A 113,948-nucleotide genomic window follows, 5' to 3' on the forward strand; every position below is an offset into this window, starting at 1 on the left:
TAGGCGAGTCTTCTGAAATCCGAACTGCTGCTTGATCACGCGGAATGGGTGCTCACCCTTGGCACGGATATGAGCCTTGGCTGTCTCAACAAGATCATCCAGTCGCCCCTCGGCTGTATCGGGCAAGGCGCGCCTTTTCCCGGGTCGCATGGCAATGCGAAAGGTGGTGCTCTTGCCTTCCATTTCAGGGCGCTTCTCGATGCCTTGGTAACCGGCAACTGCTTCGCAGAAGCCTGCGGCCACGGCGTAGACCACCTCCTCATCACCATGGAGCAGCTCGGCTGCTGCCGTGAGGTCGTGCACATTGGCGGCGGTGGTCTCCACAGAGTGGATGAGGCCGGAGTCCTTGTCGACGCCAATGTGGACTTTCATCCCGTAGTACCACTGGTTGCCCTTCTTGGTCTGGTGCATCTCTGGATCTCGCTCCCCAGCCTTGTTCTTGGTGGAGCTGGGAGCCGAGATCAAGGTGGCATCGATGATCGTTCCCTGCTTCATGGCCATGCCGCGGTCCCTGAGATGGGCTTTCACCGCCTGAAAGATCTGCTCGCCCAGGTTGTGCTTCTCCAGCAGGTGCCGAAATGCAAGGATCGTGGTCTCATCCGGGATGCGTTCGCTGACCATGTCGATGCCAGCAAAGCGCCGCATCGTTGGCACCTCGATCAGGGCATCCTCCATCGCTGGATCACTGAGTGAATACCACTGCTGCATCAGGTGGATACGCAGCATGGTGGCAAGCGGATAGGCCGGACGGCCGCCCTTGGAGCTGGTTTTCGGGTAGTAGGGCTCGATCAGATCGATGAGCGCCTTCCAGGGCACAACCGCCTCCATCTCAGAGAGAAAACGCTCACGTTTGGTGCGCTTTTTGGCTGTGGACTGCTCGTAGTCCCCGAATCCAAGCTGCTTTCCACCCATGAACCCAATCCTTACCTGCGATCACAAGGCCATTGTCCCGTGAATAGGCTGACTTTTCCAGAGTCTCCCTAGAAGTTTTTTGGCTCATCGTCCTTGTCTTCAGGCACAGCGTTACGTTGCTTGTGTCGCAGCTCCATGGATCCCTTGGATCGTTAGCTCCCAAACTGGGGAGCTGCTGAGTGGCTCTAAAGATTCATTTCCAGGCCTGCTGGTGAGGGTGGTGACCATGCCTGCACTCAGGTCACCGTGAAGCTGGCACTGGTGAGCGCCAGGCCCGGTGAGAGGACGGCAAAGGCGATGGCAGCTGCCACGCCATTGCCATCGGCGTCGTAGGCGAGCAGGCCGGTGGCGTTGTTGTAGAGCAAGCGGTGGTCACTGCTGGTTGCAGCAGCACCAATGAAGAAGGCCGAGGCGGCTAGCGGGCCAGGCGTGGGCAGGGCGGTGAACACCGCGTTCGCCAGTTCGATCGTGTCCCCCTGAGCGAGCGAGAAATCGGTGATCACATCGCGGTTGGTGGCGGCGTTGAGGGCCGACGCGAAGCGGAAACAATCAGCTCCGGCGCCACCGATGAGGGTGTCGTTGGCGGCGCCGCCGGTCAGGGTGTCGTTGCCCGATCCGGCGTTGATGAACACGGGGCCGAGGGTGAAGGCGCTGGCGTTGAAGCGATTGGCGCCGGAGTAGCCGATCAGCTGGGCCTGGTCGATGTCCTGGAGGCTGTCAGTACCCAGGCCGGTGAGTTGGCTGTCGGTGAGGGTGAAGTCGGCATCGCCGGCGGCGCGCACGCGGTCGTTGCCGGTGGCACGGCCAATGAGGATGTCGTCGCCGCCCTGGCCTTCGTAGATGACGAGGGCGCCGGTGAAGCCGGAGCCGTCCAGGGTGTTGGCACCGGGGCCGCCGATCAGGTGGGCTTCTTCGATGCCGTCGAAGCTGTCGGTGCCCAGGCCGCTCAACTGGTTGGCGCTCAGGGTGAAATCGGTGTCGCCGCGCCCGACGATGCGGTCGCGGCCGGCCCCGCCGCTGAGGAGGTCATCGCCAGGGCCGCCCTCAAGGTGGTCGTTTCCGTGGCCACCACGGAGCGTGTCGTTACCGCTCTCGCCCCTGAGGAAGACGCTGCCCATGGTGAAGGCGGAGGCATCCAGGGTGTTGGCACTGGCCCCGCCGATCAACTCAGCCTGGTCGATGTGCTGGAGGCTGTCGGTGCCTTGGCCGGTGAGTTGGCTGTCGGTGAGGGTGAAGTCGACATCGCCGCGGGCGCGCACCCGATCGAGGCCGCTGGTGCGGCCGATCAGGGTGTCGTCGCCACCGCCGCCTTCCAGGATGGTCAGGACGCCGGTGAAAGCGGAGACATCCAGGGTGTTGGCGCCCGCCCCCCCGATGAGGGTGGCGGCGTCGATGCTAATCAAGGTGTCGACGCCAGCACCGCGCAACTGGCTGTCGGTGAGGGTGAAGTCGCTGTTGGCTTGGCCGCGCACCCAGTCGTAGGCGACCCCGCCGACAAGGGTGTCGTTCCCGCCTCGGCCATCAAGGACGGTGAGGTTCCCGGTGAAGCCAGCGACATCCAGACGGTTGTTGCCTTGCCCGCCGATGAGGTAGGCGATGTCCATGCTGGTGAAGGTGTCCGTTCCGTTACCGATCAACTGGGTGGCGCTCAGGGTGAAGTCGGTGTCGCCGCTTTCGACGATGGCGTCGCAGCCGACCCCGCCCGTGAAGGTGTCGTTTCCCAGCCCACCGGTGAAGCGATTGGCATAGAAGCCCCAGTGCCAGGTGCCGGCCTCCCGGGGGCCGATCAGGTGGTCGTCGCCTGCACCGCCGCTGAGGGCAACGGCCCCGCGGGTGAAGGCGCTGGCATCGAGGGTGTTGTTACCAGATCCGCCGCTGAGGCTGGCCCGTTCGATGCTGATGAGGGTATCTGTCCCTAATCCCGTCAGTTGACTATCGCTGAGGGTGAAGTTGACATCCCCTTGTTCCTGAATCTCATCGATGCCATCGCCGCCGCTGAGGGTGTCGTTACCTGCACCGCCGCTGAGGGTGTCGTCTCCGCCCAACCCGTTGAGCACATCGTTGCCAGAGGTTCCTGAGAGGAGGTCATCCCCTGGGCTTCCTACCTGTTCAAAGTTGTCGCTGAGGTTGACTTTGATGGCTGCGGTATCGGATAGTCCCCCGCTATCGGTGACTTCCACGGTCAGGTTGAAGGTTGGTGTGGTCTCGAAGTCGAGGTCACCGCTGTCATTGACGGTAATTTCCCCAGTTGTACTGTCGATGGCATAAGCGAGATTGCTGTCGCCATCGGGGTTGCTGTTGCCCGCAGTAATGACGTAGGTGAGCGTGTCTCCTGCGTCAATATCGGTGGCGGTGACGGTGCCTACGGAGGTGCTGTTGGGACTGTTCTCAGGTAGGGTGAAGGTTGCGTCCTGGGCTTCTGGAGATTCGTTGCCCGGTTCATCCACGTTGGTGAGGGTGATGGTGACGGGTGCGGCAGCGGTCACACCGCTGGTATCGGTTGCCGTGACTTGGAGGGTAAATTGAGGGGTTGTTTCGTAGTCGAGGTCGCCGCTGTCGTTGACGGTGATGGCTCCGGTGGTTGGGTTGATCGCGAAGGCGAGGTGGCTGTCGCCGTCGGGGTCACTGTTGCCCGCCGTGATCGCAAAGCTCAAAGGAGCATCCCCGCTGGCAATCACGGTGCCGACGAGGGTGTTGGCTGAGCGATTCTCAGCCAAAGTGAAGGAGGCGGGGTTCACAGTGATTCCGCCCGTGTTCCAGAGGATTTGGATCGTGTCATCGCTGCGTGACACAGCGACGTCATCCCAACCGTCCTGGTCGAAGTCATCCACGGTGACGCTCCAGGGTGCCGCGCTCAGGACGGTGGAAAGGGCCGCGCTGAATCGGCCGCTGCCATCGTTGAGGAGCAGGTCCACCGATTTCGTAGAGGAGGAGGCGACCACCAGGTCGGTGTCACCATCCCGGTCCATGTCCGCCGCGGCGAGATAGCCGTCGATCCCGCTGGCGTTGTATGTAGCCGTCGTCGGGAAAGCGCCATTGCCATCCCCATAGAGGATGTCGACGCGGGTATCAAACCCGCCGCGCACAGCGATGTCCTGGTGGCCATCGGCATTGAAGTCTGCGGTAACGACGTACTGACGGTGGAAAGGAGGCGTTCCTGGGTTGGGTTTGCCGTCGGGGAAAAAGGTGCCTCCCACCTGATGAAGTGCGCCGCGTCCGTTCGCGTCGTTCACGAAGACGAGCACGCCGGTGAAGAGAGAGCCAACGACGACATCTGGAGCTCCGTCTTCATTGAAGTCGGCCAGATCGAAGTACTGTGGGTTCTGGCCCGCCCGATCGGAGTCGGAGACCGAGAAGCTCCCATCCGCGGCTTGTGTGAGGACGTCCACCGACCATCTGCCATTGTTGTGTCCCACCACGACATCCGGCCGGCCATCGCCGTTGAAGTCAGCAATACCCGCGAACATCGGGTTGGCGCCGCTGGACATGATGATTCCGTTGCCGACCGGCCAGGGGGCGAAGCTGCCGTCACCAAGGCCCCGGTAGAGCTGGATATTGCGCCCTGTGTAGTGGCCGCCGTAGATGGGAACGACCAGGTCGAGGTTGCCGTCCAGGTCCAGGTCGCCAAGGGCGATGGAGGTGGCGCCGATGTTCTGGGAGACAGGCCACCAGGACTCCGAGAGCACCGCCTCAGGGGCGAACGACTGGTCGCCGTTGTTGAGGTACACACCAGCGGTACGAAAGCCGTGGGCGGCGGCGATATCGGGGAATCCGTCGTTGTTGAGGTCGCCAGTGACGAGGCGAGTTGTTCTGTTGCCTGGAGAGCTGTGATCGGCAGCCATCGGGGTGCCGGGGAGGAACCAATCTTGCAACGACGCGCCGGCGACAAGGCCACCGCCAAGGGGGTTCATCCCCACGGGATCCCCATGGCTTGCTGCCTCACTGGTGCGTTCGATCTCACCGGCGAGTGATTGGGGTACAGCGGATTCGGCGTTGATTGTTGTGAATGTCATGACATGATCCCTCGATTGGCCGGCTGTAGTAAAGGCGGAGATCTCGCTCCACGGAGAGATGCCAATCAGTAGAGAGGTGAACTCTGTGGCTCTCCAAAGCAATGAAGCAAGTGCTCTAGACGGCTGCTGCTGTAGATAGCTGCTGTCGTAGAGGTCTGCTGCCGTAGTGAAAATGAATCCTTCGTTCATCTCCACTATGCGCCGATCACCTGTCTCTTCGCTCAGCAGGACTCATTTCTTCGTGACTGCTGAGCCCGCTGAAGGCCAGTGCTCAGACGATTCACCTCCATCTCCTGAATGTCTACGGGTAAATGCCGCCATCCAAGGTGATGATGTCCACCACGTTGGTGAAGACACTGCCTCGGAGTGCAACGAGACGCCGCTGTCGAAAGGTTGACCGGACCAGGCGAAGCAGCGCTGTCGATCGTGGCCATGCCATGCCATGCCTTGGCTTGCCCTGCCTTGGTGGTCGGCCGGGCGAAGCGGTTGGGTGCTGCTGCCTGTGGGCCAGGGGCTCGGCCTGTGCGTTTTTCAACCGCAATCAGGCGCTTCACCTTCGCTCCGTTCTGCTTCAGTGCGTTCTCGCCGCTCAGCTTTAGCAGGCCTTCTCAGCGGGGCTGGGCGCTCCGGTTCTGGGGGGCACCGGCAGCTTGCCCAGTTGAGGCTTGCTGATGGCTATCCGGGTTGGGCGGCATCGACCAGACAGGCTGCACCACCTAGCCGGCGCCTCCAGTTCCAGGAGAGACGTGGGTCTGTGACATGACCCCCCCCTTCCGTCCGCTTTTCACCCTTCCGGAATCATTTCCACCTCCACCCGCTTGATCCCCCCCGCAACCTGTTCCACCTGCTCCAGGATCACCGCCTCAAAGTTCCTCACCCACGCATCCGTCTGAAACAACGGCAGCTCCTGCTGCTGTTCCGTGAGGTGGCGCCGCAACCGGGCCAGTGCTGCGGGATCGCGGCCCAGGGCCACCGCCTTCTGCACGTAGGCCTGCGGCGTGGGGGTGATCAGTTCGTCCAGCCCCACGGCGGCCAGCAGGCTGGCACCCATGCGGGAGGGGAAGCTCTGCCCCGGGCAGGTGAGCAGCGGCAGCCCGGCCCGCAGCGCCGTCACGGCCGTGGCGCCGGCGCCGTAGGCCGCGGTGTCGAGAAACAGATCGGCCAGGGCGCAGCAGGCGCTGAAGCGGGCGCCATCCATCAGCTCCCCGAACACCAGCCGTTCTGGCGCAATGCCAGCGGCCGCCGCCCGTTGCCGCAGGCGCTGCCGCACCAGCGGGCGCTCCAGCAGCAGCCACAGCACCGACCCCGGCACCTGCCGCAGGATCTCCAGCCACTGGTCGAAACGGTCGGGATCCAACTTCTCGGCCCGGTGGAAGCAGGCGAACACCACGCCCTGCTCCGGTAAGCCCAGCTCCCGCCGACTGACCCCGGCGCCCGGCAGGCGGGCTGCTTCACTGCCGAGCCCCGGCGGCGGCGGCGAGCTCACGAACGCCCAGGGCAGCCGCAGCACCCGTTCGCTGTAGCCGCGCTCCAGCTCCGGGGGAATCAACCAGTGGTCGGCGATCAGGCCATCGATCCAGCTGGCGCCCAGGGTTCCCGGGTAGCCCAGATACAGCAGCTGCAACGGCGCGGGCCGCAGCGCCAGCACCACCGGCCGGCTGTGGTGGGTGTGGCCCATCAGATCGATCAGCACATCGATCTGGTCGTTGCGGATCCGCTCGGCGATCTGCCCGTTGCTCCAGCCGAACACCTCGGTGTAGTGGTCCACCCCGGCCTGCACGGAGGCGGTGTGGGTGTCATGGCGATCGGCCAGGGCATAGGCGAACACCTCGATGCGCTCGCGGTTGTGGTGGGCGAACAGGCCGTGGATCAGGGAGCCCATGGCGTGATCGCGGAAATCCGCGGAGAGGTAGCCGAGCCGCAGGCGCCTTGGTTGCCCCTTTGCCAATGCCGCGGCCAGCTGCGTCGGCGCGGCGGGCCCGCCCGGCAGCGGCGGCAGCGGCGGCAGCGAGGCTAGCGACCGGGTGCAGGTCTCGCTGAAACGCGTGGCCACCTGCCGCTGCAGCTCCAGCGGCAAGGGAAAGCACAGCAGCCGCAGCGGCGTCAGCGGGGCGCCGCCGGGATGCTCGACATGGGCCGCCAGCCGGCGTTGCAGGCGTTGCAGGCGGTCGTGATGGCGCTCCCAGTCGCACAGCGTCAGGCGCGCGGATTGCAGATGCAGCAGCACATCATTGGCAGCCGGATCGAGGCGCAGCGCTTCGAGGTAGGCCTCGATCGCACCCTCCACATCGCCCAGGGCCTCGCGCGCCTGCCCCAGCTGAAACAACGCCGCCGCCTGGGGTGGCGCACAACGCTGCAGCCGCTCGAAACAGCGGCGCGCCACCTCGAACTGGGCCTGGCCCAGCCGCAGCACGCCCAGGGTGTAGAGCCCGCTGGCATGGTTCCGGTTCGCGCTGAGCAAGGCCCGCAGCGCCTGCTCTCCCGGCTCCACCCGGTCGCTGCGGATCAGCTGATCGGCCACCTGGGCCAGGTTGTCGGCGGCCTGCTGGAAGCCTGGATCGAGGCTGAGCGCCTGGCGGTAGCAGCCGCTGGCCCCCTCCAGATCCCCCTGCAGCTGTAGCAGCACGCCCCGGTTGGTGTGGGCGGCCGTGAGCTGGGGGTTCAGTTCCAAGGCCCGCTCGAGCAACTGCAGGGCTTCTTCGGCACGGCCCAGGCGGTGGCACACGTTGGCCAGCTGCACCAGCGCGGCAGTGTGGGCCGGCGCCTCTTGCAGCAACTGGCGGTACAGAGCCTCGGCCTCCCCCCAGCGCTGGGCCCGCTCCAAGCCGCGGGCTGCCTGGAAGGTCCCGCGCAGGCGGACGGCTCCTGCCCCTTCGTTGCTGGTCATGGCGTGGCCGTAGCAGCAGTCGTGGCGCCAGCGTCCGCATCCGCCGGGGGATTGAGCTGGGCCGCCAGCTGGGCGTAGTGCTCGGCGGCCTGGCGGTGCAGGCGGGCCAGGCCCCGCACCGGCCGCGACAGCAACGGATCCAGCGCCGCCGCCTGCTCGAAGGCCGCCTGCGCCTGCCGCGCCCGCCCCTGGCGCCAGTGGCACAGCCCCAGAAAGGTGGGGGCGTAGGGGTCGCCAGGGTCGAGCTGCGCCGCCGCCTGGAAGGCCGCTTCCGCCCGGGGCAGATCGCCGGCCTGCAGCGCGTCCACACCGGCGGCCCGCTGCTGGTCGGCCGGGCTGTCGAGATCGAGGCGGTGCAGGTGATCGCCGCAGCGGCGCAGCCCGGGCAGGCTTTCCAGCCGGCGGGCACCCGCCTGGCGCAGCAGCTCCGGCAGCGGCTCCTGCGCGGCGGGGAAGCGGGCCTGCACGTCGCGGTAGAAGGCCACCCGGGCGCTGGCGTGATCATCGAGGCGGCGGTGGCGGGCCACTTGGGCGTAGGCGGCGGCGGCCACGCGCTGGCGCAGTGGCGGATCACTCACCAAGCGGTCGAGCACCGCCCGCAGCTTCTGGGCATCGGCGAACAGGAAGCCTTCGACGCCATCGGCCACGGCGGTGTAGGGATCGAGCCGCTGCAGCACCGGCACCACCCCATGGGCGGCGTACTCCAGGAACTTCACGTCGGAGCGGCAGCGGTTGTACTCGGTCGGCAGCAGCGGCGCCAGGCCGATGTCGATCCCCTGCAGCCAGCGGAGGTAGTGCTCCAGGGAGCCGGCGCAGTGGAAGCGGAACCGCTCGGCCGGCGCCGCCTCGAACAGCACTGCCAGCGCCGGATCGGCCATGATCTCCAGCCGCGCGCCGGGGGTGGCCTGCAGCCACTGGCACAGCACCGGCGCCACGCTGGCCAGGTCCTGCAGATGGCCCACGGAGCCGCCCCAGCCCACCACCACGCCCTCGCCTGTGGGGGCGCCAGCCCTTGGCTGCCGCGGTGGGGGCAGCGATGCCAGCTGGTTGGGGAACACCGCCAGCCGCGGCGCCAGCGGCGCCAGGTGCTCGGCCAGCGCCGCGGAGGTGACCTGGGTGGCGGCGCAGCGGCGGATCAGTTGCCGGAACAGGTGCAGCCCGCGCTCATCTGACCAGGAGCGGTGGGCGGGATTCCAGCTCTGCACATCCGGCAGGTAATCGTTCACCTCGCAGATGGTGGCCTTGCCGAGCAGGCGCCGCTGGTGGATCAGCCGCAGCACCTCCACGTCCATGGTCATGGTGAGCACCAGCACATCGGCGGCCAGCGCTGCCGCATCGCGGTGGCGGGCCAGCGGATGCACTTCCACCACGTCCACGCCGGGCTGGCGCGCCAGCGCCGCCGCCGGCTCGTGCTGCCGGTAGACGTTGTCGCCGATGGCGCCGAAGCTGCCCACCTGAACGATGCGCAGCGGGCCGGGCACCGTCACTGCCGGCTCAGGCCACCAGTGCCGCCTCGGGGCGGTTGTCCATCACGCGCGCCGCCTGTTCGTAGTGGTGGGCCACCTGCAGCAGGCGCTCTTCCTGCAGCACGCCGGTGATCAGCTGCAGACCGATCGGCAGGCCGTCGGCGTCGAAGCCGCAGGGAACCGAGATCGCCGGCAGGCCCGCCATGTTGGCCGGAATCGTGAGCAGGTCGGCCAGGTACATCGCCAGCGGGTCGTCGGCGTGGGCGCCGAAGCGGAAGGCGGTGGTGGGGGAGGTGGGGGTGAGCAGCACGTCCACCCGGCCGAAGGCGGCGTCGAAGTCGCGGCGGATCAACGTGCGCACCTGCTGGGCCTTTTTGTAGAAGGCGTCCACGTAGCCGGCTGAGAGGGCGTAGGTGCCGATCAGGATGCGGCGCTGCACCTCGTCGCCGAAGCCCTCGGCGCGGCTGCGGGCGGTCATCTCCGCCAGGCTGCCGGCCTGCTCGGAGCGGAAGCCGTATTTCACGCCGTCGTAGCGGGCCAGGTTGGCGGAAGCCTCCGACGGGGCGATCACGTAATAGGTGGCGATGCCGTCGTTGAAGCGGGGGCAGCTCACCTCCACCAGCTCGCAGCCGAGGGCCTCCAGCTGGGCGGCGGCCGCCAGCACCGAGGCCTTCACCTGGGGATCCAGCCCCTCCTGCTCAAAGCATTCGCGCACGAGGCCCACGCGCAGGCCGGCGATGGGTTGCCGCAGCGCGGCCCGGTAATCCGGCACGGGGGCCTGCAGGCAGGTGCTGTCACGGGGGTCGGCGCCGGCGATCACCTGCAGCAGTTCGGCGGCATCGGCCACGCTGGTGCTGAACGGACCCACCTGATCGAGGGAGCTAGCGAAGGCCACCAGCCCCCAGCGGCTCACCCGGCCGTAGGTGGGCTTGAGCCCCACCACGCCGCAGAAGGCGGCGGGCTGCCGGATCGACCCGCCGGTGTCGGAGCCGAGGGCCGCCATCGCTTCGCCGGCGGCCACCGATGCCGCGCTGCCGCCGGAGCTGCCGCCGGGCACCCGTGCCGGGTCCCAGGGGTTGCGGCTCGGCCCGAAGGCGGAGGTTTCCGTCGAGCTGCCCATGGCGAACTCGTCGAGGTTCGTTTTGCCCAGCAGCACCGCGCCGGCCTGCCACAGCCGCTCGGTGACGGTGGATTCGTACGGCGGCACGAAGTGCTCCAGCATGCGGCTGGAGCAGGTGGTGGTGATGCCCTTGGTGCAGAGGTTGTCCTTGATCGCGAGGGGGATGCCGGCCAGGGGCGGCAATTCCTCACCGGCGGCACGGGCCGCATCGATGCGGTCGGCATCGGCGCGGGCCCGTGCGGTGGTCACCTCCAGATAGGCATGCACGGTGGCATCCACCGCGTCGATGCGGGCCAGGTGGTGATCGGTGAGCTCACGGGCGGAGACGTCTCCGCTCTGCAGCCGCTCACGCCATTCGGCGATCCCCATCCCAAGCCCATCGGTGCTGGAGGGACGCTATCAGCCGGGCTCCTGGACGTCGGTGAGGGGTTCGCCCCGGTGGGTGCGCAGGATTTCGTGGCTCAGCCCGCCGGGCGCCTCCGCCTGCAGATCGGCAAGAAAGTGCTGGAGTTCCACTTCCAATTCTTGGCGCCGCATGAACGGGCCGAACCAATAGATGACGTGGGGATCGTGGGTTTCAACCCGGGCCCACCATGCCATCCCCAGACCGTTCGCCAGGCTGCGCAAAGGCCGGATCAGGGCGTCCATTCAGGCTTTTCGTACCGACCCATTGTGCCCTCGCGTGGGGCCATCCTTACCCGTTTTGCCCGAATGGTGTGCACCGTCGGACTCAGAGCTGAATGTCCCCCTGAAAGCCCGTGGGGCTTGCCGGCGAGAGCCCCAGGGTGAGCTCCAGAGGCGCTGGGGCAGGCTCCGCGGCTGCGGCCGCTTCGCTGCTGGTTTCTGGCTCCTCGCTGGCTGTGGACTCGCTGGGGACCGCGTTCGCTGCGGGCTCGTTGTGGATCACATCCGTGCCGGGCTCGGTCTGGGTGGCGGGATCCGCTGCTTCTGCTTGCTCCACCGGCTCCGGTTCGCCAGCGGCGAAGGACTCGCCCGCAGCCAGTGCGTCCTCCATCACCAGCTCCGCTGCAACAAGCAACTCCCCTTCAGCGGCGAGGAGCTCCCCCTCAACGATGAGCAACTCGTCTTCAACGACGAGGAGCTCCTTTTCAACGGCCAGCAACTCCTCTTCCACAACGAGCAGCTCCTCAACGGCCAGCAGCCCACCCAGCGGCTGTTGCTCTTCAACGGCCAACAGCTCCCCATCCGCTGAAACGTCAGCGTCCAGGTCGTCCAGGTCGTCTAGGTCGTCCAGGTCGTCCAGGTCGTCCAAGGTGTCTAGGCCGTCAACAACCGCTGACGTTTGTTCAACCGCCGTTGGGGCGGCCTCGGCTGCGGCTGCAGTGGTTTCGGCTGCGGCTGCGGCTGCGGCGTTGCTGGCTGCCGCCTTGCTCGGCAGTTGCGGACGCACGATGCGGGGGGCCGGGGCATTGCCGGTGATCGCCTGCATCCAGCCGCGGCGGGCCACCTCATAGAGCAGCAGGGCCGTGGCCACTGAGGCGTTCAGGCTGGGCGTGGCGCCCCGCAGGGGAATGCGGATCAGCTGATCGCAGTGCTTGCGGGTGAGCATCGAAAGCCCCTGGCTCTCGGAGCCGGTAACCACCACCAGCGGGCCGTCGAGATCGGCTTCGGTGAGGCTGACCGTGCCTTCCTCGGCCAGGCCCACCACCCGGTAGCCCTCCTCCTTGAGTTGCTCCAGTGAACGGTTCAGGTTCACCACCCGGGCCACGGGCAGGTGCTCCAAGGCGCCGGCGGCCACCTTGGCCACCGAGCCGGTGAGGCCGGCATTGCGACGTTGCGGCAGCACCAGGCCATGGGCGCCGAGGGCTTCGGCGCTGCGCACGATCGCGCCAAGGTTGTGGGGATCGGTGAGCCCGTCCACGGCCATCAGCAGGGGCGGTTCGCCGATGCCGCGGCAGCCGTCGATCAAGGTGCCGAGATCGAGGGTTTCAGCGGCTGCGGCCTGCAGCACGATCCCCTGGTGCACCGCTCCACCGGTGAGCTGGCCCAGGCGGGCCCAGGTGACTTCCTCCACCAGCACCCCACCAGATTTGGCCTCCCGCAGCAGTTGCAGAAAGCGGGGGGCGAAGCGCAGCTCGGGGGTGCACCAGATGCGATGAATCGGCCGGTCGCCCTCCAGGGCGGCCTGGGCGGGATGGCGCCCCCAGATCAGATCATCGGCCGGTTCGGCGCCGAAGCGTTCCGATTCGCCCGTTGCGGGCGGCTCGCTGGCACCACGGTCACGGTCCACGAACAGCCCGCCGGAAGCGCTGGGGCCATCGGGCCGGGGAGCCGAGAACGGCGGCTTGCGGAAGGGCGGCCGGCCCGTGGGGCGGCCGCCGAAGGAAGGGCGGCCGCCGAAAGAGGAACGGCCACCAAAGGAGGGACGGCCCTCCGGTCTGCGATCGCCGAACCGGCGCTCACTGAACGGGCGTCCGCCGCTGGGTCGCTCGCCGCCAGGCCGATCGCCGGAGGGGCGCTCGCCAGAGGGGCGATCACCGGCCGGGCGATCAGCGGGAGGCCGCTCACCACCGGGGCGTTCACCACCAGGCCGCTCACCGAAGCGACGCTCGCCGCCGGCGCGATCCTCCGTGCCACGGCGGGGGGCGAAGCGGGCACCACCGCCTGCCCCGAAGCGCGCTCCGCCGCCCCCAAATCGGGCGCCGCCACCGCCAAAGCGGGCGCCGCTGCCGGTGCCACCGCCCTCGGCCGGGGGAGCCCCCGCCTCCGGCCGGCGGCCGGCGGGGCGGGAACTGATCACCCGGGCCGGACGGCCTTCGCCGCCGGGCCGCTGGACGCGGTCGCGGCGCTGCTTGCGATAGTCCTCACCGCCGCGTTCGGGGGTTTCGCGCCCGTCACGCTCCGGCGCCGGACCGCGGCGCTCAGGCCGCCCCTCGCCAGGACGGGAAGGCCGCGCGCCGCGCGGGCCTGCGCCGGGCCGACTACTGCCCCCGCCTGCGCCATTGGGCCGGCGGCGCTCGAAACGTTGGTTCATGGGTACGGAGGCAAGGGGTCAGGGGTCGGTCTGTTCCAGATGATCCAGCAGCTGGGCGAGCCGTCCGGGATTCCGTAAAAAGAGCCAGCCCACCATTGTCTCAAACCCTGTGGCCTGTCCGTAGCGTCCCGCATCTCCCCGGCGAGGCCCGCGGCCCGCCCGGTTTCGGCCACGCCGCACCCATTCCCGCTCCTCGGGCTCCAGCAGCGGGTCGAGCCGTTCCAAGGCCCGCGCCTGGGCATCGGCGCGCACTTCCTCCACGACCGCCTTGTGCAGGGCATCGCTGCGGCCGGGGCTGCGGCAATGGCGCAGGCGTTGATGCAGTTCCCACACCGCATCGCCGAGCCAGGCCAGTTGCAGGGGGCCCAGCGCCTCGGCTTCCGCCGGTTGCAGGCCCATCAGCCAGCGCACGGCCTCGAAATCAGGCGGTGGCAAGGGCACTCAGTGCCGTTTCCAGATCGGGCTGCAGGTGCAGGAAGCTTTCCAGGCGCACCAGTTTCACGGTCTGGATGACGCGGGCGTTGCCCACCACCACGAACTGGAGGCCGGCATCGGTGCACTGCTTGGCCAGTTGCACCAGCACACCAAGACCGGAGGAGTCGATGAAATCGATGTGGGTGAGATCAAGCAGGAGGGGCAGCTTGCTGCTGGCCATCTGTTCGGTGATGAACTCCTTGAACTGCTTGTCGGAATAGGCGTCGAGCTGGCCGGTGAAACTGCACAGCAGGCAGTTCTCGCGACGCTCAGATCCGCCCCGTAAGGAAACGGTCAGTCGTTGCAGTTCTGGAATCGCCCCAGCCCTCGATGCGAAACGCGACCGAAGTGTAGTGAGCGCTGGCAAGGCCTAGACCGCTCGCACACAAAAACCGAAAACCCGCCGGTCGATCAGGCGCGGCGTTCGGCCATCAGGGCCACGAAGCGGCCGAAGTGGTGGTCGGCGTCGTGGGGGCCAGGACTGGCTTCAGGGTGGTACTGCACCCCGAACACGGGCCGGTGGCGATGCCGCAGGGCCGCCACCGTGTGGTCGTTGAGGTTGGTGTGGGTGATCTCCACCTGCGCCGCATCCAGCGAGGCGGCCGCCAGGGCGAAGCCGTGGTTCTGGCTGGTGATCTCCACCAGCCCATTGCCGCCGCAGGGATGGTTGAGGCCGCGGTGGCCGTAGCTGAGCTTGTAGGTGCTGCCCCCGAGGGCCAGCCCCAGGATCTGATGGCCCAGGCAGATGCCGAACACCGGCAGGCTGGGTTGCTCGATCAGCCCGGCCGCCAGCTGGATGCCGCTCTGCACGGCGGCTGGATCCCCGGGCCCGTTGGAGAGGAACACCCCCTCCGGCGTATGGGCCAGCACCTCGTCGAGGCTGGCGCCCGCCGGCAGCACAGTAATCGTGCAGCCGTGGGCGCTGAGGCGCTCCAGGATCGCCCGCTTGATGCCGAAGTCGATCGCCACCACCCGGTAGGGCTCGGCCGGTGCCGCCTGCTGGCGCTGATCAAAGCCGGCGCCACAGAGCTGCTGCCACACGTAGCTGGTGGGGGTGCTCACGGTTTCCGCCAGGTTCAGGCCCTCCATCGAGGGGCTCCGGCGCACCTGCTCCAGCAGGGCGGCGGCGGCGGTGCCATCGCTGCTGATGGCACCGTTCATGGCACCCCGCTCCCGCAGGTGGCGCACCAGGGCGCGGGTGTCCACGCCCGCGATGCCCACCACGCCGTGCTGCGCCAGCCAGTCGGCCAGCAGGCCTTCGCAGCGCCAGCTGCTGGCCACTGGCGCCAGCTGGCGGGCGATCACGCCGCGCACCTGCGGGGTGTCGGCCTCGCGGTCGTCGGCGTTGACGCCGGTGTTGCCGAGCTCCGGGTAGGTGAAGGTGACCAGCTGGCCCGCGTAGCTGGGGTCGGTGATCACCTCCTGATAGCCGGTCATGCCGGTGTTGAACACCACTTCACCGATGGTGGTGCCCACTGCGCCGAAGGCCGTGCCCCGCAGCACGGTGCCATCGGCGAGCACGAGCAGGGCGGCGGAGGGGGCGGTCAAGGGGCGGGGGCGGCGCTGGTCTGATCATCCTCCTGCGCCAAGGCGGCGCGCAGGCCCTCCAGCCGCTGCCACGGGGCCGGGCCTGCCAGCGCCGCCAGCGCCTGCGCCAGACCGTCTTCCACGCTCTCGGCCCTGGCGGCGGCCCAGAGCACCAGCGCCGTGTTCAGCGCCACCACGTCACGCTGGGCGCTGCTGCCTTCCCCCTGCAGCACCGCCGCCAGGATCCGCTGGTTGGTGGCCACATCGCCGCCGGCCAGCGCCTCGACCGGCGCCGCGGCCAGGCCCAGGGCGGTGGGATCGAGGCTGAGCGAGCGGATCTGCCCCTGCTCCACCAGCCGCAGCTCGCTCGGGCCCGATAGCGAGGCCTCATCGAGACCGCCATGGCCGTGCACCACCACCGCCCGCTCCAGGCCGAGGCGGCAGAGGGCATCGGCCATCGGATCGAGCAGGTCGGCGCGGGCCACGCCCAGCACCTGGGCTTCCGGCCGCAACGGATTCACCAGCGGGCCGAGCAGGTTGAACACCGTGCGAACGCCCAGGCGGCGCCGGATCGGTGCCAGCCCCACCAGGGCCGGATGCCAGCCGGGCGCAAACAGAAAGGTGACCCCGCTCCGCGGCAATGCCCCCACCACGGTGGCGGCCGGGGCTTTCAGGTTGAGCCCGAGGGCCTCCAGCACATCGGCGGAGCCCACCTTGCCGCTGGCGCTGCGGTTGCCGTGCTTGGCCACGGTGGCGCCACAGGCCGCTGCCACGAAGGCCACGGCCGTGGAGATGTTGAAGCTGTCGGCCCCGTCTCCGCCGGTGCCGCAGGTGTCCACCAGGGGAAGAGCGGGGCGGGGGCAGGGCAGGGGCGCCGCCTCGCGCAGCACCGCGGCCATGGCGGCCAGTTCCCCGCCGCTGACCCCCTTGCTGCGCAGGGCCGCCAGCAGAGCACCGGTGAGCTCCGGTTCGATCGCCGCAGCGATCCAGCCCTCCATCAGGGCGGTGGCATCGGCATCGGCGAGCGGCTGGCCCTGCAGCAGGGTTTCGAGCAGCTGGGGCCAGGAAGGGGTGGAGCGCATCGAGCAGGAAGAGTGGTGTCCTGGGTGCGGGGGATGGAGGCCCGGCCAGAAAAAAAGCCCGGGTGCAGGGCACGCCGGGCCAGGTGATGGGGACCTTCCCACTATCACCCGAGAAGGGAGAATTCGCTGATCAACGGAGCACACTGCATCGATTTCTGGTGCTCCCGTTCTGGCGCTCAGGGCGTTTCCTGCGCGGCGGTGTCGAAACCGCTGCCCACCGCCTGGCCCTCGGCGGCCGCGATCGGGCCGGGGCGGTAGCCGCCCTCCCACAAGGCGCGCGTGCGGCGGTGCAGCTCCTCGCGGCTGAGGCCCCAGTGGGCCAGGGTTTTGGCGAGATCGGCGCGCAGATCTTCGGCGCCGGGAAAGCCGTCGTAGCGGTTCAGCAGGCGGGCCAGATCCACCAGCTGGCCGTCACCGGGCTGGTCGCTGGCCAGCAGGCCATCCACCACTTGCCGGTCGGTGCCATACAAAGGATGCGACTGGCTCTCGGGTGACGGCTTGGGCGGTGGCATGGGCGGGCTGGGGGCGGAGCTGTGTGAGGCCTTGCGGCCGGGGTGCGGCCGGGGTGCGGCCGGGGTGCGGCGCGTGGGTGCGCCGGTGCGGGGTGCTGATCCCCGCGAGGCCCGGCTGGAAGGCCTGCCACTCTCGCCCGGCTGGCGCGATCCGTAGGTTGGAGCCATTCCACCCTCCGCCATGGCCGCCATTCGCCTCGGTCTGATCTGGCGCTATCTGCGTCCCCACCGGCGGGTGCTGCTCGGCGGTGTGCTGGCCCTGGTGGTGGTGAACCTGCTGAGCGTCACCATCCCGCTGATGGTGCGCGGCATCATCGACGACCTGCAGGACGGCTTAACCGTGTCCTACGTGCTGCGGCAGGCCGGCTGGATCGTGCTGCTGGCCTCACTGATGGGGGTGGCCCGTCTGGTTTCACGCCTGCTGGTGTTCGGCGTGGGGCGCCAGGTGGAGGCCAGCCTGCGCCAGCGGGTGTTCGATCACATGCTGCGGCAGGAACCCGGCTGGGTGCAGACCACCGGCAGCGGCGAGGTGATCAGCCGCTCCACCAGCGACGTGGAGAACGTGCGGCGCCTGCTCGGTTTCGCCGTGCTCAGCCTCACCAACACCGCCCTCGCCTACGCACTCACCCTGCCGGCGATGCTGATGATCGACCCCCTGCTCACCCTGGCGGCGGTGGGTCTTTATCCGTTGATGCTGATGGTGGTGCGCCTGTTCGGTGGCCGCATGATGCGGCAGCAGCGGCGCCAGCAGGAGTACCTGGCCAGCCTCAGCGACCTGATTCAGGAAGATCTCTCCGGCATCAGCGCCATCAAGATCTACGGCCAGGAGGCCCACGAGCAGGCGGCCTTCGGCGAACGCAACGGCCGCTACCGCGACTCCGCCCTCGCCCTCTCCCGCACCCGCAGCACCCTGTTCCCTCTTCTGGAGGGCATTTCCTCGATCAGCCTGCTGCTGCTGCTGGCGATCGGCAGCGGCCAGCTGGAGAGCGGCCGGCTCAGCATCGGCAACCTGGTGGCCCTGATCCTGTTCGTGGAGCGGCTGGTGTTCCCCACCGCCCTGCTCGGCTTCACCCTCAACACCTTCCAGACCGGCCAGGTGAGCCTCGAACGGGTGGAGGAGTTGCTCGGCCGCCGGCCTCGCGTGGAATCCCCGGCCGAGCCGGTGCCGCCCGCCCGGGAGCGCCAGGGGGCTGTCGAGGCGCGCGGCCTCACGATCCGCTACGAGGAGTCTCACCGCGAAGCCCTGCGGGACGTGAGCTTCCGCATCGCCCCCGGCGAACTGGTGGCGGTGGTGGGGCCGGTGGGCTGCGGCAAAACCACGCTGGCCCGGGCCCTGGGCCGCATGGCGGAAGTGCCGGCCGGGCAGCTCTTCATTGATGGTGTCGATGTCACGGCCCTGTCGTTGGCGGATCTGCGGGCCCAGGTGGCCCTTGTGCCCCAGGAGGGCTACCTGTTCACCGCCACCCTCGCCGACAACCTCCGCTACGGCGACCCCGACGCCAGCCTCGAGCAGGTGGAGGACGCGGCCCGCGAGGCGCGGCTGGAAGGCGACATCCGCGGCTTCCCCGATGGCTACGGCACGTTGGTGGGGGAGCGGGGCATCACCTTGAGCGGCGGCCAGCGCCAGCGGGCGGCGCTGGGCCGGGCGCTGTTGGTGGATTGTCCCCTGCTCGTGCTCGACGACGCCCTCGCCAGCGTGGACAACAACACGGCGGCGGCGATTCTGCATTCCATCCGCGCCCAGCACGGTCGCACGATCGTGATGATCAGCCACCAGCTTTCGGCCGCCGCCGCCTGTGATCGCGTGCTGGTGCTGGAAGACGGGCGCCTGGTGCAGCAGGGCCACCACGAGGAGCTGCTGGCTGTGCCCGGCACCTACCGGCGCCTGTGGGAACGGCAGCAGGCGGAAGTTCAGCTGCAGCTGGCCTGACCCAAGACGTTCAGCTCCAGCTGGCCTGAACCAAAACGAGTTGTTGAACGGAGCAGACATCCAGCGCTGGGGCGGCTTAGCTGGGGGCCGGGATCTCCCGGCTGCCAACCGTTCCCCCGTTGTCATGGATCCCCTCAAGGGCTACAACCTGCGCTGCACCCTCACCTTCGGCGACATCTACGGGCAGGTGCTGGCGTGGATGGTGGTGATTTTCGTGAGCCTGGCGGCGGGGCTGGCGCTGATGGGCTCCAGCAAGCCGATCTTCGCCCTGGTGGGCGTGGGGGTGATCCTGGTGCTGTCCCTGCCGTTCCTGCTGTTTGCGTTCACCACCACGCTGCTGAACCACATCGCCCTGCAACCGGCGGCGGACACCGAAACCCCTACCTAGGCTCGTTTCAGCTTCCAGCGATCCGTTGTTCGGACTCTTCACGACCGGCACCAGCAGCCCCAAGCAGCGGATCGTTTCCGCCAGCGAAGCCTTGCCCGGCCGCGCCACACCGATCCCCACGGCCGACAAGCACGTGGTGCTGGGCACGCCGCTGCAGGCCCCGCTGCAGGCCCATGAACAGGAGGCCAGCTTCGGCTGCGGCTGCTTCTGGGGCGCGGAAAAGGGCTTCTGGCGCCTGCCCGGCGTGGTGAGCACGGCCGTGGGCTACGCCGCTGGCCACACCCCCAACCCCACCTACGAGGAGGTGTGCTCCGGCCGCACCGCCCACACCGAGGTTGTGCGGGTGGTGTGGGACACACGGCGGGTCGATTTCGCTGACCTGCTCAAGCTGTTCTGGGAATGCCACGACCCCACCCAGGGCCTGGCCCAGGGCAACGACACCGGCAGCCAGTACCGCTCGGCCCTTCTCTGCACCACGCCAGAGCAGCTGGCCATGGCCGAGGCCAGCCGCCGGCGCTACCAGGAGCAGCTCAGCGCCGCCGGCTTCCCGGCGATCACCACCGAGATCCTGATCCACAAACCCTTTTATTTCGCTGAAACCCACCACCAGCAGTACCTGGCCCGCCCCGGCAGCCGCCCCTACTGCTCCGCCCGCCCCAGCGGTGTGCGGCTCACCGCCTTTGCCGGTGCCAACTTTCTGCTGGCGCCTGAGGTCTGGGCGCAGTACGACTGGTCGGTGCAGCACTGTGTGCTCCGCAGCTCGAACGAGCCGATCCGCCTCTGAATCCAGCTCCTGACCCGCCTCTGAATCCAGCACCTGCTCAGGTTTGAGCGGCCCGGCTACCGCCCATACTCACCCGCTTCCTTACTGGTTCCCCCCGATGACGACCGGCCCCGCTGCCAGATCCGCTGCCAGCCTTCTGGCCGCCGGCCTCTGCGCCACCATTGGGGTCCCGTGGTCGGCGCCGGCTCTGGCGATGAGCTCTCCTTGGTGGGAGCACTACGAAATCCGTGAGAGTTTTCTCTGCCGCGATCAGCGGCGCCTTGTGGTGGAGCGCAACGACGCCCAGGCCTCGCTGATCAGCGGTGGGTCCCGCGCCACCTTGTTCCGGGAAACCTCGCCGCTGCCGGGCGTGCGCTACGGCAACGACAACCTGCGGCTGATCCTCAGAGGGGATGAGCTCACCGTGGAACGGCTGCCGCAGCGCTTCTCCTGTTTCCGCACCGATCAGGCCTGATACCGATGGGTTCCCTCTCTGACCGCACGGTGATCGTGACCCTGCTCTGCACCCTGGGGCTGGTGTTTGCCCTGGTGTTCTGGTTCGGCAAGCTCAACCCGCCCCGGGAGGCTCCGCTGCTGTGGAAGGAGGCGCCGCCGTCGCGCAACACTCCGCGCCCCGGGCTGCAGCCCCGTACCCCCCGGGCCACTGACACCGTGCTCTGAGCGTGTTCGAGTCCCCAAACGAGCCCGAGTCGCAGGGCAAGCGCAAGCTCCACCCCCTCCCCCGCGGCCTGGTGGAGCTCTATGGGCTCCTCGCCGTGTTGTTCGTGCTCGTGCCGGAGTGGATGGCGGGAGGGGCGCTGCTGGGGCTGCCTGGAGGCACGACCGGAGACCCGTTGCCGGTGCGGGCCAGCGCCTGGCGGCGTGTGCCGGAGCTGCGGCTCGCCTCCCTGTCCCTGGCGCAACTCCGCCACACAGCGCGCCGGTTGCGGCTGTGGGGCTATGCCGGCGCCCGCCGCGATCAGCTCAGTGCCCGGGTGCTGCGGCGGCTCAAACGCACCAAGCATTGGGAGCGTTGGCTGCCACCGGAGCTGTGATAGCTTCCATCTCGCCGGGGCGTAGCGCAGCTTGGTAGCGCACCACTTTGGGGTAGTGGGGGTCGTGGGTTCAAATCCCGCCGCTCCGATCGGTCCACCTCCGTTCTGCCACTGAACCAGCCTTCGGGCTCACAAGCGTCAGCAACGATTGTTGTTCAGCCGGCCTCCAGGCCGGCTTTTTTATGGCAAGGCGGCCTTTTCGATGGCAAGACGACGGGTTTCCTTGGCGCAGCAGCCAGCGATCGCTCTGCCTAGGCCAGAGTCAGGCGGCTGGCCTCCAGCAACGTGCCCTGGAGCTCCTGCCGGGCGGCGTCGCTGTGCAACGTGCCCGCCAGGGCCCGCCAGTGCTGCCACTGCTGCTCCTGCTCCTGGGCGATCTCCGCCTCCAGCCCCGGCAGGCTGATCTCCGGCTGGCCCGGCCGCTGCTGATCGCACAACCCCTCGGTGAGGACCTGCAGGTCGTGCAGTTCACCCAGGTGATCCTGGGCCTGGCGCAGCAGGGCGATCCAGCGGCTCAACGCCGGCCCCACCAGCTCTTCGAGCGGCTCGAGGGTGTAGCGCAGGGCCTTGAGGCGCTTGCGCAGTTCGTGCAGGGCCGGGTCGAGGGGATCGGTGGCATACCAGCCGCCATGCAGGAACAGGCTGGCGGAGGCCGAGGCCTGCCATTCGAGCAGCCAGCTGCGCAACGGCTGCTCCCCCAGCGGGGTGAAGCGCGGCTGAAGTTGCCAGTGGTGCAGACGTGCCAGCAACTTCAGGTAGGGGCCGCTGCGCAGCGCCTCCTCCAGCCCCTCAAACGCCAGCCGCCGCTCACGCTTCAACCGCTTCAGCACCGGCCGCAGGGCTTTCTGCTCCGCCGCCGGCAGCAGCGGCATCAAGCTGCCGTGCAGGCGTTGCTGCAGCACGTCGAGGTCGCGGGTGAGGCCGGTGTGGCGGGCCACCTTGGCGATGCGCCGGTCGCTGATCGTGTCGGGCAGCACCAGGGCGGGAGCGAACTGCTGCAGCACCGTGCGCAGGCGCCGCAGGCTCACACGCAACTGATGCAGGGGCTCGGGATCTTGATCGGCGAGCACTTCCGGCTGCAGCTTCCCCAGCCGGCGGGTCTGGCGCTGAATCAGCAGGGCGGCATGGGCGCCGCTGCTGCCTGCCGCCTGCGCTCCGCCGGCGTCGCCGCTGGCGTGTTCGTCGCTGGTGATGGGTGTGTCCATCTGTCTATCTGTCCATCGCGGTGTCCGTCACAGTGCCCAGCACAGGGAGGGAGCCTCCTTGTCAACGCCGGCCGGTTGTCCAATCCTGAAACCAGCCGCGGCGCCACAGCCAGTAGGTTTGCACCGCGGCGATCAGCAGCATGAACACCAAAGCAGCAGCGTAGCCGTAGTGCCATTCCAGCTCTGGCATGTTGGTGAAGTTCATGCCATAGATTCCGGCGATGAAGGTGAGTGGGGCAAAGATCGTTGACACGATGGTGAGTGTTTTCATCACCTGGTTCATGCGGTTGCTGATGCTCGCCATGTAGGCCTCGGTCACGGAGTCACATTGGCGTCGCAGTAGTTCACAGGCTTCGAAAATCAGTCCCACCCGTTGTTCCATGTCCTGGAAACCATGCAGTGCATCAGGACCCAGCAGGCGTTGGTTCTGGCGCAACAGCACCATGATCTGGTGACGCAGGGGCCACACCTGGCCGCGGATGTCACGCAGAGTGTTGCGGGCCCTGTAGGCACGGTTGAGCAAGGTGGGTTTCGGGCGCATCAACGCCGCTTCTTCCAATTGCTCCAATAATTCGGAAAGTTGTTCCAACAACGGAAACAAGGCATCCAGCAGTTCGTCGATCAGAAAGTGAAGGATGTCGTCGAGATCTTCCTTGGCAGGAACTGGATCAAGGCACGACAGCCACTGGGTGAGCTCCGGAAAGGAGCTCGGCTTGGGAACTTCCTCAATGCTGATCAACAGCGTGGGCAGCAGCAGCAACCCCACCTGCTCGCCGATCAGGCGGTCGGGGGTGTCGGCAAAGCTCAGGCGATGCAGCACGGCCAGCACCATGTCGCCGGAGGAATCGACACGCGGCCGTTGGGGCAGATCCAGCAACGGGGTCTGAAAGTGCGCCGGCACGCCAAGTTGGTCGAGCACCGAGCGGATCAGTGCCTGGTTGCCCATGCCCTGCACCCGCACCCACAGGGGCAGGCCGCGCTCCAGCAAGGCGTTCAGCTCTTCAAGTTGCAGGCCCTCGAGTTCTTCCAGACCGGAGGGGTGAAAACACAGCACCGAGAGCCGGGTGGGCGCCCTGCCGCCATGGATGAACAACTGGCTGGGGATCTCACCAGGCCGTTCACCCAGGCGTCTGGAACGCAGCCGGCCTGGATCGAGTCGGGTCATCCCTGCGTTCTAGCGGTCGTGGTGCCACCCGGGAATGGGGCGGGTGGCATCAGCAGTTGCTCCAGCCCCACCCCAGTGGTGAGCACAGCTGCCTGAATCAGCAGACACCAGCCGACCTGCGCGCGGCGTTCCCAGAGCAAACCGATCATCGGAGCAGCGCAAGGGTTGGCATTTCAGCTGTGATTCCGCCTGCCGGCTGCGTGCTGCGCCACGCCCAGGGGCATGGAGCAGCACGCTGGCCGCCGGCGTTCCGTGGCCGGCGGCCCCTTGATCAGCGGGCCACGGGTTTGCGCAGCTGGCTGAAGCTGCGCGCCAGGGCCTGGCTGATCGTCAGACCCACCGGCAGATCCCCACCGAAGGAGGTGCCGAGCACATGGCGGTAGAACTTGGTTTCCACCAGCCTGTAGGTGGAATCTTCAAGCGGAATGAAGCGAGCCTGTTTGACGAACTGGGGTCCCCGTTGTAGGTAGAAGGTGACGAAACGACGCACGTCATCCTGCTCGCGCACCATGCGGTCGTTGATGTAGATGAACAACGGCCGGGAGAGTGGGCTGTAGCGCTCATCCTGCACGTTCTGCGCCGATGGGCCGACCAGCCCCTTGCGGCCGTTCACGGCCAGCGCTCTGAGCTTGTTGGTGTTGGAGGCATACCAGCCGAAGCCCACGTAGCCGAGGGCCTGGGGATCCTTGGCGATGCAGTTCACAATCACCGAATCGTCTTCGCTGCTGGTGTAATCGCGGCGGGAATCGGTGGCGTTGCCGTTGATCGCCTTGTTGAAGTAATCAAAGGTGCCCGAATCCTTGCCAGGGCCGCACAGGCGGATCGGCGTGGCGGGCCAGGCGGCATTCACCTGATTCCAGCGCATGATCTTGCCTTCAGCCTGGCGCCTCCAAAGGACCGACAGCTCAGCGGTGCTGATCCCTTTCGCCCAGGTGTTGCGCGGGTTCACCGCCACGGTGAGCGCATCAAACGCGATTGGCAATTCCAAGAACTTGATGCCGCTGGCGGCGCAGGCCTTGAGTTCCTCGGTGCTGATCGGCCGCGAAGCGTTGCTCAGCTGCACCTTGCCGGCGCAGAAATCCCGGAAGCCTGCGCTTGTGCCTGTTTCCAGCAACTGAAAGCGCACATTCCCGCCTGGCTTGGTGGCGCGGAAGGCGCTGATGGCTGCGCTGGTGATCGGAAAGACGGTGCTGGAGCCACTGACCCGAATTGACCCGCCCTTGGCGGGCGCTGATTGGGCGGAGGCTTCGGCGATAGGAAGGGCCACAGACCCTCCCACCAAGGCGCCGAGCAAGCAGAGCGCCATGCCGAGACGCAAGCGGGTTGCGCCGCTGGTCCCGGAGCGCTGCGCTGGGCGACTACGGAGGTTGGATCGGCAGGGCATGGAGAAAGGAACCGTGCGCCTCACTCTGCGCAGAGCAGCAGGACGCAAGGATTAAGCAACGGTTAGGGCTTGGTCATCATCCGCCGATTCCCGGGTTGATCCCCGCTGGAGCCGCCATCAAGCCTTAGTGCAGACGGGTGCGGGCCCGGTAACCCCCCAGCCAGCGGTTCACCCGGGGGCGGAGCGAGGGGGGAACTTCATGGAGCAGTTGGTCCAGCTCCAGGGCGCCCAGCCGCCGCAGGTCGCGGACATCGACATGCCAGAGCGCTTCGGCCTCGCGCACCAGCCGGGCCCAGGTGCGGGCCCGCTGCCAGCGGCGCAGCTGCCACCGTTTCGGCAACGGTGGCCCGGTGCCTTCAAGCAACCGGGGAATGGACATCCGTTCAGCGAGCTCTAACCCAAGCTTGTGTGAGAGCGAGCCTGATTGCGCGAACCCAACAGGAGACTTCCGCTTTGACAGGCACGTTGTGGGCAACAATCACCAGCTGAATGCCCGCTCAGGTGCCACTCACGCGGCGGCGTTGTCCATCGGGAGGCCGATCGGGGTGCCTGCAGGGTTGACGGGGGGGCTGCCGGTGAGGGGTTCCACCGGTGCCACGGGAAATCCCAGCCCCGCCGCTTCCCGCTCGCTCAGACGCCGGGTCCAGGCTTTGGCGATGGGGTCGTTCCAGCGGAAGCCGGCCTGACGGGCGCGGTGACGCTGCTCGTAGGGCAGCTGGGCCCTGTACAGGTGACGTGGCTCCAGACCTGCCACCAACAGGGCCTCCAGCTCGTCGCAGCGGCAAAACACCTGGGCCAGGTAGATGCAGTCGGTGAGTGCCCGGTGCGCCTCCCACACCGGCACGCCGTAGGCCAGCGCCAGATCCCGCACCGACGGCGTGGCCCGCAGTTGCCGCTCCGCCGGCCAGCGCAGATCCTCCATGCTGCACAGCCAGGGCTTCGGCAGCGCGGCCAACGCGCCTTTCCCGAACCACTGGCGATCGAAGCTGGCGTTGTGGGCCACGATCACCTCGGCAGCGTCCACCAACTGGCGGAAGTAGGCCAGGCCGGCTTGCCACGGCTGGATCAAGCGGCTGACGGCGGCGGAGATCCCGTTGATCGGCTCAGCAGGATTGATGTCGCAGGGCAGCAGGAAGGACACCTGGCTGAGCACGGCGCGGCTGGGAACATGAAAAAGGATCGCCCCGACCTCGATGCAATGGTCCTGATCCGGGTCCAGTCCGGTGGTCTCGGTGTCGAGGATCAGCAGATGGGTGGGGCAAGCTGCCGCCACGCCGTCCGGCCGCTCTGCCGCCGGGGCCAGGGGATCTGAGCCGGCGGTGAGTGGCGGCAGGCTCAGGCGTGGCTTGGCCGTGCTCGCGGCCTCTGCCGCAGGGGTCTCCACCGGAGAGGCCTGCAGTCGAGGTGCGGCGGTGGTGGGCTCGGGTGCCGTTATTGGTGCCGCCGTAGGTGCCGCTGTTGGAGTGACCGCCACGGCTGCAGCGAGATCCAGCAGGCTCACCTGTTCCCAGTTGCCGGCTTCCGGTGGCCGGCCCTCGGACCCCATGGGCGCTGATGCCATCGGTGGTTGTGCCATCGGGAGGGAAGCCTCGGGAGCGGTGCCATCGATCGATGGCCGGCGGTGGGTGATCCCGGCCATGCCCAGGTTGCTGCCATGTTCCCAGCCCACACCCTTCCCGCGCCAGTGGGCCGCGTTCCTAGGGTCGGGCAAGTTTGCGATGGCGTGCGTGGCCCGTGCCCTTCAGGTGGGTGATCCGATCCCCTTGATCGCCCTGACCGACCAGGACGGGGTGGAGCGCCGCAGTGATCAGCTCGGCGGCCAGCCACTGGTGCTGTTTTTTTACCCCAAGGACGACACGCCGGGCTGCACTGCCGAAGCCTGCGCCTTCCGCGACAGCCAGGCCGATCTGTCCACCCTTGGCGCCGTGGTCTGGGGCGTCAGTGGTGATGACGCCGGCAGCCACAGCCGCTTCGCCGCCCGCCACCGGCTGGCCTATCCCCTGCTGGTGGATCAGGGCAACGCCCTGCGCCAGGCCTTCGGTGTGCCCGGTGCCCTGCTTAACCTTCTGCCCGGACGCGTCACCTACGTGATCGACGGCGGTGGCGTGGTGCGGCACATCTTCAACAACCTGCTCGATGGCGCTGCCCATGCCCGTGAGGCCCTCACGGCGCTGCGGCGGCTGACGGTGGCCTGAGTGGACGCGCCCGTGCAGCCCCACCGGGCCGACCCATGAGCCGCTGGCAGCAGCAGGGCCCGCTCTGGAGCTTCGCCCCGCCCACCGCTGAGCCCTTTGCCGGTGGCGCGCTGGTTCCGCCCATCGGCGTGGTGGAGTTCATCGGCGGCACAGTGCTGGCCGCCAGCCCCCAGCTCAGCTACCGGCGCCTGCTGGAGGCGCTGGCGCTGCGGGGGCTGCTGGTGCATGCCTGGAGCTATGTGCCCGGTTTCGATCACCAGGCGCAGGCCACCGAGGCCTGGCGCTGCTTCCGCTCAGTCCGCAGCATGGCCACTCCCGGTGTCGCTGGTTCCGCCCCAGCTCCCTTGCCGGTGCTGCGGCTCGGCCACAGCCTGGGCTGCAAGCTGCATCTGCTGGCGCCCGATGGTGGCCGGGGTTGCCGCGGCCTGGTGGCGATGAGCTTCAACAACTTCTCCGCCGATCGCTCCATTCCCCTGCTCGCCGACCTCGCCCCCCGCCTGGGCCTTCGCACGGAATTCAGCCCCTCACCGGAGGAGACCCTGCGGCTGGTGGGCCTGCACTACCGCCAGCCGCGCAACCTGCTGATCCGCTTCGGCACCGATGCGCTCGACCAGAGTCGGCGGTTGATCGGCGTGCTGCAGCAGCGGCCGGATGACGCCTCCACCCTGCTGGAGCGGCCTGGCGATCACCTCACTCCGGCCAGTGCCGGCCTGCGCCAGAACCTGCTTGGGGCCTGGGCCGATGATCCAGCGCGGCAGCGGCAGATCGATCGGCTGGCCGATCAGCTCACGGGCTGGTGGCTGGGTCCGCCCAGCCAGGACTCCTGCAGCTGAGCGAGAGGCTGCTCCACCCAGGCCCAGAAGTCCCAGCCCGGAGCAAAGAGATCGAGGGGCATGGCTTCCCCCAGCGCCCAGGCGTGCCAGAACGCCTCAGGATCCAGCGCCCCGTGCGCTGATCGGGCCACGTCGTTGAGCTCGGTGCCGAGATGCCAGGAGAAGATCGCCGGCAGCACGTGCCCGGAGATCGGATGCTGCGGATGCATCGCGGCGGTGAAGGTGGACACCAGGATTTCGCCGTGGGGCGTGGTGTCGTAGCCGGTGAGCACGTGGCAGGTGTCGTGGGGGGTGGTGAAGCGTTCGTTGAGAGCTCCCGGCTCCCCCGGCATGGCGTAGCCGTTGCGCTGGAAGTGGTCGTGGAAGGCACGCCCGAGCCGGTCGTGCGGGAGGGTGCCCAGTGCCCGGTACCGCGCCGCCAGGGCCGGATCCGCCCCTTCCCCCTGGTACGGCTGCAGCCAGGCGGCGATGTCCGCCTCCGGGTTCCAGGCGGTGCCGGTCAGCGAGTTGAGGTTGTTGCGGGCCATCAGAGCCAGCGCCTCCTGCAGGTGCCCCTGGGCGGCAGCGGCGATCTCTTCCATTGAGTCGGTGTGGATGTCGAGAGCTGCTGCGTAGGCCAGTACGCGCTCGATGCGGTCCGGATCCAGCCGGTCGCCGAGGAAGGCCATCACCGTGAGGAAGCGGATCGCCTCCAGGCGCAGGGCTGCCGGCGGCAGGGCCGCGGCCAGCAGCTCCGGACTGGTGGCCGGAAGCGGGCGCGGCGGGCCTTCAGGCCCGAGCCGGAAGATCCAGTGGCCGGCCGCCGCCACCGCGGTCGACGCGGCCGCCGGCAGCTCTCCGCCGCAGGCGCCCACATCCGCCATGGCGGCGAGGATGGCCAGGGATTCCTCCCGGTTGCTGGGGATCCGCATGACGGGCGTCCGGTGTGGGGCTAGGCGGAGCGGGTGGCAGGGGGTCCTCAGACCCGCAGGGCATCCAGCACGGAGCGGTCTTCCAGGGTGCTGGTGTCGCCGCTCACCTCTTCACCGGCCGCCAGGGCGCGCAGGATGCGGCGCATGATCTTGCCGCTGCGGGTCTTGGGAAGCGCATCGGTGAAGCGGATCTCATCGGGGCGGGCGATCGGGCCGATCTCGGCGCCCACGTGGCGCTTCAGTGTGGCAATCAGGGCCTCGTCGCCGCTGGTGCCCGCATCCAGGGTCACGAAGGCCACGATCCCTTCCCCCTTGAGGTCGTCGGGCCGGCCCACCACGGCGGCTTCGGCCACGGCCGGATGGCTCACCAGGGCGGATTCGATCTCCATCGTGCCCAGCCGGTGCCCTGACACGTTGATCACGTCGTCGACCCGGCCCATCACCCAGAAATAGCCATCGCTATCGCGGCGGGCGCCGTCACCGGCGAAGTAGATCCAGCTGCCATCGGCTGGCCGGATCGCTTCCCAATAGGTGTTGCGGAAGCGCTCCGGATCGCCGTGGATGGTGCGCAGCATTCCCGGCCAGGGGCGCCGCACGGCCAGGTAGCCGCCTTCATCCACGCCGGCGCTGTTGCCGTCGATGTCCACCACATCGGCCACGATGCCGGGCAGGGGCAGGGTGGCGGAGCCCGGTTTGGTAGGCGTGGCACCTGGCAGGGGGCTGATCATCACCCCGCCGGTCTCGGTCTGCCACCAGGTGTCCACCACCGGGCAGCGGCCTGCGCCGATCACCTCCCGATACCACATCCAGGCCTCCGGGTTGATCGGTTCGCCCACGGTGCCGAGGATGCGCAGGGAGCTCATGTCGTGCTGGTCGGGCACCTCACGCCCGTTCTTCATGAACGCCCGGATCGCGGTGGGCGCTGTATAGAAGATGGTGACCCGGTGCTTCTCGATCACCTCCCAAAAGGCCCCGGGCTTGCTGGAGCGCGGGGCGCCCTCGTACATCAATGTGGTGGCGCCAGCCGAGAGCGGCCCGTACACGATGTAGCTGTGGCCGGTGATCCAGCCCACATCGGCGGTGCACCAGTGGATGTCGTCCTCGCGGATGTCGAACATCCACTGGAAGGTGATCTGGGCCCAGAGGTTGTATCCGGCGGTGGTGTGCACAATCCCTTTCGGCTTGCCGGTGGAGCCTGAGGTGTAGAGCACGAACAGGCGGTCTTCACTGTCCATCGGCTCGGCGGTGTGCTCGGCGCTGGCCAGCTCCACCTGGTCATGCCACCAATGGTCGCGGCTGGCGGTCATGGCGGTGGGGGTGCCGGTGCGCTTCACCACCAGCACGTGCTCCACGCTGGGGCAGCCCTCGGCGAGGGCCTGGTCGACCGCCGGCTTGAGCGGCACCGGCTTGTCCTTGCGGAAGCCGCCATCGGCGGTGATCACCGCTTTGGCCTGGCCATCGATCAGGCGGTCACGCAGCGCTTCGGCCGAGAAGCCGCCGAACACCACCGAATGGGGGGCGCCGATGCGGGCGCAGGCCAGCATGGCAATGGCCGCTTCCGGCACCATCGGCATGTAAAGCGCCACCAGATCACCCTTGCCGATGCCCAGGGCCAGCAGGGCGTTGGCGGCCTTGCAGACCTCGGCGTGCAGCTCGGTGTAGGTGAAGCGGCGTTCATCGCCGGGTTCCCCTTCCCAGATCAGCGCTGTCTTGTGGGCGCGGGGGCCAGCCAGATGGCGATCGAGGCAGTTGTAGGCCACGTTCGTGGTGCCCCCTTCGAACCAGCGGGCGAATGGCGGATCGCTCCAGTCGAGAACGCTCTCGAAGGGTTGGAACCAATGCAGGGCGCTGCGGGCCTGCTCGGCCCAGAAGGCGTCCGGGTCGGCGTCCGCTGCCGCCGCCAGCTGCCGGTAGGCCGCGAGGCTGCCGAAACGGGCGCTGGCGGCGAGAGCGGCGGGGGGCTCAAACACCCTGCTTTCGTGCAGCACCGATTCGATCGTGACCTCGCTCATCGCCATCTGGACCGGGCCCCCCATTCAAGCGGCCGCTGGTGGCGCTGCCGCTCTGGCGCTGCACGGACGGCGCTTCAGCAATATTCAGTCTCTTATCAGTTAAATCTCCGTCTGCTAGTATTGACAAATGGACCGCGTGGTCTCAACGAATCACATCTGCCATTCTCGACGTGGCTTCCTCCTCCAGGCCGGCGGGTCGGCGATCGCTGCGCGGCTTCGCCTCGCCCCTGCTCCCCAAAGCTGCCGCCGCCTTCGTTGCCACGCTGGCTGTGCTCTCCGCTGGAGCGGCGCAGGCGGCGATCACTGTGTTCACCGATCCGGTGCTGTTTGCCGCCGCCTTGGTGGCAGCCGCGCAGCAAGCCTCCTACACAGAAACGTTCACCACCGTTCCCAGCACCAGCTCCGCCACCTTCTCCGGTGCGAGTGGCGGCCCCAACCCAGGAGTGCCGTTTTCGTTCGAGGCGGAAGTCGGCTCCGGCACCTTGAGCCAGCTCAGCGGAACCCCCAACCGGCTCACCACCACCAGCCCCCTGACGCCGCTCCAGCTTGACTTCAGCTCCAGCCCCACGGGCATTCAGGCGGTCGGAGGCGTCTTTGCCAACACGGCGAGTGGGTTCTTGGGTGCGCTTCTGGCCTCGTTCACCGTCACGGTCACCGATGTGAACAACCAAGCCAGCACAGAAACTGTTTCCTTTTTGGGTACCACCCCAAGGTTCTTCGGATTCATCTCCGATGGCCCCCCGTTGCGCGACCTCGTGATGACGCCTTCCGGGTTGGGCACTACCCGCGCCACCATTGCCGAGCTGCAGGTGGCGCAGTTGCAGGCACCTGGCCCATTGCCCGTGCCGGGACCACTGCCCGTGATGGGGTTGGTGGCGGCCTTCAGTGGGGCGCGCCGGATCCGGCGACGCATTGCAGAACGCTGAATCTGAAATGTTGGAAATTGTTGATCACGCCGCGGGTGCGGGATGCCGGCAAATATCGTTGAAAGAACATATCCAGTGCAACGCCATGCCCACCCCCTGGTGGCTTCCTCTTTCCCGTTGGCGCGATCGGCCGATGGGGTTTCCTCTGCAGAACCGGACCGTGTAGAACGTCACCACCGATTCACATAGAATTCCAATCTGGAGCTTCGATCATGTCGCGTTCCCCCCTGCCAATGCTTCCCAGTCCCTCACGTGCTCGCTTGATTGCCACTCGCCTCACGTTGCTGGCGTCGGTGGCGGTGGGTGTTGGCGTTGGTATTCAGGCTTTAGAGGGGGTTGCTGCCACCCCTCCTTCGGCCGCTTCGCTGGCCACGGCGATTCGGGAGGCTGCCTACGCCTCTACCGATCAAGGCATCGGTGAGAACCAGCTTCCATCCACCGCCTCCATCCTGTTCTCAGGCCCCCACGGGTCGTCCTTGGCGCGCCCGGCCAACGTCGTGGCAGAGGCTTCAGCTGTTCTCCCTGCTGTTGAACCGCAGGGCGAGCTTCTGGATGAATCCATCAGTGTGCTGGCCACCACTGTGTTCCTGGCCAACCTCCAGGTGCTGTTGCTGCCGGTGCTGATGCCGGTGGTCCAAACCGCTTCCGCCGTCCAGGCGATTCGGCTGCTGAGGCGCCGCCCCTCCGCTGGCCAGTTGCTCCCCACCTAGGCGCAGAACGCCCTTTCCAAACCTCCCCTTCCGCTCCCTTCAGCGCGCTGAATTGCCTGCCTGTCTAGGCCCAAACGGCCGCCACAGCCGGTTCCGGCGGCTGGGAAGATGGCCCCATGATCCGTCCTGCGGCCTGCCTGTTTGATCTCGACGGTCTCCTGCTGGACACCGAACCACTGCATGCGCGGGCCTGGCGCGAGGCCGCTGCCCATTTCGGCCGCACGCTCCAGCCACAGGAAGTGCTGGCCTTGCGCGGCCGCCGGCGCCTCGATTGCGCCGATCAGGTGCGCCAGTGGATCCGCCAGAGCGACGGACCGGCCTTGAGCAGCACCGACCTGCTGGCGGTGCGCCAGCCGATCGCGGAAGCCCTGTTGCCGCACGCCGCTCCGATGCCGGGGGCACAGGCGCTGGTGGAGCGCTGCCATGCTCTGGGCATTCCCATGGCGCTTGCCACCAGCAGCTCCCGCGAGGCGGTGGCCCTCAAGAGTGAGCCCCATCCTTGGCTGAAGCTGATCGAGCGGCGGGTGCATGGCGATGACCCGGAGCTGCTGGCCGGCAAGCCAGCCCCCGATGTTTTTCTGCTGGCGGCACGGCGCCTTGGTGTCGCCCCCACCGCCTGCTGGGCGTTTGAGGATTCCATCGCCGGCGCCCGCTCGGCGCAGGCCGCAGGCTGCCAGGTGCACGTGCTGCTGCCTGCCGATGGGGTCTGTGCCCAGTACCCGCCTGAGGTGGTGTGCCTGAAGTCGTTGGCGGAGCTCAGGCTCTGAGTGCCCCCTTCACGGTGGCGGGGCCGGTGGAGGGTTTTTGTTGGGCTCGATTTGCTCCACCAGCTTGAGCATCCATGAGCCGGCGCGGCCGGATTCGCCCAGCCGCTGCTTGAGCGCCAGCACCGTTGCCGCCCGCTGCTGTTCCCGTTCGCTCTGCGATGGGATGGCATCGCGGTAGGGAATCTGGGTGCGTTGGTGCAGCCACAGACCGAGGGCGCGCGGCTCGGCGGCATTGTTGATCGCGCTGGAGAGGGTGAGTGGTTTCCCCAAGGGGCGGTGGCCCTGGAGCTTGTACCAGGCGTCCCCATCGCTGTCGGTGACCTCCACCAACTCCAGGGACTCCAGCTGGGCCACCTCACGCAGGGAGCGGCCAAAGCGGCGTTGCACCACCAGCTGGTGGTGCTCCAGGCGCAGCTCGCGACGGCCCAGCAGCAGCCAGAGCGTTCCCCAGCAGCAGCCCAGTGCCAGCAGGGCCACGATGCCGGCTGGAATCCAATATGAGGCCTGCCCCAGGGCCGATCGGCACAGCAGGAACGTCAACGCCCCGAACACCCCGGTGACCACAGCCATCACGGCCGTCTGCAGCCGCCGATTGGCGAGGTTCGGCACCAGGACAGGCGATTCGAACATCGCCCCTTCCAGCTCCTGCCATCGGCGGGGCAACCGCGGCGCCATAGCTTCCACACCCTCGCCCGCTGTTGGCGGCGCCGCTCCTGGTCGGAGGCCGAGGGCGGCGTTGAGGGCGTCGGCGGCGCTTTGTCGTTCACTGCCGGTGCCGAGCCGGGTGAGTTCCATCACCCGATCAGTCAGCTCCACCACCAATGCACCCTGGTGCTGCCCACGGCCGCGCACCTCACAGTGCCGGATCTCCTCGCTGGGGATGCGCCGCCGGCGCCCGAAAGGGCCCAGGCGAGAGCGCAGCGTCAGCCCTTCGGCGTTGAGCACGAGCCGCTCATCGGCCCAGAAGCAGCGCAGCCATTCGCGCAGCGCCATGATTCCGCCCAGCGTCCAGAGGCTCACCCAAAGCAGCAGAAAGCCGCTCAGGGCCGCAGTCATCCCCATGCTCATGCCTGTGGAGGAGGCCGTCCCCTCGCCCAGTGGCCCGTCAGCTGCGGCCCACTCCCGCAGCAGGCGGCTGAGCATGACCAGCACAAACACTTCCCCGGCCGCCCAGCCACACAGCCAAACCGACAGGAATCCCCCCAGCACGAAGCGTCCAGGACCCTGCGGGCGGAAGTGGAAGGTGAGGGTGGAGGCCATGCCGTGCATCGCGCGAGGGTTCGCCTGGGTGCGGGTCCCGCCCAGTGGTGGATTCAGAGCTGCAACCTTCACCACCACTTGGCCATCAGATTGGTGTTCTGGCCCGTAACGCCGCCGATCAGCCGGTTGCTCCGCTTTGGCGCTCTCCCCACTGGCTCCCCCCTAGGGTGCGCACTTCCCACGCCCCACCACCATGCAAGGCTCGATGCGACCGGCCGGTGATGGCCCGGGCCCCACGTTTCAGCTGCTGATCGCCGGTGCAGTGGCGCTGTTGATCCTGCTGACCCAGACGATCTTCGTCGTGCCGGCCGGCACCGTTGCCGTGGTCACCACCCTCGGCAAGGTGACCGGCAACCAGCGCAACCCCGGCCCCAATCTGAAGATCCCGCTGATTCAGGCCACCTCGTTTTTTGATGTGCGCACCCAGGTGCGGCCGGAGCAGTTCTCCACCCTCACCAAAGACCTGCAGGTGATCGAGGCCACCGCCACGGTGAAGTACGCAATCAAGCCCAGCGAGGCGGCCCGCGTGTTCGAAACGATCGCCACCGACAACTCCCAGATCTATCCGCGGGTGATTCAGCCCTCGTTGCTCAAAGCGCTCAAATCGGTGTTTTCCCAGTACGAACTGGTGACGATCGCCACCGAATGGAATGACATTTCCTCTCTGGTACAAGAGAAGGTGGCGGAGGAGCTCAGCAAGTTCAACTATGTGATCGTGCAGGGCCTCGACCTCACCGGCCTGCAGATCGCTGAGGAATACCGCGCTGCCATCGAACAGAAACAGATCGCCGAGCAGCGTCTGTTGCGCGCCCAGACCGAGGTGAAGATCGCTGATCAGGAGGCCAAGCGCTACCAGATCCTCAACTCCAGCCTCGACGACCAGGTGCTCTACAAGCTGTTCCTCGACAAGTGGGACGGTCAGACCTCCGTGGTGCCCGCCCTGCCTGGCACCGCTCCTGGCGGCGGCACGCCGGTGATCGTCAGGGGGCGGTGAAGCCCGCAGCGTTGCGGTAAACGGACGGTCTCAGCGGTCAGCGTCGCTGTGACACAGGGGCGTGAGCCCGGGGAGCTGGAATTCCAGAAACCAGAGAAACTCCCGCGACCGCCAGCCCAGATCGAACGGAGCGGTGGCCTGCCAGTCGTGCCGCTCCAGCCCGAACGCCTCCTGCAAATAACCGGGCACCAGCGCTTCCACCTCGCTCTGGCCGGCCGCTTCTTCCTCCTCAAACAGGCGGTCGAGGTAGAGCGCAGCGAAGATGCCCTGCTCTTCATCGACCACCACCACCTCAAAGGGGCCGTCAGCGGCGGGCAGGGGGTTCACTTCAAAGAATTCATCCCGCTCCAGAGGGTCGCTGGGCGCTTGCTCCATCAACGCGGTCAGGGCCTGCTTGAACCGTTCGAGGGTCATGGGGCTACCTGCCTGGGATCTTCCATCCTCAACCGCAGGCGTCCGCCCAGGGGCCACAGCCACAGGGTCACGGCCAGCCAGTGGATCAGCACCGGCGGCCAGAGCGAGCTTGTGATCAGGAAGACGCCGGCGCACACGGCGCCAAGCCAGCTGCAGGAGAGCAGAAAGGCCGGATCACGGAACAGCTCTCGCCCTGGCCGGTACCAGGTGGCGCCCGCCAGCGGGTGATAGCCCACAAACAGCCCCACGCTCAGGGCGCCCCAGGCCAGTGACGACCACAGCCCCACCCCCTCCATCGCCGCCGCTGGCAGCAGGGCAGCGCGGAACACCGCTTCCTCCCCCAGCGCCGGCATCAGCAGCAGCAGCGGCGCCTGGCGCAGCAGCGGGCCCAGCGGCCGCCAGCGCCAGCCCTGCAGCAGCAGGCCGCTGCGCCGCGCCAGGGGCAGGGCCACCAAGGCGTACACCACCATCCCCAGCGCCGCCACCAGCCCATTGCTGCCCAGCAGCGGCGTGCTCACCGCATCGGAGAGCCGCCGCAGCGGCACCGACAACCAGGGCCACTGGCCGAGCAGCAGCGTGGGGGCCAGCGGCAACAGCTCGGGCGTGCGGCCCGGCACCTGGTTGGTGCGCTGGAACCACAGCTGCGAGCCGTTCTGCAGGAACACGCGGGCGATGTCGTCATGGCCGCGGCGGGGCAGCATTGAGCGCCAGCTCAGCAGGGCATCGCGCACGCTCTGGCCGCGCACGAAGTGCTGCTCACCGCTGGTGAGTGTTTCGGCGCCAGCCACCACTGCCGCATTGCTCACCCAATCGGAGCGCACCATGCCGAAGGGGGTGAGCAGGTTGTCGAGGGAGCGACCCAGGGCCACCAGCTGTTCGAAGCGGCGGCTGTCGGCAGAGCGGGGGTTGGCGCGCCACCAGGCCATCAGCTCGGGATCCGCCAGCACCTGCTGGCGCAGCCGTTTCAGGGCGATGTAGAGGGTCTGGCTGGAATCCTGCACGCAGGAGGTGGCCGGTGTCACCGACGACAGGCCCGTGCCATCGCCGCTGCGGTAGCGCGCCATCATCACGTTGGCCTGCACGCCCAGTTCGTCGAGCAGGGAGAAGCGGCGGGGACCGAGCTGCACATCGCTGAACAGATCCTGACGGATCAGCACATCGGAGATCGGCCGCAGCCACAGCCAGCCCCGCTGCAGATCGCCGCTGTAAGCACTCCAGTCCTGGGTGCCGGCCACGATGCCGTTGGGGTTGTTGGCATAGATCTGGTGAAAGCGCAGGGCGAACAGCGGCTCGCCGCTGAAGGGGTCGCGCCCCAGCTCGGCATCGCCAAAGGCAAAGTGGCCGGTCACGGTGCCAGCCACGATCGCTTCGCCACCGGGTCCGCCGATGCCGCCGAAGCTGTGGATCAGCAGGCCCCGCTCGCCTTGTTGCCAGCTGCCTTCTCCCCCCACCTGCACCCGCGCGAAGCGCCCCTTGCGCTCGGTGGTCCGGGCCCAGTTGCGGTGCAGCACGTAGTCGAGCCCTGCGCTGCGGCCCTGCACCAGCTGATCGGCCCGCGGCTGCAGCAGCGCCCGGGGCAGCAGTGCCTGGGCGGTGAACAGGCCGTTGGCATCGGGCGCGCCGTACAGCAGCCAGCCGGCGGCTCCGATCGGATCCCCCACCAGGCCATCGGGGTTGAACAGCCGGCGCCCATCGCGATCGGGTGGCTGCCGCGGTATCCGCACCACCTCGCGGGCCCCGCTGAACGTGCCTTCGCCCTGGTTGAAGTGCTGCACCTCGAAGCGATCGCCGTCGGGGTTCACGGCGCCGGCCGCCGGTTGCAGCAGCTGCACCAGGGCCACATAGCGCCCGGTGATCTGCACCGGTGGCTGGGCGATCGCCAGGTTGGGGCTGCCGGCGGCCCCGGTGGCGAGCTCCACCTCCTCCAGCCGCACGATCACGTCGTCGTGGGGGCGCGCCCCGGCCAGCGATTGCAGTGGACCCACAGCGCGGCGTCCGTCGAGCCGTTGCGGCAACACGTTGCCGGCGGCGATCGCCCCATGGGCTGCCGCATCGAAGCGGATGTCGGTGCTGACAGTGCGCACCATGGCCTGCAAGGCCGGCCGCTCCTGCCAGCCCAGCCGCAGCCGTTGCCCCACCAGTTGTTCGTACTCAGGGGGCGCATGCTGCACCTCGAACCACACCCAGTCGGCGCCGGGATTCTTGGCGCTGGAACCCTGAGTTTCGGGATCCGCGGCGCTCGCCTGCGGCAGGATCAGCCGGCCGATCCAGGCGCCGTTCGGCTTGTAGAGCGCCGGATCGGGACGCTGATCGAGGGGGTAATGATCCGGCCGGTTGAAGGGTTGCTCCCAGGCCAGGGCATAGCTGGACGTTGCGGCGCCGGCCCGCGCCGGTAACAGCGCCGGCAGCATGAACAGGAACAGGGCTGTCAGTAGGGCTGTCAGCAGTGCGGCCAGACAGGAGCTCAGCAGCGGCCGAAGCCGGCGCGTTCGGGGAGTCACGGCCGCGAGCGAAGGCAGCGCTGAGATTACGGGAGCCGGCCAGGGCTCAAGTGCGGCGGGATTTGCCGTTCAAGACAGCGCCAGCTGATCCTCCCCGGTGCCAATCCCCACGGCCTCGCGTGCCAATCGGTGGCCATGTGCTCGTGCTCAGGGCGTGATGCGGCTTGTTCTGGCTACAACAGAGGCAGGAGCTGTCTGCGCGTGGCGTTGCAATGTCCCCCTTCCCCGACTATCCAGTCCCCGTCGATGAACTGCAGCGGTTGCGTTCGCTGGAGCGCCACGACCTGCACGACCACCGCAAGGATCCCCACCTCGATCGCCTGCTGGAGCTGGCCACTGAGCTGCTTGATGCCCCGATCGGCCTGATCTCCCTGATCGATGCCGATCGGCAATGGTTCATCGCCCGCCAGGGAATCGACCTGGATGAAACACCCCGCAAGATGGCCTTCTGTGCCCACGCCATCGCCAGCAACGGCGTGCTGGTGGTGCCCGATGCACTTGAAGATCCGCGCTTCAACACCAATCCCCTGGTGCTCGAGGAGCCCAGGATTCGCTTCTATGCAGGCGCGCCGCTCACCTCCGAAGACGGCCACAACCTCGGCACGCTGTGCGTGATCGACCGCAAGCCCCGCCAGCTGAGCGACCAGCAGATCCATCTGCTGGAGCGCATCGCTGAACTGGCGATGCGGGAAATCGAGATGCGTCGTCAATCACTGCACTGCCCGATCACCCATCTGCTGGGGCGTCAGCTCTTTCTACAGCTTGGAGAGCTCGAACTTGCGCATGCCAGGGAGCGTCACACGCCGTTGTCGTTGGTGATTCTTGATATCGATAACTTTCGCTCGATCAACAGCCGCTGGGGTCATCGCACGGGTGATGAGGTGTTGACGAAAGTGGCAGATCTCTGCCGCAGCCATGTCGCCAATCAGGATCTGATCGGCAGGGTCGGTGATGAAGAGATTGCCATCCTCTTGATCAACAGCACCGATCAGCAGGCCACCTGGTTGGCAGAAACCCTGTTGGAGGGGGCCCATCACATCGGTGTCTCCTCCTTCCACAACGAGCAGCAGATCCACCTCAGCGGCGGCGTGACCACCCTCAGCGACACCGACAGCGACTTCGCCAGCTTGTTTCAGCGGGCCACCAAAGCCTCTGAATTGGCCCGGGTGAATGGGCGCGACCAGATCGTGGCCATGGAACGCCAATGAAGACAAGGCCTGATGGATGGGGGCCAAAGGAGGGCCGCCGCCGCGCATAACGGGTCTGAGCTGATTACAGGTGCTGAGCTGACCCCTGCGGCACCGTCTTGATCGTTGAAGGGATTTGTCTTCAGGGGGTTGGGGCGGCCGGCGCCGTCTGCGTGAAGGTCCGCCACTGCACCTGTTCGATCGAACCGAGGCGCTGAGCTGGTTTGCCTTCCAGTCGGGCCGTCACCAGGTCAGGGCGTCCGGCCAGCACCTTGAGGCCATCGCCGAGGGGAAAACGGCGCTCCCCCGTGAAGGTGCCGCGAAAGACCACCTCCCCGCCAGCCGCGCCGCCCACCTGACGCACCTCCAACCAGCTGGGGGAACTGCTGCTGAGCAGAAGATCACCAGGGGCTGGCTGTGCCAGTTGCGTGGGCTGCGAGGCACCTGTTGCCGGCTGCGGCGGCGTTGCCTCAGTGGCTGGTTCAAGTTGCGCAGGCTCGCGGTGGGGAGCCGAAGGAACCGACGGCTGGGCGGGTAGCCAGGTTTGAAGGTCACCGGCAGCAAAGCGCTGCCAGCCCCACACCAGGGTCGATCCGGCGCCCAGGATCAGTGCCACTACGGCGACCCCCTTGCCCATGCCGCCAGCGGCCTTGATCGGTGAGATCCCTGGCGCCGCCTGCCGCGGCGTTGAGGTGCTCGGATCCAGGCAGCGGTGGGGTGGACCACTTTTCTGGAGTTGGTGCAGCGGCAGCAGCAGTGGTGTCACATCAAGCCCAAGCACGCTGGCCACCCGCTGGGCCTGGGCGATCACATACACCAACTCCGGCAGGGCGGAACGGTCACCTGCCTCAAGTGCCTCCAACTGTTCCTGGCGGAAGAACAGGCGCTTGGCCAGCTCCTGCTGGGGAATGCCCTTGGCTTCCCGGGCCTGTCGGAGTTGGGCCCCCAGCACGCTCAGAGCCTTGGCCATGGCCTGATCCTGGGCGCTGGCTTCTGGCAAGGGTTGGCCGGAGGGAGTGCCCTCGCGCATGGTGCGGATCTCTGAGAAGGGGAGTTCAGACGACTTTTAGCTCGAAATGGTGCCCGTTGATGTCCATTGGAGGGGGTGTCTTGAGCGGGCATTTGTGTTGCCCCAGAAAACACTTAAAACTTGAGGAACTCGGTGGCTTTCAGGCTTGGCCTCACTGGAGCAAAGCTCAAGACACCGAAACCGCCTCTCTATGCTGACAAGCCCACAGAAGGTTGATAGGGACTGGGGTTGCCCCAACGTTGGAGCCGATGCGACTGGTTCAACCAGGTCAGTAGAGGCGGCTGAGCACGAACTCCGGTAGGGCACTGAGGGCCTCGCTGGAGGCGGAAGGCGGCAGCCACTGGAGCGCTTCGCCGGCCTCGTGGGCAAAGCCTTCGGCCAAGGCGCGCGAACGGGGAATGGCCTCACAACCCCGCACCAGCTCAAGCGCCTGATCGAGGTCGCCGGCTTCGCAGAGCTCCCGCTCAATCAGTCCGGCCAAGGCTGGCCGCTCTTCGAGAGCGAACAGCACTGGGGCCGTGAGGTAGCCGGCGGCCAGATCACTGGCGGCCGGTTTGCCCAGCTGCTGGTCGCTGCCAGTGAAGTCCAGGATGTCGTCGACCACCTGGAAGGCCAGACCCAGCTGGCGGCCGAAGCGATACAGCTGATCGAGGCGATCAACGGGGAGTTCGCTCAGGACACCGGCGGCCCGGGCGCTGTTGGCGATCAACGAGGCGGTTTTGCAATAGCTCTTCTCGAGATACGTTTCGAAACTCTGGCCCGTGTCGTAGCGAAACAGGCCTTGGCGCACTTCGCCGTCGGCCAGGTCCATGATCACCCGCGACAGCAGTTTCACCACATCGAGGTCGTCGAGGTTGGCCAGGTGCCAGCTGGCCTGCGCGAAGAGAAAATCGCCCGCCAGCACCGCCAGCCGGTTGTTGAAACGGCTGTGGACGGTGTCCACCCCGCGGCGAGTGGAGGCCTCATCGACCACGTCGTCGTGGACGAGGGAGGCGGTGTGGATCATTTCAGTGATCTCCGCCAAACGGCGGTGCCGGCTGGTGAGCTCGCCATCAGGGCTCAAGGCCCGTGACAACAGCAGAACCACCCCGGGACGGATCCGTTTGCCACCGGCACTGAACAGATGCTCAGCAGCAGCCTGGAGGATCGGGTGGCCGGCGCCGATCAGGCTGCGCAGATCGCTCAGCAGGGTTTCGAGGTCGTTCTCGACCGGCTGGAGCAATTGCGCGACCGTGGCCATGACCCCTGCTCAGTGGCTGGATCCTAGAAGGCCTGGATCGGTGCTGAGAGCGCCACCTGCTCCACCGCCGGCCGCCAGCCGAGCCAGGGCATAGCGGCTTGGGCAAAGGCCTCCGGATCGCCGGTCACGCAGAAGCGGCTGCCGGAAGCCAGCGCGGGGGAGGGGTGGAGGCCGCAGCGCCGCAGCACCGGTGCGGGTGTTCGGCCAATGCAGGCCGACAGCCGCTCCACGGCGGCCTCGGCCGGATCCACCAGCACCACGTGATCGGGCAGCAGCTCCCGCAACAGGTCTTCGAGCAGCGGATAGTGGGTGCAGCCCAGCACCACGGTGTCCACCTCGGCGGCCAGCAGGGGCTTGAGATAGGTGTGTGCCACCTCGCGCAGCCGTGGGTCGCTGAGATCGCCCCGCTCGATCAACGGCACGAAGGCGGGGCACCCCACTTCCAGCACCGTGGTGTGCGGCCGCAGCGCGCGCAGTGCTCGCCCATAGGCTCCGCTGGCGGCGGTGGCTGGCGTCGCCAGCACTCCCACCCGCTCACCTTGCACCACGCCGGCGGCACTGTCGATCAGACCCAGCACCGGCACCTCCCGGCCGGCGATGCCCTCCACCACATCGAGGGCCAGGGCATGGGTGGTGTTGCAGGCCATCAGCACCACATCGACCGACTGCAGCTGCAGCCAGCCCACCACTTCGGCAGCAATCGCCCGGATCTCTGCCGGGGAGCGTTCGCCGTATGGCACCCGTGCCGTGTCCCCCAGGTAGATGTACGGCTGGTCGGGATGCCGCTCCAGCAGGCGGCGCAGCACGGTCAGGCCACCGAGTCCGCTGTCGAGCAGGCCGATGCGGCGTTGGTTCATCCGCCCCCCAGATACCGCAGGATGCCGCGGCTGATGGCCTGGGCCAGTCGTTGCCTGTGGCCGGCATCCGCCAGCCGGGGCGAATCCAGATCGCCCGTCAAGAAGCCGGTTTCCACCAGAGCGGCGGGCATCACCGTGCGGCGGATCACGAAGAAGCGGCCGGTCTTCACACCGCGATCGGGGCTGCCGGCTGAAACCCTCACCATCTCCTGCTGCAAGGCCTCCGCCAGCGCGCGCGACTCACCACCCTGGAAAAAGAAGGTTTCGATGCCGTTCACATCTGGCCGCGCCATGCTCAGAGCATTGGCGTGAATGCTCACGAAGGCATGGGCGCCGCTGCTGTTGGCCAGCGACACGCGTGGCGGCAGGTCGACGTCGATTTCTGAGGTGCGCGTCAGCACCACCTGCACGCCTTTGCTTTGCAGCAGCTGCGCCACCTGCAGCGAGATGTCCAGCACCACATCGGTTTCCCGCAGCCCACCGATGCCCACAGCGCCTGGGTCGGGCCCGCCGTGGCCCGGATCGATCACCACCCGGAAGCGGCCGCGCGGCACCGCAGGCATGCCGCCGGTGGAAGGGAGAGGGCGGCTGCCGCCGAAGGGGGTCGGCCGCACCCAGCCTCCGCCGGCCACCTCCACATTGCCTTCGCCAACGGTGGAAACCAGCCGGCTGGACCCCAGTCCGGTCAGTTCAAGGCGCCAGCGGTCGCGGGCGGTGCCCACCAGGCGCATGTTGCGTGGATCCAGCCGGGTTCCCGGGGCGAACTCGAGCACCAGGCGTGTGGTGCCGGGATCGGGTTTGCCGATGCGCACCTCGCGCAGGGCGCCGCTGCCGCGCAGGCTGCGGGGCCGCACCGGAGCGCCCGGGAGGTCAATCCACACCCGTGGTCCCTTCCCGTCCTTGCCGCTCTCGTAGAAGGCCTGCAGCGTGATCGACGGCGAGGTGCGCAGTTCCAGCACCCCATCCCGGGTGAGGCGCCAGGCGGCCAGGGCGCTGGCGGCGTGGGCCGGCAGGGAGGCCAGCAGCAGGGCGGACGGCACCAGCGCGGCAAAGGCGATCGCATGGCACGACGCCCGCAGCGCGGTCACCAGCGTGGACAACAGTGTCGGGCAGGACTTCCCCAGGGTCAGAAGAGCGAAGGACGGCGGTGGTTCAGGCTCGGCATCTGGGTGCGAACCCGTTGGCCATGATCAGGGTCGACCGGCGCCACCGCCAGCCCAGCGGAAATTCCCGCATCCGCCAGCACCGTGCCCCATGGGTCGATCACCAGGGCATGGCCATGGCTCTGGCGGCGGCCGTAGTGCAGTCCGGTCTGGGCAGGAGCCAGCACGTAGGCGGTGTTCTCGATCGCCCGTGCCTGCAGCAGCACCTGCCAGTGGTCTTTTCCGGTGAAGGCGGTGAAGGCGGCCGGAATCATGATCAGCTCGGCGCCGGCACCGGCCAGGTGGCGGTAGAGCTCGGGGAAGCGCACGTCGTAGCAGATCGACAGCCCGATGCGGCACAGCCCCGGCACATCCACCACCGGCGGCAGGACATCGCCCGCTTTCACCGTGCCCGATTCCCGGTAGGTGTTGCCGTCCGGCAGATCGACGTCAAACAGGTGGATCTTGTCGTAGCGGGCCAGCAGCTGGCCTTCGGTGCCCACCAGCTCGGCGCGGTTGAAGGTGGCTCTCTCCCCGGCCGGCACGGGAAAGCCGCCGCCCAGCAGGGTCACCTGATAGCGCCGCGCCATCGTGACCAGGAAGCGGCTGCAGCGTTCCGCCAGGCTGCCCGCCAGCTCCAGCCGTCGCTCGTCGTCGCCCATGAAGGCGAAGTTCTCCGGCAGCCCCACCAGGTCGGCGCCGCGCCGGGCCGCCAGATCGATCAGCTCCTCGGCGGCCGCGAAATTGGCCTCCGGATCGGGCGTGCTGGTGAGTTGCAGAGCAGCGGCCAGGAAGCTCGTCACCATGGGGAGAGAAGAAGTCGGCGGAACTGTAAGGGGAGGTGCCTTCCGGCATCTGGGCAGGGCTGGAGGCCAGGCTCAGCTGGCTTTGAGCACGCCCGGCTCGGCCTGCATCGGCACGATCTGCAGGGAATCCACGGCGGCGCAGCAGCGGAAATCGGCGTCATGGTCGCCCAGGCTGATCAGACGCCGGCCGTGGCTGGCGGTGCGCAGGCAGCCCTCCGGGTCGTGGCGCCACTGCTGCCATAGCGCCAGCGCCGCCACCATCTCGTCGTTGCCGGCCTCCACCGACGTGCCGCTCGCGGCTGCTGCGTCCATCGCCGCCTGGGCCACGGCACCAGCCGCCAGGGTGTCTTCCAGCGAATAGGAGCCTTCCCAGCCGCTCCCCACGATCCACACCTGCTGGCACTCCCGCTCCAGCAACCGCGCCGCCACCGCCGCGCGGTTGGGCAGGCAGGCGGTCAGCAGCAACGGCACCTCCCGCACCTTGTCAAGCGAGCGGGTGCCATTCGTGGTGCTCATGAAGATGCGCTTGCCCGCCACCCGTTCCGGCGTGACCGCCAGGGGCGAGTTACCGAGATCGAAACCCTCCACCCGGGCGCCGCCCCGTTCACCGGCCGTGAGCCGTTGCGGGGCAGGCCAGGCCGCCGCCGCGGTTTTGAGGCTGTCGAGATCGGCGAAGGCCTGCACGGCCTCGGCGCCGTTCTGCAGCGCCCAGGCGATCGTGGTGGTGGCGCGCAGCACGTCAATCACCACCGCCGCATCCGGGCCGGCTGCCGCCGCTGGGCCGCGATCGGGCACGTCTTCAGAGGTGTGGAAGGTATGGATCAGCACGGCGCAGGGCACGGGTCGCGTGCGTCACAGTAGGCAGCGACGCTCAGGACCCCCTCAATGCCGGCCACGCTGCCGCGGAGTTCCACCCGTGATCTGCGGGGCTTTCTGGCGCTGCTGGAGCAGCGCGGCCAGCTGCGGCGGATCACCGCCCCCGTTGACCCCGACCAGGAACTGGCCGCGATCGCCGATCGGGTGCTGGCCCGTGGTGGTCCCGGCCTGCTGTTTGAGAACGTGATCGGCAGCCCGATGCCGGTGGCGGTGAACCTGCTGGGCACCGTGCAGCGGGTGGTATGGAGCATGGGCCTGGAGCGGGCCGAACAACTGGAGGATCTGGGCGCGCGGCTGGCCCTGCTGCAGCAGCCCCGGCCGCCGAAGGGGCTGCGCGAGGCGGTGCGTTTCGGCGGAGTGCTCTGGGATGTGGTGAAGGCCCGCCCTGACCTCGACCTGCTGCCCCCCTGCCACCAGCAGGTGTTCAAGGGGGACGCGGTGAACCTCGACAGCCTGCCGCTGCTGCGCCCCTGGCCCGGCGATGCCGGCGGGGTGATCACCCTCGGCCTGGTGATCACCAAGGACCCGGAGACGGGTGTGCCCAATGTGGGCGTCTACCGGCTGCAGCGCCAGTCGGCGAACACCATGACGGTGCACTGGCTGAGCGTGCGCGGCGGTGCCCGCCACCTGCGCAAGGCGGCCGCACTGGGCAAGCCGCTGGAGGTGGCGGTCGCGATCGGCGTGCACCCCCTGCTGGTGATGGCCGCCGCCACCCCGATCCCGGTGCAACTGTCCGAATGGCTGTTCGCCGGCATCTACGCCGGCGAGGGTGTGCGTCTGGCCAAGTGCAAGACGGTGGATCTGGAGGTGCCCAGCCACAGCGAGGTGGTGCTGGAGGGCACGATCACCCCCGGCGAGGAACAGCCCGACGGCCCCTTCGGCGATCACATGGGCTTCTACGGCGGCGTGGAGGCCTCGCCGCTGGTGCGCTTTCAGTGCATGACCCAGCGCAGGAACCCGGTGTTTCTCACCACCTTCAGCGGCCGCCCGCCGAAGGAGGAGGCGATGCTGGCGATTGCGCTCAACCGCATCTACACGCCGATCCTGCGGCAACAGGTGCCCGAGATCATTGATTTCTTCCTGCCGATGGAAGGGCTCAGCTACAAGCTGGCCGTGCTCTCGATCGACAAGGCCTATCCGGGCCAGGCGAAGCGGGCGGCGATGGCCTTCTGGACCGTCCTCCCCCAGTTCACCTACACAAAGTTTGTGGTGGTGGTCGACAAATCGATCAACATCCGCGACCCGCGCCAGGTGATCTGGGCGATCAGTGCCCAGGTGGACCCCCAGCGGGATCTGTTCGTGCTGGAGGACACCCCGTTCGACACACTCGATTTCGCCAGCGAGCGGCTGGGACTGGGCGGCCGCCTGGCGATCGATGCCACCACCAAGGTCGGGCCGGAGAAACGCCACGACTGGGGCGAACCGCTCGGCCGACCGGCGGCGATCGAAGACCGCATCGATGCCCGCTGGCAGGAGCTGGGCCTGGCCGACATCGACGCCACCGAACCGGATCCCACCCTGTTCGGCTACACCCTGGAGCACGTGCTGGAGCGACTGGCGGCAAGGCGTTGATCAAACGGCGCGGCCTGCAGGCGCTCAAGGCGCTGCTGGAGCTGGCCAAGGAGCCGGGCGCCTGGCGTTCGGTCGCCCAGATCGCCGCTGCGCAGTCGCTGCCGGCCCCGATGCTGGAGCAGCTGCTGCTGCAGTTGCGGCGGGCCGATCTGGTGGAGGCGCGCCGGGGCCGCAGCGGCGGGTACCGCCTGCGGCGATCACCGGCGGCAATCCCCCTGGTGGCCGTGCTGCAGGCGGTGCAGGCCGATCCGGCGCTGGGGCCGGCGGCGGCCATGGCCAGCGACCTGGCACTGACGGGCCGTGACCCGGCGCTAGCGGGTGAGCAGGTGGCCCAGGCCCTGGTGCGGCGCCTGCAGCGGGCGCTGGAGCGGGAACTGGCCGTGCTCACGCTTGAGGAGCTGCTCTTCGATCTGCGCAGCTGGCAGGAATGCCTCAGCGAAGAGGGCGGCCTGATGGTGGGCTAACGCACAGCGCGGCCTGCGCAAACGCCGAACGCGGCCAGGATGGCCTGGTGTTGATCCTGTGCTGATGCCTGACCGCGATGCCATTGAGAGCGCCGAACGGCGCCGCATGGCCGAACGGGATCAGGGGCTGGTGCCCTGGGCGCTGTGGGGCAGCTACCTGCCGGATCGCCAGTGGGGCACGGTGCGGGAGGACTATTCCGCCGACGGCGATGCCTGGCGCTCCTTCCCGCACGACCACGCCCGCTCGCGCGTGTACCGCTGGGGAGAAGACGGCCTTTTGGGCCTGTGCGACGAACACGCCCACCTCTGCTTTTCGGTGGCGCTCTGGAACGGCCTTGATCCGATCCTCAAGGAACGGCCCTTCGGCCTGGGCAACCCCGAAGGCAACCACGGCGAAGACATCAAGGACTACACCTTTCATCTGGCCAACACCCCCACCCACAGCTTCATGCGGGGGCTTTACAAATATCCCCAGCGCTGCTTTCCCTACGACCACCTGATCCACGAGAACGGGCGGCGCGGTCGCGACAGCCCTGAATACGAGCTGGTCGACACGGGGCTGTTCGACGACGACCGTTACTTCGATGTGGAGGTGGAGTATTCCAAGGCGGCGGCCGACGACCTGTTGATCCGGCTGCGGCTCACCAACCGGGGCCCTGACCCTGCCCCGCTCACCCTCCTGCCCACCCTGTGGTTGCGCAACACCTGGAGCTGGGGCTACACGGGCGCGCTCGAGCAGCCGCTGGAGCTCGAAGGGGATCTGCTGCGCACCCCTGTGCTGCCTGGCCTCGGCTCCTACCGGCTGGCCTGCGCCGAGCCGGGCCCCTGGATCTTCACCGACAACGAGACCAACACCGAGCGCCTGTTCCGCCAGCCCAACCGGCGGCCGTTTCAGAAAGATGGCTTTCACCGTTATGTGGTCGAGGGGGAGGAGGGCGTGATCAACCCCGCCCAGCGGGGCACCAAGGCGGCCCGGTTGCTGCGCCGCACCCTGGCGCCAGGTGAAACCTGGGTGGTGGATCTGCGCCTCTGGGCGGGCGAGCAGCCGGCGGACTTCGGCGCGGCGTTCGACGCCATTCATCAGGTGCGCGAGCAGGAATGGAGCGCTTATTTCGAGCACTGCGTGCCGGGGCTGGACGCCGACGACCGTCGCATTCACCTTGCAGCCGCCGCTGGATTGCTGTGGTGCAAGAAGTACTACAGCTGGGATGTGAAGCGCTGGCTGGAGGGGGATCCAGGCCAGCCGGTGCCGCCGCCGGAGCGCTTCAAGAGTGCCAATGCGGCCTGGCGGCGTCTGCATGTGGAAGATGTGATCTCCATGCCCGATTCGTGGGAGTACCCCTATTTCTGCCAGTGGGATCTGATGGTGCACGCCGTGGCCTTCGCCGGCTTCGATGCGGCCACCGCCAAGGAGCAGTGCATGTTGCTGCGCAGCCCCCGCTTCACGGCGCCCAACGCCCAGACCCCCGCCTACGAATGGGCCCTCTCCGATCCGAACCCACCGATCGGCGCCTGGGCGGCGATGCGTGTGTTCCAGATCGATCGCAAGCAGAACGCTGCACCGGACCTGCCCTTTCTCCGGGCCGCGCTGCGCAAGCTGCTGCTGGAATACGGCTGGTGGGCCAACCGCAATGATCGCTCCGGCGACAATGTGTTCGAGGGTGGATTCCTCGGGCTTGATAACATCGCCGTGTTTGATCGCCGCTTTCCGCTGGCCGATGGCAGCCACATCGGCGAAAGTGATGGCATCGCCTGGATGGCGTCGCTGAGCCTGAATCTGCTCAACATCAGCGTGGAGCTGAGCGTGAGCGAACCGGAGTATGCAGATCTATGCGAGCGCTTCGTCTACGACTTCGTGCAACTCAACCTCACGCTCAACACCCCCACAGACAACGAATTTCTGAACTGGGATGAACAGGATGGCTTCTACTACGACGTGATCAAGCGGCCCGACGGCAGCACCGACTTCCTGCGCAGCCGCTCGATCGCGGGCCTGATTCCCCTGCTGGCGGTGGCCAGTTTTGATCAGGAGACACTGGCGCGGTTGCCGGTGCTGGATGTGAAGAACAGCTTGGCGTGGTACACCCACGAGCGCACCTCCCCCTCCTGGGTGGAAACGCACCTGGGCCGGCGGCACAACGACCGGCTGCTGTTTTCCCTGGTGCCGGAAGATCGGTTGCGTCGCATCTGTGAGCGTCTGTTTGATGAGGCGGAGTTCCTTTCTCCCTATGGCATCCGCTCGCTGTCAAAGGTGTATGAAGCGGCCCCCTTCTGCTACACCGAAGGCAGTGAATCTGATTGTCTTGCTTATTCACCTGCAGACAGTCCAGTGGCGATGTTTGGTGGCAACTCCAACTGGCGTGGGCCGGTGTGGATGCCGCTCAATTATCTGTTGATCGAATCTCTGCAGAAGTTTGGTCACTTCTATGGTGACAGCTTCATGGTGGAGTTTCCCACCGGCTCCGGCGTGTGGCTCAGCCTCTGGGACGTGTCGTTGAAGCTGGAGCAGCGGCTGGTGAATCTTTTCCGCCGTGACAGCAAGGGCCGCCGCGCCTTTCTGGGGGATGTGGATCTGTTTCAACAGAACCCCCACTGGCGTGATCTGATCCAGTTCCATGAGTATTTCCATGGAGACACCGGCCGCGGGGTGGGCGCCAGCCATCAGACCGGCTGGAGCGCGATCGTCTGCAAGATGATCAACCAGCTCTCCCAGTATCCGGTCCCCTGAGCGCAGCATCGGTCTGTCACTGCTTTCCTTTTCCGTCGCCACTCACTCCGCCATGTCTGCCACCCCAACGGCCCGGATCATTGACCCGTCGATCACCCTTTCTCCGCTGCCTGGCGTTGGGCAGTTGAATCCACCGGATGGTAGCCACGTGGATGTGCTGATCATCGGCAGTGGGGCCGGTGGCGGCACCCTGGCGCGGCACCTGGCCGGCAGCGGCCTCAAGGTGCTGGTGCTGGAACGCGGCGACTGGCTCCCCCAGGAGCCGCAGAACTGGAGCGCCGAAGCGGTGTTTCAGCAGGGCCGCTATGTGTCTGCAGACACCTGGCATGACAAGCACGGCAAGGCCTTTCAGCCCGGCAGCCACTACATGGTGGGAGGCGCCACCAAGATGTATGGGGCCGCCCACTTCCGCCTGCGCGAGGCTGATTTCGGCGAGCTGATTCACCACGACGGCCTCTCACCGGCCTGGCCCCTCCCTTACGACGTCTTCGAGCCCTATTACCAGCGCGCCGAAGAACTGTTCCACGTGCATGCCCAGCAGGGGGAAGATCCCACCGAACCCCGCCGCAGCGCCCCCTATCCCCACCCGCCGATCGCCCATGAGCCGCGCATGCAGAAGCTGGTCGACGACCTGCTCGCCGCCGGCCTGCGCCCCTTTCATGCCCCCAGCGGTGTGATGCTTGATGAGGCCAACCTGCCCTTCAGCCGCTGCCGCAAGTGCAACCGCTGTGATGGCTTTCCCTGCCTGGTGCACGCCAAGGGCGATGCGGACGTGGTGGGCATCCGGCCGGCATTGGCCGATGCGAATGTGTCGCTGCTCACCCGCGCCCATGTGCAGCGGCTGCTCACCGACGCCAGTGGTGGGCGGGTCACGGCGGTGGAGCTCCTGCGCGATGGCGAGCCGATGCGCTTCTCCGCCGATGTGGTGGTGGTGAGTTGCGGCGCCGCCAACAGCGCCCGGCTGCTGCTGATGTCTGCCAACGACCGACACCCGGCCGGCCTGGCCAATGGCTCCGGGCAGGTGGGGCGCAACTACATGTTCCACAACAGCAAGGCCCTGGTGGCCCTGGCCCATGAACCCAACACCACTGTGTTTCAGAAGACGGTGTCGATCAATGACTGGTATCTGGGCTCTGAGGCGTTCCCCTACCCGATGGGCAACATCCAGATGACCGGCAAGACCAGCGGCACGATCATGAAGGGCTATGCCCCGCTGGAAACCTTCCTGATGCCGGGCTGGAGCATGGACCGGATCGCGGAACATGCGCTGGATTTCTGGCTGAGCAGCGAGGATCTTCCCGACCCCGAGAACCGCATCACTGTGAACAAGGAGGGGGCGATCACCCTCTCCTACACCCCCAACAATCAAACCGCCAGCGCCAGGCTGGAGCACAATCTGCGGGGCCTGCTGGATTCGCTCTATCTGAAGAATCACCTGGTGGAGCGGCAGATCTATGTGAAATCCACCATGGCGATTGCCGCCGTGGGCCACCAGGCCGGCACCTGCCGCTTCGGCACCGATCCCACCACATCGGTACTGGATCTTGATTGCAAAGCCCACGAGCTCGACAACCTCTACGTGGTGGACACCAGCTTCTTCCCCAGCATCGGCGCGGTGAATCCCTCGCTCACCGCCATCGCCAACGCCCTGCGGGTGGGCGACCACCTGATCGCACGGCTGCAGGGATGATCAGGCCGGGGAGATGGGCGCTGGGCCAAATCTCGTCAGTTGAATCTCGTCAGCTGATTCTCGCAAATTGAATCTCGCAAGCTGAACACTTCACATTCAATCTTTCAGGCCCATTCTTTCAGGTCAAATCTTTCAGGTCCAATCTTTCAAGTCAAATCCTTTAAGTCAAATCTTTCAAGTCCAATCGTGAACTTATGATCATGCAGTCTCAATCATGCAATCTCAATATTGAGAGTCGAATCTTATCTGATCAAGTCTGTTTCAATCGAAACTGAGCATCAGGAAATCGCGGATCAGTAGTCCGTCGAGGGAAAGAGCTCCACCACCAGCGCCGATCAGCACCAGGCACATCACCACATACATGGCGGCTTTTTCCCAGCTGGGCGGTTCCCCAACGCCCATGGGGCCCGCATAATCTCCCGGCGGAATCTGATAGGGATCAGGGGCAATGAAGGGGGTGCCCGCCAGCACCTCCAGCACCATGGCGTAGCCCATCGACACCAGAATCGCCAGGGCGGCGAGGGGCGTGAGCAGACCGGGGATCAGGGCGATGCCGCCACCCCACATCGAGAAGGCCGAAAGAAAACACAGCCAGCGCGGTGTTTTCAGGGCGGCCGCCCAGGTGGTGAGGTTGCGCAGCTTCGGCCAGCCGTGGCGGATGAAGGCGATGCCGGTGAACACCCGCAGCACTGTCAGCACCGCTTCGCTGAGGGGAGAGGGGCCGATCGGCACCAGAATCTCCACGATGTCCACGGCCACGGCAGCTCATGCGCGACGGTTCCTCACGGTAACCAAGGTGGCCCGAGCCGCTGGCGGGCTTCAGGGAGCGCTGACGCCGGCGGCTTCCACCACCAGCAGCTGGTGGCCATCGGGATCGGCCAACCGCAGCGCCCGTCTGCGCCCCGATGTCCCTGCCCCCGCCGCCAGCTCCAGCAGGCCGGGCGGCAGCAGCTGCCCCCCGCACGCCTCCGCGCTCTCGGCGATGTGTTCAAGTCCGCTGGCCACCAGGTGGATCTGCCAGTGGGCCAGATCCTGCGGAGCCTGATCCGCCGGCTGCGGCCGCCCCTGGTTGGGGGGTAGGTAGCCGAGTGTTTCGATTCCCATGCCTGCCGCGCAGCGCAGGGGCGTGATCTGCACCCGCACCTCGCTCAGCCCATCGAGTCGGTCTTGCTCCAATCCGCTGTTCTCGCCGCTGGGCAGAGCCGTCAGGCCAAGCACCTGGCTGTAGAAGGCGCGGCTGCGGGCGCTATCGGCGATGGCGATGGCGGTGTGATCGATGCCGAGCAGCTCAGAGGCGCCGGCCGGCCGCTGGCAGTGCCAGCGGGGATCCCCCTTGCCGGCGGGAAATTGCAGCAGCTCCAGGGTGTGGCCATCGGGATCACGGAACTTGAAGGCCCAGATGCCGGCGGCGGCGGTGTTCCAATCGGGCAGTCGTTGCGGCGCCGCCGATACCGCCGTGATCGTGCCAGCGGCCAGAAGGGGCTGCAGCCGCGCCTGGCTGGCCGCCAGATCCGCCGTGACCAGACAGAGGTGCTGAAACCAGAGATCACAGCTGCGGGAATCCGGCGGTAGCGGGCGGCCTGGGCGCTGCCCGGGGCCGGGATCGAGCACTTCAATCAGATCCAGCCGCTCCTCGCCCATTTGCAGCTGCACCCGCTGCAGCTGCCCATCCGGCAGCCCGAACAGGGCGGCCTCTGGCCCCCCCTCCAGCCGCTGCTCGCCGAGGCGCTGGAAGCCAAGCCGTTGGCAGTAAAACGCGGCGCTGCGCTCGGCATTGGCGCAGGTGATTGCCACCGCTTCGATGTGGGGGCCGGAGCTGGCCGTGGCGGTCGTCATGCGCTGGGGGTGCTGCTGGTGTCTGCTGCAGTTGCCATGCCGGCTGCTCCGGAAGGAGCAGCGGTTTCGGTGCCCCCCGGGCGCTGCAGCACGATGCTGAGCACGCCGCCCAGGGTGATCAGGGCGGTGCCGACCCATACCGCCAGGGTGGGCTTCTCGGCGAACCAGATCCAGCCAATCAGGCCGGCGAACACCACCGATGAATACTGAAAAGCACCGATTGCGCCGGGTTCGGCATAGGTGTATGCCTTGATCAGCAGGAACTGAAAGCAGGCCAGGCAGACACCCGAGGCCAGCACCGTGAGCCATTGGCTGGTGTCCAGCCCGCCCAGCAGTGCACTGCTCGGGCCCTCGGGCCGCAGTGGGCCGAGGATCGCCACGGTGGAGCCGGCGCTGCCGATCAGCAGGAAATAGATCATCTGGGTGAGTGGCGCCTCGGTGCGGTCGAGCCGTTTCACGGCCAGGAATTCCACGGCGCAGAGCAGGCCGGCGGCCAGGCCCAGCAGATCGCCGGGGCGGGTGAGCAGGGAGGCGTTGGGCTGCACCACGATCACCATGCCGGCAAAGCCGATGCCAAGGCAGCCCCACAGGGCCCTGGGCACCTGCTGGCCGAGCACGAGCAGGCCCAGCAGTGGAATGAACAGCGGGGTGGTGTTCAGCAGCACATTGGCGTTGACAAGATTCACCAGCCGCGCGGCGGTGATGAACAGGAAGAAACCCGTCAGCCCGGTGCAACTGCGCAGCAGGTGCAGCAGCGGCACGGAGGTGCGCAGATCACGCCCCCCGCGCCACAGCACCCAGGGGAGGATCAGCGCCAGGGCGATCACGAAGGTGAGCCAGGTGAACTGCACCGGCCCCATGCCACTGCCGAGCGCTTTGCCGAAGGCGCTCTGGGCGGTGTTCGCCAGGAAGGCCAGCACGAGCAAGGCGGCGCCCAGCAGCAGCGAACGCATCGAACCGCTGGCGTCCTGCCGGGGTGTGGATGGAATCACATTCGCCACTGCGCTCAACCCTGCTCGGTGGGCCCATGCTTACCCTCAAAGCCGACCCTGTCACCCATGGATTCCGTGACCAGCACCACCAATCCAGACGCCGTCCGCACCCTGGCCAAGTTGCTTGACGGCAAGGTGGCGATCGTGACCGGCGGCAACAGCGGCATCGGCAAGGCGATTGTGGAAGCCCTCGCCCACCGCGGCGCCAAGGTGGTGATCGACTACCGCTCCCACCCTGAGGCCACCGAAGAGATCGAGAGGGAGATCGGTGCTTTCGGTGGCAGCAGCTTCGGTGTGCAGGCCGATGTATCGAAGCTGGACGACCTTCAGCGTCTGGTGGATGCGGCAGTGGCGAAATATGGACGCATCGATGTGATAGTGAACAACGCTGGCATCGAAACCCGCACCTCCATTCTCACCACTACCCCCGACGACTACGACAAGGTGCTGGATGTGAACCTGCGCGGCGTTTTCTTCGCCACTCAGTTTGCCGCCAAGCAGATGATCGCCCAGGGCGGTGGCGGCCGCATCATCAACATCTCCTCGGTTCACGAAGACTGGCCCATGCCCAACAACACGCCCTACTGCCTCGCCAAGGGCGGCATGCGCATGCTCACCCGCACCGCTGCACTTGAGCTGGCGCCCCATGGCATCACCGTGGTGAACGTGGGCCCGGGCGCCGTGGCCACCCCGATCAACGACGCCACGATGAAAGATCCGGAACTGATGGCCAAACTGGATGCCGCCATCCCGCTGGGCCGCATGGCCCGGCCGGAAGAGGTGGCCAGCGTGGTGGCCTTCCTCGCCAGCGACGACGCCAGCTACATCACCGCCACCACGATCTTTGCCGATGGCGGCATCATGCAGAGCAGTCCGGGTCTGTAGGGGCAGGGCTCAGCGGCGCTGTCTCCTCAAAGCGCGGTTCTCCCATGATCAGCAGAGAGCCGCGCTGCCGGGCGGCGATCGCCCAGAGCCATTTGATCAGCAGGCTCACCCGGTTCTCGTTGGCGGGCATGAAGCCCAGGTGGGCCACGCCCCAGATCCACCAGCCCAGAGGGCCGTCCACGCGCCAGCCACGCAGGTCGGCTTCGGCGTGCAGGCGGCCCAGCATCGCCATCGAGCCGAAATCCACGAAGCGGAAGGGTGCCTGCGGGCGGCCTTCCAGCCCGGCCCGCAGGTCACGGGCCACCCAGCGGCCCATCTGTACCGCCACGCTCGCCAACCCCGGCAGCGGGCGGGCGCCCGGGCTGGGGGCATAGGCGCAGAGGTCGCCCACCACCCGGATCTCGGGATGGCCGGGCACGCAGAAATCCGCCTCCACCGGCACCCGCCCGCCCCGGTCGAGTGGCACGCCGGTGGCCTCGGCCAGCCGGGCCCCGAGCGGGGACGCCTTCACTCCGGCCGTCCAGCACACGGTGGCCGCCTCCCGCACCTGCTCGCCAGCGGCGGTGCTGATCGTGACCCGGCCCGGCTCGATCGCCTTCACCCGGCCCCCCAGCAGCACCTCCACGCCGATCGATTCCAGGAAGCGCTGGGCGCCGGCGCCCAGATCGGGGTGCATGCCCCGCAGCAGGCGATCGCCGGGATCCACCAGCACAATGCGGGTGTCGCCCGGATCAAGTTGGCGGAAATCCCGGGCCAGGGCGTGGCGCAGCAGCTCCGACACCGACCCCGCCAGCTCACAGCCGGTGGGTCCGCCCCCCACCACCACCACCGATTGCAGCAAGCGCCGCTTCTCCGCCTCGGGCGTCTGCTCCGCCTCCTCCATCGCCAGCAGCAAGCGCTCGCGGATCTCGAGGGCGTCTTCCAGCTGTTTCATCGGCGGGGCGATCGCCTGCCATTCGTCGTGGCCGAAGTAGGAGCTGCCGGAGCCCGCCGCCAGGATCAGGTGGTCGTAGCTGTAGCGGCGCTCGTTGAACACCAGCTCCCTGGCCTCGGCATCGATTTCCCTCACCTCCCCCATCAACACCTGCACGTTGCGTTGCCCTCCCACCAGCAACCGCAGCGGCACGGTCACGTCCCCGGGGGCCACCAATCCGGTGGACACCTGATACAGCAGCGGTTGGAACAGGTTGTAGTTGCGCTTGTCGATCAGCGTCACGCGCAGATCGGCACCAGCAAGGGCCTTGCAGGCTGCCAGGCCCGCAAACCCGCCTCCCACGATCACCACATGGGGACGGCCGCGCAGGGCTTCTGCCGGCGGCTCCAACTCCAGAAAGAAGCGCTCGCGTGGCATGGGCAACGGCACGACGGCCTGAAGCCTATTCAGGGTTCAGGCGCTGGCAGGGCCGGCGTCAGGTGATGGAAGTGTCAGGAGATGGCAGCGAAGGCGGCCCGGAAGGCTTCGAGCGTGGCGTCGATGTCCTCGTCGCTGTGGGCCAGCGACATGAAGCCAGCTTCAAAGGCGCTCGGCGCCAGGTAGACACCACGCTCCAGCATGGCCCGGTGCAGCTTGCCGAAGCGCTCGGTGTCAGCGGTTTTGGCCTCTTCGAAGTTACGCACCGGCCCTTTGCAGAGGAAGAAGCCGAACATGGCGCTGATGCTGCCGCCGCAGATCGGCAGGCCCGCATCCTTTCCGGCCGCCAGGATGCCGGCGATCAGGCGTGAGGTGCTGGCTTCCAGTTTTTCGTAGGTACCGGGTTGGCGCAGCAGCTCGAGGGTATGGATGCCGGCGGTCATCGCCAGCGGGTTGCCGCTCAATGTGCCTGCTTGATACATCGGCCCAGACGGAGCCACCATGGCCATGATGTCTGCGCGACCGCCGTAGGCGCCCACCGGCAGGCCACCGCCGATCACTTTGCCCATCGTGGTGAGATCGGGAGTGACGCCGAAGCGGGCCTGGGCGCCGCCATAGCTGATGCGGAAGCCCGTCATCACTTCATCGAAGGTGAGCAGGGCACCGTTCTCGGTGGTGATCTCCCGCAGACCCTCAAGGAAACCCGGCTCGGGAGGCAGGAAGCCGGCATTGCCCACCACCGGCTCCAAAATCACGCCGGCGATTTCACCGGGGTTTTCAGCGAACAGCCGCTTGACCGCTTCCAGATCGTTGTAAGGGGCGGTGAGCGTGCTGGCGGTGGTGCTGCGTGGAACACCGGGGGAATCGGGCAGGCCGAGCGTGGCCACGCCCGAGCCCGCCTTGACCAGGAACATGTCGGCGTGGCCGTGGTAGCAGCCCTCGAACTTGATCAGCTTTTCGCGCCCGGTGAAGGCCCGCATCAGCCGCAGCACCGACATGCAGGCTTCGGTGCCGGAGTTCACGAAGCGCACCATCTCCACCGAAGGGACGGCATCGATCACCATCTGGGCCAGCTGGTTCTCCAGGGCGCAGGGGGCGCCGAAGCTGGTGCCTTTGCCGAGGGCGTTGCGCAGAGCGCCGATCACCTTCGGGTGGGCATGGCCGCAGATCGCCGGGCCCCAGGAGCCGATGTAATCGATGTAGCGGTTGCCGTCCACGTCCCAGGCGTAGGCCCCTTGAACACGATCGAACACGATCGGTTGGCCGCCGACGGAACGGAAGGCCCGCACCGGAGAACTCACGCCCCCGGGCATGAGCTTCTGGGCAGCGGCGAAGAGTTCCTGGGAACGGCTGGTGTTCAGGGCAGGAACTGACACAGGGGCCGAGGTCAAGGCGCGATCCGCAGACGGTTGAGAACGGCGCGACAGCGCAATGCCGCTCGGCCGGTCTCCATCCTGACTCAAGATGTGTCGGTGCGGTTGCTGTCGTCTCCGCTCGGTAAGGTCTTGTTTGCCCGCGGTGCATCCAGCAGCTGGTGCATCCCGCTACTGGCTCCTTCCAGCTGCCTCCTTCCTGCTGCCTGCTCCGAGCCTGCTTTCCTGCTGGCCGTGTTTCTCGCCCAGTCTCTCCTCGTCAGGCCGACATCCAGGCCGAAACCCCCGTGAGCCTGCCCTGGTCCACCATCGAACGCCAGCTGCGCCGCCTGCTTCCGGCGCGTGCCGTGGTGGCCCGGCGCCAGGAGCTGCTCACCTACGACAGCGACGGCCTCACCTTGCACCGCCATGAGCCGCCGCTGGTGGTGTTGCCGGAAACCACCGAGCAGGTGGTGGCGATTCTGCGCTGCTGCCATGCCCTGGGGGTTCCGTTTGTGGCCCGCGGCAGCGGCACGGGCCTCTCCGGCGGTGCCGTGGCGGAGCAGGAGTCCCTGCTGGTGGTCACCAGCCGCATGCGGTCGGTGCTGGCGATCGATCTCGACAACCAGCGCATCACTGTGCAGCCCGGTGTGATCAACAGCTGGGTCACGCGCGCGGTGGCTGGCGACGGCTTCTATTACGCCCCTGACCCGTCCAGCCAGGTGGTGTGCAGCATCGGCGGCAACGTGGCCGAGAATGCCGGGGGCGTCCATTGCCTCAAGTACGGCGTCACCAGCAACCACGTGCTGGAGCTGGAGGTGGTGCTCCCCGACGGCACGCTCACCCGCCTCGGGGGAGCGCTGGCCGAGCTGCCTGGTCTGGATCTGCGCGGCGTGTTCATCGGCAGCGAAGGCACCCTGGGCATCGCCACGGCGATCACCCTGCGCCTGCTGCCCCAGACCCCCAACGTGCAGGTGCTGCTGGCCGATTTCGCCACGATGGAGGCGGCCGGTGAAGCGGTGCGCCTGGTCACGGCCGCCGGGGTGCTGCCGGCGGGGATGGAAATCATGGATAACTTCACGATCAACGCCGTCGACGACCTGTTCGGAGTCGATGAGTATCCCCGCGATGCGGCGGCGGTGCTGCTGATCGAGCTCGACGGCCAGGAGCGGGAGGTGGCGGCGGCGGTGGCCCTGGCCAGCGACCTGTGCCGTCAGGCCGGGGCCCGCTCGATCCGTCAGGCGGAGCAGGAGGCCGATCGGGCCCAGCTGTGGAAGGGCCGCAAGTCGGCGTTCGCGGCGGTGGGGCGCATCACCCCCACCTACTACGTGCAGGACGGGGTTGTGCCGCGCAGTGCCCTGCCCTCCGTGCTGGCGGCGATCGAGCAGTTGAGCCGCCACTACGGCCTGCCCGTGGCCAATGTGTTCCACGCCGGCGATGGCAACCTGCACCCCCTGATCCTCTACACGGCAGGCGAGCCCGGCGTGCAGGAGAAAGTGCAGGCCCTGGGCGCCGAGATCCTGCGGCTCTGCATCGAGGCCGGTGGCAGCATCACCGGGGAGCACGGCGTGGGCGCCGACAAGCGCTGCTACCTCGATTGGATGTTCTCCCACGACGACCTCGACACCATGCAGTTGGTGCGCCGCGCCTTCGACCCGCTGGGCCGGGCCAATCCCGGCAAGATCTTCCCCACGCCCCGCAGCTGCGGCGAATCGTCCCGCCGGGTGGCCGTGCTGCGCGAAGCCGTTGCCCGCCATGGCGCTGGTTCCCCGCTTGCGCCAGCGGAATCAGGCTCCACATCCTGGGCGGGCGACGGCCCGCCAGGCACGCTGGAACGCGAGGCTGTTGAGCTGTTCTGAACCTGGCTGGAGCTCCTTCCCTTCACCCGGTCAGCGTCTTCACAGGGCCTTCCCCCGCCCATGTTCAGGGGGCCTGGTCAAGCTCCTGTTCGATCGCCGCCACCTTCAGGCGTGTGGCAATCACCGCATCGGGGTTGAGGCTGATCGAATCGATGCCCTCCTCCACCAGGAAGCGGGCGAAGTCGGGGTAGTCGCTGGGGGCCTGGCCGCAGATGCCGATCCGGCTGCCGCAGCGGTGGGCTGTGCGAATCGCCAGGCGGATCATCTCCTTGACGACGGCGTGCCGCTCATCGAACAGATCCGCCACCAGCGCTGAATCCCTGTCCAGCCCCAGGGTGAGCTGGGTGAGGTCGTTGGAGCCGATCGAAAAGCCATCGAAACGCTCGGCGAAGGCTTCGGCGCCGATCACATTGCTGGGCAGCTCGCACATCACGTACACCTGCAGGCCGTGGCGGCCCCGCACCAGGCCATGGCGGGCCATCTCGGCGAGCACCCGCTCGCCTTCCTCCGGCGTGCGGCAGAACGGCACCATCGGAATCACGTTCGTGAGCCCCATGGCCTCCCGCACCACCTTGAGGGCCTGGCATTCCAGGCCGAACGCCTCGCGGAAGGCTTCGGCGGTGTAGCGGGAGGCGCCCCGCCAGCCCAGCATCGGGTTCTCCTCGTGGGGCTCGAAGCCGCTGCCCCCCAGCAGGCGGGCGTATTCGTTGCTCTTGAAATCTGAAAAGCGCAGGATCACCGGCCGTGGATAAAAGGCGGCGGCGATGCGCGCCATGCCCTGGGTGAGCAGGTCGACGTAGTAATCGGCGGGATGGGCATACCCCTTGGTGCGCTGCGCGATTGCCTCGCGTTCGCCGGCATCGGCCACCAGCTCCGGCTTCAGCAGTGCCATCGGATGCACCTGAATGTGGTTGGCGATGATGAACTCCAACCGGGCCAATCCCACCCCGTCCACAGGCAGGGCCGCCTGCTGGAAAGCCTGCTCCGGATTGCCCACGTTCACCAGGATGCGGGTGCGGGTCGGTGGCAATTCGGAGAGCTCCTGCTCCTCCACATGAAACGCCAAGGCGCCGCGATACACCCGCCCGGCATCCCCTTCGCAACAACTGGCGGTGATCACATCGCCATCGGCGATGCGGCTGGTGGCCGTGCCACAACCCACGATCGCAGTGATCCCCATCTCGCGGGCAATGATCGCCGCGTGGCAGGTGCGGCCGCCCTGGTTGGTGATCACACCGCTGGCTTTGCGCAGGATCGGTTCCCAGTCGGGGTCAGTGCGCTCCGTCACCAGCAGATCCCCCGCCTCGAAGCGGTTGATGGCAGCGGCGCTGGCCAGCACGCGGGCCACACCGCTGCTCACCGAGGCACCGATGGCCCGGCCCTCCACGATCACTTCAGCCTGGTGGGGATCCAGCTGCCAGCGGCGCAGCAGGCTGCTCGAACGGCGCGACTGCACCGTTTCCGGCCGGGCCTGCACGATGAACAACTTGCCGCTGAGGCCATCTTTGGCCCACTCGATGTCCATGGCGGTGGGAACACCGTGCAGGGCGCTGTAGTGCGCCTCGATCACGCAGGCCCAGCGGGCCAGGGTGAGCACATCGGCGTCGTCGATCGCGAAGCGTTCACGCTCTTCCGCCGGCACTGGCACGTTGCAGGTGGCCGTCTCGGCGTACACCATGCGCAGCTTCTTGCTGCCCAGCCGCCTGCTCACGATCGGTGCATGCCCCTGCAGCAGGGTCGGCTTGAAGATGAGGTATTCATCGGGGTTCACTGCCCCCTGCACCACGTTTTCGCCCAGGCCATAGGCAGCCGTGAGCAGAACGGCTTCACGGAAGCCACTTTCGGTGTCGATCGTGAACATCACGCCCGAAGCGGCAAGATCGGAGCGCACCATCGTCTGCACGCCGATCGACAGCGCCACCGCGTCGTGGGCGAAGCCGTTGATCTGCCGGTAGGAGATGGCCCGATCCGTGAACAATGAGGCATAGCAACGGCGGCAGGCGGCCAGCAGGGCGTCGGCGCCTTGCACGTTGAGAAAGCTTTCCTGCTGTCCGGCGAAGCTGGCCTCCGGCAGATCTTCAGCCGTGGCACTCGAGCGGACCGCCACTGCCACTTCGCTGCCGGTGCTTTCCTCGCACAGTTCCTGGTAATAACGCCGGATGGCTTCCTCCAGCGGCGGCGGCAGGGTGGCGTTCAACAGCAGTTGGCGCGCGGCGGCACCACTTGCCTGCAGGGCCGTCAGATCGCTGGCATCGAGGCCATCAAACAGGGCGGCAAGCTGGGCCTCCAGCCCGTTGTGGGCGAGCAGCAGGCGGTAGGCCCCAGCCGTGGTGGCAAAGCCGCTGGGCACCGCCACCCCCCGGGGCGCCAGTTGGCGGATCATCTCCCCGAGGGAGGCGTTTTTCCCCCCCACCTGGGCGATGGCGTCGAGGCCGACGGATTGGAGCGGCACAACCAGGAGATCGGGGCTGCCCATTGCTGGTGCCTGAGCCATCACGACCTCTGCCGATGTCTTGAGCCTAGGAACGGGGGTCGTTTCCAGCTGCAGGCAGGGGAGTCAGTTGCAGTTGCGCGCTCGGTGGGCTGCCCTCACCTAAATCCAGCTGGCTGGCGGCGCCTTTGAGGGCGGTGCGGCCCCCCTGGCGACGGGTTTTGAGCGCAGCGCAGAGCTCCCGGGGTTGTGCCTTGGGGTCAAGCCAGGCCATGTCCCAGGGTTTGGTGTCACCCGGGCGCCGGGCGGCCACGGCGGCCAGCTGGCCGGTGTCGTACCCGGTGGCTTCCACCAGGCTGGGGGCGTAGTTGTAGTGGCGCTGGAAGGTTTCGGCAAAGCGGCTCCAGCCGGGCCCGCGACTGAGCGGATCCACCCCCAATTGGGCGTTGGCCAGCGGCTCCCTGGCCGGAAACGGCCATACGAGGGTGAGGTCGGCCGGCCAGCGCGCCTCCCGCACCGCCATGGCCAGCGGGCTGCTCGGCGTTGTCAGCACCACCAGGGCCTGAGGGCGGAAAAAGTCCACGTCGTCCACCAGGCGGGTGATGGTGCGGGCATCGGGATCGGCGATCTCCTGGCTTCCCTCCTGGTAACCCACCACCCGGCCGCCGTCGCCACTCAGCGAAGCCACGAAGCGGTCGGCCAGGGCAATCTGCTCGCTGCTGCCGTCATGGATCACCAGCACGCGGGAGCGTCTGTCTTCGATCAGGCCTTTGGCGAGGCGATCAGCCTCCAGGCTGCGGGCCGGCAGCACCGGCCAGAGCCGGTCGGCGCCGGTGAGGCTGGGCAGGCCACTCAGGGAGCTGCCCCGCTGCAGCGGCAGCAGCACGGTGAGGCCCAGCTCCTGTGCCAGCAAGCCATACGACACCAGCGACACCGCCGGTGGGGCGATCAGCAAGCCGGGCAGGGGCCTGGCCGTGAGCGCCGCGCGGGGGTCCTGCTCCGGCGGCACCCAGCCCAGCTGCAGGGTGGGCGGCTCCACCCCGCAGGCGCGTGCGTCCGCCATGGCAAGTTCGTAGCCGCGGCGGAAGCCGTCTCCCACCCCCGCCAGTAGCCCCTCGGGTGTCAGCAGCATCAACACATCGCTGCGGACCGGCGCGCTGGCGGCGAGGCTCTGCAGCCCGAACAGGGCAGCCACCACGCCGGTAGCCATCCAGAAGAGGTTGCGGCGAGGGGGTGGTTCAGCACCGGAGCCGGACGCGGATTTCCCGGGGGACATGCGGGCTTCCATTCAGCCGGCGAACACTAGGAGGGTTGGTCTCCACCGCCACCCTTGGCGGCGGTGCCGACAAGCTTGCCTGCGCTGCCACCAGGTGTGCCTGCGCTGCCGCCGTCCATCCCTGCGCCACCGCCAGGCCCCGCCTCGGTGTCCTGCTCTGGTTCGTCCAGCGTTGAGCCTTCGTTCTGGCTCTCGGGCAGCAGCTGGGTGAACAGGCCCGCTGCGACGAGTACGCCGCCCAGGGTGAAGGCCAGGGGGCGGTTGGCGGCGGCGGCACCCTCCATCCAGGTACCCGCGGCAAGAAAGGCACCGCCCAACAGTAGGCTGGGCACCAGCACGATCCCCTTGGCTGTGCGGTTGATGCTCATCAGCCCGCCAAGGCAGCCGGGGCCGGGCAGCCCTGCGGTGCCTCCGTCGCCTCCAGTGGGCTGGCCAGACCGGCCTGTTGCAGCCCCGTGCCCAGGTCGACGCCGCTTGACAGCACGGTGACCCGAGCCAGCAGGGTGCCGTCGGCGAGGCCCAGCGGGCGCAGATTCACGCGCGTGCGCCGCGGCAAGGCATCCCGCAGCCAGGCGGTGGCGGCTGCACCATCGTCAGGGTCGACCTGCACGCATCCCAATCGCACCGGGTAGCTGCGGTTTTGATCGCCCACCTGCAACAAAGTGGCGCCACGCACCTGCAGCACTTCTGCGGCTTCGGCTGGGGCAGGGGCAAGCGTGAACATCAGCATCATCGCCAGCAGGCAGGGCAGGAGACCCCGCAAAACGGCAGGGGAGGTCAGAGTTTCGCCCCGCAGCTGGGGCAGAACAGATGGGCGCTCTCGGTGGTGGCACCGCAGGAGCCGCAGTCGCGGGTGGTGTCGATCGCGAGCTCTGGATGGCTGGGCAGACCCACCATCTGGGCATTGCTGGCGCCTGGAGGAACCATCGGATAGCAGTTCTCGTTGCGCCGCACCCGCACATTCACCACGACCGGGCCGGGATGCGACAAGGCCTCCTGCAGATCCTGATGCAGGCGGTTGCGGTCGGTGATGTCGATGCCGCGCACCCCGAACGCTTCAGCAAGGGCTGAGAAGTTCGGCATGCCGCCGGTCATCTCGGAGGCGGAATAGCGCTCGCCGTAGAAGCTTTCCTGCCATTGGCGCACCATGCCCTGCCAGCCGTTGTTGATGATCACCACCTTCACCGGCAGCGCGTATTGGGAGAGGGTGCCGAGTTCCTGGATGTTCATCAGGATGCTGGCGTCGCCGGCGACGCACACCACCTGGTCCTCGGGGAAGGCCACCTGCACCCCCATGGCGGCCGGCAGGCCGTAGCCCATGGTGCCGAGGCCGCTGCTGCTGATCCAATGGCGCGGTGGGGTGTTCATGAACTGGGCCGCCCACATCTGGTGCTGGCCCACATCGGTGGTGACGAACGCCTCGGGAGTGAGCTGCTGCAGGGCCACCATCACTTCCTGAGGGGCGATTTCACCCACCGGTTCAGGAATCACAAGCGGATAGTGGCGCTTCCAGCTGCGGATGCGCTCCAGCCAGGCTTCGGTGCGGTTGGTGGGCGGCTCGCTGCTGGAGCTGGTCAGCAGGGCATCGAGCGCCAGGCCCACGTCTGCCACGATCGGCACTTCGGGTACCCGGTTCTTGCCCACCTCGGCCGCATCGATGTCGATGTGGATCACCTGGGCCCGGGGGGCGAAGCTGTCCAGCCGGCCGGTGACCCGGTCGTCGAAGCGGGCACCGGCGGCGATCAGCAGATCGCATTCGGTGACGGCGAAATTGGCGTAGGCGGTGCCGTGCATCCCAAGCATGCCCACGGCCAGTGGATTGTGCTCATCGAAAGCACCCTTGCCCATCAATGTGGTGGTGACGGGCAGGGCGAAGCGCTCAGCCAACTGGCGTAAGGCCCCGTGGGCACCGGCGCTGACCGCACCACCACCCACGTAAAGCAGCGGACGGCGCGCCTTGCGGATCAGCTCCAGAGCCTGCTGGATGCGCACCGGATCGGGGGCCACCGGCAGGGCGTAGCCGGCAGGAACCGAGCGGCCGGGCTCCACCGGCACGTAATCGAATTCTTCGAGGCCCACATCCTTGGGCACATCAATCAGCACCGGCCCCGGCCGGCCGGTGGCGGCGATCAAAAAGGCTTCCGCCACGATCCGTCCGATGTCGGCGGGATCGCGCACCACCCAGGAATGCTTCACGATCGGCAGGGTGATGCCGAAGATGTCGGTTTCCTGGAAGGCATCGGTGCCGATCGAAGCGCGGCCCACCTGGCCGGTGATCACCACCATCGGCACCGAATCCATCTGGGCGGTGGCGATGCCGGTGACCAGATTGGTGGCGCCTGGCCCGGAGGTGCCGAAGCACACGCCCACCCGGCCCGTGGCACGGGCATAGGCATCGGCGGCGTGGGTGCCCCCTTGCTCGTGACGCACCAGGATGTGCTTCAGCCAGCCGTGGCTTTCGGCCTGGTGGAGCGCATCGTAGATGGGGAGGATCGCACCCCCTGGATAGCCGAAGATGTGCTCCACACCATGGCGGTGCAGCGCATCCATCAGGGCGTGAGCGCCTGTGACCCTCCCCGGCACGGCCGGCATCGGCCGCAGGGGGGAGGCGGATACAACCGCTGTGGGGACGGTCGTCAGGGTCACGGCAGTCGCTGCGGGCATCACGGTCGCCTCACATTAAGAGGTGCTCCATGGCTGTGAGCTGAACTGTTTCGATTCCCACCGGCGGCCCGCTCCAACCAGCAGTCCGTACCAATCAGGAGCCCAGACCCATCAGCGGCCGCTGCCACCTGCGGCAACGCGGCGGCTGCGCACCATCGCCTGCAGAATTCTCACCGGATCGAGCCATTCGCCCCGATAACGGATTCCCCAATGCAGGTGGGGCCCGGTGGTGCGCCCGGTCATGCCGATGTGGCCGATCAGCTGGCCGCGGGCGACCCGTTGGCCGGGCCCCAGCAGCACCCGCCCGCTCAGATAGCGGCCGCCACTCACCCGCCCGCCGAGATGGCAATAGATGTGGTCGTAGTCGCCGGAGCGGATCACCAGGCCAATGCCGCAGCGGCCATCGTTGATCACATCGCTCACCACGCCTCCCCACCAGCTGCGGATCGGAGACCCCAGCGGCGCGGCGATGTCGAGGCCGGAATGCTGCTCCCGGCCGCCCCCGGGGCCGACGCGAAAACCGAAGTGGCTCGTATATCCGGCGAAATTCACCACCGGAAACACACCCAGGCGCCAGAGCTGATTGGCCGCCTGAACCGGTGCGACCGTGGCCGGGCTGAGCAGCAGGGCCAGGCCCAGCGCCGTCAACCGGCGTTTAGAGGAGCCCGATCGCATGCAGAGGGCCCTTGCCGCTCAACAATTCCAGCAGAAAAGCGGAGAAGCCCAGCATGGCCAGCCGTCCGTTCCACACCTCCGAGCTGTTGTTCCAGCCCCACACCCACTTCTCCTGGGGATAGAGCTTCACGGTGGTGGGCAGGCTGGCCGCCTGGTCAAGGTTCACCTCTGGCCCGGCCATGGCCAGTTGCACCAGATCGGCCAGGCCGCGGATGAAGGTGGGGTAGGTGTCGAGGGCCGGCACGCGCCGGAAGGTGGTGATACCGGCTTCGGTGGCAATCTCCCGGTATTCGATATCGATTTCCTCGAGCGTTTCGATGTGTTCGCTCACGAAGCTGATCGGCACCACCACCAGCTCCTTGACCCCTTGCTCACCCAGCTCCACCAGCGCTTCATCGGTGTAGGGCTGCAGCCATTCCACCGGCCCCACCCGGCTCTGATACGCGAGGGTGAAGGGGTTGCCATGGCCGAGCTGACGGCTCAGTTCGGCCATGATCAGATCGGTGCAGGCCTCGATGTGCTGCTGATAGGGATCCCCGGCTTCTTCCACGTAGCTCTTGGGCACGCCGTGGGCACTGAAGAAGATGCGGGCGGTGGTGGGGTCGTTACATTCCTGCACCTCTCGGGCGATGAGCTCCGCCATCGCCTGCACATAGCCGGGGTGGTCGTACCAGCTGCGGATGCAGCGGATGGGCAGGCGGCTGAAGGCGGGATCGGCCTGACGCAGCCGCTGCAACTCGCGGAAGCTGGAGCCACTGGTGCTGATCGAGAAGTGGGGGTAGAGCGGCAACACCACCACCTCATCCACCGCATCGGCCTTGATGTCGGCGACGGCGGATTCGGTGAACGGGTGCCAGTAGCGCATGGCCACGTAGGTGGTGGCCTGCACCTGGCGCTGGCGCAGCTCGCTCTGCAGCTCCCGTGCCTGCTGGTCGGTGATGCGCCGCAAGGGGGACCCGCCGCCGATCGAGCGATAGGCCTCCTGGGATTTGCCGCTGCGCAGGGTGCTGATCAGCCAGGCCAGCGGCTTCTGCAGCGCCGGAATCGGCAGCCGGATGATTTCCGGGTCTGAAAACAGGTTGTAAAGAAAAGGCCCGACATCCTCGATCCGCTCGGGACCGCCGAGGTTCAGCAGCAACACGCCGACCCTGGCCATGCCAGATCATTCCGTCAGGTCAGCCGAGCGTAACGCTGCCCCCCCGTCGCTGCTCACCGCCAGCTGGCGTGGCGCCTGTCGCGCCGATACCCTCGGCTGCAGCCTCAGGAATGGCAACGGAGGTGGTCGAACAAGAGGCGAACACTGCAGCAGCCGGTGCCACGGGCCTGGCAGGCCTCGACGCCGAACTGCAGCGCGGCAACGCCCAACTGGCCGAAGCCGGTGTCGCCCTGCGTCTGGAGCGCCGCGGCCTGCGCCTTGGTCTGCGCGGTCCGTTGCCCTGCCGGCGCGGCAGTGGCCGCTTCCGTGTGCAACGGCTCAGCCTCGGGCTGCCTGCCAGTGACGAGGGTCTGCGCCAGGCCCGCCGTGAACTGCGCCGCGTGCAGCAGGAGCTCCAGCAGCAGCGCTTCGCCTGGCCGTCCGTGCCGCAGGCGCCAATGCCGGCGGCCGGGCGCTCCGCCGCCGCCCGCTCCGCCGGCGGCGTCGCTGTCACCCGTGCGGCTGCCACCGCGCTCGATGCGGCGCTGGAGCGTTTCGAGCGCCAGTTCTTCGAGGACCCCCGCCGGAGTCGCAACCCGGCCGGCACCCGCACCACCTGGACGGCGGCCTATCTGCCCTATGTGCGGCGCCTGTCAGCCCGCGCCGTGGCTGCTCGCCTCGATGCGCCGTTGCTGCTGCAGGTGCTGGAGAGCTACCCCGCCGCCAGCCGTAGCCGGCAGCAGTGCGGCACTGCCCTGGCGGCCCTGGCCAAAACGGTGGCGATCGATCTGCCCGCCGACTGGAGTGCCCGGGCCGGTGGCTACGGCCTGCACCGGGCCCAGTTCCGCCAGTTGCCGAGCGATGGCCAGGTGGAGCAGCTGGTGGAGCGGATCCCCAACCCCGGCTGGCGCCTGGCCTATGGCCTGATGGCCACCTACGGCCTGCGCAACCACGAGGTGTTCTTCGCCGATCTCAGCGCCCTGCTGCCGGGCGGCGACCGGGTGATCCGGGTGCTTCCCACCAGCAAGACGGGTGAGCACCAGGTGTGGCCGTTTCAGCCCGACTGGGTGGAGCGCTTTGAGCTGCCGCGCCTCGCCCTGGAGGCGGGGTCCCTGCCTCCGGTCTGCACCGATCTGCGCACCACCACGCTGCAGCAGGTGGGCCGGCGGGTGGCGGAGCAGTTCCGTCGCTACGAGCTGCCGATCACCCCCTATGACCTGCGCCATGCCTGGGCCGTACGCACGATCCACATCGGCCTGCCCGACACGGTGGCCGCCCGGATGATGGGCCACTCGGTGTCGATTCACACGCGCACTTATCACCACTGGATCACGCGGCGCGATCAGCAGCAGGCCGTGGACGCCGCCCTTTCCCGCCAACGTGCCGGTTGAGTCGGGCAGGATGCGGCCTGGGCCTTCTGTTTCTTGGCGCAGCCCTTCGCTGCCCGGCCGAAACCCGTTGGCCTGAAACCGCTTTGCCTGAAACCATCGTGCCTGAATCCCCTTGCCTGACCCCATGACCACCGCCAGCAACGATCTGTCGGCCACCCCCACGTCTCCTACTGCCCCAGTCCCCAATGCCAACGCGCTGGATCAGGAGGCGGCTCGCCTGGGTCCCGGAGGAGCACTGGCGCCGGAGGCCGATGGAGAGGCCTACCGCCGCCGCATGCAGCGGCGTCAGGAGGTGCAGCGCCAGCGGGTGGGGGAACGCAACCTGGAGAAGGGCCTGGTGTTGGTGTTCACCGGCGACGGCAAGGGCAAAACCACCGCAGCGCTGGGACTGGTGTTGCGCACCCTGGGGCACGGCGAGCAGGTGGCCGTGGTGCAGTTCATCAAGGGCGGCTGGCAGCCGGGCGAAGCCCGCGCCCTGGAAATGTTTGGCGAAGCCCTGCACTGGCACGCCCTGGGGGAGGGATTCACCTGGGAAACCCAGGACCGGGAGCGTGACCGCGAGCTGGTGCAGCAGGCCTGGCAGACCTCGCTCACCTATCTCGAAGACCCAGGCCGCAAACTCGTGGTGCTCGATGAGGTGAACGTGGCGCTCAAGCTGGGCTATCTCGCCGTTGAGCAGGTGCTGGATGGCCTGGAGCGGAGGCCGCCGCTCACCCACGTGGCGCTCACCGGGCGCGGGGCGCCACCGGCACTGGTCGAACGGGCGGATCTGGTCACGGAGATGCGCCTGGTGCGCCACCCCTTCCGGGAGCAGGGCGTGAAAGCGCAGGCCGGCATCGAGTTCTAACGACCGCCGTGCTTGCTACTGTTCGGCCGTCCGCAGTGGCCGAGCGCTCAGAACGATGGCATTCAAGCGCGTCCTGCTCAAACTCAGCGGGGAAGCGCTGATGGGGGAGTTGGGCTATGGCATCGATCCCGCCATTGTCCAGTCAATTGCCACGGATGTGGCAGCGGTTGTCGCCTCTGGCACCGAGCTGGCGATCGTGGTGGGGGGCGGCAATATTTTCAGGGGCCTGAAGGGTTCCTCGGCGGGCATGGACCGTGCCACCGCCGACTACGTCGGCATGCTGGCCACCGTGATGAACGCCATCACCCTGCAGGACGCCCTTGAGCGGGCCGGCGTGCCCACCCGCGTGCAGACAGCAATCGGCATGCAGGAAGTGGCCGAGCCCTACATCCGCCGCCGGGCGATCCGTCACCTGGAGAAAGGCCGGGTGGTGGTGTTCGGCGCCGGCTGTGGCAACCCCTTCTTCACCACCGACACCACCGCTGCCCTGCGGGCGGCCGAGATCAACGCCGATGTGGTCTTCAAGGCCACCAAGGTGGATGGGGTTTACGACAAGGATCCCGCCCACTATCCGGATGCGGTTCGCTACGAGAGCCTCACCTTTCAGGATGTGCTGAGCGGCGAACTGGCCGTGATGGACAGCACCGCCATCGCCCTGTGCAAAGACAACGCCATCCCGATCGTGGTGTTCGACCTCTTCGGTGCCGGCAACATCGGGCGCGCCGTGGCGGGTGAACCGATCGGCACCCGCATCACCCCGGCCCGCTGAGCCCTTCCCCTCGCCCCACCCCGTCATGGAACTCGAAGCCAGCATGCGCAAGTCGGTGGAGTCCACCCAGCGCACCTTCAACACGATCCGCACCGGCCGGGCCAACCCCTCCCTGCTCGACAAGCTCACTGTTGAGTACTACGGGGCAGACACCCCCCTGCGTTCCCTCGCCACCATCTCCACCCCCGACTCCCAGACGATCCAGATCCAGCCCTTCGATTCCGGTTCAATGGGATTGATCGAGAAGGCGATCTCCATGAGTGATCTCGGCCTCACCCCAAACAACGACGGCAAGGTGATCCGCATCAACATCCCGCCGCTCACAGAAGAGCGCCGCAAGGATTTCTGCAAGCTGGCCTCCCGTTATGCCGAAGAAGGCAAGGTGGCCCTGCGCAACATCCGCCGCGACGCGATCGAGAAGCTCAAGAAGCAGGAGAAGGACGGGGAGCTTTCCGAGGACCAGAGCCGCGATCAACAGGACAACGTGCAGAAGCTCACCGACCGCTTCATTGCGGAGCTTGAGAAGCACCTGACGGAGAAGGAAGCCGACATCCTCCGGGTGTGAGTCCCCTTGACGCCGATGTGATCGTCGTCGGCAGTGGTGCTGCCGGGGCGGCCTGTGCGTTCCACCTGGCCGCCAGGGGTTGGCGGGTGACGTTGCTCGAGGCGGCGTCGATGCCGCGCCCCAAGCCCTGCGGCGGCGGCATGGCGGCCTCGGTGCAGCGCTGGTTTCCCTTCGATCTTGCGCCTGCCGTGGATCGGGTGATCACGCGGGTGCGCTTCACCTGGTGCCTGGAGGATCCAGTGCTGGCGGAGCTGCCCGGGGCGTCACCGTTCTGGATTGTGCGCCGCTCCGTGCTCGATGCCTTCCTGGCCCAGCAGGCCGTGGGGGCGGGCGCCGATCTGCTGGCTGCCACGGCCGTCAGCGCCATCGTGCGGCAGGGCGAGCATTGGCAGGTGCAGCTGGAGCGGGGCGGCGCCCTGCAGGCCAGGGCCGTGGTGATCGCCGATGGCGCTTGCTCGCGCCTCGCCGCTCCGCTGGGGCTGGGCTCTCCGCGCCCCCGCTATGCCGCTGCCCTCTCGGTGGAGCTGGACGGTGCTGCGCTGGAGCCTGATACCGCCCGCTTCGAATTCGGCCTGGTGCGCCACGGCTTCTGCTGGGCGTTTCCCCGCGAGGGGGGCGTGAGCGTGGGGGTGGGCACCTTCCTGGGCCGGGAACTGGCCGATGGTGAGGCCGCCCTGGCCCAGCTGCTGCCCAGCCTCGGCTTTGATGCCGCCAGCGGCGTGCGGCGCCATTGGCCGCTGCGGGTGTGGGATGGCCACCACCGGCTGCATGGCGATGGCCTGGCGGTGGTGGGCGACGCCGCCTCCCTCTGCGATCCGTTTCTGGCGGAAGGGTTGCGGCCGGCGTTGCTGAGTGCCACCCGCGCGGCGGCAGGGATTGATGGCTGGCTGTCGGGCGACAGCAAGGCCCTGGCCGCCTACAGCGACACGCTGCGGAAGGAATGGGGCAGCTCAATGGCCTGGGGGCGCCGCATCGCCCAGGTGTTCTACCGGGTGCCCCGGGTGGGCTATCAGCTGGGCATCAAACGCCCCACAGCTCCGCAGCGCATTGCCCAGATCCTCTCGGGGGAAATGGGCTACGGCGACATCGCCCAGCGGGTGATCCGCCGGCTGCTGTTCAGTGGCGCAGCGAATCCTTGATGCGGCGCAGCCGCTCGTCGATCGAGCCGAGCAGCTCAATGGCGAACATGGGCGCTTCCTGCACGGCGAAGAGGAACTTCTCGCGGTTCATCACCAGGATGCGGCAGTCGTTCAGGGCCGTGGCGTTGCCGTAGCGGTGGTGATCGCCGGTGACCAGGGCGCCGGCACCAAACACATCGCCCGCCTGGATCTCCTCATGGGCGGCATCGCCGTTCCAGCTCAGCTGAACCACGCCCTCCAGCAGACCGAACATGCAGTCGCCAGATTCACCGGCACTGAAGATGCGCTCGCCGGCGGCAAAGGTGCGCACTTCTCCTTCGGAGGCGAGGGCACGCATCGTGTCGAGGGCGTGAACGGTCATGGCCGAAGGGCAACTGATCCCAGTGTGAGGCCTTGAGGTTAAGGGCTTCTTCAGCCGGCGGCGGCGGAGAGCGCCAGGGGTGCGCCCAGGCCACCACGGACGTCTTCGGGGGCCAGGCGGCCGTCATGGTCGGTGTCGAGCGCATCAAACACAGCGTCGCTGCCGAGCCATTCCTCGCGGGTGATGCAGCCGTCGCCATCCATGTCGTTGAGCAGGAAGATCTCCTGGGCGGCATGGGCGAAGGCGGCTTCTCCCTCCAGCTCCGCCAGGCGGTGGGCCAGCTGAGCTTCCAGCGTTTCGATCGCCTTGCAGAAGCCGCTGATGCCTTCCTCCAGCTTCTCGCTGGCCATGCGATCGGCGGCCATGCGGGCCTCGAATCCGGGGTGATCGAGGTGAAGCAAGGCTTCGGAGGCGGCCGGCGCTTCTGCATCAAGCTTGCGCACCAGTTCGCCCTGCCGCTGCCGCAGCTGGTCGAGCAACTTGGGTGAGATCGTGAGCAGGTCGCAGCCGGCGAGTTCGATGATCTCTTCGATGTTGCGGAAGCTGGCTCCCATCACCTCGGTTTTATAGCCGTGGGTCTTGTAGTAGTTGAAGATGCTGGTGACTGAGATCACACCAGGATCTTCAGAGCCCGGGTAGTGATCGCGGCCGGTGTCCTGCTTATACCAATCGAGGATGCGGCCCACGAAGGGGGAGATCAAGGTGACCCCGGCCTCGGCACAGGCCACGGCCTGGGTGAAGCTGAACAGCAGGGTGAGGTTGCAGTGGATGCCTTCCTTCTCCAGTTCCTCGGCGGCCTTGATGCCGTCCCAGGTGGAGGCGATCTTGATCAGCACCCGCTCGCGGCCGATGCCGGCCTCCTCATAGAGGCCGATCAACTTGCGGGCCTTGGTCACTGTGGCGGCGGTGTCAAAGCTGAGCCGCGCATCCACCTCAGTGGACACCCTGCCGGGAACGATGCGCAGGATCTCCTTGCCGAAGGTGACGCAGATTTCATCGAGCGCTTCAAGCACCACCGCCTCGGCCGGTGCGTCGGGGCCGATCACCTGGCGGGAGGCTTGCAGGGATTCGTCGATCAGGCCCTGGTACAGGGGGATCTGGGCCGCCGCGAGGATCAGGGACGGGTTGGTGGTGGCGTCCCTTGGGGTGAACTGCTTGATGGCTTCCAACTCTCCCGTGTCCGCCACCACCACGGTCATGGCGGCGAGTTGATCGAGCAGGTTGGCCATGGCTGCACACACGGGCGTGGAATCTCAAGCTACTGAGCGATTTTGCGGCCCACTCCTGCCCGTGCTCAACCCCGCACCGTTGCGGCCGCTTGGGGCCGGCTGCCGTTGTCACCGCTCGCCCTTGCAGCGCCTGTCGCCGCAGGGGGTTTGCCGGTCGGTTGGCTGGGGGCCACCTTTTCGAGCACCAACAGCGCTTCGATGATCTGCCGGGCCACCGGCACCGCCACGGTGGAGCCATAGGCATTGGCCCCCTGGGGCTCATCCACCACCACGAGCACCACGTAGCGAGGGTCGTCGATCGGCAGGGTGGCCACGAAGCTGCAGATGCGGGCGCCGGCGATGTACACCCCGTTGAGGGCTTTCTGGGCCGTGCCCGTTTTGCCGCCGATTCGGTGACCTTCCATCTTCACGCCAGGGTCACTGCCGTGCTTCACCACCGATTCCATCCAGGCCAGCACCTGCTTGGTGACGGCTGGATCGAGCACCGGCAGGCCCTGGGCAGGCGGTGCGGCGGCGGCCAGGCCTTCGCCGGAGCGCAGGCCGCGGGTGATGTGGGGGCTCACCAGCCGGCCGCCGTTGGCGATCATGGCGTGGAGCTGGAGCAGCTTCAGCGGAGTGAGCGAGAAGCCTTGGCCGAAGGCGGCGGTGGCCGGCTCGATCGGTTGAGAGGTGAAGATCTCGCGGCTCTTGAGCTGGCCGGCAACGGCGCCCGGCAGGTCAGTGTCCGGCATCGTGTCGATGCCGATTGTTCGCAGCCACTCCCAGAACTGGGCCGGCTTCACCTGCCGCATCGCCAGCACCATGCCCACGTTGCTGGACACCTGCAGGACGGTGGGGAAATCGATCAGCCCGTTGCCCTTGCGGTCGTGGTTGAAAATCGGCCAGCCGCCGATCGTGAGTTGGCCGCCATCGCTCACTTTCCCATCGGCCTGAATGGCTTTTTCCTGCAGGGCGATCGCCAGGTTGATTGGCTTGAAGGTGGAGCCGGGTTCGTAGAGGTCCTGCACCGACCATTCCCGGAACAGGGACGGGGCGAAGCTCCAGAAGCGGTTGGGGTCGTAGCTGGGGGCGGAAGCCAGGGCCAGCAGCTCGCCGTTGCGCACGTCCATCACCATGGCGGCGCCGCGTTTTGCCTTCCACTGCTTCATCTGTTTGACCAGGGCTTGCTGGGCCACCTGCTGCAGCCTGGCGTCGAGGGTGAGCTGCAGCCGCAGGTCGTCGCTGTAGAGGGCACCCGCCTGGATGCCGTCAGGCAGAGGCGTGCCATCGGCGCCGCGCCGCATCGTGCGCATCCCCTCGTGACGGCGGAGTTCTTTGTCCCGGCTCTGCTCCAGGCCAGCTTGGGCCACCCGCTCGAGGTTCAAGAATCCGACCACGTTGGCGAACAGCTGCCCCTGGGGGTAGATGCGCTGTGGGTAGGCCTCCAGATCAAGGCCGCTGATGCCGAGCTCACGCACGCGACGGGCGGTTTCCGGATCCAGCTCGGTGGCCAGTTTCACACCGGAGCGCCGTGGCCCCATGCTTTGAACGAGCGCGGTTTCCGGCATCACCAGCACCGACGACAGCCTCTGGGCCACATCGGTGGGGGTGCGCACCAGTTGGGGGTCATCGCCCGGAAAATTGAAAAAACGCGGATGGGCCCAGAGGGTGAAGCGCTCTTCATCGAGGGCCACCAGCCGCCCCTGGCGATCCACGATCGGCCGGCGCCGGCCGATCGGCTTGACTTGCTGGGTCTGAATGGCGCGGGCCCTCGACTGCAGCCGATCACCTTCTTTGACCTGCAGCCAGGCTAGGCGCACGGACAGCCCGATCAAGCCTGCAGCGAGCAGCAGGTAGACAGCCAGGAGCCGGCCTGCGGGCACCGACTGCAAAGCGATCACCCGCCGATTGGGGCGCTTGCGGGCATTGGGTTCCTGCCGTCGTTCAGGCGCAGACGGCTCGGAACCGGACCATCCCCTCGTTCGCACCACCTCAGTAACCAGGACGAACGGTGCGTTGGCTGACGTCGAGCATGGTGGCGTTCACCTGGCCGAGCAGCGGAAGCTCCGCTGGCGTTTTGCCCTGATCAGCTGGAGATGGCATGTAGATGAGCTGGCGAATACTCGTGGGGATCAACTGGCCCGGACGGCGGGCCGCGGCCAGATGATGGCGCTCCAGCTGGGCCACCGACTCCTGGAGACGGTGCTCCAGCACCTGCGACGACTCCAACTGGTGATAACTGCTCGTCCACTGGGTTTGCCAATGGACGGTGAGGGCCGCCAGGCCAATCATTGAGCCCCCGCAGGCAATCAAAAGGCCATCGGCGGCCTTGTGGAGCGCCGCCAGCACGGGTGCCTGGCGCGCCACCTTCCGCGAGGACAGCGACCCCTGGATGAGAGCCAAGGATCGCCGTCGTGGCGATGTCGCTGGTGCTGGTGCGACTGAAGGGACAGCGACCACTGAAATCTGTCTCGATCCGCCAGTGAACCATGCGTGCGCAGCCGCAGCAAGGCGAGGTCAGCTTCCCAGGAGCAGCAAGTTGGTGAAGGTGAAGCCGTTCCAGAAGGAATGCAGCCAAACGCTGGCGCTGAGCCGGCCGCTGCTGAGCCGCAGCCAGCCCAGGGCCAGGCCCAGCACGAACAGGGCGGGAAGCTCTCCAAGGCTCAGGTGCGCCACCGCGAAGATGGCGGCGCTGATCACCACACCCCAGCTGGCCCCCAGGTCGCGGGCCACCACCGGCAGCAACACGCCACGAAAAATCACCTCTTCAAACAGGGGTGCCAACACGACGGCGGTGAAGGCGAAACAGAGCAGACCAAGGCTGCTCCGGTTGTTCAGCACCATCTCCAGCAGTGGATTACTGCCGCCGGGGTCCGGCCAGATCTGCTGCTGCAGCCAGCCGGCGAAGCTCACCAGCGGCAGCACCATCAGCAAATACTGAAACGATCTCCCCAACGTGGGTGCCAGGGGGCGCCAGCGAAACTGCAGCCAGCCGCCCTCGGGGCCGGCCTTGGGCAGCATCACCAACAGGATCGCCAGCGGAGCAGCCATCAGGCCGAGGTAGAGCGCCACCACGGTGAGCCCCTTTGCCAGGGAGGGTTCGAGTTGCAGCCCATCGAGCAACTGCTTCAGCACCGGGCTCACCAGCACCGGCGTGAGCACTTCGCCCAGCAGCACGAAGCCGCCCGAGATCAGCAGGATCAGATCCACGGTCCCAAGCGTCGGGCCCACCAACGGTGGCAGTGGGCTGGGCTTGGATCTCAGGCGCAGCCAGCCCTCGCGCAGCAGCAGGGCCAGGCCCGCCAGCAAGGCCAGAGCCGGCAGGGCGTTCGCCGCCAGCAGCTGGGCCTTGGCACGGCTCTCGTCCGCTGGCAAGGCGCAGCGGGCCACCGATCCCCCCAGTGCCTGGCAGGCAAGCCGCCTTTGGAGCGGGTTCTGCAGCGGCAGGGCCGTGGCCACCGGGTCATCACCAGCTGATGCCGTGCCCGATAGCAGCCGCCTGATCAGGGTTGTCTGACTCGGATCGGTGCCGTCGTCGAGGCGCTCCAGCAAAGGGCGGGATTGAGCGGCGGAACCGGTGCGGATCAGCAGCAGTGCCCGGGTCAGAAGGGCTGAGCGCTGCTGGGCGCGGGCAAGGTCAGGGTCCTCGTCGTCTTCGCTGCTGGCTGGAAGAGGCGGCAGCAGGGCCTGGCGTTGCAGTTCCGCCAGCAACGCGGCTTCGGGCTCCTGCCCCACCACGGCTGCCCGCCAGCTGGGAGGCAGTTGCGGCGCTGCCAGCGCCGCAAGTTCCAGCTGGCGGCGCCCCAGATCGTTGCCCACCGAGGGGCGGTTGAGGCTGTCCACCAGGCCATTGACCCAGAGCAGCAGGCTCAGGGCCAGGCTGACGAAGGCCAGCGCCGTCTTCCAGGGGGGGATGCGTGGCCTCGGGCCTGCCGTTGTCACAACACGTCCCGTCTTTGCATCGATTGTGCCCTGAAGCCCTCCCATACGATGGCCTCGCTTGCGGCCCCATCCCTGTGCCCCTCCGGCTTCTTCTGGTCCGTCACGGGCTGAGCAGCTTCAACATTGAACATCGGGTGCAAGGGCGCGACGACCTTTCCGCCCTTACCGCTGAAGGCGTACAGCAGGCCACCGCTACGGGCGAGGCCCTGCGCGGGCTGGAGATCACTGCCGCCTATACCTCGCCGCTCAGCCGCGCCAGCGCCACCGCCGCCGCCCTGTTACAGGCCCATGGTGGAGGACAGAGCGCCGAGGCGGATAACGGTCTGCTGGAGGTGGATCTGGGCCCCTGGAGCGGCCTGCTGAGCCGCGAGATCCGCGACCGTTTCCCCGCTGGCTACGCGCTTTGGCGCCAGGCCCCCCACACCCTCGAGCTCAGCCGCCACGGCCAGCCGTACCGGCCGGTGCCCGAGCTGTTGGAGCAGGCCGCCCATTTTCTCGACCGCCTGCTGGAGCGCCATCTGCCGCTGGTCGACCCCGCCGCGGCTCAGGCGCCGGCCGATCCGCCCATCACTGTGCTGGTGGTGGCGCATAACGCCATCCTCCGCTGCCTGCTGCTGGCGGCACTCGGCCTGCCTGCCAGTGGCTTTCAACGGCTGCGCGTCGACAACGCCTCCCTTTCGGTGCTGAATCTGCGCCGGCGCCCCGATCGCAGCGTGGAGGTGCAGATCGAATCACTCAATGGCACCGCCCACCTGGGTGTGCCGGTGCCGCCGAAGGGAGAGGGGCCCCGCCTGCTGCTGGTGCGCCACGGCGAAACCGATTGGAACCGCCAGGGCCGCTTCCAGGGGCAGATCGACATTCCGCTCAACGGCAATGGCCGTGAGCAGGCGGCCGCCGCCGGTCGCTTCCTTGCTGACCTACCGCTTCAACGGGCCTACAGCAGTGCCATGGCCCGCCCACGGCAGACGGCCGAGGCCATCCTGGCGCTGCACCCCGGTGTGCCGCTCACCAGCCTGCAGGGCCTGGTGGAGATCGGTCATGGCCAGTGGGAGGGCCGGCTGGAGGAGGAGATCGAGGCCGGCTGGCCCCAGCTGCTGGCCGACTGGAAACGGGCTCCCCAGAGCGTGCAGATGCCCGATGGCGAAAATCTCCAGCAGGTCTGGGATCGCTCGCTCGACACCTGGGAGCGGATCGCCCGCAGCCTTGATGACGGCGAGACCGCCCTCGTGGTGGCGCACGACGCGGTGAACAAAACGCTGCTCTGCGCCCTGCTCGGGCTCAGCCCCGCCGACATCTGGATGGTGAAGCAGGGCAACGGCGGTGTCACCGTGATCGACTACCCCGCCCGGCAGGCCAGCGGCCCCGTTTCTGCCTGGCCGGTGGTGTCCAGTCTCAACCTCACCAGCCACCTCGGTGGTGTGATCGACCACACGGCCGCCGGCGCGCTCTGATGGTGGCTCGCTTCCTGTCGCAGGTGCAGGTGCTGGCCGGCCCGGATCAGCCCCTGCGCCATCGCGACGTGCTGCTGGAGGGCGGCGTGCTGATCGGGTTCGATCAGCACGCCGCCAACGAGGCCCAGCGCCGCGGGCTGGTGTCCCTGGCCGCCCACGACTGGCTGTTGGCCCCGGCGTTGGTGGATCCCCACAGCACCCTGGAGGAACCCTTCTCTGGCCGGGCGGAAACCCTGGCCAGCCTTGTGGCCTCTGCGGCTGCGGCGGGCTACGGCACGGTGGCCCTCGTGCCCCGGGCCGCCAGCTGGCGCGACCGCCCGGAGCTCCTGCAGTTGCAGGCCCCGGCCCCCTTCGCTTTGCCGCTCTGGGGAGCATTTAGCCGTGGCGGACGCGGCCAGGAGCTTGCGCCCCATGGCGATCTGGCGGTGGCCGGTGCCATCGGCCTGGCGGAAGACGGCTCCTTGCCGCCCCTGGCATTGCTGGAGCGAGGGTTACGGCTGTCGGAGGCGGGGGAATTGCCCGTGTTGCTGGCACCCCGCGACCCTGCCCTCACCCTGGGCGGCTTCGTGCGGGAGAGCGTGGAGGCGCTGCGGGCCGGATGGCCCCTTGATCCCGTGCTCAGCGAAACGCTGCCGTTGCAGACCCTGTTGCAGCTGGCCCGCAGCCTGCCCGATGCCCCATTGCGGCTGGCGAACCTCTCCACGGCTGCGGGGGTGAAGTTGTTGCGCAGCTCCGGGCTGTCGTTGCAGGTGAGTGTCTGCTGGTGGCACCTGGTGGCTGATAGCGGCTGCCTTGATCCGCTGGCCGAAGGCTGGCGCCTCGAACCCTCGCTGGGCAGCCCGCAGGATCGCCACGCCTTGATTGAGGCCCTGGCCGATGGGGTGCTCACTGCCGTGGCGGTGCATCACCTGCCGCTTGATGCGGAGGAGCGTCTGCTGCCGCTTGATCAGCGTCGCCCAGGACTGGCCGGCCATCGCCAGGTGCTGCCGGCTTTATGGCAGGAGCTGGTGGTCCGACGGGGCTGGTCCCCAGCCCTGTTGTGGGAGCGGCTGTGCTGGGGACCCAACCGCTTGCTTGGGCTGGCCGCCGACACACTGGAGCCGGGTTCACGGCGTTGGCTGTTATTTGATCCTGCCGCCCGCTGGCAGGCCAGCGGCGATGCCTATGCATCAATGGCGGCCAACCAGCCCTTTGCAGGCGAATTGGTCACGGGGCAGGTGTTGGCGACGGGGTTGCTGCCGGAGCTTTGGCGGGGGCCGTTGGATCGACTGCTAGACGGCGCGGGGCCCCTGGCCTGATCGTGTCTCCCTCCCCCAGCTCTCCCATGCGGCCCGGGGGCCAGAAGCGATAGAACGCTCTGCCGATGATCTCTTTCTGGGGGAGAAAGGGGGAGCCCGGCCAGAAGCGACCATCCCAGCTGTTGGCGCGGTTGTCGCCCAGCACGAGCACCGATCCAGCTGGAACCACGGCGTTGAGCGTGCGGCAGGGGCCAGCTCCCTGGCTGTCGACCGGGCAATAACTCTCGACGTAAGGCTCCATGAGCACGGTGCCATTGATGGTGATCCGTCCACGGGGATCGACAACCACGCGCTCACCGGGCAGGGCCACGACCCGTTTGATGTAGGCATCGCAGGCCGGGGCCTGCAGACCGGGCAGGGTGCCCACCAAGGGAATGTTCACCAGCAAGCAGCGCCACGGGCTGCCGCTGCGCTCTTGGCGCAAGGCAGGATCAAAATGGAAGGGGGAATTGAAGACCAGGATTTCGCCGCGGCGCGGCTGCCGGCTCCGCAGAGAGAGCTTCTCCACCAGCAGGCGGTCGTTGATCTCCAGCCCTGGCAGCATCGATCCGGAGGGGATAAAACGCGCTTCCATCAGGAACTGACGGATCCCCAGCGCCACCGCCAGGGTGATGAGCACGCTGCGCCAGAAGGCCCAGGCGCTCTCCGGCTCGCTGCCTGGGGGGCGCGGGGAAGGCTGCTCAGGGTTCGCGGACGTTTCTGGCGGCCTTGGCAGATCCTCAGTGGTCAAGGGAGTTCCGGTAGCGGATGGGAGCGCCGCGAGGGCGACAGAGCCGACGTGAAACCATAGACGCCCAGAGATGTCCCCTCCCGTTCCTACCCTGACGGGACTGCTCGGTGCTCATGGTTCGCCCCCGCTGGCATGCGATCCGGCCCTTCGGCAGCAATGGGGTGGCCAGAAATTGGGATCGCTTTGTCGCGGTCTGGGCCAGCGTCAACTTGCTGTGGGTCTGCTTCGACCTCACTTATGTGCCGTTGCGCACCTTCTGGCTGCAGCGCAACCTCTACCCGCTGCCCTCGCTGCCGGTGGTGCTGCCGCTGCCACTCCTGCCGGACATCACGCCCTTCTACGACCCGGTGAAGGGCATCGAGCCGCACCGGGAAACCCAGGCCTATCTGGCGGCTTTTGGGCAGCTCGACCGAGCTCTCTCCGCCGGGGAAAGCGCCCCTGAACTGCGCCGCCGGCAGGTGGAACTCACCCGGCAGATGATCGACGACAACCCGTTCCTGGCCTCGGTGGGGGCGGGGACGTTGGAGAAGATCAAGAATCGCCTGCGTCAGCACGCTGACCAGGATTCGGCCAAGGACTCTTCGGCGACCCTCCTGAGCGACGACTGGCTGCGCCAGCACCCCTGGCAAACGGAACGCCGCTTCTGGCAGCAGCAGGTGCTGCCGCTTGTGTCCACCAACTACTGGCGATCAATCGACGAGAATGGCCGCCCCACCGACCACTTCTGGCGGCTGGACCTGCTGGCGTTCCAGAGCGTCTTCCTGCTCGACATCCTGTTGCGCGCCGCGCGGCTGCGGCGGCGTATCCCCGGCCTGAGCTGGCGGGGAGCGCTGCTGCGCCGCTGGACCGATCTGCCGCTGCTGCTCCCCTTCTGGCGCTGGCTGCGCCTGGTTCCCGTGGTGGAGCGGCTGCAGGTGAGCGGCCTGGTCAACTTTGAGCCGCTGCGCGCCGTGGTGAGCCGGGGGGTGGTGTCGCTGCTGGCCGTGGAGTTATTTGAGGTGCTGGCCTTGCAGCTGGTGGATGGGGCTCAGGGCTTGATCCGTTCGCCCCATTGGCCCCGGCGCATCCGGGCCCTGCGCAGCCACCAGACCGTCACCATCAATGACGAGCGCGAACTGGTGGAGCTGCTGCGCATCTGGGGGCCCCTGCTGCTCAACGATGTGATGCCGCGCCTGGCGCCGGAGCTGCAGGCCCTGCTGAGCCACATTCTTCAACAGAGCCTGCAGCAGACCATGGTGCCGCAGGCGCTACGCCAGCTTGCGCCGCTGTTGCAGATGGAGCAGGAGTTCGCCCGCCAGCTCTCTGCCGGCATGGTGGACAGCCTGCTGGAGCTCTCTCGCACGGCCGGCCGGCGGCTGGAATACCCCGATGACCGCCAGATCGACCTGATGCAGCGCTCCCTCGATCGCTTCTGGGAGGAGCTGGCCGGCAGCCTGGAATCAGGGCCAGCGGTGGCCCGCAGCCAGCAACTGCTGTGCTCCCTCCTCGAGGAACTCAAGCTCACTTACCTGGGCCAGATCAACCGCAGTGGCATCGATGCGCTGATCCGTGAGCTCGATCAGCTCACGGTGCCTGCGTCGCCGCCGACGGCAACAGCAGCGCCTGCCACTGCTGGGGATCAAAGCCCGTGAGCACGGTGCCGTTGGCGCTGATCAGAAAGGGTCTTTTGATCAATTTCCCGTCGGCGGCCAAAGCTGCCAAGGCGGCATCGTCGTCCATGGCTGTCACCACCGCCGAACCGAGCGCGCGGTAGCTGATGCCGCTGGTGTTGAACAAGCGGCGGTGTTCGAGCTGTTTGAAGGCTTGTCGCAACTCCTGCAGCGAAGGTGGCTGGAGGGTGATGTCGATCACCTCGGCATCCAGCCCCTGCTCGCCTAGCCAGCGGAGAGCTTTGCGGCAGGTGGAGCAGGCCGAGTAGCTGTAGACCCGCAGGCCCACGCTCACTTCAAACCAACGAGAGCCTTGAGTGCACCCACCAGGCTGTTGGAGCCCTTGCCGACGGCGGAATCGGGACGGGTACGGATGGTGACATCCCCCGTGACACTGGTGCGGCAGCTGAGGCGGTAGTTGGCCGGGCGGTCAGAAAGGTACACCTGCTCGACGTCGCTGCGGGGGGAGAGGTTGCGTTCGCCTTCCAGCACCTCCACCACGCAGGTGCCGCATTGGCCAAGGCCGCCGCAGTTGTTGAGGTTGTTCAACCCTTTGTAGGGGTTGATGCCGGCGTCAAGTGCCGCTTTGCGGAGGTTCGCCCCCTCGATGCAACCGACGTTCTGGCCTTCGTTTTCGAACCGGATCGTGGGCACGGCAGGGAGGGAGTCTTGGCGCCGACCAACCTACCTGCAGGCGGTGGCCCTTTCCCGCGAATGCAACGGTTGTTGGCCCATCGCCCAAGCTTGATGTCGCCGTCACTGCGCCAGCCAGCCAGCCAGCCAGCCAGCCAGCCAGCCAGCCAGCCGGCAGGGCCCCCCTAGCATTGTGAGCAACGGATTCTGGGCCTTGGCGTCAGCTGAAGTTTCTCCACTGGCAGATTTTCCACTGGCAGTTTCTCCTCCGATCGATCCCCTGGGGCCCGAGGGGTACGACCTCGTGGTCCAGCGCTTGATCCCCGGCTACGCCAGCCTGGCGCGGTTGGCCGTGGCCCTGCTCGCCGCCTCCCCGTTGGCTGCCCCTGAGGGGGCCGAAGTGCTGGTGGCCGGTTGTGGCACGGGGGCCGAGCTGGTGGAAGCCGTCGCCCAGCGCCCCGACTGGCAACTCACCGCGATCGATCCTTCCACGGCCATGCTCGATGCCGCCCGGCAGCGCCTCGGCGAGGCCGTCCCGATCCGCTGGCTGCAGACCACCGCCGAAGAGCTCACCTCCGAGCAGGGGTTTGCTGGAGCCCTCTCCGTGCTCGTGCTCCAGTCGCTTCCAGACGACGGCACCAAGCTTGCATTTCTGAGCGCGCTGGCGCGCTGCCTGCGGCCCGGTGGTCAACTCGTGCTGGTTGATCTGATGCGCCCGACACTGCCGCTGCTGCAGGAGCAGATCACCGAGGCCTGGCTTGGATTTCAGAAGGTGAGCGGTCTAGAGCTTGAGGCCGACCGGATTGCTCCCCTCACCCAGGGCCTGCATCCGATCGGAGATGCTCGCCTCACGGCGCTGGTGAATGCCGCAGGCTTCGGCGACCCGGCCCGCATCTTTCAGGCCCTCGATTACGAAGGATTTCTGCTGCAGCGTGTGACCTGAGCCGAGGCCACCGCGCATCAGCATCAGCCTGTTCCCGCCCGTCGCCAAGGGTCATCATCCGCCGAAGGGCTTGGGAGTCGGTTCCCCGAAACGGTTTCACCGAAATGCCTTCAGTGAAACGCCTTCAGCGGCAGACCATTCATCGAAACGCTTTTCTGGGGACGCCGAACAGATCGGTGGCTGAGGCAGATGGCTGTGCCTGAAGGCGTTGCAGGGGAGCTGTGGCGCTCGGCAGCCGGCTCAGGCGGGGCAGGACGGGAGGCCGGGCCCCCATCACAGAGATCAGCGGAATGAACACGGCCAGCAGCCCGATCAGACCACCCACCAGGGCCGAGCTGGAAAACAGGGCGGATTCCGTACTGAATGGATCCTCGCCGGGATCGGCTTCGGATTCATTGCGCGGGGAAGGAAGGTCTTCGGCTGGAAATCGAGGCTGGGCGGAGTCCATGGACGGGGATTAAGGGACACCCCCCGGGCCACGGGCTGCGGCGGCAAAGGCCGAAACACCATGGGTACGGGTGGCAGACCCTGCAACGACATCGTCTTGCCAAAGCAAGGATTTGAACGCTGCAGCGAAAGAAGGTGGCATTAAGCCACTTTCTCGAGGTTTGATCTTGTGCTGATTATGCCATCTTTTCAATTGCCCTGCCATGGGGCAGGCACGGTGGGTGGCATCGGAAGCCAACGGTTCAGGCTGCCGGCCGTGACTGCTCCATGTGCTCGCGTTTGCTGTTTAGATCGGTAGGAGCACGTTCCATGCCCTGAAGCAGGCGCCGAATCCCCTGGAGTTCGTCAAGAATGGAGCCGAGCAATTGCTGGGTGATGGTGGAAGGGGCGTTAAGAACTTCCACTGTGACTTCCTTGATGCGGAGCACATCACGGGCGAACCGGGCCACCTCATTGGGGTGAAACAGCAGCGCTTCCTTCTGGTCTGTGCGGTATTCCGGGTTGAGGCGCCGAGGGTTGAAAGGAGGATTGAGATTGCGTGGTTCAGTGTTTGTGTAGCGATACACCGAGGCGCGTGAGCGGTTCAAGGCGCGCTGCACCTCATCGATGGTGATCAGGCCTTCGGCCGCCGCGTCGGCGCTGAAGGGTTGGGCCTCCGGCGGCATAGAGCCAGGGACCGGCGGGGGAAGAGCAGAAGAGCCAGGGCCAGGACTGGCCACTCCACCCCCGAAAGCGGCCTTCGGTTGTGTGGACATGAGACAAGCCTGAGACGACTGGGACTGAAAGATGAATGTAGCAGAAGTCAGCGCTTCTTTTGGGTTCCCGCCGAGCCTTTCGACGTTGTCTTTGCCACTCACCCCTGCCGAGCGGCTCGGTGATAGCGTCCAGCACCTGCTCCGGTTCGCTCGATGCGTGTCTCCCGCCTGATGCTGGTGACGCTTCGTGACGATCCTGCGGAGGCGGAGATTCCCTCCCACCGGTTGCTGTTGCGGGCCGGGTACATCCGGCGCATCGGCTCCGGCATCTACGCCTACCTGCCCTTGCTGTGGCGTGTGCTGCAGAAGGTGTCGGCGATCGTGCGCGAAGAGATGAACGCCACTGGGGCGCTGGAAACGCTCCTGCCCCAGCTTCAGCCCAGCGAGCTCTGGGAGCGCAGCGGCCGCTGGCAGGGATACACCGCCGGCGAAGGCATCATGTTCCACCTGCTTGACCGGCAGGGACGTTCGCTTGGCCTGGGCCCCACCCACGAGGAAGTGATCACGGCCCTGGCGGCGGATCTGTTGCGTTCCTACCGCCAGTTGCCGGTTTGTCTTTATCAGATCCAGACGAAATTTCGCGATGAGATCAGGCCTCGCTTTGGACTGATGCGTGGACGGGAATTCATCATGAAGGACGCCTATTCCTTCCACGCCGATGAGCAGGATCTCAAGGCGGCCTACGGGGTGATGGATGAGGCCTACCGACGCATCTTCGAGCGCTGCGGCCTGCGTGCCGTGGCTGTTGAGGCCGACAGCGGCGCCATCGGTGGCTCGGCCAGCCAGGAATTCATGGTCACCGCCGATGCCGGTGAAGATCTGATCCTCGCCAGCCCTGATGGCCGCTACGCCGCCAATCAGGAACGGGCCTGCTCCCGGGTGGAGCCGGCGCGGCCTCTGCCAGTGGCGACACCGCCCACCTTGCTCGCCACTCCTGGGCAGCGTTCGATCGAGGCACTCTGCAGCGCCCATGGGTTCGAACCTTCTCAAACTGTGAAGGTGTTGGTATTGCTCGCCCGGTTCGCCAGCGGCGGGGCCAAGCCCGTGCTGGTGAGCCTGCGCGGCGATCAGTGCCTCAACACCGTGAAGCTTGCCAATGCGATCTCCGCCCGCTGCACCGAAGGCGGCGCCTTGCTGAGTGTGGAGCCGATCACGCCTGAGCAGTTGCTGGCCGAAGGGCTGGAGTGCTGGCCGTTGGGCTTCCTCGGCCCGCACCTGTCCGATGCGCTGCTGCAGGGGGGCGCGAACTGGCAGCCGCGTTTCCTGCGGCTGGCTGATCCGTCGGCCGCCGATCTGAGCGCTTTCGTGTGCGGCGCCAACCGCCTCGACCATCACCTGGTGGGAGCCTGCTGGGGCGGGGCCATGCCAACGCCTGATATCGCCGATCTGCGCGCTGCCCAGCCGGGCGACCGGTGCCTGCACGACCCCGAGCAGCGGCTGGAAGCCAGCCGCGGCATTGAGGTGGGCCACATCTTCCAACTGGGCCGCAAGTACTCCAGTGCGCTGGAGGCCAGCTTCACCAACGAGTCCGGGGTGGAGGAGCCGTTGTGGATGGGCTGCTACGGGATCGGTGTGTCGCGGCTGGCTCAGGCGGCGGTTGAACAGCACCACGACGCCAACGGCATCTGCTGGCCGCTGCCGATTGCGCCCTACGAGGTGATCGTGGTGGTGGCGAACATGCAGGAACCGGCGCAGGTTGCGCTTGCTGAGCGCCTTGAGGCAGCCCTTGAGGCCGGTGGGATCGAGGTGTTGCTTGATGACCGCCCCGAGCGCGCAGGGGTGAAGTTCAAGGACGCCGACCTGATCGGCATCCCCTGGCGTGTGGTGGTGGGGCGCGGGGCCGCCCAGGGCCAGGTGGAGCTGGTGGAACGCCGCAGCGGCGAGCGCCAGGAGCTGGCCGCCGCCGTTCTGCCCGCCCAGCTGATCGCTGTGGTGGCAGCGGGCCGTCGCGGCAAGGGCGCTCCCTCACGCTGAGCCCTGGGGCATCCGCTGGCATGGCTTATAGAGTTTCCCGATCCAATCAGGAGCCCCGATGGCCGCGCATCCCTGGCGTTTCGAAGCAGGCCAAGGCGCCTTCGGACTCCTGTTGCCCACTGTTCAACGTCTCGGCCGCCGGCTGATGGCGTCGGTCCTGATGGTGGCGCTCTTCCTCTCACTCACGCTCACGGCCTGCGGCAGTGCCACAGGCAACCTCAGCGGCGTCTACGTGGACGACACCGTGACCGTGGCGCAGAGCCTGCTGAGCACCATTGCGTTGGAGCAGGACGACCCCGCACGCGTCACGGCAGAGACCGACGCCCGCGCCCTGATCTCCGACTACATGGCGCTGTACCGCCCGAAGGCGAAGGTCAACGGCCTGCCTTCCTTCACCACCATGCAGACCGCCGTCAATTCACTGGCGGGTCACTACACCAACTACGCCAACCGCCCCCTCCCCGAGACGCTGCGCGCCCGGCTGGAGAAGGAGCTCAAGAAGGCAGAAACCAGTGCTGTGCGCGGCGCCTGAGGCCCTGACCACCCCCGGCTGGATCACAGATGCCGCCGGGGGCTTTACGAAGGGGCAGCTGATCTGAGAGGCTCTCTGTTTGTGCTTAGAAGCGGCTTCGGGCCGCTGTTTCCTTCTTGGCCAATGTCGTCGTCATCGGTGCTCAATGGGGTGACGAAGGCAAGGGAAAGATCACCGATCTGCTCAGCCGTTCCGCCGATGTGGTGGTCCGCTATCAAGGTGGTGTGAACGCTGGCCACACGATCGTGGTCGACGACAAGGTGCTCAAACTGCACCTGATTCCCTCGGGCATTCTTTATCCCGACACCACCTGCTTGATCGGGTCAGGCACAGTGGTCGATCCGAAGGTGATGCTCGGTGAGCTCGACATGCTCGCCACCTTCGGCATCGATATTTCTGGTCTGAAGCTGGCCTCCACGGCCCACGTGACCATGCCCTACCACCGCCTGCTGGATCAGGCGATGGAGCAGCGCCGTGGCGATCGCCGCATCGGCACCACCGGCCGTGGCATCGGCCCCACCTATGCCGATAAATCAGAGCGCAACGGCATCCGCGTGCTCGACCTGCTCGACGTGGACCGCCTGCGGGACCGCCTGCTGGCTCCCCTGGCCGAAAAAAACCTGATCCTCGAGCGCATCTACGACCTGCCCCCGCTCGATCCCGAGGACGTAATCCTCGAGTACGCCGCCTACGGCCAGCGGCTGGCGCCCCACGTGGTCGATTGCACCCGCACGATCCACGAGGCCGCCCGTGCCCGCAAGAACATTCTCTTCGAGGGGGCGCAGGGCACCCTGCTCGACCTCGACCACGGCACCTACCCCTACGTCACCTCGTCCAATCCGGTGTCCGGCGGTGCCTGCATCGGCGCAGGGGTGGGCCCCACCTTGATCGACCGTGTGATTGGCGTGGCCAAGGCCTACACCACCCGCGTGGGCGAAGGGCCGTTCCCCACTGAGCTCGAAGGCAGCCTCAACGATCACCTCTGCGATCGCGGCCATGAGTTTGGTACCACTACCGGTCGGCGCCGGCGTTGTGGTTGGTTCGATGGCGTGATCGGTCGCTACGCCGTGCAGGTGAACGGCCTCGATTGCCTGGCGATCACCAAGCTCGATGTGCTCGATGAGCTCGACGAGATCCAGGTCTGCGTGGCCTATGAGCTCGATGGCGAGCGCATCCACCATTTCCCCAGCAGCGCCGAGGATTTCGCCCGTTGTCAGCCGATCTTCGAAACCCTGCCGGGCTGGCAGAGCTCCACCGCCGACTGCCGCCAGCTCGAAGAGCTGCCCGATACGGCAATGGCTTACCTGCGCTTCCTCGCTGAGCTGATGGAAGTGCCGATCGCCATCGTGTCCCTCGGTGCTCAACGCGACCAGACGATCGTGGTGGAGGATCCGATCCACGGTCCCAAGCGGGCCCTGTTGAGCGCGTGATGTCCAAAAACTTTGATGTCGTTGGCATCGGCAACGCCATCGTGGATGTGCTGGTGCAGGCCGACGACGCCTTCATCGACGCCCATGGCCTCACCAAAGGCACCATGGCCCTGGTGGACGAAGCCCAGGCCGAGCGCCTCTACGCCGTTTGCGGCCCTGGCCTGGAAACCTCAGGCGGATCGGCCGCCAACACGCTCGCGGGCGTTGCCCAGCTGGGCGGCCGCGCCGGCTTCATCGGCCGTGTTCGCAACGATCAGTTGGGAGGGATCTTCGCCCATGACATCCGGTCGGTGGGCGCGCGCTTTGAGACGCCCCCCACCACCTCCGGGCCCTCCACGGCCCGGTGCCTGATCCTGGTCACCCCCGATGCCCAGCGCACGATGTGCACCTACCTGGGGGCCTCGGTGACGCTCGACCCCGCCGACCTCGACCTGGAACTGGTGGCCCAGGCAAAGGTGCTTTACCTGGAGGGCTACCTCTGGGACTCCGAGCCGGCCAAGCGGGCCTTCATCGCTGCCGCTGAGGTGGTGCGCGCCCATGGCGGCGAAGTGGCCCTCAGCCTCTCCGATGGCTTCTGCGTGGAGCGGCACCGCGCCAGTTTCCTTGAACTGGTGGATGGCCACGTGGATCTGCTGTTCGCCAACGAGCTGGAGATCTGCGCCCTTTACGCCACCGACAGCTTTGAGCAGGCGGTGGCCCTGGTGCGTGGCTGTTGCAAGGTGGCCGCGCTCACCCGCAGCGAACAGGGATCGCTGGTGCTGGCGGGAGAGGTCAGCCACACGATTGCCCCGTATCAGTTAGGGCCGTTGCTGGATACCACCGGCGCCGGCGACCTCTATGCCGCCGGATTCCTGCACGGCTACACCCAGGGCCAGAGCCTTGAAGCCTGCGGCCGGCTGGGTTCGCTCTGTGCCGGCCTGGTGGTCACCCAGCTGGGGCCTCGCCCCCAGGCCTCCCTGCAGGATCTGGTACGCCTGCATCTGGGCTGAGCGGGGCCAGCTCGCCCTCCATCCAGAGGCCGTAGGCGCCTGCGGTGTGGGTGGTCCAATGGATCCACTCGGGGGTGTCATAGCTGTGCAGCTCCTCCAGGAGGTGTTTCAACCCCTCCAACTGGGTGGCGCTGGTTTTGATCAGCAGCTGAACTTCCGTGCTCCGCTCGATCCTTCCTTGCCAGTGATAAAGCGAGGTGATCGGCAGCAAGGTGATACAGGCCGCCAGCCGCGCTTCAAGCAGGGCCTGCGCCAGGCGCTCGGCGTGGGCGGTGTCCGCTTCGGTGGTGAGCACCAGCTCGATTGCCATGGCTAGAGCCTGCTGGGGGGCTGGCCCAGCTTCTCCAGCAGCCCCGGCAGTGGCAATCCTTCCACTCCCACCGGTTCGGCGGGCCGCGCCAGCAACAGCAGCCGCAGATTTCTGGCGACACACAGCTGTTGCCAGCCGCGCTCCGTGCTGCCGCCCGACTGACGGCACAGCACCGCCGTGATCCCCCACTGCCGCAGCAGCGCCTGCTCGATGCCGAGAGCCGCCGCCGCCGCCCCTGCCCCTGCCCCTGCCCCTGCCCCTGCCGGACGCAGGCAGGCCAGGTGGGCATCCGGCAAGCCCGCCGCTCGCGCCTGCTGCAGGCTGGCGGCTGTGGGCAGCACCCGGGCGAACAGTTCCGCGCCGCTGGCATGGGCAGCCGCGGTGGCCAGCTGGCGGGCGCCGATCGCCAACAGCAGCCGTTGGCCGTCGAGATCCTTCCCCGCCAGTTCCTGCAGATTGTTCAGCAGGGTCTGCCGTGGGGCGAGAGGTGGCTCCAGCGGGCGCAGCAGCCGCAGCAGCGGTTGCCCCAGCGGCCCGCAGGTTTCCGCCAGCTGGGCACTGATCTGCACTGCGAAGGGATGGCTGGCGTCGATCACGCACTGGTACGGGCGCTGCTGAAGCCGCGCTGCCCCAAGACGCCGCTGGATGCCGGCGCTGCCCTCAATCGCGCCCACCTCCAGCTGCAGCAGCGGGTGACGGGGATAGGCGCGCCCCGCCGCCTGGCTCACCACCGAGACAGTGAGCTCCCAGCCACAGGCCAGCAGCGCCGCAGCGAGCCGGGGCCCCTCACCGGTGCCGGCGATCAACCACAGCCGCCCGCTGGTGCAATTCACGGCCGTGCATCAGGATGTGGCCCGCTGGTGCGGACGGAGAAATGAATCACTGCTTGCTGGAGGGGGTGGTGCTGGAGGCGCCCCAGGTGCGCTACACCCAGGACAACCAGACGCCGGTGGCGGAGATGGCGGTGCAGATCGATGGTCTGCGCCCCGACGATCCGCCCGGCCAGGTGAAGGTGGTGGGCTTCGGCAATCTGGCGCAGGACCTGCAGAACCGCGTCCAGGTGGGCCAGCGTCTCGTGCTGGAAGGGCGCCTGCGCATGAACACCGTGAACCGTCCGGATGGCACCAAGGAAAAGCGGGCCGAGTTCACCCTCTCCCGGCTCCATCCCCTGGGCGGTGCTGGTGGCATGGGTGGGGGTGGCGGGAACGTCGTGCCGGCCATGGCGCCGGCGCCAGTGCCTGTCTCAGCGCCGGTGGGGGCCCCACGCGCCGCTGCACCCGTGCGCCAGCCGGTGCGGCAGAGCCCGCCGCCTGCGGCTCCAGCCCCCGCCACACCCACCTGGAATTCCGCTCCCCTCGTGCCTGATACCCAGGAGGAAGACGACATTCCTTTTTGAAAGGAAGCAGGTCAGTCGGGTTGCAGCTTTTCGCTGGCCTGGTCGAGCATCTGGCCGAGTTCCCGTTCCAGGGCTGCCAGGTCAAGGCGCAGCTCACTCCAGCGGCCCGCATCGATCTGGCGCAGCAGCCAGAGCCGGTCTTCCGTGAGCTGATCGAGCAGCACCCGGTTGCTCGGTGCAGGCCCGGCATCAGCGCTGGTGGCCACCGCAGGATCGGGGCTGTCGGCAGGCGGCGACAGGGACATGGAAACGGATCGCTGGCGTTGCCTCTCCATCCTGCACGGCTTTGCTGGAGGATGGAGCCATGCAAGCCCTCACCTCGCCCGGCAGCCTGCTCACGATTCTCGGAGCGGTGCTCACCGTGATCGGTTCGATCGCGTACGTCACCGACAGCCCGAACATCAGCTTGGCGGGCGTCTTCTATGGCATCCCTGTGTTGTTGGGCGGCCTGGCGCTGAAATCCTCGGAGTTGCCGCCTGCCGAGCGACTCACACCCCCGGCCACCCTCCAGAGCCTGCGGGAAGAGCCGGCCAGCGAGCCGCTACGCAAGCTGCTCAAGGATGTGACCCGTTGGCGCTACGGCCAAAAGGCCCACCTGGAATCCTCCCTTGAGGCCCTCAAGCTCTGGGACGAGGACAGCCCCCCCGAACTGCTGAGCGTGGCTGAGGTGGAGCTGGGCGGCGCCTATGGCCTGATCCTGCGCTTCCGCCTCAACGGGGTGAGCCTGGAGCGCTGGCAGGCCAGGCAGGATCGGCTCGGCCGTTTCTTCGGCCCGGGTCTCACCGCCGAGTTGCGGCCACTTGATGCCTCCTTGTTGGAGTTGGCGCTGCATCCCGCGGCCCCCGTTGCCCCTGGGGCTGTGACCTGATCCCGGCCGGCGCTTCGATCCCGGCCCCGTCACCGCATTCACTTCACCCTTCATCACCCCGCAGTGCATTGAGCCAGGACCCCTTGATCAGTACGGAGGACAGCCTGCGGGTCTCCGTCCTCAGCGAAGCCCTCCCCTACATCCAGCGCTTCGCTGGCCGCCGCGTGGTCGTGAAGTACGGCGGTGCGGCCATGGCCCACAAGTCGCTGCAGGAGGCAGTGTTCCGCGATCTGGCCCTGCTCGCCTGCGTGGGGGTCCGGCCGGTGGTGGTCCACGGCGGTGGCCCGGAGATCAATCAGTGGCTCTCTCGCCTGGCGATCGAGCCCCAGTTCCGTGATGGCCTGCGCGTCACCGATGCCACCACCATGGATGTGGTGGAGATGGTCCTGGTGGGCCGCGTCAACAAGCAGATTGTCAACGGCCTCAACCGGCTGGGTGGTCGGGCCGTGGGGCTCTCCGGCAGCGACGGGGGGCTGGTGGAGGCTCGAGCCTGGGGTGGCGGTTCCCACGGGTTGGTGGGGGATGTGGCTGCCGTCAACCCCGCCGTGCTCACTCCCCTGCTCGACGCGGGCTACATCCCGGTGATCTCCAGTGTGGCCGCCAACGCCGAGGGCCAGGCCCACAACATCAACGCCGACACGGTGGCGGGCGAACTGGCCGCTGCCCTGCAGGCCGAAAAGCTGATCCTGCTCACCGATACGCCCGGCATCCTTGCCAACCGGGACGATCCCAGCTCCTTGCTGCGCCAGCTGACCCTGGCCCAGGCCCGCGAACTGATCGCCAGCGGCGTGGTGGCCGGCGGCATGACCCCCAAGACCGAATGCTGCATCCGCGCCCTGGCCCAGGGGGTGGGGGCGGCCCACATCGTCGATGGCCGGGTCCCCCACGCCCTGTTGCTCGAGGTGTTCACCGATGCCGGCATCGGCACGATGGTGGTTGGCCGCTCGCAGCAGGGCGCCGCGCCCGTCGTGCCCGTTCGCCGCTCCGGCTTGCCTGGCCATGGAGGATGAGCCCTTACTGAGCGCGCGCCGCGCTCTCGATCGCGGTGATTACGGCCAGTGCCTGCGCTTGCTCCAACCCCTGGCCGACCAGCACCCACCCAGTTCCCCGTTCGGCGGCCAGCTGCGTCTGTTGATGGTCACCGCCTGGATCGGCCAGGGCGACACCGCCGCTGCCCAGGCCTGCTGCCGCAGCCTCCAGGCCAGCACCGACGCCGAGCTGCGTCTGCAGGCGAGGGATCTGCAGATGATTCTCGATGCCCCGGCGTTGCAGCGGCCGGCCAATTGGTCTCTCACCTTGCCGAGCCTCGGCGCGGCAGAACCCCTGGAGGGCCGACTGAAATCAGCCAGCCGCTGGACGCCGCTCCGTGACCGGCCGCCCGAGCCGCCGCCGCCGCCGGTGGGGCCCACGCGCCAGCCGCTTGGTTTTGCTGTCGTCGCGCTGGTGGTGCTGCTGCTGCTCACCCTGCTGAGCGGATGCCTGCGGGTGGACACGCAGCTGCAGTTCACGGGCCCGGGGCGGCTGCAGCTCACCCAGGTCTGGAGCAGCGACACCGGCCGCCAGCTTCCCTGGCAGCAACGCTTCGCCACGGCCCTGCGGGAGGGCGATCCTGGTGGTCGCCTGAGCGTGAGCGGTGACGGCCCGCGCCAGGTGCTGCGCAGCCCGTCTCTGCCGGCGGCGGAGATTCAGGCTCTGCTGGCACGCACCATGGCCCTGGCTGCTGAACGGATCGGGGTGGAGCTGCCCCCGCCCCGCCTTGAACTCAGTGAGCGGAACTGGCTGGTAGGCGTGCGCCAGCACCTGTGGCTGGAGCTCGATCTCCAGGCTCTCGACGCCGTTCCGGGGCTCGATCTGCAGATGTTGCTCCGCCCGGTATCTCCTGCTGCCGTGCGCCAGGCCACCCCCCGGCCGCCCGCCCGCGAAGGATCCGGCGTGCGCTGGCCCCTCGCCACCGGCGCCGCCAATCGCTTGGAGCTGCACACCTGGCGCTGGAGCCTGCTGGGCCTCGGTGGGCTGGTGATCCTGCTTCTGCTCAGTGCTGTTCTCGCCCTGCAGCGGTTGCGTTGGTCGGCGGGGTTTGGCTGGCCCGAGCTGCCCGTGCCGCCTGCCAGCGACGGGAATGACCTTGAGCACTGAGGGCCCGTTCAGAGCTCCATCGGATCAGGATCGATGCTGAGCGTCACCCGGCCGTCGAGGCCCTGCCGCAGCATCTGCTCCTCGGGCAGCGGCAACGGCGTGCCGGCCGGCCCATGCAACAGCAGCTGCCAGCGGTGCCGACCGGCCACCCGCGCCACCGGTGCCGGCGCCGGCCCGATCAGCTCCCAGCCTGCCGCCTGCACCGCCGGGCGCACCCGCTCCGCCAGGGCGGCGGCGGTGGTGGCTGTGGCGCTGGCGGAGCCGCCGGCAAAGCGCAGCAGGCAGGCGCGGCTGAAAGGCACCAACCGGGCCTGATGGCGGAGCTGCAGTTCCTCGTCGAGGAAACGCTCGTAATGGCCATCGATCAGGTGGCAGATCACTGGATGGTCGGGGCTGTAGGTCTGCACCAGCACCGATCCCGGCCGCTCGCCGCGACCGGCCCGGCCCGCGAGCTGCAGCAGCAACTGCAGGCACTGTTCTGCGGCGCGCAGATCGGGCCGGTGCAGCAGCCCATCGGCGGCCAGCACCGCCGCCAGGGTCACCTGGGGCAGGTCCATGCCCTTGGCCAGCATCTGGGTGCCCACCAGCACGTCCGCCTCACCAGCGGCGAAGGCGGCCAGCAGACGCCGGTGTCCGTCACGGCCGCGGGTGGTGTCGCGGTCGAAGCGGAGCACCCGCAGCCCTTCCAGCTCCCCCTCCAGTTGCTCGATCACCCGCTGGGTCCCGGCTCCGAACGGTTTGAAGGCGGTGGAACCGCAGTGGCCGCAGCGCTCGGTGATCTCTTGGCGGTGGTCGCACCAGTGGCAGCGCAGCCAGGCGCGGCCCTCGCGCTGGCGGTGCACGGTGAGCGCCACATCGCAGTGGGGGCACTGCACCACCTCACCGCAGCTGCGGCAGCTGAGAAAGCTGCTGTAGCCACGCCGCGGCACCAGCACCACCGCCTGTTCCCCACGCTCCCGCACCTGCTCCAGCCGTTCCATCAGGGCCCGGCTGATCAGGCGCCGGTGGCCATCGGCCAGTTCCAGCCGCATGTCCACCACACTCACCCGTGGCGTCTGGGCGCCGCCGATGCGGTCGGGCAGCCGCAGCAGGGTGGTGGCTGGGCGCCTGGCGTCGCTTTTGCGGAGAGAGCTGAGCGGGTGGCAGGCCAGCCAGGTTTCCAGGGAGGGGGTGGCGCTGCCGAGCAACAGGCGGCTGCCGCTGCGGCAGCGGATCCGCGCCACGTCACGGCAGTGGTAACAGGGCATGGGGGCGTCCTGTTTGTAGGAGGTGTCGTGTTCCTCGTCGAGCACGATCAGGCCGATCGGTTGCAACGGCAGGAACACAGCGGAACGGGTGCCCACCACCAGCAACGGCTCGCCGCGGCGGGCCGCCAGGCAGCGGCGCCACACCAAGACCCGCCCGGCGTCGCTCACGCCGCTGTGGAATTCGAGAACGCCGGTGCCGAAGCGGGTGCGGCAGCGATCCAGCAGCTGGGGGATCAGGCCGATTTCCGGGGTGAGCAGCAGCACGCTGCTGCCGGCCGCCAGCGTGGCGGCGGCGGCCTGGAGATACACCTCGGTCTTGCCCGAGCCGGTGACGCCCCAGAGCAGCAGCTCACTGCCGGGCGGTGAGGCCAGGATCGCCGCCAGAGCCTGCTGCTGGGCCGTGTTGAGCGCTCGCGGCTCGCTGTCGCTGCTGCTGGCGGCAACCGTGGCGCTGGCCGCTGCAGGCCCGCGGGGCGGGCCGGCGGCCTCCAGGCCCGGCAGGCGGGCCGTGACGGACACCCCGCCGCCACGGCGCAGGCCGTCCACCACAGAACGACTGAAGCCCCATCCGCCGCAGACATCGCGCAGCCAGGCCCCTCCCCCGTGCTGCTGCAGGGCCTCCAGCAATTGCTGCTGCCTTGGCGTGGCAACTACCACCCCCTCGACGGCGCTCACCCAGCTGAGCGGGCGCGGCCCGGCCGGCTGCGATGGGCGCGACTGGCCCAGCCAGCCGGGTGGCAGGGCGGATTTGAGCGTTTTGAACACCGTGGTGTGGCACTGGCGAGCCACCTCCTGCAACAACTCCTGCCAGTGGGGATCCACAGCGGCGCGCTGGTGCAGGGCGGTGATCGCCAACAGCCGTGCCACCGGCAGATCGGTGGGAAGCACCTGGAGCGCCTCCACCACCAGACCCACATGGGGCCGTCCGCGCAGCGGCACCCGCACCAGATCGCCGGCGGCCAGCTCAAGATGCTGGGGATTGGCATAGGTGAAAATGCGGCCTTCACGGCCGGCTTCCACCCAGACTTGCCAATAGATCACAGCCGTGGAGGGCGGACCGGGTGCATCAGCCGCGACGACCTGTCGCGTTTGCCTTGCAAACCCCATGGGTGTTTCTTAAGGTGATCAGGTTGAGCAGTCCAACTGGCTGCTGTCGGAACCAGGCAGAGTTCCGTCCAGAGGGAAGATCCGAAGCCAGCCACACGGACTTTGCTCCGCAGGGCTGCTGGGTCTGCGACCACCCCTGACAGCCCTGCTCTGGCCTCCGTGCCGCCGTTGTCGTTTCCGGTCTGGTTCCATCTCGTTAGGGCGCTCGATTTCCCATCGTGCCTGGCACTTCGGCAATTGCCGCTGGGCCTCGGCAGGGTGGTTGTCGTCGATGCCATTACGCCAACGGGTCGACCTCTCCTGAACGCTTCTCCCAGCCTTCGTTTTCCACCCGTTTCGCCCTTCCCCCTATGAGCCCAGCTGCTGCGGCCAAGCCCAAGATTCCTGCTGCAACGATCCTGGCGGTGTCTTCACCCAATGGTGAGGAAACGCTGATCCCGGCCAAACCGGCGAAGGCCGTCAAAAGCAGGTCCAAGCCCGCCGCGGCCGCCGCCCCTGCCGATGGTGAGCCGGCGGCTGCCGTAAAGGCAACGGCGGCTGTCAAAGCTGCGGCTGACGCCAAGCCCAAAGCCACCCGCACCCGCAAGCCAGCGGCGGCCAAAGCCGCCAAGGTGGTCCCGGCTCCCGCCAAAGATGCTTTGGTCGTGGTGGACACCGAGGAGGCCGAGTCGCCCGATCTCGATGGCATCGCCGACGAGCTGCTTGCCCAGGCCGACGACAGCGCCAAGGCCAAGAAGGAGGCCAAGGCGGCCTCCGCCAAGGCCCTGGCCAGCATCAAGGTGGGCCCCAAGGGGGTGTACACCGAAGATTCGATCCGCGTTTACCTGCAGGAGATCGGTCGCATCCGCCTGCTGCGCCCCGATGAAGAGATCGAGCTGGCCCGCAAGATCGCCGATCTCCTGCACCTTGAGGAGCTCGCAGCCCAGTTCGAACAGGACAACGCCCACTATCCCGATACCAAGGAATGGGCTGTCCTGGTGGACATGCCGCTGGTGAAATTCCGCCGCCGCCTGATGCTCGGACGGCGTGCCAAAGAAAAGATGGTGCAGTCGAACCTGCGGCTGGTGGTGTCGATCGCCAAGAAGTACATGAACCGTGGCCTTTCCTTCCAGGATCTGATCCAGGAAGGCAGTCTCGGCCTGATCCGCGCTGCTGAGAAGTTCGATCACGAAAAGGGGTACAAGTTCTCCACCTACGCCACTTGGTGGATTCGGCAGGCGATCACCCGTGCCATCGCCGATCAGAGCCGCACGATCCGGCTGCCTGTTCACCTTTACGAAACGATTTCCCGCATCAAGAAAACCACCAAGGTTCTCAGCCAAGAATTCGGCCGCAAGCCCACGGAGGAAGAGATTGCAGAAAGCATGGAGATGACGATCGAGAAGCTTCGCTTCATCGCTAAATCCGCCCAGCTGCCCATCTCCCTGGAAACTCCCATCGGCAAGGAGGAAGATTCCCGTCTCGGCGATTTCATCGAGGCTGATATCGAGAATCCTGAGCAGGATGTGGCCAAGAACCTGCTGCGTGAGGACCTTGAAGGCGTGCTCGCCACCCTCAGTCCCCGGGAGCGTGATGTGTTGCGCCTGCGCTACGGCCTCGACGACGGCAGGATGAAAACCCTCGAGGAGATCGGACAGATCTTTGATGTGACCCGTGAGCGCATCCGCCAGATTGAAGCCAAGGCGCTGCGCAAACTGCGGCACCCCAATCGCAACGGAGTGCTCAAGGAGTACATCAAGTAGTCTCCGAACGTCAGCATCCCTTCCGTTTTGCCCGCATCGGTCGTCGCGTCTGCCGGATCTTCTCCGGCAGCGAGGGTCACCATCGTGCTGCCCACCTTCAACGAGCGGCAGAACATCCAGCCCATCCTCCAGCAGCTGCTCGCCCTGCGTGATCGCTTTCAGCTGGAGTTGATCGTCGTCGACGACGACTCCGCTGATGGAACTGCCGATTTCGTCAAGCAAATGGCACACGGTGAGCCTTGCCTGCGCCTCATTCGCCGTGTGGGGCGCTCAGGCCTCTCCAGTGCCATCAAGGAGGGCCTGCTCGACAGCACCGGCGATCTCGCCGTCGTGATGGATTGCGATGGCCAGCATGAGCCTGCGGCGGTGGCGGCGGCGCTGGATCTGTTGATCGCCCGCAACGCTGATCTTGTGATTGGCAGCCGCTTTCACCCCGATGCCTCCATCAAGGGCTTGAGCGACAAGCGGGAAGGGGGATCGGTGCTGGCGAATCGCCTGGCACGCTTCACCCTGCCGCGCTACCGCCAGCTCAGTGACTTCATGAGTGGCTTCTTTGCCTTGCGGCTTGACCGCTGTCTGCCGATGATCCGGCAGGTGGATTCGCAGGGGTTCAAGTTTCTCTATGAACTTCTATCGATCAGCCGCGGGAATCTGATGATCGAAGAAATCCCGCTCACCTTCCAGCCCCGCACGTATGGAAGTTCCAAGCTGGACATCTCCGTGCTGTGGGATTTCGGCGTTTCGATCATCCATACGCTCTTGTTACGCATGGTTCCACGACGCGCCGTGAGTTTTGCTCTGGTTGGCTTGTCAGGGATCGGCGTGCAGTTGCTGATATCCAATCTGTTGATCCTGCTGGGCTTTTCCTTCGTGGCCTCGTTGCCGCCGGCTGTGATCGCCTCGGCCTGCAGCAACTATTTGGTCAACAACACCCTCACCTTCCGCCATCTTCGCCTCAAGGGCTTACAGCTGCTGGCCGGGCTTGTCAAGTTTCTGGTGGTGGCCTCGCTACCGATGCTCGCGAACATCGGCCTGGCCAGTGTCTTTTATGCACGCGTAGCCAATGACACCCTCTTTGCCCAGATCGCCGGCATTGCCGTGGTGTTTGTGTGGAACTATGCCGCCTCGTCCCGTTTCGTCTGGAACACCCCCTGAGCGCAACTGTTCTGCTTGGATCTGATTGCCTTGGGTTTAATTATCATGGGTTTGATTGCCATGGCTCAGACTTCCCTTGGACCGGACCCTTCTCGGCTCCGACCTGATGTGTTGAAATCCGATCTGCCCCAGTGCCGCCCCAGCTCTGCCCCATTGCCGGCCTGCCTGTGGCTGCTCCCTTCCGCCCCAGCCCGCCTCCTGATGGCATGCTCTTGATCTCCTCGCTGCAGGCGCGACCGGCCCGCCTGGCCTTGGTGTCTGCCGCCGGTCTGCTGCTGCTCTGCTGGCTGGCTTTCTTCAACCAGCTGGGCACCCTCAGCTTGATGGACAAGACCGAAGCCCTCTTCGTGGAAGTGGGCCGGGAGATGTTGCTACGCAACGACTGGATCACCCCCCACTGGAACGGCGAGCCGTTTTTTGACTACCCGGTCTGGGGGTACTGGATGGTGGCCCTGAGCTTCCGCCTCTTCGGCATCAGTGCCTGGGCCGCCCGGCTGCCGGTGGCGCTGATGGCGAGCCTGGTGGTAGTGGCGGGGTTTGTGCTGCTGTGGCTGCTCGCTGAAGGCGAAGCCACACCGGCCCGCTGGCGGCGCAGCTGGCTGGCTGCGGTGTTGCTGGCGCTGAATCCCGCCTGGGTGGGCTGGGGGCGCAGCTCCGTCACCGACATGTTCCTATCGAGCGCCATCACGCTGTCGCTGTTCGGCTTTTTCCTGGCTTACAGCCAGGCGGACAGGCCTGTGCTGCGCCGCGTCGGTTACGTGGCGATGCCTGTGTTCAGCGCCATTGCGGTGCTGGCCAAAGGCCCGCTGGGCCTGGTGCTGCCGGGGGCCGTGATCGTGGCCTTCCTGCTCTGCCAGGGCCAGCTGTTCGCCGTGCTGCGGCAGATGCCGATGCTGCAGATGGCTGGGCTCTTCCTGGCGGTGGGGAGCCCCTGGTATCTGCTGGCGGCAAAGGTGAATGGCGCCGACTTCCTCAGCGGCTTCTTCGGATTCAGCAACCTGCAGCGCTACACCTCGGTGCTGTATGGCCATTCCGGCCCCTGGTATTTCTATCTGCCCTGGTGCGTGATCCTGCTGCTGCCGTGGTCGCTGTTCCTGCCGTTGGCCATCGTGCGGCTGCGCTACTGGCAGCTGGGCCACTGGCGCCAGCAGCCCCGCACTGCCCAGCTGGCCCCGTTCTGCCTGATCTGGTTCCTGGTGGTGCTGGTGTTCTTCTCCGCCGCCAGCACCAAACTCGCCGGCTACATTCTCCCGCTGATTCCCGCCGGCGCCTTGCTGGTGGCGCTCTTCTGGCAGCCACTGCCGTCTGTGGGCGTGCCGGTTGCGGACGTGCCAGTGGCCGCCGTGCCAGTGGCGGCCGTGCCGGTCGCCGACCCCTGGCAGCGGCTGTTTGGCTGGCTGAACGCGTTGCTGCTGGCAGTGATGGCAGCTGCCGCGGTGGTGGCCCCGCGTTGGGCCGCTTCCGATCCCGCCTATCCCGGTTTTGCCAAGGCTCTCACCAGCTCAGGCTTGCCGCAGTTGCTGGGCGGTCTGCTGGGGCTTGCCGCGCTGGCGATGATCGTGCAGCTGCTGCGGCGCGGCCCGCTGCAGCACCTGTGGCTGCCGGATGTGGCAGCGTTTGCCGGTGTGTTGCTGCTGGTGGTTCCCGGCCTTGCCCCGTTGATGGAACGGGAACGGCAGCAGCCGGTGCGGGAACTCGCTGTTCTGGCCGGTCAGCTGGCCCGCCCCCGGGAACCGCTGCTTGTGGTGGGCTACAGGCGCTACAGCGTGGTGTTCTACAGCGGCCGGCCAGTGCAGTTCTTTGACAGCGTCAAGGGAGCACGGCGCGGCTTGCAGGACAGCCAGCCGGCCAGCGTGCTGGTGTTCGGCGAACAACGCAAGCTCGCCAACCTCGCCGCAGATGGTGGGCAGGTGAAGACCCTGGCCAGCCGCGGCAATCACCGGCTGCTCCGGTACGTGCCAGGGCCGGCAACGGCAGACCGCTCCGGGCGCCGCTCCGGCGCCAGCGGTTCTTGAAGCGCTTCAGCCGCTGGTGCCGGCTGTTCGGCGTTCCCAGGCTGCTCCTCTGCCTGATCGCCGTGGCGCTGGTGGCCTGGATGGAGGCCACGGTGGTTCACGAGAAGCGCCCCGAGCTTGATATCGCCATTCTCGACTGGCTGGCTCAGGTGATCCCTGCCCAGCTCGGTTCACTGTTGGTGCTGATCTACAAGCTCAGCGGCACCCGCTTCACCGCCGTGCTGGTAGCGGCGGCCCTGTGGTTTCTCTACACCAAGCGCGCCTGGAACGACCTGCGCTGGCTGGCCGTCGGCACGGCAGGAATTCTGCTGATTATCGATCGCTGGCTCAAGCCCTACTTCGACCGTTCCCGGCCGCCCGAGCGCCTGGTGGAGGTGATCGGCCGCAGCTTTCCCAGCGGTCATGCCGCCGGCGCCGTGGTGTTTTATTTCCTGATGTGCATGATCCTCACCTCTCTCTATCCCCGCTTGCGACGGCCCCTGTATCTGGGCGCATCGCTGTGGGTCGCCCTGGTGTGGCTGAGCACCCTCTACTGCCGGGTGCACTGGCCCACGGACATGGTGGCCGGCGCCTGTGTTGGCTTCATCTGGTTCAGCATCTGCGCCGTGAGCCTCAAGTGCTGCGCTCCCCGGCAGAGTGCCCTTTCCCTGGAGCGAACGCCTTGACCTCTCCTGCCTCGCTCAGCTCGCTCGCCGAACTCTGTGGCCTGCGCACGGCGCCGGAGCTGCCCGCTGCGGCTCGCCAGGCGCTGCGCAGCGAATTGAACCAACGGCTGGCGGCCTGTGAGTGGTTCACGGTCGGGGTGATGGCGCCCTCTGCCTCCCTCGCCGTGGCGTCCCTGCGTGCCTGCGAGAACGCCCTGGGCTGGCAGCCCCTGCAGGCGCCTGGCTCTGAGACGCCTGGCCATGCCGCCTCGGATGCCAACGCAGCGGATCTCGCCGCTGAGGGCGGCCCGGTGTTTCTCAAGGGCAACCAACGCACCGGTCTGTTTCTGGTCCGCTTGGAAGCTGGTCTGGGCAGTGGCCTGCTGATCACCGGCCACAACAGCGTGGCGCCAGAGGCGGAAGACACCTGGGGCCCGTTCCCGCTCGATTTCTTCGCCTGATCCAGACCCCGTGTCGCCTGGTTGATCAGGCGTCCTGTTATGTCACCTGGGCGGCGGCCGGCCTGTCCTTAGGCTGGGCGGCTGTGAAACGGCCGAGACGCCGACGTGAGGACTGACGTGATGGCCGGCTCCACCCTGCGCATTGCCTCCCGCCGCAGCCAGCTGGCGATGGTGCAGACCCACTGGGTGCGCGATGCCCTCTCCGCTGCCCATCCCTCGCTGGAGATCAGCATCGAGGCCATGGCCACCCAGGGTGACAAGATCCTTGATGTGGCGCTGGCCAAAATTGGCGACAAGGGCCTGTTCACCAAGGAACTGGAAGCCCAGATGCTGGTGGATCAGGCCGACATCGCCGTCCACAGCCTCAAGGATCTGCCCACCAACCTCCCCGAGGGGCTGATGCTTGGCTGCGTCACCGAGCGGGAGGACCCCGCCGATGCCCTGGTGGTGCACAGCCGCCATGCCGACAAGAGCCTGGCCACCCTGCCGGAAGGGAGCGTGGTGGGCACCAGCTCGCTGCGCCGGCTCGCCCAGCTGCGCCACCACTACCCCCATCTCACCTTCAAGGACGTGCGCGGCAATGTGATCACCCGGCTGGAAAAGCTGGATGCCGGCAACTACGACTGCCTGATCCTGGCGGCCGCCGGTCTGGGCAGGCTGGGGCTGGCTGGCCGCATCCATGAACTGATCGACCCCTCGATCTCCCTGCACGCCGTGGGTCAGGGGGCCCTGGGCATCGAATGCCGCGAGGGCGACAGCGCCGTGCTGGATACGATCAAGGTGCTGGAGCACCTCCCCACGGCCCGCCGCTGCCTGGCGGAGCGGGCCTTCCTGCGCCAGCTCGAAGGCGGTTGCCAGGTGCCGATCGGCGTGAACAGCCGCTTCGACGGCGACGACCTGGTGCTCACGGGCATGGTGGCCAGCCTTGACGGCCTGCGCCTGCTCCGCAACGAGGCCCGCGGCGACCAAGCCGACCCGGAGGCCATTGGCATCTCCCTGGCCCACACCCTGCGCAGTGAAGGGGCGGGCGAGATCCTGGAGGAGATTTTTGCAGCTGTCAGGCCCGAGGCTTGAACCGGCCGGCCGCCCTCAGCCGCGGGAGGGCGACAGCCGTGGGCTCCCCTTCCAGTGGAGCCTGCTGGCCTGGGCGGCGCTGGTGGGGGTGCTCACCGGCGCCGCCGTGGTGGGCTTCCACTACCTGCTGGGTTTCATCAACAATTTCCTGTTCGGCACGCTCGTGGAGTGGGGCACGGGGTTACTGGGCAGCGCCCAGCCTGACCCCACTCCACCGGAGATCTTCACCAGTTCAGCCCCCTCCGGCACCCCGCTGAAGGCGCTGGTGCTGATCGGCCTCGGGGGCATCGGCTTTCTGCCACCGCCGCCGCTGCCGCCTGTACCGCTGCCGCTCCCGGTTCCCGCCAGCGGCCTGGCCGGTTGGTTCACCTCTTGGCCGGTGCTGCTGGCGCCGGTGCTGGGCGGCGTGTGTGTGGGGCTGCTGCGCCAGCTTGGGCGCGATCTGGGCCCCAGCCTGCCAAGCCTGATGGCGATGGCTGACGGAGTACTGCCGGCGGCGCCACGCCTGCCGCTGCTGCGCTTGATCGCCGCGTCGCTCAGCCTCGGCAGTGGGGCCTCACTCGGGCCTGAAGGGCCCAGTGTGGAGAGCGGTGGCAACATCGGTCTCTGGCTCGGGTTGCGCGCTGGGCTCACACCCGACTCCCAGAAGGCGCTGGTGGCCGCCGGCGTGGCGGCGGGCCTGGCGGCGGGCTTCCAGGCCCCGATCGCCGGTGTGTTCTTCGCTTTTGAGGGGGCCTACAGCACCATCCCCGGCCGGCCCAGCCTCAGGGCCGTGTTGGTGGCGGCGGTCACGTCTTCCCTGGTCACGCAGTTGTCGCTGGGGGATCAGCCGATCTTCCGGCTGCCCGCCTACGACGTGCGCTCACCGCTGGAACTGCCCCTTTACCTGGGCCTGGGGGTGGTGGCCAGCTTGATGTCATGGGCACTGGTGAGCCTCCTGGCCGCGGGCCGCAGTGCCGCCGTGCAACGGCGGGTGCAACGCCTGCCATCCGTGCTCGTCAACGCCCTGGGCGGCCTTGGAGTGGGGGTGATGGCGCTCGGTTTTCCGCAGGTGCTGGGCGTGGGCTACGACACGATCGAAGCCCTGCTGGGCCGGGAAGGTGGCGTGGCCTTCACCAGCCTGCTGGCGCTGTTGGCTGTGAAGTTGCTGGCCACAGGCCTCAGCAACGCCAGCGGCTTTGTCGGTGGTGGCTTTGCCCCCGCGTTGTTTCTTGGAGCGGTGCTGGGCAATTGCTACGGGCAGCTGCTGGGCGAGAGCGGCTTCGGCCTGCCGGTGGCCGAACCGCCGGCCTACGCCATGGTGGGCATGGCCGCCGTGCTGGCCGGCAGTGCCAGGGCTCCGCTCACAGCCTTGCTGTTGTTGTTCGAGCTCACCCACGACATCCGCATCGTGCTGCCGCTGATGGCGGCCACGGGGCTCAGCGCCGTGCTGGTGGAGCGTTGGCATGGTCTGGCGGATACCGGCCTGTTAGGGCCCGATCCGGTGGAGGAGGAACGGCGCGCCCGCCTGGCATCCCTGCTGGTGGGCGAGGCGCTGGAGCCGGAGCTGCCGCTGGTGCTGCCGGGGGACACCGCCGCCGGGGAAGCGCTGCGGCAGCTGGTGCAGGCCCATGGCCATTGCCTGCTGATCGAGCAGGACGGTTGGGTGGTGGGCCTGGCCACGCTGATGGATCTGCAGCGGGTGATCACCAGCCAGGGGGCAGCGGCGCCGCTGAGCGACTGCCGGCGCGCCGAGCTGATCTGGCTGCCAGCCAGCGCCAGCCTGGCCCAGCTGGAGGACCAGCTCAGCCCCAACGGCCTGCGCCAGTTGCCGGTGTTTGAGCAGGACGATGGTCCCCAGCCCAAGTTGCCGGCCGGGGTGCCATGGGCGGGCCTGCGCGCCGATGAGCTTCGGGGGATGGCCAGCCGCGACGGCATGGCGCGGGCGCTGGCCCGTGGGCTCAGCGGGTGATCACCACCGGCGTGCCCACATCCACCAGATCAAAGAGTTTGCGCACGTGCTCGTGGAACATGCGCACGCAGCCATTGGTGACCGCCGCCCGGGAGCTGACCGTCCAGGCCCAGGCGCTGGGGGTGCCGTGGATGCCGAACTGGTTGGGGCCGGCGGTTTTAAATCCCAGCCAGCGATCGCCCAGCGGGCCGTTCGGACCCACCGTGCCAGTCACCTTGCCGGTTCTGGTGCTGGCGTAGACCGGATTAACCACCTTGTTGGTGACCTGGAAGGTGCCGGTGGGCGTGGGTGTGCGGGCATCACCGATCGCCACCGGCCAGGGGCCGTACACCTTGCCGCCCCGCTCCAGGCGGATGTCCCGCTTGCCCAGCCGCAACACGATGCGGGAGGCAACGACCGGCCGAACTGCCGGGGCGGCGGCTGGGGTTGCGGTGGTTGGTGCAGTGGTGGCTGGAGGTGCGGCCCCAGGTGCCGTGGTTGTGGGTGTTGTGGCGTCCGGCGCTGCGTCCGCAGGTGCCGGAACGGCCTCCGGGGTGGCCGTGCTCGGTGCCGAGCTGGCCGGGCCCGCCGAGTTGGCGCTGGGGAGTGCCAGTGCAGCAGTGCCTGCGAGCAGGGTGGCGCCGCACAGGCCGATCACCAGAGCGCCGGTGCAGGCCCCTGAACTGCGAAGGTGCGGAAGGACCATTGAGATCGGGCGCATTCAGGTGCCGGTGGAAGGGCCTCAGCCCACGAGTTTGGCATCGATGGTGTCGAGGTAGCGCTGTTCGCATTGCTTGATGATGCGAACGGCCTCCTCCACGCCGAAGAATCCATTCACTTTGCAGGTGCCGGGCTTCTTCAGATCCTTGTAGTGCTCCCAGTAGTAGTGGGTTTCCTTCTGCCAGTGGGCGCCCAGCTGCTCGTAGCTGGTGATGTGATCCATGCGCTTGTCATCGGCGATCACGGCGATCACCTTGTCGTCCACTTCGCCGCCGTCGTCAAAGGTCATGATGCCGATGATGCGGGCCTCCACCAGGCTGCCGGGCACCAGGGGCTCGGTCACACCCACGATCTCAATATCGAGCGGGTCGCCGTCTTCGTCCCAGGTGCGGGGGATGCAGCCGTAGGCGAAGGGATAGGCCAGGGAGGAGTAGCCCACCCGGTCGAGTTTGAGGTGGCCGGTTTCGTTGATCAGTTCGTATTTGTTGATCGTCATCGAATTGAGCTCGACGATCGTGTTCAACCGCAGTTCCGCTTCGTCGGCGAAGGCCGGCAGCACGTGCAGCAGGTTGAGCATCGTGCGGCTGGGCGGATGGTCGATGTTCGCCATGGAGGTGGGAAACGAGCGGCGCGGCTGATCCTACGGAGTGCACCAGCCCGCTCTCAACGTCAGCCGCGGATCACTGCGCACCCTGGCGGCCTCTGCCTCAGACCTCTTGCCGCCAGCGTTTTTCCTTGTTCTTGCCGCCGGTTCAGTGGTGAGCGCTGGCCAGCAACTGCTGCACCTTGGCTTCCAGGTAGCTGAGGAAGGGTGCGGCGCTGAGACGCTCCCCCGTGACCTGCTCCACCAGCTCCTCCCCGTTCACCGCCCGCCCCAGCGGCCAGACATGGGCGGCCAGCCACTGCTGCACCACCCGCTCCTGGCCGGCGGCCACATGAGTTTCGATCGGCCCGATCTGCCGCTGCATCGCTGCGGCCAGCTGGGCACTGATCAGGTGCCCGAGGGCATAGGAGGGGAAGTAGCCGAACAGGCCTTCGGCCCAGTGGATGTCCTGAAGGCAGCCCTCGCTGTCGCTGGCGGGGCGCAGGCCCAACAGCTCCACCATGCGGCGGTTCCATTCCCCGGGCAGGTCGGCCACGGGCAGGCCCCCCTCCAGCAGGGCCAGCTCCAGCTCGAAGCGCAGCACGATGTGCAGGCCGTAACTCAGTTCATCGGCCTCCACGCGGGTGGGACCGGGTCGCATCGGGTTCAGTGCTCGCCAGAAGCCATCGACGCCGCCCCAGGGATCTCCGCCGGCGCCGGCCACGAAGCGCGGCTGCCAACGGGCGGCGAAGGCGCGGCCGCGGGCCACCCGGCATTCCCAGAACAGCGACTGGCTCTCATGCACCCCCATCGACGTGGCTTCGCCGAGCGGCCAGGGGAAGTAGTGATCGGTGCTGCGGGGCAAGCCCTGCTCGTAGAGCGAGTGCCCCCACTCGTGGGCAGTGGCCAGAAAGGAGGAGAACGGCTGCCCGGGCACCACGCGCGTGGTGATGCGGAAATCCTGAGGGCCGAGCGTGCAGGAAAAGGGGTGGGCGGAACGGGAGCGCTGGCAACGTGCCGGGTCATAGCCCCAGCTGTTGAGCAGCTCACTGCAGAGGCTTTCTTGCTCCGCCTCCGGCAACTCGGCGGCAGCCTCGTTCAGCCCGCCCTGCTGAGCCGGGGCGGCGGCCACCTGCTCCAGCAGGCCCGGCAGGGTCGCTTTGAGCGGGGAGAACAGCTCCTCCAGCCGCGTCTTGCTGATGTCAGGTTCAAACGGCTGGGCCAGCACCTCCCAGGGGCTGCGGGGCACCGCCTCGGCGGCGGCCAGTTGCCCGGCCTGCTCCCGGCGCAGGGCAATCAGCTCCGCCAGGGCGGGGGCGAATGTGGGGAAGTCGTTGTGGCGCCGGGCGGTTTGCCAGAGGGCGTTGCCCTTCGATTGCGCTCTGGCCAGGCTTGCCACCAGTGCGGGGTCGAGGCAGCGCTGCCGCTCCAGCTCGAGACGGACCAGCTGCAGGTTGCGGCGCCGTTCAGTCGGTACAGACGGCCCCAGTTCTGCCTTCGTTTCCGCCTCCAGCTCCGCCTCCGCTTCCCCCACCAGCTCGGCATAGCGGGCGCTGCTCTGGCGTGCATGGATCTGGCTGGCCAGCAAGGCCAGTTGCTCTCCCCGCCATTCAGCCCCAGCGGCGGGCATCACCGTGTTCTGGTCGTAGTAGAGAGCGCTGCTGATCGATCCGAGCAACCTGGTTTCGTTCAGGTGGACATGCAGGCGCTGCAGGGCGTTGGCCGGCTCGGGCATGGCGGGGCTGTGGTGGCGATGGCCAGCATGGCGCCCGCCTTCATCACGCCAGCTGATGGGCAGGGGCCGGCGGGCAGTCGCGTTCCCAGATCAGTTCCATGGCCATCGCACCTTCCAGGCTCTGCTTCACCGGGCAGCTCTCCGCTGCGCGCTGCAGCAGCTGGCGCTGATCCGCCGTCAGGCCGTCGGGCAGGGTGATCCACACCGTGAGCGCCTCGATGCGGCGGCGCCCGGAGCGGGTCATCGTTTTCTCAACCTGGGCTCGGCTGCCCTCCAGCGCCCAGCCGTGCCGCTGGGCCGTGATGCCCATCACCGTGAGGATGCAGGTGGCCAGGGCCGTGGCCACCAGATCGGTGGGCGAGAAGCGTTCGCCTTTGCCTTCGTTGTCAACCGGAGCGTCGGTGAGGAGCGTGGAACCGGAGGGACCATGCAGGGCCTGGCAGCGGAGCGAACCTTCGTACTGGCACTGGATGGTGGTCATCACGGCGAAGCAGAACCGGGCTGACCCTGACAATGGCAGCGGAGACCTTCTGGTGGAACGCGATGATCGGCCCGGACATCGCTTCGCTCGCGGCCGGAGCCGAAAGCCCCGGAGCGGTCGCCAAGCTCTCCTATGCGATTCAGTTGTCGGTGGCGCCGGTGTTCCTGCTCACGGGCATCACTGGCCTGCTCAGCATGTTCACCCAGCGGTTGGCACGGATTGTCGACCGCACCAGGGTTCTGCAGGAGGCGTTGGAGCGCGGCACAACCTTGGAAGCGCGCCGCTTGCGCACTGCCCTGGAGGTGCAGAGGAAGCGCATGTTCCTGATCAACCGCGCCATTCTCTGCATCACCTTCACGGCACTGCTGATCGCCGCCGTGGTGGCGGTCATGTTCGTGAGTGCGGTGGCAGTTCTGGATCTCGCCGCGATCCTGGTGCCGGCCTTCGTGCTGGCGATGCTGATGTTGATCGTAGGGCTGGTGTTGTTTCTGCAGGAGGTGCAGCTGGCGATTTCCCAGAATCCGAAGCGCTACTACTGAGCCTTTTCGCTACACCCCCCACCAGCGCCGTTGTAGCGGGCGGCGGCATGGCAGCTTCCGGCAATGGTGGGCACAATCCGCGGCGCCGCCGAACCCGGCCCCCTGCGCTCCCAGGCGATGGCCTGTCTCGCGGTTGGTCTAGGCGAATGACGTGGCTCAAAAACTGAGAAACAAGGACCCCATTCAAACAGTGATGTTGTGATGGCTATGGAGTTCTTCTGCCATTGACGATCTCAACGGCTAGCCTCACACGAACTCGTTTTATGCGCCTTTGACAGGCCGTGCACATCCTTTCCTCTTTCCATCATTGCCGATGAAGCCTGAGCTGTCGGCAGGAAGGCCGGCTGGCCTCCTTCAACCGGGCCACCTTTTTGTTCTGCTCAGGTTGCGGATGGCGTTGGTGCCGCTGCGGTCAGAGGCGGCCGTCTCTGCCAGGGGCTGATGGATCTCAACCCGTTGTTTCAATCCAACCTGGATCGCCATGAAGCGACTTGCCAGCTGCTCGCCCGCCGTTCATTGCTGTGCGTGAGCGCACGGCGCTTGATGATCGGCCACTTGCACCTGCTGCTGGAAGGTGTGCTCAGCTCACTGGATGGCGCCACCACTGAAGCAGCCGGACTCCATCATCTTCAACAGCGCGTGCCCGATCTGGTGCTGGTGAGCGAATCCCTTGAGGGGAGTACGGGCATGGCCTTCATTCGTACACTCAAGCATCGCCACCCCGACCTTCCCTGCCTGCTGCTGCTAGAGCACGAAACCCCAGACGTGCTTCAAGAGGCGCTCGCCTGCGGCAGTGATGGCATCTGCCTGGAGCGCCTGGTAGGCCGGGGCCACATCATCACGGCCCTTAAAGCGATTCTTGATGGCGGCATCTACATGGAGGCCCCTCTGCTCACGTTGATGCGGCAGGGCACTTCCAGTTCCGTGGCGGAGGACCGGGCACCGCTCACCCCCCGCGAGCGCGACGTGCTCTGCAAGCTGGTAAAAGGCTGCAGCAATGCGGAGATTGCTGTCCAGTTGTTTGTGTCGGTGGAAACGGTACGCACCCACATGAAGGCGATCCGGCGCAAGCTCGGAGCCCGCGATCGCAGCCATGCTGCCCTGATTGCCGTAACCACAGGACTGGTGCGCTGGCAGAAGGGAACGGGCCAGAATCACGAGACCCATTGATTACTTTTTGCGACAATAGCCACCTCCGATGTTCATCCAGCCTGACTGACAGTCTTCTCCATTTCGTGGACTCACTGTATAAGAGGCGACACCGAGTGTGCTGCACTTGCCGTTGAAGGTGTCGACATAGCCGAGTGGGCACATTCCTTCCCGCTTCGGAATCACCTGTTGAGCGTTTGCGCCTTCAGCCAGCACCCCACCCGCCAGGGGAACCATGAGCAGCGCCATCAGGCAAAAGGGAAGCTGGGCTGCGCGCCATGGAGCCATAGGGACGGGAGCCATTGGAAATCCGTTGTGATGGCGCAACCCTAGGGACTAAAGATGACCCAACCATGACCGCCTGGCCTGTTTTCCATGCTCCGTCAGAGCTTGTCTCAACTGCGAGTTTTCACCACTGGTGAGGGCTTCACCGACCTGACATCACAGCTGGCAGCCTGCGTGACCACGTCCGGACTGCGCCAAGGGGTTCTCAACATGCTGGTGCGCCATACCAGCTGCAGTCTCATCATCAACGAAAATGCCGATCCCCGGGTGCTGCGGGACCTGTCCGCCTTTCTGCAGGCGTTGGTGCCGCACGAAGGGCTGGGGCCACTCAGTGGGGCGGGCAAGCTGCGGGCCTGGCTGCACGATGACGAAGGCCCCGATGACATGCCGGCCCATGTGCGCACGGCGCTGACGGCCAGCACCCTGTCGCTGCCGTTTGACCAGGGCCGCCTGATGCTCGGCACGTGGCAGGCGGTCTACCTGTGGGAGCACCGCGCCGCCGGCAGCTGCCGTGAGCTCAGCCTCCATCTGTTGGGGGAATGAGCAGGGCCGGCTCAAGCCCCGTGAGGCGGGCGTCAAGAGGGTGTGCCCGCGCCTCGCTGCGGCAGCGCCTCGCCACGGCAAGGTAAGGCCACGGCAAAGTGAGGCGATGGAGAGCGCCCCATCCACCCCGGCACAGATTCCGCCCGCCCCTGGGTGGTATGCAGCCGGGCCACCTGCAGAGCCCAGCAATGGCTGCAACGATCAGCTGACGGCGGAAATGGTGCGCCTGCGGCAGGAGATCAGCCAGTTGCACAGCTCCGTCGCCGCCCTCACTGCCGCAATCACCTCCCTGGCCAGCAGCCCGCCTGATTCCCGCTTAGCAACGC

106 protein-coding genes and 1 tRNA gene (1 of these 107 running past the window's edge) are annotated in these 113,948 nt (G+C 67.3%); 49 read left to right on the plus strand and 58 right to left on the minus strand.

The genetic code is table 11. The annotated features are described in order from the left end of the window. The 12 genes from KBY97_RS01870 to KBY97_RS01925 all read right to left on the minus strand — a co-directional run. Positions 1–912: IS5 family transposase (locus tag KBY97_RS01870; RefSeq protein WP_255144977.1), on the minus strand; the 912-nt coding region annotated here is incomplete at its 3' end. Between the two features lie 236 nt (positions 913–1,148). Further along, the gene (locus KBY97_RS01875; RefSeq protein ID WP_255144978.1) at positions 1,149–4,925 is read right to left on the minus strand and encodes an FG-GAP-like repeat-containing protein; all 3,777 of its coding nucleotides are present in this window, start codon (positions 4,923–4,925) and stop codon (positions 1,149–1,151) included. Between the two features lie 784 nt (positions 4,926–5,709). Further along, entirely contained in the window at positions 5,710–7,812 is a 2,103-nt protein-coding gene (locus KBY97_RS01880) for a tetratricopeptide repeat protein (protein ID WP_255144979.1), read from the minus strand. Beyond that, on the minus strand, positions 7,809–9,293 hold the full coding sequence (locus KBY97_RS14700; RefSeq protein WP_255144980.1) for a glycosyltransferase: 1,485 nt from the start codon (positions 9,291–9,293) through the stop codon (positions 7,809–7,811). The genes KBY97_RS01880 and KBY97_RS14700 overlap by 4 nt, the downstream gene beginning before the upstream one ends. Before the next feature lie 13 nt (positions 9,294–9,306). Beyond that, positions 9,307–10,767, minus strand: coding sequence for an Asp-tRNA(Asn)/Glu-tRNA(Gln) amidotransferase subunit GatA (gene gatA, locus KBY97_RS01890; protein ID WP_255144982.1), 1,461 nt, complete (start codon positions 10,765–10,767; stop codon positions 9,307–9,309). A gap of 30 nt (positions 10,768–10,797) precedes the next feature. After that, positions 10,798–11,046 (minus strand): DUF1816 domain-containing protein, encoded by a 249-nt coding sequence (locus KBY97_RS01895; protein WP_255144983.1) that lies wholly within the window; start codon positions 11,044–11,046, stop codon positions 10,798–10,800. 82 nt (positions 11,047–11,128) lie between these two features. Then, entirely contained in the window at positions 11,129–13,393 is a 2,265-nt protein-coding gene (gene rlmB, locus KBY97_RS01900; protein ID WP_255144984.1) for a 23S rRNA (guanosine(2251)-2'-O)-methyltransferase RlmB, read from the minus strand. 18 nt (positions 13,394–13,411) lie between these two features. After that, positions 13,412–13,792: a ribonuclease III domain-containing protein gene (locus tag KBY97_RS01905; RefSeq protein ID WP_255145242.1), complete on the minus strand. Its 381-nt coding sequence runs from the start codon at positions 13,790–13,792 to the stop codon at positions 13,412–13,414. Positions 13,793–13,814: 22 nt separating this feature from the next. Further along, positions 13,815–14,165: an STAS domain-containing protein gene (locus KBY97_RS01910; protein WP_255145243.1), complete on the minus strand. Its 351-nt coding sequence runs from the start codon at positions 14,163–14,165 to the stop codon at positions 13,815–13,817. 113 nt (positions 14,166–14,278) lie between these two features. Further along, complete coding sequence (gene carA / locus KBY97_RS01915) at positions 14,279–15,415, minus strand: glutamine-hydrolyzing carbamoyl-phosphate synthase small subunit (RefSeq protein ID WP_255144985.1); 1,137 nt, start codon at positions 15,413–15,415, stop codon at positions 14,279–14,281. Next, positions 15,412–16,476: an anthranilate phosphoribosyltransferase gene (trpD, locus tag KBY97_RS01920; protein ID WP_255144986.1), complete on the minus strand. Its 1,065-nt coding sequence runs from the start codon at positions 16,474–16,476 to the stop codon at positions 15,412–15,414. The genes carA and trpD overlap by 4 nt, the downstream gene beginning before the upstream one ends. A gap of 176 nt (positions 16,477–16,652) precedes the next feature. Continuing rightward, positions 16,653–16,988 carry a DUF3288 family protein gene (locus tag KBY97_RS01925; protein WP_255144987.1) on the minus strand — a complete coding sequence of 112 codons (336 nt, stop codon included), beginning with the start codon at positions 16,986–16,988 and terminating at the stop codon, positions 16,653–16,655. On the opposite strand from KBY97_RS01925, the gene KBY97_RS01930 reads away from it, so the two are divergent. The 8 genes from KBY97_RS01930 to KBY97_RS01965 all read left to right on the plus strand — a co-directional run bounded on the left by KBY97_RS01930 (position 16,975) and on the right by KBY97_RS01965 (position 21,213). Beyond that, entirely contained in the window at positions 16,975–17,145 is a 171-nt protein-coding gene (locus KBY97_RS01930) for a hypothetical protein (RefSeq protein ID WP_255144989.1), read from the plus strand. The genes KBY97_RS01925 and KBY97_RS01930 overlap by 14 nt on opposite strands. A 24-nt stretch (positions 17,146–17,169) precedes the next feature. Further along, a complete protein-coding gene (locus KBY97_RS01935) occupies positions 17,170–18,918 on the plus strand; it encodes an ABC transporter ATP-binding protein (protein ID WP_255144991.1) in 1,749 nt (582 codons plus the stop codon). Positions 18,919–19,042: 124 nt separating this feature from the next. Further along, a complete protein-coding gene (locus KBY97_RS01940; protein WP_255144993.1) occupies positions 19,043–19,306 on the plus strand; it encodes a hypothetical protein in 264 nt (87 codons plus the stop codon). Between the two features lie 25 nt (positions 19,307–19,331). Further along, on the plus strand, positions 19,332–20,090 hold the full coding sequence (gene msrA / locus KBY97_RS01945; RefSeq protein WP_261356239.1) for a peptide-methionine (S)-S-oxide reductase MsrA: 759 nt from the start codon (positions 19,332–19,334) through the stop codon (positions 20,088–20,090). 193 nt (positions 20,091–20,283) lie between these two features. Continuing rightward, positions 20,284–20,544 (plus strand): MliC family protein, encoded by a 261-nt coding sequence (locus KBY97_RS01950; protein WP_255144994.1) that lies wholly within the window; start codon positions 20,284–20,286, stop codon positions 20,542–20,544. Positions 20,545–20,549: 5 nt separating this feature from the next. After that, positions 20,550–20,750, plus strand: coding sequence for a hypothetical protein (locus tag KBY97_RS01955; RefSeq protein ID WP_255144996.1), 201 nt, complete (start codon positions 20,550–20,552; stop codon positions 20,748–20,750). Positions 20,751–20,752: 2 nt separating this feature from the next. Further along, positions 20,753–21,124 (plus strand): hypothetical protein, encoded by a 372-nt coding sequence (locus KBY97_RS01960; RefSeq protein WP_255144998.1) that lies wholly within the window; start codon positions 20,753–20,755, stop codon positions 21,122–21,124. A gap of 15 nt (positions 21,125–21,139) precedes the next feature. Next, positions 21,140–21,213 (plus strand) — tRNA-Pro (locus tag KBY97_RS01965). Positions 21,214–21,375: 162 nt separating this feature from the next. Here the strand turns inward: KBY97_RS01965 and KBY97_RS01970 are convergent. The 5 genes from KBY97_RS01970 to KBY97_RS01990 form a co-directional block, all read right to left on the minus strand. Then, entirely contained in the window at positions 21,376–22,329 is a 954-nt protein-coding gene (locus KBY97_RS01970) for a CHAD domain-containing protein (RefSeq protein ID WP_255144999.1), read from the minus strand. Positions 22,330–22,390: 61 nt separating this feature from the next. After that, positions 22,391–23,494, minus strand: coding sequence for a magnesium/cobalt transporter CorA (gene corA / locus KBY97_RS01975; RefSeq protein WP_255145001.1), 1,104 nt, complete (start codon positions 23,492–23,494; stop codon positions 22,391–22,393). A 271-nt stretch (positions 23,495–23,765) separates the two neighbouring features. Further along, positions 23,766–24,800, minus strand: coding sequence for a PstS family phosphate ABC transporter substrate-binding protein (locus KBY97_RS01980; RefSeq protein ID WP_255145002.1), 1,035 nt, complete (start codon positions 24,798–24,800; stop codon positions 23,766–23,768). Positions 24,801–25,002: 202 nt separating this feature from the next. After that, the gene (locus KBY97_RS01985; protein ID WP_255145003.1) at positions 25,003–25,257 is read right to left on the minus strand and encodes a hypothetical protein; all 255 of its coding nucleotides are present in this window, start codon (positions 25,255–25,257) and stop codon (positions 25,003–25,005) included. 129 nt (positions 25,258–25,386) lie between these two features. After that, positions 25,387–26,517: a 3'-5' exonuclease gene (locus KBY97_RS01990; RefSeq protein WP_315857128.1), complete on the minus strand. Its 1,131-nt coding sequence runs from the start codon at positions 26,515–26,517 to the stop codon at positions 25,387–25,389. Between the two features lie 79 nt (positions 26,518–26,596). On the opposite strand from KBY97_RS01990, the gene KBY97_RS01995 reads away from it, so the two are divergent. Together KBY97_RS01995 and KBY97_RS02000 are read left to right on the plus strand one after the other, a co-directional pair. Continuing rightward, a complete protein-coding gene (locus KBY97_RS01995) occupies positions 26,597–27,073 on the plus strand; it encodes a peroxiredoxin (protein ID WP_255145004.1) in 477 nt (158 codons plus the stop codon). Between the two features lie 35 nt (positions 27,074–27,108). Then, entirely contained in the window at positions 27,109–27,906 is a 798-nt protein-coding gene (locus KBY97_RS02000; RefSeq protein WP_255145005.1) for a DUF1350 family protein, read from the plus strand. On the opposite strand, the gene KBY97_RS02005 is transcribed toward KBY97_RS02000, so the two are convergent. Together KBY97_RS02005 and acs are read right to left on the minus strand one after the other, a co-directional pair. Beyond that, positions 27,855–28,817 carry a hypothetical protein gene (locus KBY97_RS02005; protein WP_255145007.1) on the minus strand — a complete coding sequence of 321 codons (963 nt, stop codon included), beginning with the start codon at positions 28,815–28,817 and terminating at the stop codon, positions 27,855–27,857. The two genes, KBY97_RS02000 and KBY97_RS02005, sit on opposite strands and share 52 nt — an antisense overlap. 47 nt (positions 28,818–28,864) lie before the next feature. Then, the gene (gene acs / locus KBY97_RS02010) at positions 28,865–30,829 is read right to left on the minus strand and encodes an acetate--CoA ligase (protein ID WP_255145008.1); all 1,965 of its coding nucleotides are present in this window, start codon (positions 30,827–30,829) and stop codon (positions 28,865–28,867) included. A gap of 170 nt (positions 30,830–30,999) precedes the next feature. Between acs and KBY97_RS02015 the strand changes: the two genes are divergently transcribed. The 3 genes from KBY97_RS02015 (at position 31,000) to KBY97_RS02025 (ending at position 33,232) form a co-directional block, all read left to right on the plus strand. Then, positions 31,000–31,755 (plus strand): hypothetical protein, encoded by a 756-nt coding sequence (locus KBY97_RS02015; RefSeq protein ID WP_255145009.1) that lies wholly within the window; start codon positions 31,000–31,002, stop codon positions 31,753–31,755. A gap of 233 nt (positions 31,756–31,988) precedes the next feature. Continuing rightward, positions 31,989–32,465, plus strand: a complete 477-nt coding sequence (locus KBY97_RS02020; RefSeq protein ID WP_255145010.1) for a hypothetical protein — start codon at positions 31,989–31,991, stop codon at positions 32,463–32,465. Between the two features lie 116 nt (positions 32,466–32,581). Next, complete coding sequence (locus KBY97_RS02025; RefSeq protein WP_255145011.1) at positions 32,582–33,232, plus strand: HAD family phosphatase; 651 nt, start codon at positions 32,582–32,584, stop codon at positions 33,230–33,232. A gap of 9 nt (positions 33,233–33,241) precedes the next feature. Here the strand turns inward: KBY97_RS02025 and KBY97_RS02030 are convergent, their stop codons facing one another. Continuing rightward, complete coding sequence (locus tag KBY97_RS02030) at positions 33,242–34,492, minus strand: hypothetical protein (RefSeq protein ID WP_255145012.1); 1,251 nt, start codon at positions 34,490–34,492, stop codon at positions 33,242–33,244. 193 nt (positions 34,493–34,685) lie between these two features. On the opposite strand from KBY97_RS02030, the gene KBY97_RS02035 reads away from it, so the two are divergent. Continuing rightward, positions 34,686–35,486, plus strand: coding sequence for a prohibitin family protein (locus tag KBY97_RS02035; RefSeq protein WP_255145013.1), 801 nt, complete (start codon positions 34,686–34,688; stop codon positions 35,484–35,486). Between the two features lie 30 nt (positions 35,487–35,516). On the opposite strand, the gene KBY97_RS02040 is transcribed toward KBY97_RS02035, so the two are convergent. Both KBY97_RS02040 and KBY97_RS14705 read right to left on the minus strand, forming a co-directional pair. Next, complete coding sequence (locus KBY97_RS02040) at positions 35,517–35,900, minus strand: hypothetical protein (RefSeq protein WP_255145014.1); 384 nt, start codon at positions 35,898–35,900, stop codon at positions 35,517–35,519. Beyond that, positions 35,897–38,401 (minus strand): type II CAAX prenyl endopeptidase Rce1 family protein, encoded by a 2,505-nt coding sequence (locus KBY97_RS14705; RefSeq protein WP_255145015.1) that lies wholly within the window; start codon positions 38,399–38,401, stop codon positions 35,897–35,899. The genes KBY97_RS02040 and KBY97_RS14705 overlap by 4 nt, the downstream gene beginning before the upstream one ends. 212 nt (positions 38,402–38,613) lie before the next feature. Here KBY97_RS14705 and KBY97_RS02050 point away from each other — a divergent pair, with 212 nt between their 5' ends. Next, complete coding sequence (locus KBY97_RS02050; RefSeq protein WP_255145017.1) at positions 38,614–39,609, plus strand: sensor domain-containing diguanylate cyclase; 996 nt, start codon at positions 38,614–38,616, stop codon at positions 39,607–39,609. 121 nt (positions 39,610–39,730) lie between these two features. Here KBY97_RS02050 and KBY97_RS02055 read toward each other — a convergent pair whose 3' ends face one another. From KBY97_RS02055 to KBY97_RS02080, 6 genes are all read right to left on the minus strand, one after another. Further along, a complete protein-coding gene (locus KBY97_RS02055; RefSeq protein WP_255145018.1) occupies positions 39,731–40,618 on the minus strand; it encodes a RodZ family helix-turn-helix domain-containing protein in 888 nt (295 codons plus the stop codon). 268 nt (positions 40,619–40,886) lie between these two features. After that, on the minus strand, positions 40,887–41,858 hold the full coding sequence (gene sds, locus KBY97_RS02060; RefSeq protein WP_255145020.1) for a solanesyl diphosphate synthase: 972 nt from the start codon (positions 41,856–41,858) through the stop codon (positions 40,887–40,889). A gap of 23 nt (positions 41,859–41,881) precedes the next feature. Beyond that, positions 41,882–42,715, minus strand: coding sequence for a glutamate racemase (murI, locus tag KBY97_RS02065; protein WP_255145021.1), 834 nt, complete (start codon positions 42,713–42,715; stop codon positions 41,882–41,884). Then, positions 42,712–43,815, minus strand: a complete 1,104-nt coding sequence (locus KBY97_RS02070) for an N-acetylmuramoyl-L-alanine amidase (RefSeq protein WP_399217117.1) — start codon at positions 43,813–43,815, stop codon at positions 42,712–42,714. The genes murI and KBY97_RS02070 overlap by 4 nt, the downstream gene beginning before the upstream one ends. Positions 43,816–43,841: 26 nt before the next feature. Then, the gene (locus tag KBY97_RS02075) at positions 43,842–44,660 is read right to left on the minus strand and encodes a carbon-nitrogen hydrolase family protein (protein WP_255145247.1); all 819 of its coding nucleotides are present in this window, start codon (positions 44,658–44,660) and stop codon (positions 43,842–43,844) included. Between the two features lie 75 nt (positions 44,661–44,735). Next, positions 44,736–45,491, minus strand: a complete 756-nt coding sequence (locus tag KBY97_RS02080; protein ID WP_255145248.1) for a 2-phosphosulfolactate phosphatase family protein — start codon at positions 45,489–45,491, stop codon at positions 44,736–44,738. A gap of 57 nt (positions 45,492–45,548) precedes the next feature. Between KBY97_RS02080 and KBY97_RS02085 the strand changes: the two genes are divergently transcribed. The 4 genes from KBY97_RS02085 (at position 45,549) to KBY97_RS02100 (ending at position 51,993) form a co-directional block, all read left to right on the plus strand. Then, positions 45,549–47,111, plus strand: coding sequence for a UbiD family decarboxylase (locus KBY97_RS02085; RefSeq protein ID WP_255145022.1), 1,563 nt, complete (start codon positions 45,549–45,551; stop codon positions 47,109–47,111). Then, positions 47,108–47,575, plus strand: a complete 468-nt coding sequence (locus KBY97_RS02090; RefSeq protein WP_255145023.1) for an Rrf2 family transcriptional regulator — start codon at positions 47,108–47,110, stop codon at positions 47,573–47,575. Before KBY97_RS02085 ends, KBY97_RS02090 begins: the two co-directional genes overlap by 4 nt. Before the next feature lie 64 nt (positions 47,576–47,639). After that, positions 47,640–50,303: an MGH1-like glycoside hydrolase domain-containing protein gene (locus KBY97_RS02095; protein ID WP_255145025.1), complete on the plus strand. Its 2,664-nt coding sequence runs from the start codon at positions 47,640–47,642 to the stop codon at positions 50,301–50,303. Between the two features lie 52 nt (positions 50,304–50,355). Beyond that, positions 50,356–51,993 carry a GMC family oxidoreductase gene (locus KBY97_RS02100; protein ID WP_255145026.1) on the plus strand — a complete coding sequence of 546 codons (1,638 nt, stop codon included), beginning with the start codon at positions 50,356–50,358 and terminating at the stop codon, positions 51,991–51,993. Positions 51,994–52,254: 261 nt separating this feature from the next. Here the strand turns inward: KBY97_RS02100 and KBY97_RS02105 are convergent, their stop codons facing one another. From KBY97_RS02105 to KBY97_RS02115, 3 genes are read right to left on the minus strand one after another with little or no spacing between them, the layout of a single operon-like run. Beyond that, positions 52,255–52,752 carry a DoxX family protein gene (locus KBY97_RS02105; protein ID WP_255145028.1) on the minus strand — a complete coding sequence of 166 codons (498 nt, stop codon included), beginning with the start codon at positions 52,750–52,752 and terminating at the stop codon, positions 52,255–52,257. A 60-nt stretch (positions 52,753–52,812) separates the two neighbouring features. Continuing rightward, the gene (locus KBY97_RS02110) at positions 52,813–53,829 is read right to left on the minus strand and encodes a VOC family protein (RefSeq protein ID WP_255145029.1); all 1,017 of its coding nucleotides are present in this window, start codon (positions 53,827–53,829) and stop codon (positions 52,813–52,815) included. Then, the gene (locus KBY97_RS02115) at positions 53,826–54,821 is read right to left on the minus strand and encodes a DMT family transporter (RefSeq protein WP_255145031.1); all 996 of its coding nucleotides are present in this window, start codon (positions 54,819–54,821) and stop codon (positions 53,826–53,828) included. The genes KBY97_RS02110 and KBY97_RS02115 overlap by 4 nt, the downstream gene beginning before the upstream one ends. A gap of 75 nt (positions 54,822–54,896) precedes the next feature. On the opposite strand from KBY97_RS02115, the gene KBY97_RS02120 reads away from it, so the two are divergent. Further along, positions 54,897–55,706 (plus strand): SDR family oxidoreductase, encoded by an 810-nt coding sequence (locus KBY97_RS02120; protein WP_255145032.1) that lies wholly within the window; start codon positions 54,897–54,899, stop codon positions 55,704–55,706. On the opposite strand, the gene KBY97_RS02125 is transcribed toward KBY97_RS02120, so the two are convergent. Together KBY97_RS02125 and hemL are read right to left on the minus strand one after the other, a co-directional pair. Beyond that, positions 55,681–57,057: an NAD(P)/FAD-dependent oxidoreductase gene (locus KBY97_RS02125; protein ID WP_255145033.1), complete on the minus strand. Its 1,377-nt coding sequence runs from the start codon at positions 57,055–57,057 to the stop codon at positions 55,681–55,683. The genes KBY97_RS02120 and KBY97_RS02125 overlap by 26 nt on opposite strands. Positions 57,058–57,131: 74 nt before the next feature. After that, positions 57,132–58,433, minus strand: a complete 1,302-nt coding sequence (gene hemL, locus KBY97_RS02130; RefSeq protein WP_255145249.1) for a glutamate-1-semialdehyde 2,1-aminomutase — start codon at positions 58,431–58,433, stop codon at positions 57,132–57,134. A gap of 284 nt (positions 58,434–58,717) precedes the next feature. On the opposite strand from hemL, the gene KBY97_RS02135 reads away from it, so the two are divergent. Then, complete coding sequence (locus tag KBY97_RS02135; RefSeq protein WP_255145034.1) at positions 58,718–60,268, plus strand: FAD-linked oxidase C-terminal domain-containing protein; 1,551 nt, start codon at positions 58,718–58,720, stop codon at positions 60,266–60,268. 64 nt (positions 60,269–60,332) lie between these two features. Here KBY97_RS02135 and ppsA read toward each other — a convergent pair whose 3' ends face one another. The 7 genes from ppsA to hemH form a co-directional block, all read right to left on the minus strand. Then, on the minus strand, positions 60,333–62,744 hold the full coding sequence (gene ppsA / locus KBY97_RS02140) for a phosphoenolpyruvate synthase (RefSeq protein WP_255145250.1): 2,412 nt from the start codon (positions 62,742–62,744) through the stop codon (positions 60,333–60,335). Between the two features lie 43 nt (positions 62,745–62,787). Continuing rightward, positions 62,788–63,975, minus strand: coding sequence for an ABC transporter substrate-binding protein (locus KBY97_RS02145; protein ID WP_255145035.1), 1,188 nt, complete (start codon positions 63,973–63,975; stop codon positions 62,788–62,790). A 26-nt stretch (positions 63,976–64,001) separates the two neighbouring features. Next, positions 64,002–64,343 carry a GIVxVP protein gene (locus KBY97_RS14710; RefSeq protein WP_315857129.1) on the minus strand — a complete coding sequence of 114 codons (342 nt, stop codon included), beginning with the start codon at positions 64,341–64,343 and terminating at the stop codon, positions 64,002–64,004. After that, positions 64,343–64,738 carry a hypothetical protein gene (locus tag KBY97_RS02155; protein WP_315857130.1) on the minus strand — a complete coding sequence of 132 codons (396 nt, stop codon included), beginning with the start codon at positions 64,736–64,738 and terminating at the stop codon, positions 64,343–64,345. The genes KBY97_RS14710 and KBY97_RS02155 overlap by 1 nt, the downstream gene beginning before the upstream one ends. Positions 64,739–64,752: 14 nt before the next feature. Next, positions 64,753–66,621: a biosynthetic-type acetolactate synthase large subunit gene (gene ilvB, locus KBY97_RS02160; protein ID WP_399217123.1), complete on the minus strand. Its 1,869-nt coding sequence runs from the start codon at positions 66,619–66,621 to the stop codon at positions 64,753–64,755. Positions 66,622–66,750: 129 nt separating this feature from the next. Further along, positions 66,751–67,314, minus strand: a complete 564-nt coding sequence (locus tag KBY97_RS02165; protein ID WP_255145036.1) for a M23 family metallopeptidase — start codon at positions 67,312–67,314, stop codon at positions 66,751–66,753. Beyond that, positions 67,295–68,470 carry a ferrochelatase gene (gene hemH, locus KBY97_RS02170; RefSeq protein WP_255145037.1) on the minus strand — a complete coding sequence of 392 codons (1,176 nt, stop codon included), beginning with the start codon at positions 68,468–68,470 and terminating at the stop codon, positions 67,295–67,297. The genes KBY97_RS02165 and hemH overlap by 20 nt, the downstream gene beginning before the upstream one ends. Positions 68,471–68,580: 110 nt before the next feature. On the opposite strand from hemH, the gene KBY97_RS02175 reads away from it, so the two are divergent. The 5 genes from KBY97_RS02175 to KBY97_RS02195 all read left to right on the plus strand — a co-directional run bounded on the left by KBY97_RS02175 (position 68,581) and on the right by KBY97_RS02195 (position 73,160). Next, positions 68,581–69,840, plus strand: coding sequence for a site-specific integrase (locus KBY97_RS02175; RefSeq protein ID WP_255145038.1), 1,260 nt, complete (start codon positions 68,581–68,583; stop codon positions 69,838–69,840). Between the two features lie 124 nt (positions 69,841–69,964). Next, positions 69,965–70,687, plus strand: a complete 723-nt coding sequence (gene cobO, locus KBY97_RS02180; protein WP_255145039.1) for a cob(I)yrinic acid a,c-diamide adenosyltransferase — start codon at positions 69,965–69,967, stop codon at positions 70,685–70,687. A gap of 55 nt (positions 70,688–70,742) precedes the next feature. Further along, positions 70,743–71,456 (plus strand): UMP kinase, encoded by a 714-nt coding sequence (gene pyrH, locus KBY97_RS02185; protein WP_255145041.1) that lies wholly within the window; start codon positions 70,743–70,745, stop codon positions 71,454–71,456. Between the two features lie 25 nt (positions 71,457–71,481). Further along, a complete protein-coding gene (gene frr / locus KBY97_RS02190; protein ID WP_255145042.1) occupies positions 71,482–72,021 on the plus strand; it encodes a ribosome recycling factor in 540 nt (179 codons plus the stop codon). Further along, on the plus strand, positions 72,018–73,160 hold the full coding sequence (locus KBY97_RS02195) for an NAD(P)/FAD-dependent oxidoreductase (RefSeq protein ID WP_255145044.1): 1,143 nt from the start codon (positions 72,018–72,020) through the stop codon (positions 73,158–73,160). The genes frr and KBY97_RS02195 overlap by 4 nt, the downstream gene beginning before the upstream one ends. On the opposite strand, the gene KBY97_RS02200 is transcribed toward KBY97_RS02195, so the two are convergent. The 5 genes from KBY97_RS02200 to KBY97_RS02220 all read right to left on the minus strand — a co-directional run bounded on the left by KBY97_RS02200 (position 73,138) and on the right by KBY97_RS02220 (position 78,671). Further along, a complete protein-coding gene (locus KBY97_RS02200) occupies positions 73,138–73,521 on the minus strand; it encodes a Crp/Fnr family transcriptional regulator (RefSeq protein ID WP_255145045.1) in 384 nt (127 codons plus the stop codon). The genes KBY97_RS02195 and KBY97_RS02200 overlap by 23 nt on opposite strands. Before the next feature lie 50 nt (positions 73,522–73,571). After that, entirely contained in the window at positions 73,572–74,750 is a 1,179-nt protein-coding gene (locus tag KBY97_RS02205; protein ID WP_255145046.1) for a transaldolase, read from the minus strand. Between the two features lie 65 nt (positions 74,751–74,815). Then, complete coding sequence (locus tag KBY97_RS02210; protein ID WP_399217127.1) at positions 74,816–76,720, minus strand: peptidoglycan D,D-transpeptidase FtsI family protein; 1,905 nt, start codon at positions 76,718–76,720, stop codon at positions 74,816–74,818. A gap of 1 nt (position 76,721) precedes the next feature. Continuing rightward, positions 76,722–77,132, minus strand: a complete 411-nt coding sequence (locus KBY97_RS02215; RefSeq protein ID WP_255145050.1) for a hypothetical protein — start codon at positions 77,130–77,132, stop codon at positions 76,722–76,724. Between the two features lie 114 nt (positions 77,133–77,246). After that, positions 77,247–78,671 carry a CPBP family intramembrane glutamic endopeptidase gene (locus KBY97_RS02220; protein ID WP_255145052.1) on the minus strand — a complete coding sequence of 475 codons (1,425 nt, stop codon included), beginning with the start codon at positions 78,669–78,671 and terminating at the stop codon, positions 77,247–77,249. 74 nt (positions 78,672–78,745) lie between these two features. Between KBY97_RS02220 and KBY97_RS02225 the strand changes: the two genes are divergently transcribed. Further along, positions 78,746–80,122, plus strand: coding sequence for a histidine phosphatase family protein (locus KBY97_RS02225; protein WP_255145053.1), 1,377 nt, complete (start codon positions 78,746–78,748; stop codon positions 80,120–80,122). After that, positions 80,122–81,420 (plus strand): dihydroorotase, encoded by a 1,299-nt coding sequence (locus KBY97_RS02230; RefSeq protein WP_255145054.1) that lies wholly within the window; start codon positions 80,122–80,124, stop codon positions 81,418–81,420. The genes KBY97_RS02225 and KBY97_RS02230 overlap by 1 nt, the downstream gene beginning before the upstream one ends. On the opposite strand, the gene lepB is transcribed toward KBY97_RS02230, so the two are convergent. Beyond that, a complete protein-coding gene (gene lepB / locus KBY97_RS02235) occupies positions 81,329–82,150 on the minus strand; it encodes a signal peptidase I (protein WP_261356243.1) in 822 nt (273 codons plus the stop codon). The genes KBY97_RS02230 and lepB overlap by 92 nt on opposite strands. A 113-nt stretch (positions 82,151–82,263) precedes the next feature. On the opposite strand from lepB, the gene KBY97_RS02240 reads away from it, so the two are divergent. Then, a complete protein-coding gene (locus tag KBY97_RS02240) occupies positions 82,264–83,781 on the plus strand; it encodes a hypothetical protein (protein ID WP_255145056.1) in 1,518 nt (505 codons plus the stop codon). On the opposite strand, the gene KBY97_RS02245 is transcribed toward KBY97_RS02240, so the two are convergent. Both KBY97_RS02245 and KBY97_RS02250 read right to left on the minus strand, forming a co-directional pair. Beyond that, entirely contained in the window at positions 83,714–84,094 is a 381-nt protein-coding gene (locus KBY97_RS02245; RefSeq protein WP_255145057.1) for a Spx/MgsR family RNA polymerase-binding regulatory protein, read from the minus strand. The two genes, KBY97_RS02240 and KBY97_RS02245, sit on opposite strands and share 68 nt — an antisense overlap. After that, positions 84,091–84,453: a 2Fe-2S iron-sulfur cluster-binding protein gene (locus tag KBY97_RS02250; protein ID WP_255145060.1), complete on the minus strand. Its 363-nt coding sequence runs from the start codon at positions 84,451–84,453 to the stop codon at positions 84,091–84,093. Before KBY97_RS02250 ends, KBY97_RS02245 begins: the two co-directional genes overlap by 4 nt. A 193-nt stretch (positions 84,454–84,646) precedes the next feature. On the opposite strand from KBY97_RS02250, the gene KBY97_RS02255 reads away from it, so the two are divergent. After that, positions 84,647–85,375, plus strand: coding sequence for a class I SAM-dependent methyltransferase (locus KBY97_RS02255; RefSeq protein ID WP_255145061.1), 729 nt, complete (start codon positions 84,647–84,649; stop codon positions 85,373–85,375). A 139-nt stretch (positions 85,376–85,514) separates the two neighbouring features. Here the strand turns inward: KBY97_RS02255 and KBY97_RS02260 are convergent, their stop codons facing one another. Both KBY97_RS02260 and KBY97_RS02265 read right to left on the minus strand, forming a co-directional pair. Beyond that, positions 85,515–85,823 carry a hypothetical protein gene (locus KBY97_RS02260; protein ID WP_255145063.1) on the minus strand — a complete coding sequence of 103 codons (309 nt, stop codon included), beginning with the start codon at positions 85,821–85,823 and terminating at the stop codon, positions 85,515–85,517. 241 nt (positions 85,824–86,064) lie between these two features. Then, the gene (locus KBY97_RS02265) at positions 86,065–86,487 is read right to left on the minus strand and encodes a hypothetical protein (protein ID WP_255145065.1); all 423 of its coding nucleotides are present in this window, start codon (positions 86,485–86,487) and stop codon (positions 86,065–86,067) included. 243 nt (positions 86,488–86,730) lie between these two features. On the opposite strand from KBY97_RS02265, the gene KBY97_RS02270 reads away from it, so the two are divergent. The 4 genes from KBY97_RS02270 (at position 86,731) to KBY97_RS02285 (ending at position 91,502) form a co-directional block, all read left to right on the plus strand. Beyond that, the gene (locus KBY97_RS02270; RefSeq protein WP_255145066.1) at positions 86,731–88,551 is read left to right on the plus strand and encodes a proline--tRNA ligase; all 1,821 of its coding nucleotides are present in this window, start codon (positions 86,731–86,733) and stop codon (positions 88,549–88,551) included. A gap of 109 nt (positions 88,552–88,660) precedes the next feature. After that, entirely contained in the window at positions 88,661–89,083 is a 423-nt protein-coding gene (gene psb27, locus KBY97_RS02275; protein WP_255145254.1) for a photosystem II protein Psb27, read from the plus strand. Between the two features lie 116 nt (positions 89,084–89,199). Next, positions 89,200–90,513, plus strand: coding sequence for an adenylosuccinate synthase (locus tag KBY97_RS02280; RefSeq protein WP_255145067.1), 1,314 nt, complete (start codon positions 89,200–89,202; stop codon positions 90,511–90,513). After that, positions 90,513–91,502, plus strand: coding sequence for an adenosine kinase (locus KBY97_RS02285; protein ID WP_255145068.1), 990 nt, complete (start codon positions 90,513–90,515; stop codon positions 91,500–91,502). The genes KBY97_RS02280 and KBY97_RS02285 overlap by 1 nt, the downstream gene beginning before the upstream one ends. Here KBY97_RS02285 and cutA read toward each other — a convergent pair. Together cutA and KBY97_RS02295 are read right to left on the minus strand one after the other, a co-directional pair. After that, complete coding sequence (gene cutA, locus KBY97_RS02290) at positions 91,438–91,812, minus strand: divalent-cation tolerance protein CutA (RefSeq protein ID WP_255145069.1); 375 nt, start codon at positions 91,810–91,812, stop codon at positions 91,438–91,440. The two genes, KBY97_RS02285 and cutA, sit on opposite strands and share 65 nt — an antisense overlap. A 2-nt stretch (positions 91,813–91,814) precedes the next feature. Next, entirely contained in the window at positions 91,815–92,645 is an 831-nt protein-coding gene (locus KBY97_RS02295) for a precorrin-6A/cobalt-precorrin-6A reductase (protein WP_255145070.1), read from the minus strand. Between the two features lie 41 nt (positions 92,646–92,686). Here KBY97_RS02295 and KBY97_RS02300 point away from each other — a divergent pair, with 41 nt between their 5' ends. Next, positions 92,687–93,208, plus strand: coding sequence for a single-stranded DNA-binding protein (locus tag KBY97_RS02300; RefSeq protein WP_255145071.1), 522 nt, complete (start codon positions 92,687–92,689; stop codon positions 93,206–93,208). Positions 93,209–93,219: 11 nt separating this feature from the next. Here the strand turns inward: KBY97_RS02300 and KBY97_RS02305 are convergent, their stop codons facing one another. Beyond that, positions 93,220–93,453 (minus strand): hypothetical protein, encoded by a 234-nt coding sequence (locus KBY97_RS02305; protein WP_255145072.1) that lies wholly within the window; start codon positions 93,451–93,453, stop codon positions 93,220–93,222. Positions 93,454–93,512: 59 nt separating this feature from the next. On the opposite strand from KBY97_RS02305, the gene KBY97_RS02310 reads away from it, so the two are divergent. The 3 genes from KBY97_RS02310 (at position 93,513) to KBY97_RS02320 (ending at position 96,212) form a co-directional block, all read left to right on the plus strand. After that, on the plus strand, positions 93,513–94,076 hold the full coding sequence (locus tag KBY97_RS02310; protein WP_255145073.1) for a DUF2854 domain-containing protein: 564 nt from the start codon (positions 93,513–93,515) through the stop codon (positions 94,074–94,076). A gap of 68 nt (positions 94,077–94,144) precedes the next feature. Then, positions 94,145–95,086, plus strand: a complete 942-nt coding sequence (gene argB / locus KBY97_RS02315) for an acetylglutamate kinase (protein WP_255145074.1) — start codon at positions 94,145–94,147, stop codon at positions 95,084–95,086. Further along, on the plus strand, positions 95,076–96,212 hold the full coding sequence (locus KBY97_RS02320) for a DUF3153 domain-containing protein (RefSeq protein ID WP_255145075.1): 1,137 nt from the start codon (positions 95,076–95,078) through the stop codon (positions 96,210–96,212). The genes argB and KBY97_RS02320 overlap by 11 nt, the downstream gene beginning before the upstream one ends. Positions 96,213–96,220: 8 nt before the next feature. Here KBY97_RS02320 and priA read toward each other — a convergent pair whose 3' ends face one another. Further along, the gene (gene priA / locus KBY97_RS02325) at positions 96,221–98,566 is read right to left on the minus strand and encodes a primosomal protein N' (RefSeq protein WP_399217130.1); all 2,346 of its coding nucleotides are present in this window, start codon (positions 98,564–98,566) and stop codon (positions 96,221–96,223) included. A gap of 350 nt (positions 98,567–98,916) precedes the next feature. On the opposite strand from priA, the gene rpoD reads away from it, so the two are divergent. The 7 genes from rpoD to KBY97_RS02360 all read left to right on the plus strand — a co-directional run bounded on the left by rpoD (position 98,917) and on the right by KBY97_RS02360 (position 107,608). Further along, entirely contained in the window at positions 98,917–100,308 is a 1,392-nt protein-coding gene (gene rpoD, locus KBY97_RS02330; protein WP_255145077.1) for an RNA polymerase sigma factor RpoD, read from the plus strand. A 27-nt stretch (positions 100,309–100,335) separates the two neighbouring features. Beyond that, positions 100,336–101,463, plus strand: a complete 1,128-nt coding sequence (locus tag KBY97_RS02335; protein ID WP_255145078.1) for a glycosyltransferase family 2 protein — start codon at positions 100,336–100,338, stop codon at positions 101,461–101,463. Positions 101,464–101,669: 206 nt separating this feature from the next. Then, the gene (locus tag KBY97_RS02340; RefSeq protein WP_255145079.1) at positions 101,670–103,478 is read left to right on the plus strand and encodes a glycosyltransferase family 39 protein; all 1,809 of its coding nucleotides are present in this window, start codon (positions 101,670–101,672) and stop codon (positions 103,476–103,478) included. After that, complete coding sequence (locus KBY97_RS02345; protein WP_255145080.1) at positions 103,475–104,143, plus strand: phosphatase PAP2 family protein; 669 nt, start codon at positions 103,475–103,477, stop codon at positions 104,141–104,143. The genes KBY97_RS02340 and KBY97_RS02345 overlap by 4 nt, the downstream gene beginning before the upstream one ends. Continuing rightward, positions 104,140–104,583: a DUF1824 family protein gene (locus tag KBY97_RS02350; protein WP_255145081.1), complete on the plus strand. Its 444-nt coding sequence runs from the start codon at positions 104,140–104,142 to the stop codon at positions 104,581–104,583. Before KBY97_RS02345 ends, KBY97_RS02350 begins: the two co-directional genes overlap by 4 nt. A gap of 120 nt (positions 104,584–104,703) precedes the next feature. Beyond that, a complete protein-coding gene (gene hemC / locus KBY97_RS02355) occupies positions 104,704–105,657 on the plus strand; it encodes a hydroxymethylbilane synthase (RefSeq protein ID WP_255145082.1) in 954 nt (317 codons plus the stop codon). Further along, a complete protein-coding gene (locus KBY97_RS02360; RefSeq protein ID WP_255145083.1) occupies positions 105,632–107,608 on the plus strand; it encodes a chloride channel protein in 1,977 nt (658 codons plus the stop codon). The genes hemC and KBY97_RS02360 overlap by 26 nt, the downstream gene beginning before the upstream one ends. Here KBY97_RS02360 and KBY97_RS02365 read toward each other — a convergent pair. From KBY97_RS02365 to KBY97_RS02380, 4 genes are all read right to left on the minus strand, one after another. Beyond that, positions 107,598–108,293 carry a L,D-transpeptidase gene (locus KBY97_RS02365; RefSeq protein ID WP_255145084.1) on the minus strand — a complete coding sequence of 232 codons (696 nt, stop codon included), beginning with the start codon at positions 108,291–108,293 and terminating at the stop codon, positions 107,598–107,600. The genes KBY97_RS02360 and KBY97_RS02365 overlap by 11 nt on opposite strands. A gap of 36 nt (positions 108,294–108,329) precedes the next feature. Then, on the minus strand, positions 108,330–108,917 hold the full coding sequence (locus tag KBY97_RS02370) for an inorganic diphosphatase (protein WP_255145085.1): 588 nt from the start codon (positions 108,915–108,917) through the stop codon (positions 108,330–108,332). Positions 108,918–109,059: 142 nt separating this feature from the next. Continuing rightward, positions 109,060–110,625 (minus strand): carboxypeptidase M32, encoded by a 1,566-nt coding sequence (locus KBY97_RS02375; protein ID WP_255145086.1) that lies wholly within the window; start codon positions 110,623–110,625, stop codon positions 109,060–109,062. Between the two features lie 43 nt (positions 110,626–110,668). Then, positions 110,669–111,106: an OsmC family protein gene (locus KBY97_RS02380; protein WP_255145087.1), complete on the minus strand. Its 438-nt coding sequence runs from the start codon at positions 111,104–111,106 to the stop codon at positions 110,669–110,671. A gap of 32 nt (positions 111,107–111,138) precedes the next feature. Here KBY97_RS02380 and KBY97_RS02385 point away from each other — a divergent pair, with 32 nt between their 5' ends. The 4 genes from KBY97_RS02385 to KBY97_RS02405 all read left to right on the plus strand — a co-directional run. After that, the gene (locus KBY97_RS02385; protein WP_315857131.1) at positions 111,139–111,645 is read left to right on the plus strand and encodes a DUF2721 domain-containing protein; all 507 of its coding nucleotides are present in this window, start codon (positions 111,139–111,141) and stop codon (positions 111,643–111,645) included. Positions 111,646–112,086: 441 nt separating this feature from the next. Further along, on the plus strand, positions 112,087–112,815 hold the full coding sequence (locus tag KBY97_RS02390) for a response regulator transcription factor (RefSeq protein WP_255145088.1): 729 nt from the start codon (positions 112,087–112,089) through the stop codon (positions 112,813–112,815). A gap of 438 nt (positions 112,816–113,253) precedes the next feature. Beyond that, complete coding sequence (locus tag KBY97_RS02400; protein WP_255145090.1) at positions 113,254–113,622, plus strand: secondary thiamine-phosphate synthase enzyme YjbQ; 369 nt, start codon at positions 113,254–113,256, stop codon at positions 113,620–113,622. Further along, positions 113,591–113,948, plus strand: the 5' portion of a protein-coding gene (locus KBY97_RS02405; RefSeq protein ID WP_255145091.1) for a hypothetical protein. The gene runs 182 nt beyond the window's last position; only the first 358 of its 540 coding nucleotides appear in the window; the start codon lies at positions 113,591–113,593; its stop codon lies beyond the right edge, outside the window. The genes KBY97_RS02400 and KBY97_RS02405 overlap by 32 nt, the downstream gene beginning before the upstream one ends.

It is taken from the genome of Synechococcus sp. ATX 2A4, assembly GCF_024346375.1.
Classification (GTDB): Bacteria; Cyanobacteriota; Cyanobacteriia; order PCC-6307; family Cyanobiaceae; genus MW101C3.

Coding starts and splice junctions, on each gene's coding strand:
- acs (WP_255145008.1), bottom strand. CDS start 30,829: ATGAGCGAGGTCACGATCGAATCGGTGCTGCACGAAAGCAGGGTGTTT.
- KBY97_RS02095 (WP_255145025.1), top strand. CDS start 47,640: ATGCCTGACCGCGATGCCATTGAGAGCGCCGAACGGCGCCGCATGGCC.
- KBY97_RS02125 (WP_255145033.1), bottom strand. CDS start 57,057: ATGCCACGCGAGCGCTTCTTTCTGGAGTTGGAGCCGCCGGCAGAAGCC.
- KBY97_RS02205 (WP_255145046.1), bottom strand. CDS start 74,750: ATGGCCAACCTGCTCGATCAACTCGCCGCCATGACCGTGGTGGTGGCG.
- frr (WP_255145042.1), top strand. CDS start 71,482: ATGGAACTCGAAGCCAGCATGCGCAAGTCGGTGGAGTCCACCCAGCGC.
- KBY97_RS02380 (WP_255145087.1), bottom strand. CDS start 111,106: ATGACCACCATCCAGTGCCAGTACGAAGGTTCGCTCCGCTGCCAGGCC.
- trpD (WP_255144986.1), bottom strand. CDS start 16,476: ATGCGCTCCACCCCTTCCTGGCCCCAGCTGCTCGAAACCCTGCTGCAG.
- hemH (WP_255145037.1), bottom strand. CDS start 68,470: ATGGCCAGGGTCGGCGTGTTGCTGCTGAACCTCGGCGGTCCCGAGCGG.
- KBY97_RS02165 (WP_255145036.1), bottom strand. CDS start 67,314: ATGCGATCGGGCTCCTCTAAACGCCGGTTGACGGCGCTGGGCCTGGCC.
- KBY97_RS02240 (WP_255145056.1), top strand. CDS start 82,264: ATGGTTCGCCCCCGCTGGCATGCGATCCGGCCCTTCGGCAGCAATGGG.
- rpoD (WP_255145077.1), top strand. CDS start 98,917: ATGAGCCCAGCTGCTGCGGCCAAGCCCAAGATTCCTGCTGCAACGATC.
- KBY97_RS01935 (WP_255144991.1), top strand. CDS start 17,170: ATGGCCGCCATTCGCCTCGGTCTGATCTGGCGCTATCTGCGTCCCCAC.
- KBY97_RS02040 (WP_255145014.1), bottom strand. CDS start 35,900: ATGACCCTCGAACGGTTCAAGCAGGCCCTGACCGCGTTGATGGAGCAA.
- KBY97_RS01980 (WP_255145002.1), bottom strand. CDS start 24,800: ATGGCGCTCTGCTTGCTCGGCGCCTTGGTGGGAGGGTCTGTGGCCCTT.
- KBY97_RS02100 (WP_255145026.1), top strand. CDS start 50,356: ATGTCTGCCACCCCAACGGCCCGGATCATTGACCCGTCGATCACCCTT.
- KBY97_RS02320 (WP_255145075.1), top strand. CDS start 95,076: ATGGAGGATGAGCCCTTACTGAGCGCGCGCCGCGCTCTCGATCGCGGT.
- KBY97_RS02230 (WP_255145054.1), top strand. CDS start 80,122: ATGGTGGCTCGCTTCCTGTCGCAGGTGCAGGTGCTGGCCGGCCCGGAT.
- KBY97_RS01985 (WP_255145003.1), bottom strand. CDS start 25,257: ATGTCCATTCCCCGGTTGCTTGAAGGCACCGGGCCACCGTTGCCGAAA.
- KBY97_RS14710 (WP_315857129.1), bottom strand. CDS start 64,343: ATGAGCATCAACCGCACAGCCAAGGGGATCGTGCTGGTGCCCAGCCTA.
- KBY97_RS02270 (WP_255145066.1), top strand. CDS start 86,731: ATGCGTGTCTCCCGCCTGATGCTGGTGACGCTTCGTGACGATCCTGCG.
- KBY97_RS01925 (WP_255144987.1), bottom strand. CDS start 16,988: ATGCCACCGCCCAAGCCGTCACCCGAGAGCCAGTCGCATCCTTTGTAT.
- KBY97_RS02260 (WP_255145063.1), bottom strand. CDS start 85,823: ATGGACTCCGCCCAGCCTCGATTTCCAGCCGAAGACCTTCCTTCCCCG.
- KBY97_RS02055 (WP_255145018.1), bottom strand. CDS start 40,618: ATGCGCGAGGGCACTCCCTCCGGCCAACCCTTGCCAGAAGCCAGCGCC.
- KBY97_RS01955 (WP_255144996.1), top strand. CDS start 20,550: ATGGGTTCCCTCTCTGACCGCACGGTGATCGTGACCCTGCTCTGCACC.
- ppsA (WP_255145250.1), bottom strand. CDS start 62,744: ATGGGCAGCCCCGATCTCCTGGTTGTGCCGCTCCAATCCGTCGGCCTC.
- hemC (WP_255145082.1), top strand. CDS start 104,704: ATGGCCGGCTCCACCCTGCGCATTGCCTCCCGCCGCAGCCAGCTGGCG.
- KBY97_RS02385 (WP_315857131.1), top strand. CDS start 111,139: ATGGCAGCGGAGACCTTCTGGTGGAACGCGATGATCGGCCCGGACATC.
- KBY97_RS01950 (WP_255144994.1), top strand. CDS start 20,284: ATGAGCTCTCCTTGGTGGGAGCACTACGAAATCCGTGAGAGTTTTCTC.
- KBY97_RS02200 (WP_255145045.1), bottom strand. CDS start 73,521: ATGACCGTTCACGCCCTCGACACGATGCGTGCCCTCGCCTCCGAAGGA.
- KBY97_RS02305 (WP_255145072.1), bottom strand. CDS start 93,453: ATGTCCCTGTCGCCGCCTGCCGACAGCCCCGATCCTGCGGTGGCCACC.
- KBY97_RS01995 (WP_255145004.1), top strand. CDS start 26,597: ATGGCGTGCGTGGCCCGTGCCCTTCAGGTGGGTGATCCGATCCCCTTG.
- KBY97_RS02000 (WP_255145005.1), top strand. CDS start 27,109: ATGAGCCGCTGGCAGCAGCAGGGCCCGCTCTGGAGCTTCGCCCCGCCC.
- KBY97_RS01970 (WP_255144999.1), bottom strand. CDS start 22,329: ATGGACACACCCATCACCAGCGACGAACACGCCAGCGGCGACGCCGGC.
- KBY97_RS01875 (WP_255144978.1), bottom strand. CDS start 4,925: ATGACATTCACAACAATCAACGCCGAATCCGCTGTACCCCAATCACTC.
- pyrH (WP_255145041.1), top strand. CDS start 70,743: ATGGCATTCAAGCGCGTCCTGCTCAAACTCAGCGGGGAAGCGCTGATG.
- KBY97_RS02340 (WP_255145079.1), top strand. CDS start 101,670: ATGCTCTTGATCTCCTCGCTGCAGGCGCGACCGGCCCGCCTGGCCTTG.
- KBY97_RS02285 (WP_255145068.1), top strand. CDS start 90,513: ATGTCCAAAAACTTTGATGTCGTTGGCATCGGCAACGCCATCGTGGAT.
- KBY97_RS02145 (WP_255145035.1), bottom strand. CDS start 63,975: ATGTCCCCCGGGAAATCCGCGTCCGGCTCCGGTGCTGAACCACCCCCT.
- KBY97_RS01895 (WP_255144983.1), bottom strand. CDS start 11,046: ATGGACGCCCTGATCCGGCCTTTGCGCAGCCTGGCGAACGGTCTGGGG.
- KBY97_RS02025 (WP_255145011.1), top strand. CDS start 32,582: ATGATCCGTCCTGCGGCCTGCCTGTTTGATCTCGACGGTCTCCTGCTG.
- rlmB (WP_255144984.1), bottom strand. CDS start 13,393: ATGAACCAACGTTTCGAGCGCCGCCGGCCCAATGGCGCAGGCGGGGGC.
- KBY97_RS02265 (WP_255145065.1), bottom strand. CDS start 86,487: ATGCCGCCGGAGGCCCAACCCTTCAGCGCCGACGCGGCGGCCGAAGGC.
- cutA (WP_255145069.1), bottom strand. CDS start 91,812: ATGGCAATCGAGCTGGTGCTCACCACCGAAGCGGACACCGCCCACGCC.
- KBY97_RS02370 (WP_255145085.1), bottom strand. CDS start 108,917: ATGGCGAACATCGACCATCCGCCCAGCCGCACGATGCTCAACCTGCTG.
- KBY97_RS01990 (WP_315857128.1), bottom strand. CDS start 26,517: ATGGCCGGGATCACCCACCGCCGGCCATCGATCGATGGCACCGCTCCC.
- KBY97_RS02175 (WP_255145038.1), top strand. CDS start 68,581: ATGGCAACGGAGGTGGTCGAACAAGAGGCGAACACTGCAGCAGCCGGT.
- cobO (WP_255145039.1), top strand. CDS start 69,965: ATGACCACCGCCAGCAACGATCTGTCGGCCACCCCCACGTCTCCTACT.
- KBY97_RS02020 (WP_255145010.1), top strand. CDS start 31,989: ATGCTTCCCAGTCCCTCACGTGCTCGCTTGATTGCCACTCGCCTCACG.
- priA (WP_399217130.1), bottom strand. CDS start 98,566: ATGGGGTTTGCAAGGCAAACGCGACAGGTCGTCGCGGCTGATGCACCC.
- KBY97_RS02050 (WP_255145017.1), top strand. CDS start 38,614: ATGTCCCCCTTCCCCGACTATCCAGTCCCCGTCGATGAACTGCAGCGG.
- KBY97_RS02365 (WP_255145084.1), bottom strand. CDS start 108,293: ATGGTCCTTCCGCACCTTCGCAGTTCAGGGGCCTGCACCGGCGCTCTG.
- KBY97_RS02390 (WP_255145088.1), top strand. CDS start 112,087: ATGGATCTCAACCCGTTGTTTCAATCCAACCTGGATCGCCATGAAGCG.
- KBY97_RS02005 (WP_255145007.1), bottom strand. CDS start 28,817: ATGCGGATCCCCAGCAACCGGGAGGAATCCCTGGCCATCCTCGCCGCC.
- KBY97_RS02375 (WP_255145086.1), bottom strand. CDS start 110,625: ATGCCCGAGCCGGCCAACGCCCTGCAGCGCCTGCATGTCCACCTGAAC.
- gatA (WP_255144982.1), bottom strand. CDS start 10,767: ATGGGGATCGCCGAATGGCGTGAGCGGCTGCAGAGCGGAGACGTCTCC.
- KBY97_RS02310 (WP_255145073.1), top strand. CDS start 93,513: ATGCAAGCCCTCACCTCGCCCGGCAGCCTGCTCACGATTCTCGGAGCG.
- murI (WP_255145021.1), bottom strand. CDS start 42,715: ATGAACCAACGCCGCATCGGCCTGCTCGACAGCGGACTCGGTGGCCTG.
- KBY97_RS02035 (WP_255145013.1), top strand. CDS start 34,686: ATGCAAGGCTCGATGCGACCGGCCGGTGATGGCCCGGGCCCCACGTTT.
- sds (WP_255145020.1), bottom strand. CDS start 41,858: ATGGCCACGGTCGCGCAATTGCTCCAGCCGGTCGAGAACGACCTCGAA.
- KBY97_RS01940 (WP_255144993.1), top strand. CDS start 19,043: ATGGATCCCCTCAAGGGCTACAACCTGCGCTGCACCCTCACCTTCGGC.
- KBY97_RS02085 (WP_255145022.1), top strand. CDS start 45,549: ATGCCGGCCACGCTGCCGCGGAGTTCCACCCGTGATCTGCGGGGCTTT.
- corA (WP_255145001.1), bottom strand. CDS start 23,494: ATGACCCGACTCGATCCAGGCCGGCTGCGTTCCAGACGCCTGGGTGAA.
- KBY97_RS01905 (WP_255145242.1), bottom strand. CDS start 13,792: ATGGGCCTGCAACCGGCGGAAGCCGAGGCGCTGGGCCCCCTGCAACTG.
- KBY97_RS02110 (WP_255145029.1), bottom strand. CDS start 53,829: ATGACGACCGCCACGGCCAGCTCCGGCCCCCACATCGAAGCGGTGGCA.
- KBY97_RS02030 (WP_255145012.1), bottom strand. CDS start 34,492: ATGGCCTCCACCCTCACCTTCCACTTCCGCCCGCAGGGTCCTGGACGC.
- KBY97_RS02300 (WP_255145071.1), top strand. CDS start 92,687: ATGAATCACTGCTTGCTGGAGGGGGTGGTGCTGGAGGCGCCCCAGGTG.
- KBY97_RS01880 (WP_255144979.1), bottom strand. CDS start 7,812: ATGACCAGCAACGAAGGGGCAGGAGCCGTCCGCCTGCGCGGGACCTTC.